103 protein-coding genes, 5 tRNA genes and 4 pseudogenes (1 of these 112 cut by a window edge) are annotated in these 113,757 nt (G+C 70.4%); 81 read left to right on the top strand and 31 right to left on the bottom strand.

The window, feature by feature from the left end; genetic code table 11:
• Positions 1-1,291: the 5' portion of a sensor histidine kinase gene (locus ACZ4EG_RS35490; RefSeq protein WP_467793514.1), read on the bottom strand. Its footprint begins 2,390 nt before the window's first position; 1,291 of the gene's 3,681 nt are visible here — the first part of the coding sequence; it begins with the start codon at positions 1,289-1,291; its stop codon lies beyond the left edge, outside the window.
• 570 nt (positions 1,292-1,861) lie between these two features.
• On the opposite strand from ACZ4EG_RS35490, the gene ACZ4EG_RS35485 reads away from it, so the two are divergent.
• The 9 genes from ACZ4EG_RS35485 (at position 1,862) to ACZ4EG_RS35445 (ending at position 5,987) form a co-directional block, all read left to right on the top strand.
• Positions 1,862-2,038, top strand: a complete 177-nt coding sequence (locus ACZ4EG_RS35485; RefSeq protein WP_263213114.1) for a hypothetical protein — start codon at positions 1,862-1,864, stop codon at positions 2,036-2,038.
• A 122-nt stretch (positions 2,039-2,160) separates the two neighbouring features.
• Entirely contained in the window at positions 2,161-2,946 is a 786-nt protein-coding gene (locus ACZ4EG_RS35480; protein WP_453554237.1) for a fumarylacetoacetate hydrolase family protein, read from the top strand.
• Positions 2,939-4,423, top strand: a complete 1,485-nt coding sequence (gene gltX, locus ACZ4EG_RS35475; protein WP_467793513.1) for a glutamate--tRNA ligase — start codon at positions 2,939-2,941, stop codon at positions 4,421-4,423. The genes ACZ4EG_RS35480 and gltX overlap by 8 nt, the downstream gene beginning before the upstream one ends.
• 261 nt (positions 4,424-4,684) lie before the next feature.
• Positions 4,685-5,416: an HAD family hydrolase gene (locus tag ACZ4EG_RS35470; protein WP_467793512.1), complete on the top strand. Its 732-nt coding sequence runs from the start codon at positions 4,685-4,687 to the stop codon at positions 5,414-5,416.
• Between the two features lie 91 nt (positions 5,417-5,507).
• Positions 5,508-5,579: transfer RNA gene (locus tag ACZ4EG_RS35465), tRNA-Gln, on the top strand.
• A gap of 39 nt (positions 5,580-5,618) precedes the next feature.
• Positions 5,619-5,691 (top strand) — tRNA-Glu (locus ACZ4EG_RS35460).
• A gap of 29 nt (positions 5,692-5,720) precedes the next feature.
• Positions 5,721-5,793 (top strand) — tRNA-Glu (locus tag ACZ4EG_RS35455).
• Positions 5,794-5,814: 21 nt separating this feature from the next.
• Positions 5,815-5,886: transfer RNA gene (locus tag ACZ4EG_RS35450), tRNA-Gln, on the top strand.
• Between the two features lie 28 nt (positions 5,887-5,914).
• Positions 5,915-5,987, top strand: a tRNA-Glu gene (locus ACZ4EG_RS35445).
• A 42-nt stretch (positions 5,988-6,029) separates the two neighbouring features.
• On the opposite strand, the gene ACZ4EG_RS35440 is transcribed toward ACZ4EG_RS35445, so the two are convergent.
• Positions 6,030-6,674: a MerR family transcriptional regulator gene (locus ACZ4EG_RS35440; protein ID WP_467793511.1), complete on the bottom strand. Its 645-nt coding sequence runs from the start codon at positions 6,672-6,674 to the stop codon at positions 6,030-6,032.
• An 86-nt stretch (positions 6,675-6,760) separates the two neighbouring features.
• Here ACZ4EG_RS35440 and ACZ4EG_RS35435 point away from each other — a divergent pair, with 86 nt between their 5' ends.
• Positions 6,761-7,285, top strand: coding sequence for a DUF4188 domain-containing protein (locus ACZ4EG_RS35435; RefSeq protein ID WP_467793510.1), 525 nt, complete (start codon positions 6,761-6,763; stop codon positions 7,283-7,285).
• 319 nt (positions 7,286-7,604) lie between these two features.
• Here ACZ4EG_RS35435 and ndgR read toward each other — a convergent pair whose 3' ends face one another.
• Positions 7,605-8,321, bottom strand: a complete 717-nt coding sequence (gene ndgR / locus ACZ4EG_RS35430) for an IclR family transcriptional regulator NdgR (RefSeq protein ID WP_145883474.1) — start codon at positions 8,319-8,321, stop codon at positions 7,605-7,607.
• A 187-nt stretch (positions 8,322-8,508) separates the two neighbouring features.
• Here ndgR and leuC point away from each other — a divergent pair, with 187 nt between their 5' ends.
• The 4 genes from leuC to ACZ4EG_RS35410 all read left to right on the top strand — a co-directional run bounded on the left by leuC (position 8,509) and on the right by ACZ4EG_RS35410 (position 11,793).
• On the top strand, positions 8,509-9,936 hold the full coding sequence (gene leuC, locus ACZ4EG_RS35425) for a 3-isopropylmalate dehydratase large subunit (protein ID WP_467793509.1): 1,428 nt from the start codon (positions 8,509-8,511) through the stop codon (positions 9,934-9,936).
• 6 nt (positions 9,937-9,942) lie between these two features.
• The gene (leuD, locus tag ACZ4EG_RS35420; protein ID WP_467793508.1) at positions 9,943-10,536 is read left to right on the top strand and encodes a 3-isopropylmalate dehydratase small subunit; all 594 of its coding nucleotides are present in this window, start codon (positions 9,943-9,945) and stop codon (positions 10,534-10,536) included.
• A 263-nt stretch (positions 10,537-10,799) separates the two neighbouring features.
• Positions 10,800-11,030, top strand: coding sequence for an SCO5555 family protein (locus tag ACZ4EG_RS35415; RefSeq protein ID WP_263213127.1), 231 nt, complete (start codon positions 10,800-10,802; stop codon positions 11,028-11,030).
• 136 nt (positions 11,031-11,166) lie between these two features.
• Positions 11,167-11,793, top strand: coding sequence for an HU family DNA-binding protein (locus ACZ4EG_RS35410; RefSeq protein ID WP_453554251.1), 627 nt, complete (start codon positions 11,167-11,169; stop codon positions 11,791-11,793).
• 78 nt (positions 11,794-11,871) lie between these two features.
• Here ACZ4EG_RS35410 and ACZ4EG_RS35405 read toward each other — a convergent pair whose 3' ends face one another.
• Both ACZ4EG_RS35405 and cofC read right to left on the bottom strand, forming a co-directional pair.
• Positions 11,872-12,084 carry a hypothetical protein gene (locus tag ACZ4EG_RS35405; protein WP_467793507.1) on the bottom strand — a complete coding sequence of 71 codons (213 nt, stop codon included), beginning with the start codon at positions 12,082-12,084 and terminating at the stop codon, positions 11,872-11,874.
• A 227-nt stretch (positions 12,085-12,311) separates the two neighbouring features.
• On the bottom strand, positions 12,312-12,950 hold the full coding sequence (cofC, locus tag ACZ4EG_RS35400) for a 2-phospho-L-lactate guanylyltransferase (RefSeq protein ID WP_467793506.1): 639 nt from the start codon (positions 12,948-12,950) through the stop codon (positions 12,312-12,314).
• A 155-nt stretch (positions 12,951-13,105) separates the two neighbouring features.
• On the opposite strand from cofC, the gene ACZ4EG_RS35395 reads away from it, so the two are divergent.
• From ACZ4EG_RS35395 to ACZ4EG_RS35385, 3 genes are read left to right on the top strand one after another with little or no spacing between them, the layout of a single operon-like run.
• Positions 13,106-13,888: a lysophospholipid acyltransferase family protein gene (locus ACZ4EG_RS35395; RefSeq protein ID WP_467793505.1), complete on the top strand. Its 783-nt coding sequence runs from the start codon at positions 13,106-13,108 to the stop codon at positions 13,886-13,888.
• Positions 13,885-14,895 (top strand): NAD(P)H-dependent glycerol-3-phosphate dehydrogenase, encoded by a 1,011-nt coding sequence (locus ACZ4EG_RS35390; protein ID WP_467793504.1) that lies wholly within the window; start codon positions 13,885-13,887, stop codon positions 14,893-14,895. Before ACZ4EG_RS35395 ends, ACZ4EG_RS35390 begins: the two co-directional genes overlap by 4 nt.
• 59 nt (positions 14,896-14,954) lie before the next feature.
• Entirely contained in the window at positions 14,955-16,112 is a 1,158-nt protein-coding gene (locus ACZ4EG_RS35385; RefSeq protein WP_390712539.1) for a D-alanine--D-alanine ligase family protein, read from the top strand.
• An 88-nt stretch (positions 16,113-16,200) separates the two neighbouring features.
• Here the strand turns inward: ACZ4EG_RS35385 and ACZ4EG_RS35380 are convergent, their stop codons facing one another.
• Both ACZ4EG_RS35380 and ACZ4EG_RS35375 read right to left on the bottom strand, forming a co-directional pair.
• Entirely contained in the window at positions 16,201-16,719 is a 519-nt protein-coding gene (locus ACZ4EG_RS35380) for a DUF3515 domain-containing protein (protein WP_453554260.1), read from the bottom strand.
• Between the two features lie 20 nt (positions 16,720-16,739).
• Entirely contained in the window at positions 16,740-16,973 is a 234-nt protein-coding gene (locus tag ACZ4EG_RS35375; RefSeq protein WP_003997603.1) for an Lrp/AsnC family transcriptional regulator, read from the bottom strand.
• Between the two features lie 206 nt (positions 16,974-17,179).
• On the opposite strand from ACZ4EG_RS35375, the gene ACZ4EG_RS35370 reads away from it, so the two are divergent.
• Both ACZ4EG_RS35370 and thiD read left to right on the top strand, forming a co-directional pair.
• Entirely contained in the window at positions 17,180-18,145 is a 966-nt protein-coding gene (locus ACZ4EG_RS35370) for a thiamine-phosphate kinase (RefSeq protein ID WP_316757956.1), read from the top strand.
• Complete coding sequence (gene thiD / locus ACZ4EG_RS35365) at positions 18,142-18,933, top strand: bifunctional hydroxymethylpyrimidine kinase/phosphomethylpyrimidine kinase (RefSeq protein ID WP_467793503.1); 792 nt, start codon at positions 18,142-18,144, stop codon at positions 18,931-18,933. Before ACZ4EG_RS35370 ends, thiD begins: the two co-directional genes overlap by 4 nt.
• A 122-nt stretch (positions 18,934-19,055) precedes the next feature.
• Here thiD and rpmB read toward each other — a convergent pair whose 3' ends face one another.
• Positions 19,056-19,241: a 50S ribosomal protein L28 gene (gene rpmB / locus ACZ4EG_RS35360; RefSeq protein WP_003993230.1), complete on the bottom strand. Its 186-nt coding sequence runs from the start codon at positions 19,239-19,241 to the stop codon at positions 19,056-19,058.
• A gap of 258 nt (positions 19,242-19,499) precedes the next feature.
• Here rpmB and ACZ4EG_RS35355 point away from each other — a divergent pair, with 258 nt between their 5' ends.
• Positions 19,500-21,209 (top strand): DAK2 domain-containing protein, encoded by a 1,710-nt coding sequence (locus ACZ4EG_RS35355; protein ID WP_467793502.1) that lies wholly within the window; start codon positions 19,500-19,502, stop codon positions 21,207-21,209.
• On the opposite strand, the gene ACZ4EG_RS35350 is transcribed toward ACZ4EG_RS35355, so the two are convergent.
• Together ACZ4EG_RS35350 and ACZ4EG_RS35345 are read right to left on the bottom strand one after the other, a co-directional pair.
• The gene (locus ACZ4EG_RS35350; protein WP_467793501.1) at positions 21,193-24,114 is read right to left on the bottom strand and encodes a tetratricopeptide repeat protein; all 2,922 of its coding nucleotides are present in this window, start codon (positions 24,112-24,114) and stop codon (positions 21,193-21,195) included. The two genes, ACZ4EG_RS35355 and ACZ4EG_RS35350, sit on opposite strands and share 17 nt — an antisense overlap.
• The gene (locus tag ACZ4EG_RS35345) at positions 24,111-25,940 is read right to left on the bottom strand and encodes an HSP90 family protein (protein WP_467793500.1); all 1,830 of its coding nucleotides are present in this window, start codon (positions 25,938-25,940) and stop codon (positions 24,111-24,113) included. The genes ACZ4EG_RS35350 and ACZ4EG_RS35345 overlap by 4 nt, the downstream gene beginning before the upstream one ends.
• Positions 25,941-26,106: 166 nt before the next feature.
• Between ACZ4EG_RS35345 and ACZ4EG_RS35340 the strand changes: the two genes are divergently transcribed.
• The 8 genes from ACZ4EG_RS35340 (at position 26,107) to mutM (ending at position 34,643) form a co-directional block, all read left to right on the top strand.
• On the top strand, positions 26,107-29,328 hold the full coding sequence (locus tag ACZ4EG_RS35340; RefSeq protein ID WP_467793499.1) for a helicase-related protein: 3,222 nt from the start codon (positions 26,107-26,109) through the stop codon (positions 29,326-29,328).
• Positions 29,329-29,496: 168 nt separating this feature from the next.
• Complete coding sequence (gene rsmD, locus ACZ4EG_RS35335) at positions 29,497-30,084, top strand: 16S rRNA (guanine(966)-N(2))-methyltransferase RsmD (protein ID WP_467793498.1); 588 nt, start codon at positions 29,497-29,499, stop codon at positions 30,082-30,084.
• A 26-nt stretch (positions 30,085-30,110) separates the two neighbouring features.
• Positions 30,111-30,590 (top strand): pantetheine-phosphate adenylyltransferase, encoded by a 480-nt coding sequence (coaD, locus tag ACZ4EG_RS35330; protein WP_361618108.1) that lies wholly within the window; start codon positions 30,111-30,113, stop codon positions 30,588-30,590.
• Positions 30,591-30,710: 120 nt separating this feature from the next.
• A complete protein-coding gene (locus ACZ4EG_RS35325) occupies positions 30,711-31,835 on the top strand; it encodes an ATP synthase F0 subunit B (RefSeq protein WP_467793497.1) in 1,125 nt (374 codons plus the stop codon).
• A 164-nt stretch (positions 31,836-31,999) separates the two neighbouring features.
• Positions 32,000-32,650: a YceD family protein gene (locus ACZ4EG_RS35320; RefSeq protein WP_453554277.1), complete on the top strand. Its 651-nt coding sequence runs from the start codon at positions 32,000-32,002 to the stop codon at positions 32,648-32,650.
• A gap of 2 nt (positions 32,651-32,652) precedes the next feature.
• The gene (gene rpmF / locus ACZ4EG_RS35315; RefSeq protein WP_003951102.1) at positions 32,653-32,826 is read left to right on the top strand and encodes a 50S ribosomal protein L32; all 174 of its coding nucleotides are present in this window, start codon (positions 32,653-32,655) and stop codon (positions 32,824-32,826) included.
• Between the two features lie 8 nt (positions 32,827-32,834).
• Positions 32,835-33,695 (top strand): ribonuclease III, encoded by an 861-nt coding sequence (rnc, locus tag ACZ4EG_RS35310; protein ID WP_390712551.1) that lies wholly within the window; start codon positions 32,835-32,837, stop codon positions 33,693-33,695.
• 84 nt (positions 33,696-33,779) lie between these two features.
• Positions 33,780-34,643, top strand: a complete 864-nt coding sequence (gene mutM, locus ACZ4EG_RS35305) for a bifunctional DNA-formamidopyrimidine glycosylase/DNA-(apurinic or apyrimidinic site) lyase (protein ID WP_390712552.1) — start codon at positions 33,780-33,782, stop codon at positions 34,641-34,643.
• Positions 34,644-34,656: 13 nt separating this feature from the next.
• On the opposite strand, the gene ACZ4EG_RS35300 is transcribed toward mutM, so the two are convergent.
• On the bottom strand, positions 34,657-35,052 hold the full coding sequence (locus ACZ4EG_RS35300) for a winged helix-turn-helix transcriptional regulator (protein WP_467793496.1): 396 nt from the start codon (positions 35,050-35,052) through the stop codon (positions 34,657-34,659).
• Between the two features lie 108 nt (positions 35,053-35,160).
• On the opposite strand from ACZ4EG_RS35300, the gene ACZ4EG_RS35295 reads away from it, so the two are divergent.
• Positions 35,161-35,748 (top strand): flavodoxin family protein, encoded by a 588-nt coding sequence (locus tag ACZ4EG_RS35295; protein WP_453554284.1) that lies wholly within the window; start codon positions 35,161-35,163, stop codon positions 35,746-35,748.
• Positions 35,749-35,947: 199 nt separating this feature from the next.
• On the opposite strand, the gene ACZ4EG_RS35290 is transcribed toward ACZ4EG_RS35295, so the two are convergent.
• On the bottom strand, positions 35,948-36,397 hold the full coding sequence (locus ACZ4EG_RS35290) for a hypothetical protein (protein ID WP_467793495.1): 450 nt from the start codon (positions 36,395-36,397) through the stop codon (positions 35,948-35,950).
• A 675-nt stretch (positions 36,398-37,072) separates the two neighbouring features.
• Here ACZ4EG_RS35290 and ACZ4EG_RS35285 point away from each other — a divergent pair.
• Positions 37,073-37,614, top strand: a pseudogene (locus ACZ4EG_RS35285) (tyrosine-type recombinase/integrase); the annotation flags it as partial.
• 20 nt (positions 37,615-37,634) lie between these two features.
• On the opposite strand, the gene ACZ4EG_RS35280 reads toward ACZ4EG_RS35285, so the two are convergent.
• Positions 37,635-38,750: a CAP domain-containing protein gene (locus tag ACZ4EG_RS35280; protein ID WP_467793494.1), complete on the bottom strand. Its 1,116-nt coding sequence runs from the start codon at positions 38,748-38,750 to the stop codon at positions 37,635-37,637.
• Positions 38,751-38,919: 169 nt separating this feature from the next.
• Between ACZ4EG_RS35280 and ACZ4EG_RS35275 the strand changes: the two genes are divergently transcribed.
• The 4 genes from ACZ4EG_RS35275 (at position 38,920) to ACZ4EG_RS35260 (ending at position 45,543) form a co-directional block, all read left to right on the top strand.
• A complete protein-coding gene (locus ACZ4EG_RS35275; protein WP_363298753.1) occupies positions 38,920-39,201 on the top strand; it encodes an acylphosphatase in 282 nt (93 codons plus the stop codon).
• 382 nt (positions 39,202-39,583) lie between these two features.
• Complete coding sequence (locus ACZ4EG_RS35270) at positions 39,584-39,787, top strand: hypothetical protein (RefSeq protein WP_058922942.1); 204 nt, start codon at positions 39,584-39,586, stop codon at positions 39,785-39,787.
• 243 nt (positions 39,788-40,030) lie between these two features.
• Positions 40,031-43,915, top strand: a complete 3,885-nt coding sequence (locus tag ACZ4EG_RS35265; RefSeq protein WP_467793493.1) for an AAA family ATPase — start codon at positions 40,031-40,033, stop codon at positions 43,913-43,915.
• A gap of 209 nt (positions 43,916-44,124) precedes the next feature.
• Entirely contained in the window at positions 44,125-45,543 is a 1,419-nt protein-coding gene (locus tag ACZ4EG_RS35260; protein ID WP_467793492.1) for a sugar porter family MFS transporter, read from the top strand.
• 156 nt (positions 45,544-45,699) lie between these two features.
• Here ACZ4EG_RS35260 and ACZ4EG_RS35255 read toward each other — a convergent pair whose 3' ends face one another.
• Complete coding sequence (locus ACZ4EG_RS35255; protein WP_453554294.1) at positions 45,700-46,671, bottom strand: LLM class flavin-dependent oxidoreductase; 972 nt, start codon at positions 46,669-46,671, stop codon at positions 45,700-45,702.
• 181 nt (positions 46,672-46,852) lie between these two features.
• Between ACZ4EG_RS35255 and ftsY the strand changes: the two genes are divergently transcribed.
• Entirely contained in the window at positions 46,853-48,064 is a 1,212-nt protein-coding gene (ftsY, locus tag ACZ4EG_RS35250; protein ID WP_467793491.1) for a signal recognition particle-docking protein FtsY, read from the top strand.
• A 109-nt stretch (positions 48,065-48,173) separates the two neighbouring features.
• Here the strand turns inward: ftsY and ACZ4EG_RS35245 are convergent, their stop codons facing one another.
• On the bottom strand, positions 48,174-48,830 hold the full coding sequence (locus ACZ4EG_RS35245; RefSeq protein ID WP_467793490.1) for a bifunctional DNA primase/polymerase: 657 nt from the start codon (positions 48,828-48,830) through the stop codon (positions 48,174-48,176).
• Between the two features lie 457 nt (positions 48,831-49,287).
• Between ACZ4EG_RS35245 and nsdA the strand changes: the two genes are divergently transcribed.
• The 6 genes from nsdA (at position 49,288) to ftsH (ending at position 58,996) form a co-directional block, all read left to right on the top strand.
• Positions 49,288-50,763 (top strand): transcriptional repressor NsdA, encoded by a 1,476-nt coding sequence (gene nsdA / locus ACZ4EG_RS35240; protein WP_467793489.1) that lies wholly within the window; start codon positions 49,288-49,290, stop codon positions 50,761-50,763.
• Between the two features lie 343 nt (positions 50,764-51,106).
• Positions 51,107-52,447: an ammonium transporter gene (locus ACZ4EG_RS35235; protein ID WP_453554300.1), complete on the top strand. Its 1,341-nt coding sequence runs from the start codon at positions 51,107-51,109 to the stop codon at positions 52,445-52,447.
• The gene (locus tag ACZ4EG_RS35230; RefSeq protein ID WP_003997576.1) at positions 52,444-52,782 is read left to right on the top strand and encodes a P-II family nitrogen regulator; all 339 of its coding nucleotides are present in this window, start codon (positions 52,444-52,446) and stop codon (positions 52,780-52,782) included. Before ACZ4EG_RS35235 ends, ACZ4EG_RS35230 begins: the two co-directional genes overlap by 4 nt.
• Before the next feature lie 40 nt (positions 52,783-52,822).
• Positions 52,823-55,273: a [protein-PII] uridylyltransferase gene (locus tag ACZ4EG_RS35225; protein ID WP_453554302.1), complete on the top strand. Its 2,451-nt coding sequence runs from the start codon at positions 52,823-52,825 to the stop codon at positions 55,271-55,273.
• A 120-nt stretch (positions 55,274-55,393) separates the two neighbouring features.
• On the top strand, positions 55,394-56,944 hold the full coding sequence (gene ffh, locus ACZ4EG_RS35220; RefSeq protein WP_390712564.1) for a signal recognition particle protein: 1,551 nt from the start codon (positions 55,394-55,396) through the stop codon (positions 56,942-56,944).
• A 114-nt stretch (positions 56,945-57,058) separates the two neighbouring features.
• Positions 57,059-58,996, top strand: coding sequence for an ATP-dependent zinc metalloprotease FtsH (gene ftsH / locus ACZ4EG_RS35215; protein ID WP_467793488.1), 1,938 nt, complete (start codon positions 57,059-57,061; stop codon positions 58,994-58,996).
• 61 nt (positions 58,997-59,057) lie between these two features.
• Here the strand turns inward: ftsH and ACZ4EG_RS35210 are convergent, their stop codons facing one another.
• Positions 59,058-59,915: an SAM-dependent methyltransferase gene (locus ACZ4EG_RS35210; protein WP_467793487.1), complete on the bottom strand. Its 858-nt coding sequence runs from the start codon at positions 59,913-59,915 to the stop codon at positions 59,058-59,060.
• 199 nt (positions 59,916-60,114) lie between these two features.
• Between ACZ4EG_RS35210 and proS the strand changes: the two genes are divergently transcribed.
• The 18 genes from proS to ACZ4EG_RS35120 all read left to right on the top strand — a co-directional run bounded on the left by proS (position 60,115) and on the right by ACZ4EG_RS35120 (position 75,037).
• Positions 60,115-61,530: a proline--tRNA ligase gene (gene proS / locus ACZ4EG_RS35205; RefSeq protein ID WP_467793486.1), complete on the top strand. Its 1,416-nt coding sequence runs from the start codon at positions 60,115-60,117 to the stop codon at positions 61,528-61,530.
• A 312-nt stretch (positions 61,531-61,842) separates the two neighbouring features.
• Positions 61,843-62,445: a hypothetical protein gene (locus ACZ4EG_RS35200; RefSeq protein WP_363298740.1), complete on the top strand. Its 603-nt coding sequence runs from the start codon at positions 61,843-61,845 to the stop codon at positions 62,443-62,445.
• A 292-nt stretch (positions 62,446-62,737) separates the two neighbouring features.
• Positions 62,738-63,157, top strand: coding sequence for a 30S ribosomal protein S16 (gene rpsP, locus ACZ4EG_RS35195; protein ID WP_390712568.1), 420 nt, complete (start codon positions 62,738-62,740; stop codon positions 63,155-63,157).
• A gap of 5 nt (positions 63,158-63,162) precedes the next feature.
• Positions 63,163-63,402: an RNA-binding protein gene (locus tag ACZ4EG_RS35190; RefSeq protein ID WP_003973401.1), complete on the top strand. Its 240-nt coding sequence runs from the start codon at positions 63,163-63,165 to the stop codon at positions 63,400-63,402.
• A gap of 81 nt (positions 63,403-63,483) precedes the next feature.
• The gene (gene rimM, locus ACZ4EG_RS35185; protein WP_453554311.1) at positions 63,484-64,086 is read left to right on the top strand and encodes a ribosome maturation factor RimM; all 603 of its coding nucleotides are present in this window, start codon (positions 63,484-63,486) and stop codon (positions 64,084-64,086) included.
• A complete protein-coding gene (trmD, locus tag ACZ4EG_RS35180) occupies positions 64,086-64,919 on the top strand; it encodes a tRNA (guanosine(37)-N1)-methyltransferase TrmD (protein WP_263213190.1) in 834 nt (277 codons plus the stop codon). Before rimM ends, trmD begins: the two co-directional genes overlap by 1 nt.
• Before the next feature lie 135 nt (positions 64,920-65,054).
• Positions 65,055-65,405 (top strand): 50S ribosomal protein L19, encoded by a 351-nt coding sequence (gene rplS / locus ACZ4EG_RS35175; protein WP_030612790.1) that lies wholly within the window; start codon positions 65,055-65,057, stop codon positions 65,403-65,405.
• A gap of 45 nt (positions 65,406-65,450) precedes the next feature.
• Complete coding sequence (gene lepB, locus ACZ4EG_RS35170) at positions 65,451-66,146, top strand: signal peptidase I (RefSeq protein ID WP_453554315.1); 696 nt, start codon at positions 65,451-65,453, stop codon at positions 66,144-66,146.
• Entirely contained in the window at positions 66,139-67,230 is a 1,092-nt protein-coding gene (gene lepB, locus ACZ4EG_RS35165; RefSeq protein WP_453554317.1) for a signal peptidase I, read from the top strand. The genes lepB (ACZ4EG_RS35170) and lepB (ACZ4EG_RS35165) overlap by 8 nt, the downstream gene beginning before the upstream one ends.
• Positions 67,118-68,110, top strand: coding sequence for a signal peptidase I (gene lepB, locus ACZ4EG_RS35160; protein WP_467793485.1), 993 nt, complete (start codon positions 67,118-67,120; stop codon positions 68,108-68,110). The genes lepB (ACZ4EG_RS35165) and lepB (ACZ4EG_RS35160) overlap by 113 nt, the downstream gene beginning before the upstream one ends.
• Positions 68,111-68,300: 190 nt before the next feature.
• Positions 68,301-69,080 carry a signal peptidase I gene (lepB, locus tag ACZ4EG_RS35155; RefSeq protein ID WP_453554321.1) on the top strand — a complete coding sequence of 260 codons (780 nt, stop codon included), beginning with the start codon at positions 68,301-68,303 and terminating at the stop codon, positions 69,078-69,080.
• Complete coding sequence (locus ACZ4EG_RS35150; protein ID WP_453554323.1) at positions 69,070-69,636, top strand: NUDIX hydrolase; 567 nt, start codon at positions 69,070-69,072, stop codon at positions 69,634-69,636. The genes lepB (ACZ4EG_RS35155) and ACZ4EG_RS35150 overlap by 11 nt, the downstream gene beginning before the upstream one ends.
• Positions 69,637-69,692: 56 nt before the next feature.
• Positions 69,693-70,001, top strand: a complete 309-nt coding sequence (locus ACZ4EG_RS35145; protein WP_453554325.1) for a DUF2469 domain-containing protein — start codon at positions 69,693-69,695, stop codon at positions 69,999-70,001.
• Between the two features lie 88 nt (positions 70,002-70,089).
• Positions 70,090-70,452: a YraN family protein gene (locus ACZ4EG_RS35140; protein WP_453554327.1), complete on the top strand. Its 363-nt coding sequence runs from the start codon at positions 70,090-70,092 to the stop codon at positions 70,450-70,452.
• Between the two features lies 1 nt (position 70,453).
• Entirely contained in the window at positions 70,454-72,079 is a 1,626-nt protein-coding gene (locus ACZ4EG_RS35135; protein ID WP_467793484.1) for a YifB family Mg chelatase-like AAA ATPase, read from the top strand.
• Positions 72,076-73,251 carry a DNA-processing protein DprA gene (dprA, locus tag ACZ4EG_RS35130; RefSeq protein WP_467793483.1) on the top strand — a complete coding sequence of 392 codons (1,176 nt, stop codon included), beginning with the start codon at positions 72,076-72,078 and terminating at the stop codon, positions 73,249-73,251. The genes ACZ4EG_RS35135 and dprA overlap by 4 nt, the downstream gene beginning before the upstream one ends.
• Before the next feature lie 292 nt (positions 73,252-73,543).
• Complete coding sequence (whiG, locus tag ACZ4EG_RS35125; RefSeq protein ID WP_263213204.1) at positions 73,544-74,386, top strand: RNA polymerase sigma factor WhiG; 843 nt, start codon at positions 73,544-73,546, stop codon at positions 74,384-74,386.
• A gap of 93 nt (positions 74,387-74,479) precedes the next feature.
• Positions 74,480-75,037, top strand: coding sequence for a TetR/AcrR family transcriptional regulator (locus ACZ4EG_RS35120; protein ID WP_453554554.1), 558 nt, complete (start codon positions 74,480-74,482; stop codon positions 75,035-75,037).
• A 6-nt stretch (positions 75,038-75,043) separates the two neighbouring features.
• Here the strand turns inward: ACZ4EG_RS35120 and ACZ4EG_RS35115 are convergent, their stop codons facing one another.
• Positions 75,044-75,613, bottom strand: coding sequence for a murein hydrolase activator EnvC family protein (locus ACZ4EG_RS35115; RefSeq protein WP_467793521.1), 570 nt, complete (start codon positions 75,611-75,613; stop codon positions 75,044-75,046).
• Positions 75,614-75,895: 282 nt separating this feature from the next.
• Between ACZ4EG_RS35115 and rpsB the strand changes: the two genes are divergently transcribed.
• The 5 genes from rpsB to ACZ4EG_RS35090 all read left to right on the top strand — a co-directional run bounded on the left by rpsB (position 75,896) and on the right by ACZ4EG_RS35090 (position 80,666).
• On the top strand, positions 75,896-76,837 hold the full coding sequence (gene rpsB / locus ACZ4EG_RS35110; protein WP_467793482.1) for a 30S ribosomal protein S2: 942 nt from the start codon (positions 75,896-75,898) through the stop codon (positions 76,835-76,837).
• 181 nt (positions 76,838-77,018) lie between these two features.
• A complete protein-coding gene (tsf, locus tag ACZ4EG_RS35105) occupies positions 77,019-77,855 on the top strand; it encodes a translation elongation factor Ts (protein ID WP_467793481.1) in 837 nt (278 codons plus the stop codon).
• Between the two features lie 200 nt (positions 77,856-78,055).
• Positions 78,056-78,814, top strand: coding sequence for a UMP kinase (gene pyrH, locus ACZ4EG_RS35100; protein ID WP_453554339.1), 759 nt, complete (start codon positions 78,056-78,058; stop codon positions 78,812-78,814).
• 143 nt (positions 78,815-78,957) lie between these two features.
• A complete protein-coding gene (gene frr, locus ACZ4EG_RS35095; protein ID WP_037781101.1) occupies positions 78,958-79,515 on the top strand; it encodes a ribosome recycling factor in 558 nt (185 codons plus the stop codon).
• Positions 79,515-80,666 (top strand): phosphatidate cytidylyltransferase, encoded by a 1,152-nt coding sequence (locus ACZ4EG_RS35090; protein WP_453554341.1) that lies wholly within the window; start codon positions 79,515-79,517, stop codon positions 80,664-80,666. The genes frr and ACZ4EG_RS35090 overlap by 1 nt, the downstream gene beginning before the upstream one ends.
• 82 nt (positions 80,667-80,748) lie before the next feature.
• On the opposite strand, the gene ACZ4EG_RS35085 is transcribed toward ACZ4EG_RS35090, so the two are convergent.
• A complete protein-coding gene (locus tag ACZ4EG_RS35085) occupies positions 80,749-81,249 on the bottom strand; it encodes a hypothetical protein (protein ID WP_390712582.1) in 501 nt (166 codons plus the stop codon).
• 162 nt (positions 81,250-81,411) lie between these two features.
• On the opposite strand from ACZ4EG_RS35085, the gene rlmN reads away from it, so the two are divergent.
• The 5 genes and pseudogenes from rlmN to ACZ4EG_RS35060 all read left to right on the top strand — a co-directional run.
• Positions 81,412-82,518 (top strand): dual-specificity RNA methyltransferase RlmN, encoded by a 1,107-nt coding sequence (gene rlmN / locus ACZ4EG_RS35080; protein ID WP_467793480.1) that lies wholly within the window; start codon positions 81,412-81,414, stop codon positions 82,516-82,518.
• A 212-nt stretch (positions 82,519-82,730) separates the two neighbouring features.
• On the top strand, positions 82,731-83,804 hold the full coding sequence (locus tag ACZ4EG_RS35075; RefSeq protein ID WP_467793479.1) for a thiamine ABC transporter substrate-binding protein: 1,074 nt from the start codon (positions 82,731-82,733) through the stop codon (positions 83,802-83,804).
• Between the two features lie 59 nt (positions 83,805-83,863).
• Positions 83,864-85,465, top strand: a complete 1,602-nt coding sequence (locus tag ACZ4EG_RS35070; protein ID WP_467793520.1) for an ABC transporter permease — start codon at positions 83,864-83,866, stop codon at positions 85,463-85,465.
• The gene (locus tag ACZ4EG_RS35065; RefSeq protein ID WP_453554347.1) at positions 85,465-86,487 is read left to right on the top strand and encodes an ABC transporter ATP-binding protein; all 1,023 of its coding nucleotides are present in this window, start codon (positions 85,465-85,467) and stop codon (positions 86,485-86,487) included. The genes ACZ4EG_RS35070 and ACZ4EG_RS35065 overlap by 1 nt, the downstream gene beginning before the upstream one ends.
• Positions 86,488-86,584: 97 nt before the next feature.
• Positions 86,585-86,788: pseudogene (locus ACZ4EG_RS35060) on the top strand (hypothetical protein); the annotation flags it as partial.
• 86 nt (positions 86,789-86,874) lie between these two features.
• Here ACZ4EG_RS35060 and ACZ4EG_RS35055 read toward each other — a convergent pair.
• The 7 genes from ACZ4EG_RS35055 to ACZ4EG_RS35025 all read right to left on the bottom strand — a co-directional run bounded on the left by ACZ4EG_RS35055 (position 86,875) and on the right by ACZ4EG_RS35025 (position 93,623).
• Positions 86,875-87,561 carry an LAETG motif-containing sortase-dependent surface protein gene (locus ACZ4EG_RS35055; RefSeq protein WP_467793478.1) on the bottom strand — a complete coding sequence of 229 codons (687 nt, stop codon included), beginning with the start codon at positions 87,559-87,561 and terminating at the stop codon, positions 86,875-86,877.
• Between the two features lie 159 nt (positions 87,562-87,720).
• Positions 87,721-88,845, bottom strand: coding sequence for an LOG family protein (locus ACZ4EG_RS35050; protein WP_467793477.1), 1,125 nt, complete (start codon positions 88,843-88,845; stop codon positions 87,721-87,723).
• A gap of 46 nt (positions 88,846-88,891) precedes the next feature.
• On the bottom strand, positions 88,892-89,299 hold the full coding sequence (locus ACZ4EG_RS35045; protein WP_467793476.1) for a VOC family protein: 408 nt from the start codon (positions 89,297-89,299) through the stop codon (positions 88,892-88,894).
• 96 nt (positions 89,300-89,395) lie between these two features.
• On the bottom strand, positions 89,396-90,757 hold the full coding sequence (locus ACZ4EG_RS35040; RefSeq protein WP_467793475.1) for a hypothetical protein: 1,362 nt from the start codon (positions 90,755-90,757) through the stop codon (positions 89,396-89,398).
• Positions 90,739-91,479 (bottom strand): ABC transporter ATP-binding protein, encoded by a 741-nt coding sequence (locus ACZ4EG_RS35035; protein WP_453554355.1) that lies wholly within the window; start codon positions 91,477-91,479, stop codon positions 90,739-90,741. Before ACZ4EG_RS35035 ends, ACZ4EG_RS35040 begins: the two co-directional genes overlap by 19 nt.
• A 255-nt stretch (positions 91,480-91,734) precedes the next feature.
• The gene (locus tag ACZ4EG_RS35030) at positions 91,735-93,099 is read right to left on the bottom strand and encodes an aspartate aminotransferase family protein (protein WP_453554357.1); all 1,365 of its coding nucleotides are present in this window, start codon (positions 93,097-93,099) and stop codon (positions 91,735-91,737) included.
• A gap of 2 nt (positions 93,100-93,101) precedes the next feature.
• Positions 93,102-93,623, bottom strand: coding sequence for an Lrp/AsnC family transcriptional regulator (locus tag ACZ4EG_RS35025; protein WP_363298690.1), 522 nt, complete (start codon positions 93,621-93,623; stop codon positions 93,102-93,104).
• Between the two features lie 170 nt (positions 93,624-93,793).
• Here ACZ4EG_RS35025 and ACZ4EG_RS35020 point away from each other — a divergent pair, with 170 nt between their 5' ends.
• Complete coding sequence (locus ACZ4EG_RS35020; RefSeq protein WP_453554359.1) at positions 93,794-95,242, top strand: gamma-aminobutyraldehyde dehydrogenase; 1,449 nt, start codon at positions 93,794-93,796, stop codon at positions 95,240-95,242.
• Positions 95,243-95,750: 508 nt separating this feature from the next.
• On the top strand, positions 95,751-96,944 hold the full coding sequence (locus ACZ4EG_RS35015; protein WP_467793474.1) for an extracellular solute-binding protein: 1,194 nt from the start codon (positions 95,751-95,753) through the stop codon (positions 96,942-96,944).
• 25 nt (positions 96,945-96,969) lie between these two features.
• On the opposite strand, the gene ACZ4EG_RS35010 is transcribed toward ACZ4EG_RS35015, so the two are convergent.
• Positions 96,970-97,668 (bottom strand): LuxR C-terminal-related transcriptional regulator, encoded by a 699-nt coding sequence (locus tag ACZ4EG_RS35010; protein WP_467793473.1) that lies wholly within the window; start codon positions 97,666-97,668, stop codon positions 96,970-96,972.
• 124 nt (positions 97,669-97,792) lie between these two features.
• Positions 97,793-98,379 (bottom strand): annotated as a pseudogene (locus ACZ4EG_RS35005) (NADase-type glycan-binding domain-containing protein); the annotation flags it as partial.
• A gap of 242 nt (positions 98,380-98,621) precedes the next feature.
• Between ACZ4EG_RS35005 and ACZ4EG_RS35000 the strand changes: the two are divergent.
• Entirely contained in the window at positions 98,622-99,143 is a 522-nt protein-coding gene (locus tag ACZ4EG_RS35000) for a hypothetical protein (protein ID WP_467793472.1), read from the top strand.
• Here the strand turns inward: ACZ4EG_RS35000 and ACZ4EG_RS34995 are convergent.
• On the bottom strand, positions 99,136-100,299 hold the full coding sequence (locus ACZ4EG_RS34995; protein WP_467793471.1) for a serine hydrolase domain-containing protein: 1,164 nt from the start codon (positions 100,297-100,299) through the stop codon (positions 99,136-99,138). The genes ACZ4EG_RS35000 and ACZ4EG_RS34995 overlap by 8 nt on opposite strands.
• Before the next feature lie 317 nt (positions 100,300-100,616).
• On the opposite strand from ACZ4EG_RS34995, the gene ACZ4EG_RS34990 reads away from it, so the two are divergent.
• Entirely contained in the window at positions 100,617-102,287 is a 1,671-nt protein-coding gene (locus tag ACZ4EG_RS34990) for an RNA polymerase sigma factor (protein ID WP_467793470.1), read from the top strand.
• On the opposite strand, the gene ACZ4EG_RS34985 is transcribed toward ACZ4EG_RS34990, so the two are convergent.
• Together ACZ4EG_RS34985 and ACZ4EG_RS34980 are read right to left on the bottom strand one after the other, a co-directional pair.
• A complete protein-coding gene (locus ACZ4EG_RS34985) occupies positions 102,269-102,982 on the bottom strand; it encodes a glycerophosphodiester phosphodiesterase (protein WP_467793469.1) in 714 nt (237 codons plus the stop codon). The two genes, ACZ4EG_RS34990 and ACZ4EG_RS34985, sit on opposite strands and share 19 nt — an antisense overlap.
• A gap of 19 nt (positions 102,983-103,001) precedes the next feature.
• Positions 103,002-104,165 (bottom strand): annotated as a pseudogene (locus tag ACZ4EG_RS34980) (adenosine deaminase).
• A 32-nt stretch (positions 104,166-104,197) separates the two neighbouring features.
• Here ACZ4EG_RS34980 and ACZ4EG_RS34975 point away from each other — a divergent pair.
• A complete protein-coding gene (locus ACZ4EG_RS34975) occupies positions 104,198-105,196 on the top strand; it encodes a DUF4190 domain-containing protein (protein WP_467793468.1) in 999 nt (332 codons plus the stop codon).
• Between the two features lie 47 nt (positions 105,197-105,243).
• Here ACZ4EG_RS34975 and ACZ4EG_RS34970 read toward each other — a convergent pair whose 3' ends face one another.
• Entirely contained in the window at positions 105,244-105,804 is a 561-nt protein-coding gene (locus tag ACZ4EG_RS34970) for an NADAR family protein (RefSeq protein WP_467793467.1), read from the bottom strand.
• Between the two features lie 209 nt (positions 105,805-106,013).
• Here ACZ4EG_RS34970 and ACZ4EG_RS34965 point away from each other — a divergent pair, with 209 nt between their 5' ends.
• From ACZ4EG_RS34965 to ACZ4EG_RS34935, 7 genes are all read left to right on the top strand, one after another.
• Entirely contained in the window at positions 106,014-107,549 is a 1,536-nt protein-coding gene (locus tag ACZ4EG_RS34965; protein ID WP_467793466.1) for a gamma-aminobutyraldehyde dehydrogenase, read from the top strand.
• 54 nt (positions 107,550-107,603) lie between these two features.
• Positions 107,604-108,851 carry an ABC transporter substrate-binding protein gene (locus ACZ4EG_RS34960; RefSeq protein ID WP_467793465.1) on the top strand — a complete coding sequence of 416 codons (1,248 nt, stop codon included), beginning with the start codon at positions 107,604-107,606 and terminating at the stop codon, positions 108,849-108,851.
• Between the two features lie 5 nt (positions 108,852-108,856).
• Positions 108,857-110,008, top strand: coding sequence for an ABC transporter ATP-binding protein (locus tag ACZ4EG_RS34955; RefSeq protein ID WP_453554566.1), 1,152 nt, complete (start codon positions 108,857-108,859; stop codon positions 110,006-110,008).
• Position 110,009: 1 nt separating this feature from the next.
• Complete coding sequence (locus tag ACZ4EG_RS34950) at positions 110,010-110,933, top strand: ABC transporter permease (protein WP_453554423.1); 924 nt, start codon at positions 110,010-110,012, stop codon at positions 110,931-110,933.
• A complete protein-coding gene (locus tag ACZ4EG_RS34945) occupies positions 110,933-111,733 on the top strand; it encodes an ABC transporter permease (protein ID WP_263213263.1) in 801 nt (266 codons plus the stop codon). Before ACZ4EG_RS34950 ends, ACZ4EG_RS34945 begins: the two co-directional genes overlap by 1 nt.
• Before the next feature lie 29 nt (positions 111,734-111,762).
• On the top strand, positions 111,763-113,181 hold the full coding sequence (locus ACZ4EG_RS34940; protein ID WP_467793464.1) for an NAD(P)/FAD-dependent oxidoreductase: 1,419 nt from the start codon (positions 111,763-111,765) through the stop codon (positions 113,179-113,181).
• Between the two features lie 122 nt (positions 113,182-113,303).
• Positions 113,304-113,756 (top strand): hypothetical protein, encoded by a 453-nt coding sequence (locus tag ACZ4EG_RS34935; RefSeq protein WP_467793463.1) that lies wholly within the window; start codon positions 113,304-113,306, stop codon positions 113,754-113,756.
• Position 113,757: the final 1 nt, after the last annotated feature.

Genomic DNA, 113,757 nt, shown 5'->3' with positions numbered 1-113,757 from the left:
TGGCGGTCTCCTGAAGGCGGCGCAGCGAGCGGATCATGGAGCGGGCCACGACGAAGGCGCCGACCAGCGACACGCCGAGGACGAGGAGGATCAGCGCACCGGAGATGATCGCGTCGCGCTCGGTGGCGTTGCGCAGCTCGCGGGCCTTCTGCTCCATGTCCTCGAGCAGTGAGTGCTCGATCTTCTTCATCTGCTCGAGCTTGGTCGAGCTGTCGTCCACCCAGTCGCGGTAGGAGCGCTTGCTCTGGTCGGTGAGGCCACTGGGGCCGCTCAGGGCGCGCTTGGCGTAGGTGTCCGCGGACTCGATCGTCGGGTTGCCCGAGTCGATCGGCTTGAGGAGCTCGGCGACGTTGCCGCCCGCGTAGATCTTCCGGAAGATCGTGAGCTCGGAGCCCTCGCTGGACAGTGCCGACTGGCCGTAGAGCCGGTCGTTGTCCGAGAGCTTGCCGGGCGTCGTGTTGTTGTCGGGCAGCGCCGCGGCGATGACGGCACGCTGCACGGACGCGTACTCCTTGGCGGCGGAGAACGCCGCCAGGGCGCGGGTGCGCTGGATCATCTCGGGGTTGCTGGAGGCCTCCGCCATGTCCTGCGAGAGGTCGACCAGCTGGGTGATCAGCCGGTGGTACGACTCGACGGTCTGCGTCGAGTTGTCCTTGGACGCGTAGGCACTCCGGCGGATCTTCGCGAGACCCTCCAGCTGGCCGACCAGGCCGACGAGGCTGTCACGGACGCCCTGGAGCTGACCGTTCTTGCTCGCCGCGTCGATCTCCTCGGAGGAGTCGATGAAGTTCTGCTTCGCCCGGTCGGTCTTGTCCTGGTAGCCCTTGACCGTGTAGTCGGTCGCCTTGAGGCCGTGGGCCAGCGGACCGGCGGACTGGTCGCGCTCCTCCTGGAGCGCGTTGGCCAGTTCGGTGGCCTGCTTGGTCATGTCCGTCAGCAGCTTCATGTTGTCGAGCTGCTGGATGTCGGTCATGGAGTCGCTGATGCGCAGCGCGCCCAGCGAGGTGGCCGCGACCACGGGGAGCGCGAGCAGCGACACCAGGCGCGTGGAGATGCGCCAGTTGCGCAGTGCTATTCGCGGACCGGGGCCGGTCGGACCCTGGACGGACTTCACTGTCGGCGCGGGGCTCGGCGACACGGCCGCGCCGGGGCGCCCGGAGCGCTCACCGCCGTCGCCGATGGGAACCGGGCCCGGGTTCTGGGCGTGCTGGGGCGAGGAACCGCGGTCGGTCCCGCCGTGCGGCTCCGGCTCCGCCGAAGCGCTGCCATCCCTCTTGAAACGTCCCTGCACTAGCGTCGCAACCTCTGGACCAGGCGCCCCTCCGCGCGAACGGAAGGACACGGTGTCGGCGTTGTGGGGAGCGTCCTGAATACGCCCCCGGGTGTTCTTGAGCGACCGACGCTGACTCCCCCTTCTCGCCGCCGCTCGGCGCTGCTCTGCGCCCGTGCGCCGGCTCGATCCCGCGGCGGTCCGTGGAATTCCAGCACAGTGCAGGATCTCCAACAAGGGCCGTGGACCGAGCTGTGACCTGAGTGACAGCAAGTGATCGGGAGGTTACGAGACGTAGAAGATGACCTCGTACATAACGGACGAATCCTTGCGAGCAACGGGAATCGAGGGGGTGTCCCAGTCGCCATGATCAGGAGCGGAATGGAGGCTTCAGTGGGGCAATGTCCGTTTCGTTGCCATGGATTGCGAGCCTGAATTGACCGGATTGTGTGCAGAGTCGTGAGCAAACTCACATGCAGACCCAGGGCACTTGGCGGCTTCACCGGGGAATTGGATGTTTAGCCTGACGCTTTACAAGAGGTAACTCTCTGCCAACCACTCACGACAGGGCCCCGTACAACCGTGAAGACGATGATGTTCCGCAACATAGCCAACCCGCGTCGCACGACCCTGGCGCACCTCGAGGACGCCGGCGAACTGCAGACCCCGGAGCAGCCGGAACACTCCGTCGACCTGCCCGCCCAGACCGCCAACCCCAAGCGCACCGTCCTCATGGAGGTCCCCGTGACCTCCTCCGTTGCGCAGTAGTACGGCGGCCGGCCGCCGGATGCTCAAGGCGGTCGGCGCGGAAGTTCCGGGGCGCCCCCCTTTGCCGCGTTAGCCTGGAGCGTCAGACTCCAGCCGGCTCAGTTAAGGGGCGCAAGGATCCCGTGCGCATCGCCAGGTTCTCCATCGACGGGAACGTCGCCTTCGGCGCGGTCGAGGGCGAAAAGCAGGACGAGCTCGTCCTGGACATCATCAAGGGCATCCCGTTCGCGGACCACGAGCTCTCCGGTACGAAGGTGCCGCTGAGCAAGGTCCGGCTGCTCCCGCCGGTGCTCCCCAACAAGGTCGTGGCCTTCGGCCGCAACTACGCGGAGCACGCCAGGGAGCTGGGCAACGAGGTCCCCGACGCCCCGTTCGCCTTCTTCAAGCCGTCCACCTCGGTGATCGGCCCCGGCGACGAGATCCAGTACCCCTCCTTCTCCGAGGAGCTCCACCACGAGGCGGAGCTGGCCGTGGTCATCGGCCGTATGTGCCGCGAGGTGCCGCGCGACCGCGTCAAGGACGTGATCTTCGGCTACACCTGCGCCAACGACGTGACCGCCCGCGACGTCCAGCGGCGCGAGAAGCAGTGGGCCCGGGCCAAGGGCTTCGACACGGCCTGCCCGCTCGGCCCCTGGGTGGAGACGGACCTGGACCTCGCCGCCGCGAACGACCTGACCGTCCAGCTCACCGTCAACGGCGAACAGCGCCAGCTGGGCCGTACGAGCGAGATGATCCACCCCATCGAGGATCTGATCGTCAACATCTCCGAGGCCATGACGCTGCTGCCCGGCGACGTGATCCTCACGGGCACCCCGGCTGGGGTCGGCCCCCTGCACGTCGGCGACGAGGTCGCCGTCACCATCGAAGGCATCGGCACTCTCACCAACAAGGTTGTCAAGCGTGGCTAGCGCATCCGGCTCCCCCGTACGCGTCCGTTTCTGCCCCTCGCCCACCGGTAACCCCCATGTGGGACTGGTCCGCACCGCCCTGTTCAACTGGGCGTTCGCCCGGCACCACCAGGGCACCCTGGTCTTCCGCATCGAGGACACCGACGCGGCCCGCGACTCCGAGGAGTCGTACAACCAGCTGCTCGACGCGATGCGCTGGCTGGGCTTCGACTGGGACGAGGGCCCCGAGGTCGGCGGCCCGCACGCGCCCTACCGCCAGTCGCAGCGCATGGACCTCTACAAGGACGTCGCGGAAAAGCTCCTGGACGGCGGTCACGCCTACCGCTGCTACTGCTCCCAGGAGGAGCTGGACACCCGCCGTGAGGCCGCGCGCGCGGCGGGCAAGCCGTCCGGCTACGACGGCCACTGCCGCGACCTGACCGCCGAGCAGGTCGAGCAGTACCGGGCCCAGGGCCGCACCCCGATCGTCCGCTTCCGGATGCCCGACGAGACGATCACCTTCACGGACCTGGTCCGCGGCGAGCTGACCTTCACCCCGGAGAACGTGCCGGACTACGGCATCGTCCGCGCGAACGGCGCCCCGCTGTACACGCTGGTGAACCCGGTCGACGACGCGCTGATGGAGATCACCCACGTACTGCGCGGCGAGGACCTGCTCTCCTCCACCCCCCGCCAGATCGCCCTGTACAAGGCGCTGATCGAGCTCGGCGTCGCGAAGCAGATCCCGTCCTTCGGGCATCTGCCGTACGTGATGGGAGAGGGCAACAAGAAGCTGTCCAAGCGCGACCCGCAGTCGTCGCTGAACCTCTACCGCGAGCGCGGCTTCCTCCCGGAGGGCCTGCTCAACTACCTCTCGCTGCTCGGCTGGTCGCTCTCGGCCGACCAGGACATCTTCTCGATGGACGAGATGGTCGCGGCCTTCGACGTCTCCGACGTGAACCCGAACCCGGCGCGCTTCGACCTGAAGAAGGCCGAGGCGATCAACGGCGACCACATCCGCCTGCTCGATGTGAAGGACTTCACCGAGCGCTGCCGGCCGTGGCTCCAGGCCCCGTTCGCCCCGTGGGCCCCGGAGGACTTCGACGAGACGAAGTGGCAGGCCATCGCCTCGCACGCGCAGACCCGCCTCAAGGTCCTCGACGAGATCACCGACAACGTCGACTTCCTGTTCCTCGCCGAGCCGGTCTTCGACGAGGCGAGCTGGACGAAGGCCATGAAGGAGGGCTCCGACGCCATGCTGCGCACGGCCCGCGAGAAGCTGGACGCGGCCGACTGGACCTCCGCGGAGTCCCTGAAGGAGGCCGTCCTGGCCGCCGGTGAGGCGCACGGCCTCAAGCTCGGCAAGGCCCAGGCCCCGGTCCGCGTGGCGGTCACCGGCCGCACGGTCGGTCTGCCGCTCTTCGAGTCCCTGGAGATCCTGGGCAAGGAGAAGACCCTGGCCCGCATCGACGCGGCCCTGGCGAAGCTGACGGCGTAGCACGCACGGCGTAGCACGCACACCGAGGGGCGGCAACCGGACCACCGGTCGCCGCCCCTCGCGCTGTCCTGACGGGAGCAGGTGTTCGGCCTAGGGGGTGTCGTCCGGATCAGGCCGGCTGTGACGAGGGGTGCGGTCCGGCCGACCGCGAGCGGGGGCATGGGGGTGCCCCCTGGTCGAGCGAAGCCGAGAGCTTGGGGGAGTGCGTGCAAGGGCCCGCGACGCCGGGATGATCCGAACGACACCCCCTAGGGTGGGGACATGACGATCAGGGCCGTGATCTGGGACGTGGACGACACCCTCTTCGACTACACCAGCGCGGATCGCGAGGGCATGCGCTCCCATCTGGCGGCCGAGGGCTTGCTCCACGGGCATGGGACCCCGGAGCGGGCCCTGGTGCGCTGGCGGGAGATCACCGATCAGCAGTGGGCCCGGTTCTCGGCGGGGGAGACGTCCTTCGAGGGTCAGCGGCGCGACCGCGTACGGGTGTTCCTGGACCAGGAGCTGACCGACGCCGAGGCGGACGCCTGGTTCCAGCGTTACGTCGGTCACTACGAGGCCGCCTGGAACCTGTTCCCGGACGTCCTGCCCGCCCTCGACGCCCTCGCCGCCAGCCACCGGCACGCGGTGCTGTCCAACTCCAGCCTCACGGTCCAGGACCGCAAACTGCGTGTGCTCGGCCTGCGCGACCGCTTCGAGGCCGTCCTGTGCGCGGCCGAACTGGGCGTCTCCAAGCCGAAGGCCGAGGCGTTCCTCGCTGCCTGCGACGCCCTGGAGCTCGCCCCGCACCAGGTCGCGTACGTCGGCGACCACCCGGAGATCGACGGGCGGGGCGCCGCCGAGGCCGGTCTGCTGTCCGTGTGGATCGATCGCGGCGGGGTGTACGCGGACGGTGCGGGGGCCGCCGTACCCCACCGGATCTCCACCCTCGCCGAACTCCCCGCCATCGTCGGCGCGGATACCCGTTTTGGAGCGCCGTCCACCTTCGGGTAATGTTCTTCCTGCGCCGAGGGGAGCTGGTCGGAAGACCGGGACCCCGGGGCGCGAAACTAGAACAAGATCCCCTCAAGGGCTTGCGTTCCAGTGGCCTATGGTGTAATTGGCAGCACGACTGATTCTGGTTCAGTTAGTCTTGGTTCGAGTCCAGGTAGGCCAGCTCGCAGAGCTCATCTGCACCCGCGGATCCCATCCGCAAGCCCCCGTTGTGTAGCGGCCTAGCACGCTGCCCTCTCAAGGCAGTAGCGCCGGTTCGAATCCGGTCGGGGGTACTGGTTCCGATCAACTCGGAATCGCTAGGGCCCCCGTTGTGTAGCGGCCTAGCACGCCGCCCTCTCAAGGCGGTAGCGCCGGTTCGAATCCGGTCGGGGGTACTGACTGGTCTAAACCATCATTGGTCTATGGTGTAATTGGCAGCACGACTGATTCTGGTTCAGTTAGTCTTGGTTCGAGTCCAGGTAGACCAGCTCGGATCTGCGGAAACGTAAGATCCTCGCCCCCGTTGTGTAGCGGCCTAGCACGCCGCCCTCTCAAGGCGGTAGCGCCGGTTCGAATCCGGTCGGGGGTACATCGGACGAAGGCCCTCCACCTCGGTGGGGGGCCTTCGGCGTTACTCGAAGCCGTACCGCCGCGCCGACTCCTCCTCCTGGGCCAGCCGGTGCAGCGCCTGGAGCATCGGCTCGACCAGCACCGCCGAGATCACCGCGCTCTCCGCCTTCTCCGCCTCCGACGGCTGCGCCTCCACGAAGTCCAGGTCGTACCGCGCCGCCTCGTGCATCAACATCGCGTAGAAGACCAGTCGTTGGGCGTCCCATTCGTAGCCGAGCCGGCGGAACGCGGCGATCGCCACCACCAGGGAGCGGTACGAGGGGGAGATGGTGGTCAGCATCTGGGCGTTGGTCCAGCCCAGCACCTCCAGCAGTCCGTCCGCCTCACGATGGGCGGCCTGGACGTACTCGTCGTCCTCGTCCGGCTCCGGCACCTGCGGCAGCGCCCACAGGGCGGCGCCCAGCCGGATGGTGCGGCCCAGCGAGTCGTCGTCGACATGCTCCAGCACCTCCCGCACCGTCGCCACCGGCAGCCGGCCGACCTGGATCATCGCGCGCACCAGTCGCAGCCGGCGCAGATGCTCCTCGTCGTACTCGGCGGTCGTCGCGTTGACCTGGCGGCCCGGCGCCAACAGCCCTTCGCGCAGGTAGTACTTGATCGTCGCGGTGGACACACCGCTGCGCTCACTCAGCTCGGCAAGCCGCATGCCTTGCGCCTTTCCTTGGGAAGTGCCACTATCCAAGCATTGCGCAGAAGGATAGTGCCGCTATCTGATCGGACGAGAGGGTCGCCATGTCCACCAGACCGGTTCCGGGCCGCACCACCGCGGAGGCAGAAGGCGACGTGGTGGTCCTCCTCATCGGCATGCGCATCAACCACTTCTGGGCGGTGCACCAGTGGCTCCCGGTCATGCTGGCGATGCTGCGCATGCTGGGGGAGTTGGCTCGCGACAGGAGTCGGGGGCTGCTGGGGCGGATCCTGCTGACCGCCTCGCCGCGAACGTACTACGTCGTGCAGTACTGGGAGTCCAAGGAGAAGCTCTACGCGTACGCGACCGCGCCCGACGCCTTCCATCACCGGGCCTGGACGCTGGTCAACCGCGAGGAGAAGGCCGGGAGGGCGCGCGGGCACGTGGGCATCTGGCACGAGACGTATGTCGCGCCGGAGGGGTCGTACGAGTCCGTCTACGGCGACATGCCGGCGTTCGGCCTGGCGGCGGCGCACGGACAGGTCCCGCTGGAGCGGCGGGGCCGGTACGCGAAGGACCGGTTCACGTACCGGTCGCAGCCGGCGCCCGAGCCCGAGAAGGCCGGCTGAAGCGGGGGCGGGGGAGGGCCTGCCGCGGCGTTGAGGTGGGTCCTCCCCGGTGATGTACCCCGAGGATGCGATGGGCTCAGCCCCAGCGGCGCAATGCTTCGGAGAGGCGGCCGGCGGCGTCGACGGCCGCCTAGGCGTGCATACGGCCCGGGTGGCGCGCGCTCGCCGATGGATCGGGGTCGGCCGCGGCGGGGTCGCGTACCGGTCGTAGCCGGTCGTCGAGGCCGAGAGGGCCGGCTGATGTGGGGGACTGGGGAGGGCCTGCCGCGGCGTTGGGGCGGGTCCTCCCCGGTGTCGTGTCCCCGAGGGTTCGAAGGGGTCAGCCGGAGCGGCGCAGTGCCTCGGAGAGGCGGCCGGCGGCGTCGATGACCGCCTGGGCGTGCATACGGCCCGGGTGGCGCGTCAGGCGCTCGATGGGGCCGGAGACGGACACCGCGGCCACCACACGGTTGGACGGGCCGCGTACGGGCGCGGAGACGGACGCGACGCCGGGCTCGCGCTCGCCGATGGACTGGGCCCAGCCGCGGCGCCGCACACCCGACAGGGCCGTCGCCGTGAAGCGGGCGCCCTGCAGGCCCCGGTGCAGGCGCTCCGGCTCCTCCCAGGCCATCAGGATCTGCGCGGACGAGCCCGCCTTCATCGTGAGCGTGGAGCCGACCGGGACGGTGTCCCGAAGCCCGGACAGCCGTTCCGCCGCGGCCACACAGATGCGCATGTCACCCTGGCGCCGGTAGAGCTGCGCGCTCTCGCCGGTGACATCGCGGAGGTGGGTGAGCACCGGGCCCGCCGTCGCAAGCAGGCGGTCCTCGCCCGCCGCCGCGGCCAGCTCGGCCAGGCGCGGCCCGAGGATGAACCGGCCCTGCATGTCGCGTGCCACCATGCGGTGGTGTTCCAGAGCCACGGCCAGCCGGTGGGCCGTGGGTCGTGCCAGTCCGGTGGCCCCGACCAGACCCGCGAGGGTGGCCGGACCGGACTCCAGAGCGCTGAGGACAAGGGCTGCCTTGTCCAGAACGCCGACGCCGCTACTGTTGTCCATGCAACGATACTCACGTCTCACTCTGTGAAACGCAAGTTCAATTTTCCGTGAGACGCGCAACCCTTGTACGCACAGCGGCCCGCGCACCGAACGGGCCTGGCGGCAGGCGCCCGGCACAGGGTGCGGGGACCGCCCCCCCAAGATCTCTAGTTGGGCCGGCGCACCTTTGCCGGCCGAAGGGAAAGCGATGGGTAGGACACTCGCGGAGAAGGTCTGGGACGACCACGTCGTCCGGCGCGCCGAGGGCGAGCCCGACCTCCTCTTCATCGATCTGCACCTGCTGCACGAGGTGACCAGCCCGCAGGCCTTCGACGGTCTGCGCCAGAACGGCCGCCAGGTGCGCCGTCTCGACCTCACCATCGCGACCGAGGACCACAACACCCCCACCCTCGACATCGACAAGCCCATCGCGGACCCGGTCTCCCGCGCCCAGCTGGAGACCCTGCGCAAGAACTGCGCCGAGTTCGGCGTGCGGCTGCACCCGCTGGGCGACGTCGAGCAGGGCGTCGTGCACGTCGTCGGCCCGCAGCTGGGTCTGACCCAGCCCGGTACGACGGTCGTCTGCGGCGACTCCCACACCTCCACGCACGGTGCCTTCGGCGCGCTGGCGTTCGGCATCGGCACCTCCCAGGTGGAGCATGTGCTGGCAACCCAGACGCTGCCGCTGGCCCGCCCGAAGACCATGGCCATCACGGTCGACGGCGACCTGCCCGAGGGCGTCACCGCCAAGGACCTGATCCTGGCGATCATCGCCAAGATCGGTACGGGCGGCGGCCAGGGCTACATCCTGGAGTACCGCGGCTCCGCCATCGAGAAGCTCTCGATGGAGGCCCGCATGACCATCTGCAACATGTCGATCGAGGCCGGCGCCCGCGCGGGCATGATCGCCCCCGACGAGACGACGTTCGCGTACATCAAGGGCCGCGCCCACGCCCCCGAGGGCGAGGACTGGGACGCCGCCGTGGCGTACTGGAAGACCCTGAAGACGGACGAGGACGCGGTCTTCGACGCCGAGGTGCACATCGACGCCGCCGCCCTCTCGCCGTTCGTCACCTGGGGCACCAACCCCGGCCAGGGCGCGCCGCTTTCGGCGTCCGTCCCCGACCCGGCTTCGTACGAAGACGCTTCGGAGCGCCTGGCCGCAGAAAAGGCCCTGGAATACATGGGGTTGGAGGCCGGCCAGCCGCTGCGCTCCATCAAGGTGGACACCGTCTTCGTAGGCTCCTGCACCAACGGCCGCATCGAGGACCTGCGCGCCGCCGCCGAGATCGTCAAGGACCGCAAAGTCGCCGACGGCGTACGGATGCTGGTCGTCCCGGGCTCCGCGCGCGTGGGCCTGCAGGCCGTCTCCGAGGGCCTGGACGTGGTCTTCAAGGAGGCCGGCGCCGAGTGGCGGCACGCGGGCTGCTCGATGTGTCTGGGCATGAACCCGGACCAGCTGGCCCCCGGTGAGCGCTCCGCGTCCACCTCCAACCGCAACTTCGAGGGCCGGCAGGGCAAGGGCGGTCGTACGCACCTGGTGTCGCCGCAGGTCGCGGCCGCGACGGCCGTCCTGGGTCACCTGGCGTCCCCCGCCGACCTGTCCGCCGACACCCCCGCGCCCGCTGGAGTCTGATCAGTCATGGAAGCATTCACCACCCACACCGGCCGGGCCGTCCCGCTGCGCCGCAGCAACGTCGACACGGACCAGATCATCCCTGCTCACTGGCTCAAGAAGGTGACCCGGGACGGCTTCGAGGACGGGCTGTTCGAGGCCTGGCGCAAGGACGAGAACTTCATCCTCAACCGGCCCGAGCGCAAGGGCGCCACGGTCCTGGTCGCGGGCCCCGACTTCGGCACCGGCTCCTCCCGTGAGCACGCCGTCTGGGCGCTGCAGAACTACGGCTTCAAGACAGTGATCTCGTCCCGCTTCGCCGACATCTTCCGCGGCAACTCGCTGAAGAACGGCCTGCTCACGGTGGTTCTGGAGCAGAAGACCGTGGACGCGCTGTGGGAGCTCACCGAGAAGGACCCCACGGCCGAGATCACGGTGGACCTCGAAGCGCGTGAGGTGCGCGCCGAGGGCATCACCGCCTCCTTCGAGCTGGACGAGAACTCCCGCTGGCGGCTGCTGAACGGCCTGGACGACATCTCCATCACCCTCCAGAACGAGGCCGACATCGCCACGTACGAGGCCAAGCGCCCGTCGTACAAGCCGCGGACGCTCCAGAGCTGACCGGCGCCTGATCCAGGTCTGATTTCGGCCACCGCAACACCTCTTCTGTACCCCCGATCGCCACGATTGGGGGTACAGCCATGTCTGCACCCGAACGGCCCTGCGCGTTCTCGCACGTCGGCCCAACTTCCCACGTTACGAAGGCTGTTGTCGGGGTACGTGAGTGCAGTATCCGCACCTTTCGCAAGTGCCCGGAAGGCCATTCGAGGCGGCAGTTGCACCCTGCGCAGGCGACAACTCGCCCCAGATGGCACAATCTGTGCATGGAACACGACGGCCAACTCGAGCTCTATGCGGCGGTCGCGGACCAACTGAAGGAAGCGCACACAAGAGTGCGCGCACTGCAAGTCCCGGAGGGCGTACGGATGGCGCTGACCCGGAAGCTGCTGGTCATTACGGCCGCGGCCAAGCACGATCTCGCCGATGCGGCAAGGCGTCTGGAGCGGTTCACGGCGGACCTCGACGAGGGTCGATTCCCCGACGAGGAAGGCTGAACCGCACGAGACAGCCGAGTCCGTTGCGGCGCACGGGTGATAAGCCCGTTTCGTGTTTGATTTGCGGTATATATCTGCCTAACGTGCGAAAAAGCTTGAACACTTTCGTTCTGGCGATGTCTCCGAAGGGGAAGACGTGAACAAGGCGCAGCTCGTAGAAGCGATTGCCGACAAGCTCGGCGGCCGCCAGCAGGCCGCCGACGCTGTCGACGCGGTCCTGGACGCCATCGTCCGCGCGACGGTCGCCGGGGACCGGGTCTCGGTCACCGGTTTCGGTTCCTTCGAGAAGGTGGACCGTCCCGCCCGCTACGCCCGCAACCCCCAGACGGGCGAGCGGGTTCGGGTCAAGAAGACCTCCGTGCCGCGCTTCCGCGCCGGTCAGGGCTTCAAGGACCTGGTGAGCGGCACGAAGAAGCTCCCGCGCGGCGGCGAGGTCGCCGTCAAGAAGGCGCCCAAGGGCAGCCTGACCGGCGGCGCGGCCGCGACGGTCAAGAAGGCCGCCGCGAAGAAGACCACCGCCAAGAAGGCCGCGGCCAAGAAGGTCACCGCCAAGAAGGCGGCACCCGCGAAGAAGGTCACCGCGAAGAAGGTCACGGCGAAGAAGACGACCGCCAAGAAGACCACGGCGGCGAAGAAGACCACGGCGGCGGCGAAGAAGACCACCGCCAAGAAGGCCCCGGCGAAGAAGGTCACGGCCAAGAAGGCCCCCGCCAAGAAGTCGACGGCACGCAAGACCACCGCCAAGAAGGCCACCGCCCGCTGATCAGCAGGGCACAGGGCACTCACACGCCGGGCCGGACTCCCCTCGGGAGCCCGGCCCGCGGCGCGTTCGGGCAGACGCTCAGAACGTCTGCAGGGTCACCAGCGTGATGCGGAGGTCCTTTCCGGAGCCCTCCGCCGGTTCCGTCTCGATCCGTACGCGCTGCCCGGGCCGCAGCAGCCGGAGGCCTCCGGCATCGAACGCCGGGGCGTCGAAGGGCACCGGGGTGCCGTCGTCGAGCAGCACCTGACCGCTGCGGGTCTGGGGTTCGTACGTGTATGCGGTCGCCTGCATGTCGGTCAGCCTAATGCTCGCCGGGCGCGGAGTCGCGCCGTTGGGCTTGCGGTGCCGTCGGCTCCATAGCAACCCCCGGGCCGGCAAGCCCCGAGCTGCGGGCAGTCGTGCCGCTTGGGGCGGCACGGGTGGGCGCAGCGGCGCCCGGCAAGCGCCGGTGAGCGACCCAACCCCCGCCCAGCGCCGGTGAGCGACCCAACCCCCGCCCAGCGCCGGCACCGGGTGCCTCAGGACCCCGGGATCAGCAAGCCTGCCGATACTGATGCCGTGTGTGGGCCCACCCCGAGGGCCAGGGCCGCTCGTAGGTCCTCGCCGGTGTCCACGTCCTGGCGTACCGAGTCGACCGCGTAGAGGCGGAGTTCCACCGCCCCCGAGGCGCGGTGCCGGGAGCGGGAATCGGTGCCGAATGCCGGCTGCAATTCCCGGTCGGGGGCCGCCGCCAGCAAGGTCGTGCCGATTGCGGCCGCATCCGCGAGAAAAGCACGCGGGAATTCCGCCGCGGCCGCCAGCACCCGGGACAATTCCGCGGGCCGCAGGGCCGGCAGGTCGGCGTTCAGGGCCGCCACGGGAGTTCCCGGACGCGACGACCGTACGACCCCCGCTCCGTGCGCCAGCGCGGCGTTCAGGCCGTCGGCCGGCTCGTCCGGGACGATCCGGGCACCCAGCGCCGCCAGCTCGCGGCCGGCCAGCTCGTCGTCCGTGACGACCGCCACATCCTTGACCTGCGCACATGCCAGCGCCGCGGCCACCGTGTCCTGCGCGAACGCGAGGGCCAGTGCCGGGCGCACCCCGTCGGCGGCCGTGTCCGAGAGCCTGCTCTTGGCCCGCGCCAGGGGCTTGAGGGGTATGACCAAGGTCCACTGCACCGACGTACCGTCCCTCTCTTGTTGCGGACATTGTCACCCGGGTCATCCGGCGGTTCCGGTCATCGGGCGTACGGTGTCCTCGACAGACCGGCGGCCCGGGGCGACACTTGTGCGGCCCCCGCACCCGGGGAGAAGGCCTAGAGGAAGGTGTCCGCGTGTCCCGCCGCAGAATCGGGTTCTGGTACCGCTTCGCAGCGGTCCTCTGCAAACCGCCGCTGGTGGTTCTGATCAAGCGGGACTGGCGTGGAATGGAGAACATTCCGGCCGACGGTGGATTTATCACCGCGGTGAACCACAATTCACACGTGGACCCCTTCGCGTACGCGCACTATCAGTACAACACCGGACGGGTTCCGCGATTCCTGGCGAAGAGCGGGCTTTTCAAGGAGGGATTCGTCGGTGCCGCGATGCGCGGCACCGGGCAGATCCCCGTCTACCGCGAGAGCACCGACGCGCTCAGCGCGTTCCGGGCCGCGATCGACGCCGTGGAGCGCGGCGAGTGCGTCGCCTTCTACCCCGAGGGCACCCTCACCCGCGACCCGAACGGCTGGCCCATGACCGGCAAGACCGGTGCCGCGCGGGTGGCGCTGCAGACCCAGTGCCCGGTCATCCCGGTCGCCCAGTGGGGCGCCAACGAGCTGCTGCCGCCGTACGCCAAGAAGCCCAACCTCTGGCCGCGCAAGACGCACCACGTCCTCGCGGGCCCGCCGGTCGACCTGTCGCGCTTCTACGACCAGGAGATGACTCCGGAGCTCCTCAAGGAGGCCACCGAGGTCATCATGGCCGCCATCACCCGCCTGCTGGAGGAGATCCGCGGCGAGAAGGCGCCCGATACGCCCTACGACCCGCGCCGGGAGCGGATCGAGCAGCGGCGCCGGACCGAGGCGCAGACGCAGACCCAGACCAAGCAGGCAGAAGGGCAGGGACAGGGCAAGTGAGCAAGCCGGTCAAGGCAGGGGTCTTCAGCGCCGGTTCGTGGGGCACGGCCTTCGGCATGGTGCTCGCCGACGCGGGCTGTGAGGTCACCATCTGGGCGCGCCGTGCGGAGGTCGCCGAGGCGATCAACTCCACCCGGACGAACCCGGACTACCTGCCGGGCGTCGAGCTCCCGGAGAACCTGCGGGCCACCACCGACCCGGCCGAGGCCGCCGCCGGCGCCGACTTCACGGTCCTGTCCGTCCCCTCCCAGACCCTGCGCGCCAACCTCGCGGAATGGGTTCCGCTGCTGGCTCCCGGCACCGTCCTCGTGTCCCTGATGAAGGGCGTCGAGCTGGGCTCCGCGATGCGGATGAGCGAGGTCATCGACGACGTCGCCAAGGTCGGCCAGGACCGTATCGCCGTGGTCACCGGGCCCAACCTGGCCCGGGAGATCGCCGCCCGCATGCCCGCCGCCGCCGTGGTCGCCTGCACCGACGAGGCGGTCGCCCAGCGGCTCCAGGCCGCCTGCCACACGCCGTACTTCCGCCCGTACACCAACACCGACGTCGTCGGCTGCGAACTCGGCGGCGCGGTCAAGAACGTGATCGGCCTCGCGGTCGGCATCGCCGACGGCATGGGCCTCGGCGACAACGCCAAGGGCTCGCTCATCACCCGCGGCCTCGCCGAGACCACCCGGCTCGGCCTGGCGCTCGGCGCCGACCCGCTGACCTTCTCCGGACTCGCGGGCCTGGGCGACCTGGTGGCCACCTGCTCCTCGCCGCTCTCCCGCAACCACACCTTCGGCACCAACCTCGGCAAGGGCATGACCCTGGAGGAGACGATCGCGGTCACCAAGCAGACCGCCGAGGGCGTCAAGTCGTGCGAGTCCGTGGCGGATCTGGCCCGCCGACACGGCGTCGACATGCCCATCACGGAGACGGTCGTGGACATCGTGCACGAGGGAAAGCCGCCGGTGGTGGCCCTCAAGGAGCTGATGTCGCGCAGCGCGAAGCCGGAACGACGCTGAGCGATCCCGGCTGTCGGACGCTGTCTCGGGGCCCTACCACCGGGTACTCTCAACGCGATATGAGCACCGAGAACCTCCCCCAGAGCCCTGAGCAGCCGTCCCGCAAGCCGCGCGTGGCCGTCGTGTTCGGCGGACGCAGCTCCGAACACGGGATCTCCGTGGTCACCGCCGGCGCCGTACTGCGCGCCATCGACCGGACGAAGTACGACGTTCTCCCGATCGGCATCACCCGGGACGGCCGTTGGGCGCTCACCGCCGACGAGCCGGACCGGATGGCCATCACCGACCGCCGCACCCCGAGCGTCGAGGAGCTCGCGGAGTCCAGCGAGGGCGGCGTGGTGCTCCCCGTCGACCCCGCCAACCGCGAGGTGGTCTACAGCGAGCCCGGATCGGTGCCCAAGGCCCTCGGCGAGGTCGACGTGGTCTTCCCGGTGCTGCACGGCCCCTACGGCGAGGACGGCACCCTCCAGGGCCTCCTGGAGCTCTCCGGCGTCCCGTACGTGGGCGCGGGTGTGCTCGCCTCGGCCGTCGGCCAGGACAAGGAGTACATGAAGCGGGTGTTCACCTCCTTCGGGCTCAAGGTCGGCCCGTATGTGGTGATCAGGCCCCGCGAGTGGCAGCAGGACGAGTCCGCCGCCCGCAAGAAGATCATCGACTTCGCCGGCGAGCACGGCTGGCCGCTGTTCGTGAAGCCCGCGCGCGCGGGTTCGTCGATCGGCATCACCAAGGTCGACGACCTGTCCGGCCTGGACGAGGCGATCGCCGAGGCGCAGAGCCACGACCCCAAGATCCTGGTGGAGGCCGCGGTGCGCGGCCGCGAGATCGAGTGCGGCGTCCTGGAGTTCGAGGACGGGCCGCGGGCCTCCGTCCCGGCCGAGATCCCGCCGCCGGACGCGCACGCGTACTACGACTTCGAGGCCAAGTACATCGACTCCACGCCCGGCATCGTCCCGGCGCCGCTGACCGACGAGGAGACCGCCGAGGTGCGGCGGCTCGCGGTTGACGCCTTCGAGGCGGCCTCGTGCGAGGGTCTGGTCCGCGCCGACTTCTTCCTCACCGAGGACGGCGAGTTCGTGATCAACGAGATCAACACGATGCCCGGCTTCACACCGATCTCGATGTACCCGCAGATGTGGCAGGCGACCGGTATCAGCTACCCGGAGCTGGTGGACCGGCTCGTGGAGGCCGCCCTGCGCCGCTCGACCGGGCTGCGCTAGAGGGCCGGACCCCGGTCCCGGCGGGTCGGAGCGCGATTCGGGCGGCGGATCGGACCCCCGGCCCGCGGCCGTCATGTCCTTGCGGCCGTCAAGTCATGGAGGCGATCCCCGTGGGGATCGCCTTTTTGACGGAAGCCGCCATCTCGGCGAGCACCCGGGCGCTGTCGTCCTGGCCCGACAGTTCCTTCGGCAGGATCAGCTGCACGTAGGCCTCGCGCTTGGCCGTGGTGAACCGCCACGTCCCGTCGTCCTGCTTCTCCATGAGCCAGTCGACGCCGTTGACCCCGCCGCCGATCGCGTTCGGGTCGGCGCCCTGGGCCACCTTGGGGTCGATCATCTTGGGCGGCCGCACGATACCGCAGCGCAGTATGATCGCCGGGCTTCCCCAGCCCGCCGTGTAGGCGGACCGGGGTCCAGGGTCGTTGCGGCTCCGTCCGTCCAGCTTCTTCGGCAGCACCTCGTGCAGCTCGCGGCACATCCCGGCCGTCTTCGCGTCGGGACTGGGAACCGCGACTGTGGCACTGTCGTCTGCTGATGAGCAGCCCGCGACGGAGATCAGCAGGGCCAGCGCGGGCAGACCGATGAGCCGGTGACGGAAGATGTCCACCGGCCAAGGGTAGACGGGGGCTAGAGATGCACGACCGGGCAGGTCAGGGTGCGGGTGATGCCGTCCACTTGCTGGACCTTGGCGACCACCATGCGGCCGAGGTCGTCGACGGTGTCGGCCTGCGCCCGCACGATGACGTCGTACGGTCCTGTCACGTCCTCGGCCTGGATGACTCCAGGGATCTTGCTGATCGTCTCGGCGACGGTCGACGCCTTGCCGACCTCCGTCTGGATCAGGATGTACGCCTGTACCACGGAACCTCCAGGGCGGCCACGAGGATCATGTGGGGAAAAGGAACGCCACGGTATCGCGTCGTCGCTCGCCGCGGGGAGACCTGCGCAGACCCCGGCATCCGCGCCGGGGTGCAGGCACGACAGAAGTGGACGGTCACCTCGACCGTATCGAGGACGATGATGGTGCGCGAGCGGGCACGGACAGGGACAGAAGGGGCGAAGGGTCAATGAAGGGCACTGTTGGTGAGCTCGGGGAATTCGGGCTCATCAGGGAGCTCACCTCCCGTCTGACGACCACCCCGGTGGTCCGGGTCGGCCCGGGCGACGACGCCGCGGTGGTCGCCGCGCCCGACCGCAGGGTCGTGGCGAGCACCGACATCCTCCTGGAGGGACGGCACTTCCGCCGTGACTGGTCCACGGCGTACGACGTGGGGCGCAAGGCGGCCGCGCAGAACCTCGCGGACATCGCGGCCATGGGCGCCGTACCGACCGCGCTACTGCTCGGCCTGGTCGTCCCCGCCGAACTCCCGGTCACCTGGCCCAGCGAGCTGATGGACGGCCTGCGCGACGAGTGCCAGGTCGCGGGCGCCTCCGTGGTCGGCGGGGATGTCGTACGGGGCGACACGATCATGGTGTCGATCACCGCGCTCGGCGATCTGCGCAACCAGGAGCCGGTGACCCGGGCCGGAGCCCAGCCCGGCGACCTCGTCGCGGTGACCGGCTGGCTGGGCTGGTCCGCGGCCGGGTACGCGGTGCTCTCCCGCGGCTTCCGCTCGCCGCGCGCCTTCGTCGAAGCCCACCGGCGCCCCGAACCGCCGTACCACGCGGGTCCCGCGGCCGCCGGGCTCGGCGCGACCGCGATGTGCGACGTGAGCGACGGACTGATCGCCGACCTCGGGCACATCGCCGAGGCCAGCAAGGTCCGCATAGACATCCGCTCCGGCGCGATCGACATCCCGTCCCAGATGAACGACATCGGTCAGGCCGTCGGCGTCGACCCGCTCCAGTGGGTGCTGACCGGGGGCGAGGACCACGCGATCGTGGCGACCTTCCCGCCGGACGTGAAGCTGCCGGCCCGCTGGAAGGTCATCGGCGAGGTCCTCAACCCCTCGGCGCTGCCCCAGGTGACGGTCGACGGGGCGCCGTGGACCAGCAAGGGCGGCTGGGACCACTTCGGGGACATGGAGCCGTGAGCGCCCCGCCGAGGGTCCTGACCGTCGCCGGCTCCGACTCCGGCGGCGGCGCGGGCATCCAGGCCGACCTCAAGACGATGCTCGCGCTCGGTGTGCACGGCATGAGCGTGATCACGGCGGTCACCGCGCAGAACTCCCTCGGCGTGCAGGGGGCCTGGGAGCTGCCGGTGGAGGCGGTGCGGGCCCAGTACCGCAGCGTCGTCGACGACATCGGCGTACAGGCCGTGAAGACCGGCATGCTCGCCTCGGCCGAACTCGTCGAGGCGGTGGCCGCGTTGATCGGCGACACGGACGCCCCGGCGGTCGTGGACCCGGTCGGCGTCTCCAAACACGGGGACTCGCTGCTGGCCGCTTCCGCGCTGGACTCGATGCGCACGAAACTGCTGCCGGTGGCGACCGTGGCCACCCCGAACCTCGACGAGGTGACCCAACTCACCGGCGTGCGGGTCGAGTCGGAGGAGGGGCTGCGGGAGGCCGCGGCCGCCGTGCTGGCCCACGGCCCGCGCTGGGTGCTGATCAAGGGCGGCCATCTGCCCGGGGACGCCGTGGACCTGCTCACCGACGGCTCCGAGGAACACTGGCTGCGGGCACCGCGGCACGACAACCGGCACACGCACGGCACCGGCTGCACACTCGCATCCGCGATCGCGGCGGGACTGGCGAAGGGACACTCCGTGCCGGAGGCCGTCACCGAGGCGAAGGCGTACGTCACCGGGGCGATCGCGGGCGGGTTCGCGCTGGGCGGGGGGATCGGGCCGGTGGATCACGCCTGGCGGTTCCGAGCCTGATCGATCCGTAGGAACGGCAAAAAGCCGGCCCACCCGCAGGTGGACCGGCTTGTTGCAGCGAACCAGCAGTGGCCGCGCGCGATGGGGTCCCCCCTGCTCGCTGAGAGCTTGGGGGATGTGCGTCAGCGCGAGACCTTGCCGGCCTTGATGCACGAGGTGCAAGCGTTCACGCGCTTCGGCGTCCCGCCGACCACGGTACGCACACGCTGGATGTTCGGGTTCCAGCGGCGGGACGTACGGCGGTGCGAGTGCGAGATGTTGTTGCCGAAGCCCGGCCCCTTGCCGCAGACGTCGCAGTTGGCAGCCACGGGTCACTCCAAAGACTTCAGATGCACTTACGGTTGATCCCGGCATGCCGGGATCTAGATCTTAGAACCTGAGATCTTGAGTGGCGTTGCCAGGGGGAATGGCCCGATCGGATCGGGCAACCGGAGCAGCATACAACGACTGCGCCCGTACAACGAAACTACCATGGCAGCTCAGGGGCCCGCTCCCGGCCCTCTTCCGGTGGACGGCGACCCGGGGTCTACGCTGCGTCCGACGTCCAGCAGCTCAGGGAGGCGCAGGTGGCGCAGGTGCCGCAGACATTCTTCGATGCTCTCGCGGTACGCACCTGGTGCGGTCTCGCGCTCCGGGCGCTGGGGCAGGCGCGCGAGGAGATCGACGCGATCAACGTGTATCCGGTGGCGGACGGGGACACCGGCACGAACCTGTATCTGACCCTGGAGTCGGCCGTGGCGTCGGTCGAGGCGGTCTTCGCCGGGTACGAGGCGGCTCCGGCGAACGGCACGGGACCGTCGCTGGCCGATGCCGTGCACGCCATGGCGCACGGGGCCCTCATCGGGGCGCGGGGCAACTCCGGGACGATCCTCGCCCAACTGCTGCGCGGCATGACCCAGGTGCTCACCGCCGACGGTGCGGGCGCTCACACGGACGGCGAAGGGCTGCGGCTCGCCCTGCGGCACGCGGCCGACTCCGCCCGCCAGGCCGTGGCCCACCCCGTCGAGGGCACCGTCCTGACCGTCGCCGCGGCCGCCGCCGACGCCGCCGAGGGCGCCGAGGGGGACTGCGGGACGGTCGCCCGCGCGGCCTACGAGGGGGCGCGTACGGCTCTCGCGGCGACTCCGGGGCAGCTGGCCGTCCTGGAGCGGGCCGGAGTGGTCGACGCGGGCGGACGGGGGCTGGTGGCGGTTCTGGCCGCGCTGGTGGAGACGTTCACGGGGGAGGCGCCGACGGGCGCGCAGGGGGCGGCGCCGGCCTACCTGGGGCACCTGGAGGCCGTCGCGGAGGCGCACGCGCGCGGGGTGGCCGCTTCCGCGGAGGCGACCGGGTGCGGCGACGGGGCGCAGGACGACGGGCCCGCCTTCGAGGTGATCTATCTGCTGGAGGCCGGCGACGATGCCGTGGCGCGGCTGCGGGAGCGGCTCGACGCCCTCGGGGACTCCCTCGTGGTGGTCGGCGGGGACGGGCTGTGGAACGTCCATGTGCACGTCGACGACGCGGGCGCCGCCGTGGAGGCGGGCGTCGAGGCCGGGCGGCCGTACCGGATCCGGATCACCCACTTCGGGCTCGGCGATGTGCACACCAGCGGCGCGCGGCCGCCCCGCGAGCGGGTCCAGCGCGCCGTGGTGGCCGTCGTGCCCGGCGAGGGCCTGGCCGGGCTGTACACCGAGGCCGGCGCCACCACCGTGCTCGCCCGCCCCGGCGAGCCGCCTGCCAGCGGGGAGCTCGTCGAGGCCGTACGACGTGCCCACGCGCGCGAGGTGGTGCTGCTGCCCAACGACGCGGAGCTGCGGCACACGGCGGCCGCGGCGGCCGAACAGGCCCGCGCCGAAGGCATCCGCGTCGCCCTCATCCCGACCCGCTCGGCGGTCCAGGGCATCGCCGCGCTCGCGGTCCACGAGCCGCAGCGCCGCTTCGACGAGGACGTCGTCCAGATGACCTCGGCCGCGGGCGCCACCCGCTACGCCGAGGTCGCCGTCGCCGAGCGCCAGTCCTGGACCATGGCCGGCATCTGTCAGGCCGGCGACGTCCTCGGCCTCATCGACGGCGACGTCGCGGTCATCGGCTCGGACGTCACCGCCGCCGCCGAGACCGTCCTGGACCGCATGCTCCAGGCCGGCGGGGAACTGGTCACCCTCGTCCTCGGCGACGACGCGCCGGAGGAGATCGCCGACCGCCTGGAGGCGCGCGTCCGCGAGTCCTACCTCGCCGTCGACACGGTGGTGTACCGGGGCGGGCGGCAGGGAGCCCTGCTGCTCATCGGCGTGGAATGAGCTCCAGCATCTGGCCCGCCTCGGCCCGGCGTGCCTGTACGGTCTCGTCCGCGTCGTCGGCCCCTTCGTAGGCCGCCAGCACCGCACGCGCGCGTGCGGCCGCGTCGGCCGGGCGGCCCAGGTCGGCCTCCAGCCAGCCCGCGGCCAGCTCAGCCCCCGTACGGCTGTGCAGGGCGTCGTCGCCGAGCGAGCCGAACACCGCCACCGCCCGCTCCATCTGGGCCAGCGCCTCCTCGAACGCGGCCCGGATCACCCCCTCCTCGGCCTCCTCGGACACCGAGCGGGCCAGCAGGTCGCCGAACTGACGGTGGGTGTGCCCGAGTTCCGCGAGCAGCCGCCCGCGCGTCTCCTCGTCGCCGGCCGCCGCCCGCGCCGTCGCGCATTCCTCGACCGCGCCCGCCATCAGCTCCCGCGCCCCGGCCGGCCCGCCCGCGGTGCGCAGCGCCAGCCATGCGCGGGCGCGCAGCGAGCGGACGAGGCCGTGCACATTGCCGAGCGAGCGCCACAGGTCGCCCGCGCGCGCGTAGGCCCGGTCCGCCTCCTCCTGCAGCCCGGCCTGCCCGAGGGACTCGGCGGCGAGGTGGGCGAGCGTCGCGTGGTCCTGCTGCTCGGGCCAGTGCCGGGCGATCTCGGCCGCCTGCAGCCGGCGTTCGGCGGCGGCGCGGTGCTCGCCCAGCTCGCTCAGACAGTCACCGAGCCACCACTGGGTCTGCACGATCGCGCCGTCGCCGTGCGTGTCCGCGTCCAGGTCGGGCAGCGCCGACTCCAGCACCTCGGCGGCCTCGGCGAACCGCCCCTGCCGCAGCAGGAAGCCGCCCAGCTGATGCCGCGCCCAGGCGCCCAGCGTGGCGCTCTCGCCCGCCTCGTCGGCCCAGTGCGCGGCCTGCAGGGCGTGTTCCGCGGCCTCCGGCACCGCACCCCGGCCGCCCACCACCTCGGCGAGCTGGAGGTGCAACTGGGCCCGTCCGGTCGCCTCCAGATACGGCCCGCCGTGCTCCAGGGACGCCCGCAGCGCCCGTTCCGCCTCCGCCATGTCGCCGCCCTGGTGCGCGAGAGCGGCCACCCGCACCTCGTACTCCACGCAGAACCACGGCAGCCCGGCCTCCACGAACCCCCGCGCGGCCCGCCGGAACAGCTCCGCCGCGCGCTCGGCGTCCCCGGCGTGCTCCGCCAGCTCCGCCAGCATCGCCCGCCCCTCGGCGGCCCGGGAGGCCAGCCGCACATCGTCGCCGATGTGCCCGTTCACCAGCGCCAGCAGCTCCCGTACGGCCTGCTCGGCCGCGGCGACGGCACCCGGGGCGTCCTCGTGCACCCGCCGCATCAGGATGCGCGCCCGCCCCATCAGCACGGACGCCGTCTGCCGTACGCCGGTGGCCTCGTCGGCGTAGAGGGCGAGGACCTCGTCGTACGGCTCCGCGACCGCCGCCAGCGCCTCGTCGACCTCACCCGACAGGGCATGTACGTACGCCGCACGCGTGCGTGCCGCCAGTGCCTCCCCGGGGTCGCCCGCCTCCGCGTACAGCTCGGCGGCCCGCTCGAAGAGGCCGACGCCGTCGGGGCCGCGGTCCATCGCCTCGTGGTCGGCGATCTCCGCGCGGTCCCGCGCGTCCAGCTCGACGCCCTCGGCGGCCCGCGCGACCGCCGCCCACGCCTCGATCGCGTGGGGACGGAGGGTGTCCGACAGCCGCCGGGCCTCGGCGAGCAGCGCGGGCAGGTCCGGCTCGCCCGCCGGGTCCGCGACCGTGACGGGGGCGGGCGGGGCTGCCACGGGGGAGTGCACGGCGGCCGTCCGCACCCCGAGCGGCAGCCGCTCCACCAGCGGCAGCTGCTCCATGCGCGCGCGTACCCGCTCGCCGACGGACGGCGAACCGTTGCGCCGGTCGAACCGCGCGGCCAGTTCCAGGGCCTCCGCGCGCGCGTGGGCGGCGAGCTCCCCGGCGGTCCACGCCCGCCCGGCCGGCCCCGGCACCCGCTGATCGCCGTGCCCGAGCCCGGTCATCCGGTCCATCAGCAGGGTCACCACGGCCATGAAGTCCAGCCGGCTGCGCGGCTGCCCCGTGTCCGTGAAGTACGCGGGCCGCTCCGCGAGCAGTTCGAGCCCCCGCGCCTCGTTGCCGGTCAGCGCGCAGAACTCCACGTGGTCCGCGTAGGCGCCGCGCATGCTCTCCATGGGCCGCACCAGCCGGAAACCGCGCAGATGGTGGGCGCGGGCCTCGTCCACGCGGTCCAGCCGCAGCAGCGGCGCCAGCGAGGACGCGAGGACGGTGTGCGGCTCGTGGGCGCAGGTGTACTCGCCCTCCAGGACCGGCCGCCACAGCTCCAGCGCCTCGGCGTCCCGGCCCAGTTCCACCAGCCAGGTGCCCTGCCCGTGCAGCTCGCACGCATGGCAGTCCGCCATCCGGTCCCGGTCGGCGGCCAGCCAGGCGTCGTACGCCCGCCCCGCGCGCTCCAGGTCCCCGATGTGCGCCGCCACGCTGAACTCGGCGCTGCGCACCGCCCGTTCCGAGTGCCCGGCCAGCCGGTAGCGGTGCTCCATCTCGCCGAGCCACTTCTCGATCGAGGCGAGCGGGATGTGCGGCTGGTCCAGCATCCCGGCCGACATCCACTTGAAGACCCAGTGCAGCGAGTGCGTCTCGTACTCGTCGAAGTCCTCGGGCCGTTCGTCCCACAGGCGCAGCAGCCGCGCGAACGGGACGAACATCTTGTCCTTCTCGGAGCTGTAGTTGTAGACCTTCAGCTGGTGTCCGAGCGCCTCGATCACGGCGAGCGGGATGTTCAGCCGCTCGGCCTCGGCGAGCAGTTGCTCCGCGCGCGCGTTGCGGGCCGGGCCCTCCGGTTGCTCGCCGTTCTCCGCCATCGCCCGTCGCAGCGCGTCGAAGTCCGTGATCCCGGTGTCTTCGGTCATCGGTGACCGTCCTCCCCGTGTGTGGCCCACTCCAGGAGGCCGATGAACGCCCGGTTCAGGAGCGCGGAGTCGGCGGGCTGCAGGGGACGCTGCGCCATCAGCAGCGCCTGCCCGTACAGCGACTCCGTCGCGGTGCCGATCAGCTCCGGTTCCGTCAGGGAACTGATGCGCCGGATCAGCGGGTTGAGATGGTTGAGCACCAGACGCGCGCGCGGGGCGCTGCCGCGCAGCGAGCCGAGGATGCCCGCCCACAGGTCGTCGGCCTGCTCCTCGGCCTCGGCCCGCGCCTGCTCGTGCCGGGCCGCCCGGTCGTCCAGGTGCAGCGCGGGCACGGACAGCGGATGGAAGGCGCGCAGTACGACGTCACAGCCCAGCGGGTCGAGCTTCGCCCGCGCGGCCGCCAGGAAGCCGGACAGCGCCAGTTCCTCGGCCGGATCGACCGCGTCCAGATGGGCGGTCACGGTGTCCGCGTCCAGCTCGGCGACCACCGTCCGGGGGCGCACGGACGGCAGCGCCTCGACCAGCTCGCTGTCGTAGGTGTAACCGCCGTTGATCACCCCGACGCCCTGCGCGGAGGCGATCGGCGCGACCTGCCGGTACTCCTCGACCGTCCGTGTGAAGTGCACCACCGGGTGCCGCTGCGCGAACTCCTCCAGGGACAGCCGCCCGTCGGTCGTCTCGAACGGCAGCCACGGCAGCATCGTGCGCAGCATCTCGCTGTCGTGCCGCGCCAGCGACTTCACGCCAAGGTGGTGCACCGACAGGAACGCGGACAGCCGTTCCGGATCGCCCGCCGCGAGCCCCGTCAGCCAGGAGCGAATCCTTTCGCCGAGCGCCTCCCGTACGGCCGCGAGGGTCTCGTCCTCGTACAGCGACTCGCGCGAGGCCGTGGGCCGCAAACTGTCCGTGTCCAGGACGCAGCGCACGAAGAACGCCCAGTCCGGCAGCAGCTGTTCGGCCCGCTCGGTCAGCAACATGCCCTTCAGGTGCACGCGGTGCGTGGCCCGCTGGGCGGGGCTGACCGCCGACGGCAGCACGTAGGCCACCCCGCGGATCCCGGCCAGCGGCACGTTCAGCTCGATCGAGTCCAGCGGGGTGAAGCCGAACAGCTCGTGGCAGTGCCGGGCCAGGGCCACCCGGCGGCCGGCGGGGGAGGGGTACGCGCGGTCCCAGGGCGCCGGAAGGTCGGTGACCGCCTCGTCGCCCACCCGCACGTCGTAGGGCAGCAGCGACCCGAAGTCCCGCGCCAGGGTGCGGACACGCTCCGGCGAGAGCCACTCCGCGGCCCCCGCCCGCGCCACCAGGTGCACGGTGGTGCCCGGTTCGGGACGTGCCTCGTCCGGCAGGGTCCGCACGGTGTACGAGCCGTCGTCGCACGCCGTCCACTCCACCGGCGGGGCATCCGGCGTACGGGCGCTGCGGCTGACGACCCGGATCCGCTCGGCGACCACGAAACAGGCGAGCAGCCCGATGCCGAACTGGCCCAGGAAGTCCGAGCGGGCCTCCTGCAGCCCGTCCGCGCGCTTGGAGCTGCGGCCGATGGTCGCCAGCAGGCTGTGCACGTCGGACTCGGTGAGCCCGACGCCGGAGTCCTCCACCCGGAGCGCTCCGCCGTCCGCGTACAGCCGCACCCGGGCCGGGGCTTCGGGCTCGTCGCCCCGCCGGGCGGTGATGGCGTCCACGGCGTTCTGCAGCAGCTCGCGCAGATAGACCTTGGGGCTGGAGTACAGGTGATGGGAGAGCAGGTCCACCAAACCACGCAGGTCGACCTGGAACGTATGAGGTGACTGTGATGCCTGGGATGACTGTGAGGTCTGGAAGTCCATCGTCGCAGCGCCGGTGGGGGGAGGTGCTTCGGCGCGGGGTCGGGCGGTCCCTGGTGGGGCGGTGACCGCGGGGGATGGCCGGAGCGGGCCATCCTAAAGCCCGAACAGCCCGTCTGACCAGGGGTTTCCCGGGACGTATACGGCAATGTCAGTGACGTGGTGTGCAATGGATCTCGTGCCCGCACTGAAAGAACCGCTGAAACAACCACTGAAGTCAGTGCTCGGCCCCGCCACCGCGAAGGTGATGGCCGAGCATCTCGGCCTGCACTCCGTAGGTGACCTCCTGCACCACTACCCGCGCAGATACGAGGAGCGCGGCCAGCTCACCCATCTCGCCGACCTCCCCATGGACGAGCACGTCACGGTGGTCGCCCAGGTCGCCGACGCCCGTCTGCACTCCTTCGCCTCCGCCAAGGCCCCCCGCGGCAAGGGCCAGCGCCTGGAAGTCACCATCACGGACGGCAGCGGCCGCCTCCAACTGGTCTTCTTCGGCAACGGCGTTCACAAGCCCCACAAGGAGCTGCTGCCGGGCACACGCGCGATGTTCGCGGGCAAGGTCTCCGTGTTCAACCGGCGGCTCCAACTGGCGCACCCGGCCTATGAACTTCTGCGGGGCGACACCGAGGAAGCGGTGGAGACCTGGGCCGGAGCCCTCATCCCCATCTACCCCGCCACCGCCAAGCTGGAGTCCTGGAAGATCGGCAAGGCGATCCAGACGGTGCTGCCCAGCGCCCAGGAGGCCCTCGACCCGCTGCCCGACTCGCTGCGCGAGGGCCGCGGCCTGGTCTCCCTCCCCGAGGCCCTCCTCAAGATCCACCGCCCGCACACCAAGGCGGACATCGCCGACGCCCGCGCGCGCCTCAAGTGGGACGAGGCCTTCGTCCTCCAGATCGCCCTGGCGCGCCGCAGGTACGCCGACGCCCAACTCCCGGCGGTCCCGCGCAGGCCGAAGAGCGACGGCCTCCTCACGGCCTTCGACGACCGCCTCCCGTTCACCCTCACCGAGGGCCAGCGGAAGGTCTCCAAGGAGATCTTCGACGACCTGGCGACCGAGCATCCGATGCACCGGCTGCTGCAGGGGGAGGTGGGTTCCGGGAAGGCTCAGCCACTGGACTCGCTCGTGCTCACACCCCGCGGCTTTCGGCGCATGGGTGACCTGGAGGTGGGCGACGAGGTCGTCGTGCCCGCAGGAGAGATCGCTGTGATCGACGGGGTCTTTCCACAAGGGGAACGGGATGTGTGGCGCGTCGTGCTCTCCGATGGAAGCTCGGTGGAATGCGATGACGAACACCTCTGGATCGTCGGCACGAGTTGCGGCTGGGACCGCGGTCAGCCTCCCAAGGTGATGGCCACCCGGGAAATCCGTCACGACTTGCTCAAGGCCAACGGATCGTCGAAGTGGTACATCCCGGCGGCGACCCCCGTGGACCTCGGCGACGACTCCGGCCTTCCTCTGGATCCCTACCTTTTCGGGCTCCTGTTGGGTGACGGCTCGTTCCGGCACAACCTGCGGTTCTCCACCGTCGACGCGGAGATCCGCGATGCCTTGGCGGCCTCGGTGGCTCCGGACTGTCGTCTCGTCCCTGTGACCGGTTCACGGTGCGACTACACGATTCAGCTGACCCGACGCTCGGGCGGCGTCCGTAATCCGGTCATCCAGACCTTGCGTGACCTGGGCCTTTGGGGACTGACGTCACACGACAAGTTCATTCCCGCCAAATTCAAGAACACGTCGATCAAGAACCGTCTCGCCCTCCTGCAGGGGCTCATGGACACCGACGGCACGGTTGATCAGAAGGGTATGAGCATTTCCCTGTGCTCGGCCTCGCCGACGTTGGCGGACGATGTGGCCTGGCTCGTGCGCTCCCTGGGCGGCCGGGCGCGTGTTCTGCCCAAGAAGGCCGCTTTCAACGTCTCGGTGGCGTTGCCCGATGGCTACCCCCCGTTCCGGCTCACCCGCAAGACCGAGCGCGTACGTCCACGTCCGAAGTACAACACCTTCCGCCGCGGCATCCGCACTGTGGAGCACGTGGGGCGGAAGCCGGTCCAATGCATCAGCGTCGCCCACCCCAGCCGCGCCTACATCACGGATCACTTCACGGTGACCCACAACACGATGGTCGCCCTGCGCGCCATGCTCGCCGTCGTCGACGCGGGTGGTCAGGCCGCCATGCTCGCGCCCACCGAAGTGCTCGCCCAGCAGCATCACCGGTCGGTCGTCGAGATGATGGGGGAGCTCGCCGAGGGCGGGATGCTGGGCGGGGCCGAGCAGGCCACCAAGGTCGTGCTGCTCACCGGTTCCATGGGAGCGGCCGCACGCCGGCAGGCGCTGCTCGATCTCGTCACCGGGGAGGCCGGGATCGTGATCGGCACGCATGCGCTGATCGAGGACAAGGTGCAGTTCCACGACCTGGGGCTCGTCGTGGTCGACGAGCAGCACCGGTTCGGGGTCGAGCAGCGTGACGCCCTGCGCGGCAAGGGCAAGCAGCCGCCGCACCTGCTCGTCATGACCGCCACGCCCATTCCGCGCACGGTCGCGATGACCGTCTTCGGCGACCTGGAGACCTCGGTCCTGGACCAGCTCCCGGCCGGGCGCTCGCCCATCGCCAGCCATGTCGTCCCGGCCGCCGACAAGCCGCACTTCCTGGCCCGCGCCTGGGAGCGGGTCCGCGAAGAGGTGGCGAGCGGGCATCAGGCGTACGTCGTCTGCCCCCGGATCGGGGACGAGGACGTGGACCCCAAGAAGAAGTCCCCCGAGGACGAGGCCGAGAAGCGCCCGCCGCTCGCCGTCCTCGACGTGGCCGACCAGCTGGCCAAGGGCCCGCTCACCGGCCTGAAGGTGGAGGTGCTGCACGGCCGTATGCACCCGGACGACAAGGACGCCGTCATGCGCCGCTTCGCGGCCGGGGAGACCGATGTCCTGGTCGCCACGACCGTGATCGAGGTCGGCGTCAACGTCCCGAACGCCACCGTGATGGTGATCATGGACGCCGACCGGTTCGGCGTGTCCCAGCTCCACCAGCTGCGCGGCCGCGTCGGCCGTGGTTCCGCCGCCGGCCTGTGCCTGCTGGTCACCGAGATGCCCGAGGCCAGCGCGGCCCGCCAGCGGCTGGGCGCGGTCGCCTCCACCCTCGACGGTTTCGAGCTCTCCCGCATCGACCTGGAACAGCGCCGCGAGGGCGACGTCCTGGGCCAGGCCCAGTCGGGCGCCCGCACCTCCCTGCGGGTCCTGGCGGTCATCGACGACGAGGAGATCATCGTGGAGGCGAGGGAGGAGGCCGCGGCGGTGGTGGCGGCCGACCCCGAGCTGGACGGGCTGCCGGGCCTTCGCACGGCCCTTGACGCCCTGTTGGACGACGAGAGGGAGCAGTACCTGGAAAAGGGCTGAGCCGGTCCCGCCCAGGGGCGCGGGGCTGTGTGGACTGTGCGCTACCGCCGTGCGGGCGCGGCCGGCCCCCGCACACCCGCACACCCGCACAGGCCGACGGTCATCACGCACCCACCCCCTTCGCCTGCCAAACTGAACGCAAAGCCGTCCCCGAACAAGGACCCCGAAATGACCCGCGTGATCGCCGGCGCAGCCGGCGGACGCCGCCTGGCCGTCCCGCCAGGGACCGGCACCCGCCCCACTTCCGACCGCGCGCGCGAGGGTCTCTTCTCCACCTGGCAGTCCCTGCTCGGCGGCCCCCTGGACGGCGAACGGATCCTGGACCTCTACGCCGGCTCCGGCGCCGTGGGCCTGGAGGCCCTCTCCCGCGGCGCGAGCCACACCCTGCTCGTCGAGGCCGACGCCCGCGCGGCCCGCACGGTCCGCGAGAACGTACGCAGCCTCGGCCTCCCCGGCGCCGAGGTCAGGGCGGGCAAAGCGGAACAGATCATCAGGACACCGGCGCCGGCCGAGCCGTACGACATCGTCTTCCTCGATCCTCCCTACGCAGTCTCGGACGAGGATCTTCGGGAGATTCTGCTCACACTCCGCGCGGAGGGGTGGCTCGCGGAGGAAGCCCTCGTCACCGTGGAGCGCAGCACCAGAGGCGGCGAATTCCGCTGGCCGGACGGTTTCGAAGCGCTCCGGGCCCGTCGCTACGGCGAGGGAACGTTTTGGTACGGTCGCGCCGCCTCTACGTGCGAAGACGCACGATGACCGGACCGGAGAGCGAGGGATCACAAGTGCGCCGCGCCGTCTGTCCCGGGTCGTTCGACCCCATCACCAACGGACACCTCGACATCATTTCCCGTGCCTCGCGCCTGTACGACGAGGTCTATGTGGCGGTCATGATCAACAAGGCCAAGAAGGGCCTGTTCGAGATCGACGAGCGGATCGACCTGATCCGCCAGGTCACCGCCGAGTACGGGAATGTCCGGGTCGAGGCCTTCCACGGCCTCCTCGTGGACTTCTGCAAGCAGCGCGACATCCCCGCCATCGTCAAGGGCCTGCGCGCCGTCAGCGACTTCGACTACGAGCTGCAGATGGCCCAGATGAACAACGGCCTCTCGGGCGTCGAGACCCTCTTCGTGCCCACCAACCCCACCTACAGCTTCCTGTCGTCCTCCCTGGTCAAGGAGGTCGCGACCTGGGGCGGCGACGTCTCCCACCTGGTCCCGCCGGTGGTCCTTCAGGCCCTCACCGAGCGCCTGAAGCAGGACTGAGGGCGCACAGTGAAAACCACCGGATCCTGACAATCCATCACCCGGTGTCGGACGGCCGCCCCATGGCCGTACAGTCGTCCCGTCCGTCTCCAACACAGCGGTAGAGAGTGGCGAGCACAGGTGGACGTGCAGAAGAAGCTCGACGAGATCGTGGCCATGGTCTCCGGCGCCCGGGCCATGCCCATGTCGGCGTCGTGCGTGATCAACCGCGCCGACCTGCTCGCGATGCTCGAAGAGGTGCGCGAGGCCCTGCCCGGCTCCCTCGCGCAGGCCGAGGAGCTGATCGGCGGCCGCGAGCAGATGGTCGAGCAGGCCCGTCAGGAGGCCGAGCGGATCATCGGGCAGGCGCACGCCGAGCGCGGCTCGCTGATCTCCGACACCGAGGTCGCCCGCCGCTCCCAGGCCGAGGGCGACCGCATCCTGGCCGAGGCCCGCAAGGAGGCCGAGGACGTGCGCGTGGAGGCCGACGACTACGTCGACTCCAAGCTCGCCAACTTCGAGGTCGTCCTCACCAAGACCCTGGGCTCGGTCGGCCGCGGCCGCGAGAAGCTCCTCGGCACCGGCCCGGGCCTCGACGAGCAGGGCTACGAGGACGAGGACGCCCCCGAGCGCAGCCACGACCCGGAGACCCTGCGCCGCGACGCGGACGCCTATGTGGACGCCAAGCTGGGCGCCTTCGAGGCGGTCCTCGCCAAGACCCTGGAGGCCGTCGGCCGTGGCCGGCAGAAGCTGCACGGCCGTATCGCCTCCGACGACCTCGGCGCCCTCGCCGACGACAACACGACCTTCCAGCACTCCAGCGACTCCGACTACCTGGCCGACCTCGCGGCCCTCGCCGAGCAGGACGCCCCGGCCGAGCAGCCGGCGCCGCCGCAGCAGCCCGTGGCGCAGCAGTACGACCAGCAGCCGGCCTACGGCTATCAGCAGCAGGACGTCTACGGCGGCTACCAGCAGCAGGACTACGCCCAGCAGGACGCGTACGGCTACCAGCAGGCCGATCCGTACGCCCCCGCCTCCGGCTACGCCCAGGCGGAAGGCGCCCCCTTCCAGGGTTACGACGGAGGGCAGGCGGCCTACGACCAGCAGCAGGTCCCGCACCAGCAGCAGGTCCCGCACCAGGGGCAGGTCCCGAACCAGGCGCAGCAGGGGCACCAGGGCTACTCGCTCGACGAGACCAGCCTCTTCGACACCAGCATGATCACCCCCGAGCAGCTGCGGGCCTACGAGCGGGAACGCGGCCTGTAGGGGGCGCCCCGGAACGCCCGCGCGGGCCGGGAGCACCCACCGGATTGGGCCGAGAGCGAAAGGTCCAGTATCCTGGCTCTTCGGTCGCGTGTACGTCCGCGATCAGCGCTGCCCGGGAACACCCAAGGGCAGTGTCCCTCTGAGCTCAAAGATCGAAAGCAGGAATGGCCTCTAACGCCCGCCTCGACCACCGCAACCCACTCGTGTTCGACTCGCACGAGCTGGGCAGGCGTCCTGGCGCGCTGCAGCGGCTGACCCGCACGATCGACGCTCCCAAGGACTTCGGTATCAAGGGAGTCGTCGGGGTGCCGGAAGGCGCCCCGGTGGAGCTCGAACTCCGACTCGAGTCGGTCATGGAAGGTGTGCTCGTCACAGGCACCGCCCGTGCACAGGCCGAGGGGGAGTGCGTAAGGTGTCTGGAGCCGCTCGGGTTCGATCTCGAAGCGGACTTCCAGGAGATGTTCTCGTACCCTGACGCCGACGACCGGGGCCGCGTGATCGCGGAGCCGGGCGACGACGCCGAGGACGACGAGGACAGGCTCTTCCTCGAGGACGGACTGTTCGACCTCGAACCGGTGCTGCGCGATGCGGTGGTGCTCGCACTGCCGATGCAGCCGGTGTGCCAGGAAGACTGCCCAGGACTGTGCGCCGAGTGCGGGGCACGCCTTGCGGACGACCCGGACCACCATCACGACGCCGTCGACATCCGTTGGGCGGCTTTGCAGGGACTCGCCGGTTCCATGAAGGACGGCGAGAAGGACGAGATGAGCGGCGCTGACGCGGAAGCGTGCGTCGACGAGAAGCAGGAGAAGTAGCCGTGGCTGTTCCGAAGCGGAAGATGTCGCGCAGCAACACGCGCCACCGCCGGTCGCAGTGGAAGGCTGCGGTCCCCACCCTGGTTGCGTGCGAGCGCTGCCACGAGCCCAAGCAGCAGCACATCGCGTGCCCGTCTTGCGGCACCTACAACAAGCGCCAGGTCCTCGAAGTCTGAGTGGCCAGGTGAGAGGCACAGTGTCCAGTCCCAAGAAGGCGGATGACGCCAAGGCGGACCCATCCGCCAAGAAGAAGACGGACAGCACGGCCTCGTCCCACACGCTTCTGGAAGGGCGGCTCGGCTACAAGGTCGAGTCCGCCCTTCTGGTGCGTGCACTGACCCACCGCTCGTACGCGTACGAGAACGGCGGTCTGCCGACGAACGAGCGGCTGGAGTTCCTCGGGGACTCCGTGCTCGGCCTCGTCGTCACGGACACGCTGTACCGCACCCACCCCGACCTGCCCGAGGGCCAGCTGGCCAAGCTCCGGGCCGCGGTGGTGAACTCGCGTGCGCTCGCGGAGGTGGGCCGAGGTCTCGACCTGGGCTCCTTCATCCGGCTCGGCCGTGGTGAAGAGGGCACGGGCGGCCGGGACAAGGCGTCCATCCTGGCCGACACCCTGGAAGCGGTGATCGGCGCGGTCTATCTCGACCAGGGCCTCGACTCGGCGTCGGAGCTGGTGCACCGGCTCTTCGACCCGCTGATCGAGAAGTCCTCCAACCTCGGAGCCGGACTGGACTGGAAGACCAGCCTCCAGGAGCTCACCGCGACCGAGGGGCTCGGCGTGCCCGAGTACCTGGTCACGGAGACCGGCCCCGACCACGAGAAGACCTTCACTGCTGCCGCCCGCGTCGGAGGCGTCTCGTACGGCACCGGCACCGGCCGCAGCAAGAAGGAGGCGGAGCAGCAGGCCGCCGAGTCCGCCTGGCGGTCCATCCGGGCCGCGGCGGACGAGCGGGCCAAGGCGGCCGAGGAGGCCAAGCAGGCCCTCGACTCGGCCACGGAGGCCGCCGGCGGCGACGCCGTCCCGCCCTCCGCCTCCGCCTGACGAACGCAGCAGCGCAACCCGAGCGCCCGCTCCCGCCCCGGGGGCGGGCGCTCGGCTCATACACGGTCCGTTACGGGGGTCACCATGCCCGAGTTGCCCGAGGTCGAGGTCGTACGGCGTGGCCTGGAGCGGTGGGTCGCCCATCGCACCGTCGCCGACGCCGAGGTGCTCCACCCGCGCGCCGTACGCCGTCATGTGGCCGGTGCCGACGACTTCGCGCACCGTCTCAAGGGCCATCGCATCGGCGTCCCCAGCCGGCGTGGCAAGTACCTGTGGCTGCCCCTGGAGGACACGGACCAATCCGTCCTCGCCCACCTCGGCATGAGCGGGCAGCTGCTGGTCCAACCGCACGAGGCGGCGGACGAGAAGCATCTGCGCATCCGCATCCGCTTCGCGGACGAGGTGGACACGGAGCTGCGCTTCGTCGACCAACGCACCTTCGGCGGGCTGTCGTTGCACGACAACACCCCCGAGGGACTGCCCTCGGTCATCGCGCACATCGCCCGTGACCCCCTCGACCCGCTGTTCGACGACGAGGCCTTCCACCAGGCCCTGCGCCGCAAGCGGACCACCATCAAGCGGGCCCTGCTGGACCAGTCGTTGATCAGCGGAGTCGGCAACATCTACGCGGACGAGGCCCTGTGGCGGGCCCGTGTCCACTACGAGCGCCCGACCGCGAGCTTCACCCGCCCGCGCACCGCCGAACTCCTCGGCCATGTGCGGGACGTGATGAACGCGGCCCTGTCCGTCGGCGGCACCAGCTTCGACAGCCTGTACGTCAACGTCAACGGCGAGTCGGGCTACTTCGACCGCTCACTGGACGCGTACGGGCGCGAGGGCCTGCCGTGCAAGAGATGCGGCACACCGATGCGCCGCCGCCCCTGGATGAACCGCTCCAGCTACTTCTGCCCGAAGTGCCAGCGGCCCCCGCGCGTGCGGACCGCCTGACGCACGAGGCTGCCTACGGCTGCCGGGAGTCGTACTCCTGGCGGGCCTGGAGCACGTTGTCCATGGAGCCCTCCACGAAGTGGATGAGGCTCAGCAGCCGTTCGGCGATCTGATGGCCCAGGGGGGTCAGTTCGTAGTCCACGCGCGGTGGGTTCGTCGGCTGTGCCTCGCGGCGCACCAGGCCGTCGCGCTCCAGCGCGTGCAGGGTCTGGGACAGCATCTTCTCGCTCACGCCGTCGATACGGCGGCGCAGCTCGTTGAAGCGCATCGAGCCCTCGTGCAGCGCGCCGAGCGTGAGCCCGCCCCAGCGGCCCGTGACGTGCTCCAGCGTGCCCCGCGACGGGCAGGCCTTGGCGAACACGTTGTAGGCGAGGTCCTGCTCCTCCGTGCGCTCCTCGGTGCTGTTCATGTCCCAAGCCTACTCGAACGCAGCGCCAACCGGCAGGTTGCGCTAACTTCCAGTTAGTGCTTTCCTTTGGTCATTGCAGTTGAGCTGCCCATTCGAGGAGAACTCATCATGACCACCCCCGTTGTCTCCATCGCCTACCACTCCGGCTACGGCCACACCGCCGTCCTCGCCGAAGCAGTCCGCGCCGGAGCGGCCGAGGCCGGAGCCGAGGTGCACCTGATCAAGGTCGACGAGATCACCGACGAGCAGTGGGCGGCTCTCGACGCCTCCGACGCGATCGTCTTCGGTTCGCCCACCTACATGGGCACGGCGTCCGGCGCCTTCCACGTGTTCGCGGAGGCGTCCTCGAAGCGCTGGTTCGGACAGGACTGGAAGGACAAGCTCGGCGCCGGCTTCACCAACTCCGGCTCCAAGAGCGGCGACAAGCTGCACACCCTGCAGTTCTTCCAGATCCTCGCCGCCCAGCACGGCATGAACTGGGTCAACCTCGGCCTGCACCCGGGCTGGAACAACAGCGCGGGCTCCGAGCACGACCTCAACCGCCTCGGCGTCTTCGCCGGCGCGGCCGCGCAGACCAACGTCGACGAGGGCCCGGAGGCCGTGCACAAGGCGGACGTGGCGACGGCCGAGCACCTGGGGCGCCGGGTGGCCGAGACGGCGAAGGTGTTCCTTCAGGGACGCGCGGCAGCCGCCTGAGCGACCGCCGTCACCGTCACCGGGTGCGCCGGGTCTAGTACCCGAAGAAGTGCGGGGCCGGGTCTCTGACGTGCGCCCTTGTAATCGATCACGCTGCGACCTGCGACTTGGCTGTCGACGGTTGTCAGCGTTGGTCGCCGTTGAGACCCTCCGACGGCCCCGAGACGGCCCCAAAGATAGCCGCGGGGCCGTCGCGCTACTACGAGCTATGACGGATTGCTGACAGATCCCTGAACGGCTTGAAAAGGGTGTGCCGGCAACCGGCTTGCGTCCAAGCCTCGTTGTAGTAGTACCTGTAGGCGAGCCTGTAGCCGGCCTTGAAGCCTTCTCCGTAGATACCCTCGCCATATGGCGGAAATTTCGGCCACGATACCGGCCAACAAATGCCGCCGGCCTTCTTGCCATCCGCTTCCCCCGCTTCATAACCCCTGCAGTGACCCAGCGTCCAGGGCTGGTTGAGCTCCATTTGGTAGAGGCAGTACGACTGTGGAGGGGTATCCGCGGGTGTCGTCACGAGGCTCTTCTCCGAGAGAGGCTTGGTGGCAGACGTAGTCAGATGCTCTGCGGTGCGCCCCGTGGCAGGAGCGGCGAAGGCGCTGGTGGGCAGCAGCACGCTTGCCGCTCCCAGGCCGACCGTGGCGGCGAGCAACGCCAGACGCTGAGGACGGATAGCACAAGACACGGAATTCTCCTTCGAGAGAATGGTGAGGGGCACACTCGACCGGCTCAGCCCGTGTGGCGGTGGTCCACCAGTGGGACACATGCCCGACGGGTCGCGCCGCCGGGAGGTCTGTGGCCTTGTGAGTCCAGTAAGCCCTGCCCGACCCGGGCACGTCATGCCACCCCAATTCGGGACTTGACGGACGCCTGTTGGGCCTGCTCAGTGGGCAGGGGGCATGCTGTGTCCCCGTTAGCAGGTGTGTGGCGGCTGGCTGGGGGTCGGCATATGGCGGGGCACCTAATTGTCCAGGGACAATGTGACTCGCGTGGCGACGTCGCCTCATCCCGTGGGTCGACGACCTTTGAGCGGTCGGCCCTCGGTGAAGGGGGCGATCGGGTGGCTGTCCAAAGGTCGGCGGAACGGCTTTGGGCGGGAGCTGCCATGGGGCGAGTGATCATGGCCCCGTAAGCTTCCGGCGCGTCGGGCAGTCTGTTGACCTGCCCGTTGAAGCACGACGTTGGGGCCGTGATCTTCGAGGCTCGCCCCATGGTGGCTGCCTAAAGCCGTGGAGCCGACCGCCCCAGCCACGGGGCAACGGCCACGGTAGCGAGGTAGCCCGCGGGGAACCGCCGTCGCGATCCGGCCTCTTGGGTAGCACAAAGCGTCTTTGGCCTGGCGGTGGAAGACGTCGACTTCCTTGGCGGTGTGGTGCACGTCGTGCGGCAAGTCAAGCTGCTCCAACGTCACCGGCCGGTCTTCGCTCCGCCGAAGGGAGGCAAAGAGCGTGACGTGCCGTTGCCCGAGTCTGTGGCCTTCGCGCTCGCCGCTCACCTGCAGCGTCACCCAGCTACGCAGATCACCTTGCCGTGGAAGACCCTCGACGGCTCCGCTGGGCTGGCGCTGGACCGGAACCGCTTCAATGATCGCGTCTGGCGCCCGCGCTTCGGGCCGTGGGTGTCGAGACAGGCCGCGACAACGGGATGCACGCGCTGAGGCACTTCTACGCCTCGGTCCTCCTGGACGCGGGGGAGAGCATCAAGGCGCTGAGCGAGTACTTGGGTCACCATGACCCCGGCTTCACGCTGCGCACGTACACGCACCTGATGCCGTCGAGTGAGACCCGGACGCGGGCCGCCGTTGATCGCGTCTTCGAGGACGACGAGCCTGCGGATGACAGCCCCGAGACGGCCCAGGAAGGTTCCTAGGTGTCTGACCTGCGGTTATCTCAGTACCCGAAGTCCTGCGTCCACCAGGGACCGCCGGCGCCGAGGTGCACACCGACGCCCAGGGTCTTGAAGTCGCAGTTCAGTATGTTGGCCCGGTGCCCCGGGCTGTTCATCCAGGCCTCCATGACCGCGGCCGCGTCGCTCTGGCCGCGGGCTATGTTCTCGCCGCCGAGGCCGATGATGCCGGCCTGGGCGGCGCGGTCCCACGGGGTCGCCCCGTCCGGGTCGGTGTGGTCGAAGAAGCCCCGCAGGGCCATGTCGTCGCTGAAGGCCTCGGCCAGCTCGGACAGCGAGCTGTTCGCGGCCACCGGGCTGCAGCCCACCTTCGCCCGCTCCTCGTTGACGAGCTTCAGCACCTGTGCCTCCGCGGCGGCCGGGGCGGAGATCGTGGCCGGCGACGACTTCTTCGGCGGGGCCTTCGGCGCCTTGTTCTGCGGCTTGCCCTTCGGCTGCTTCGACGGCGTGGTGGCCGTCGGCTCCGCGGCCGGAGGCTTCGTCGGCGTGGGCGCGGAGGACGCCGAGGCGGACGGCGTCGGCGGGGCCGAGCGGTCAGCGCCGTGGCTCGTCGAGGAGCCGGCGGGCCCGCCGCCACGGCCGTTGTCGGCGCTGCCGGAGGTACCGCCCTGCTCGGCGGCCGTGTTGCTGGGCGAGCCTGCGGCCTGCACCTTGTCACTGCCGGAGGTGCTGGTGGTGCCGCCGAGCCGGTAGTTGTCGAGGCCGGGCACCGCGCCCGTGGCCACCGCGACCGTGCCGAGGGCGACGGCGGCGGAGACCCCGAGCAGACCCGTGCGTACGGGCGTGGCGGCCTTCTTCTTGCGTCGGTGCCCGCGTTCCCGGGGGGCACCCGCCGGGCTGAACCCGTCCGCGGGGAAGACGGCCGTCTCCGTGACCGGCGCGTATCCGTCTTCCGTCGCGTACAGATACGCCGAGCTTCTCGCGTTGGCGTCGGCGTACGCCTCCGGGTTCAGATACGGAGCGATGCCCATGGTGGCGTGATCGCCCGCGTACGAGTCCCGCGGGTCGTGGCTCCCCGAGTACGAGCCGTGCGTCTGTGTGACCCCCGTGGCGCGGCTCGTGGCGGCGCGGCCGGCGGCGGAGCGTCGGTGGCGTCCCATGTCCTTGCCTTCCTCGTCCTCGCGGTCAACCGCACCCATACGATCTTGTGGGTCAACCCAACTCACTCGATCGAGCGAGTTTCATATGAGATTCATTGGGTCGGGACGGTACCGCATGGCGCCTGAGGAAGAAGTGCTGCGAGTGACATTGGTTGGTTAGGTTGCAGCCATGAGTGAGGATGTGCGACTGGTCGCCTGGGTGCGTGGACGCGTCCAAGGTGTGGGTTTCCGCTGGTTCACGCGGGCCAAGGCGCTGGAGATCGGCGGCCTGAGTGGTTTTGCTCTCAATTTGGGCGATGGACGGGTCCAGGTGGTCGCCGAGGGCTCGCGCGAGGGATGCGAGGGCCTCCTCGACTGGCTGCAGGGCAACGACACGCCCGGGCGCGTGGAGGGTGTCACCGAGATCTGGGACACACCCCGCGGCGGCTACGACGGCTTCGCCATCCGCTGACCCCGTTCCGCAACGCCCCGCAGGTCGACGCGGAGGGGCATGCCACTGGCAGGTGCCCACAGCAGAAACCACCTGGTGGTTGCCAAGAACCGCTCGTCGTGGCAGGCTCCGCAGATACGGATCACCGCTACGCCCCGAGGGCCCCGCAGGACTCGCAGCGCCGCCGCTTCCCGGCCGCGCACGCCCGGGTTGCCCGCCAATACGGGGCGTGATCGTGTTGACCGTCAAACTTTTTGGTGAGACGCTGAAAGCCCCGCGCACCTTAGCTGTTTGGCATGTAGCAACGGCAGAGCAACACTCGAGTGTGTCAAGCACCGCGGGTGCGAATCCCTCACGACCCACACCGCTTCGGTCGGTCACTCAGTGTGGAGGACCATCCATCATGGCAAAGGCGCTTCTCGGTTACGTCGGCGGCTCCGACCCTCGACTCCTCGCCGAGATGCGACGGCTCCAGCAGCGCGTACAGGACCTGGAATCGGAGCTCGTACGAATCCAGGCGGAGAACGACGCGCTGACGGCTGCCGCTTCTCACGACAGGATCATGGAGAGCATCGACGCACACCAGGCGGAGCCTGCGCTCACCTGATCGCTGCATCGCTCCACGACAGCACATGCAGTGGTTGGGCTGCCCGTATCAACCGCTAAGTTGTCAGAGTTGCAAGGGACGCTTCGGCGTCCCTTCTTTCTTGCCCCCGTCTTTGTCTTTACCTACCCCGCGCATCCTTTCACTCTCTTTAACGTCTGATGTGCCCTGCATGTTCATGGGCGAAACCGCGGGGTTGCCAGGGTTCATGGAGTGAGATACCGGCGGAAGGTAGAGTCCAGCGGCGTGCACCTCAAGGCCCTGACCCTCCGCGGGTTCAAGTCGTTCGCCTCGGCGACCACGCTCCGGTTCGAGCCGGGGATCACGTGTGTCGTGGGGCCGAACGGCTCGGGCAAGTCCAATGTCGTGGACGCGCTCAGCTGGGTCATGGGCGAACAGGGCGCCAAGTCGCTGCGCGGCGGCAAGATGGAGGACGTCATCTTCGCCGGCACCACCGGGCGTCCCCCGCTGGGCCGTGCCGAGGTGTCGCTGACCATCGACAACTCCGACGGGGCGCTCCCGATCGAGTACGCCGAGGTCACCATCACGCGGATCATGTTCCGCAACGGCGGCAGTGAGTACCAGATCAACGGTGACACCTGCCGTCTCCTCGACATCCAGGAACTCCTCTCCGACTCCGGTATCGGCCGCGAGATGCACGTCATCGTCGGCCAGGGCCAGCTCGACTCCGTCCTGCACGCCGACCCCATGGGCCGCCGTGCCTTCATCGAGGAGGCGGCCGGCGTCCTCAAGCACCGCAAGCGCAAGGAGAAGGCGCTGCGGAAGCTGGACGCGATGCAGGCCAATCTGGCGCGTGTGCAGGACCTGACGGACGAGCTGCGCCGGCAGCTCAAGCCGCTGGGGCGGCAGGCCGCGGTCGCCCGGCGGGCCGCCGTCATCCAGGCCGACCTGCGCGACGCCCGTCTGCGCCTGCTCGCCGACGATCTCGTACGGCTCCGGGAAGCCCTGAAGAGCGAGATCGCCGACGAGGCCGCGCTCAAGGAGCGCAAGGAGACCGCCGAGCAGGAGCTGAAGAGGGCGCTCCAGCGCGAGGCGCTCCTGGAGGACGAGGTACGGCAGCTCACGCCGCGCCTGCAGCGCGCCCAGCAGACCTGGTACGAGCTCTCCCAGCTCGCCGAGCGCGTCCGCGGCACGATCTCACTGGCCGACGCCCGGGTGAAGAGCGCCACGTCCGTGCCCGCCGAGGAACGGCGCGGCCGTGACCCCGAGGACATGGAGCGTGAGGCCGCCCGTATCCGTGAGCAGGAGGCCGAGCTGGAGGCCGCCCTGGAAGCGGCCCAGCGCGCGCTCGACGACACCGTCGCCCACCGCGCCGAACTGGAACGCGAACTGGCCCTGGAGGAACGGCGCCTCAAGGACGTCGCCCGTGCCATCGCCGACCGCCGTGAGGGCCTGGCCCGGCTGAACGGGCAGGTCAACGCGGCCCGTTCGCGTGCCGCGGCCGCCCAGTCCGAGATCGACCGGCTGGCCGCGGCGCGGGACGAGGCCCAGGAGCGGGCCGTCGCCGCGCAGGAGGAGTACGAGGCCCTGAAGGCCGAGGTCGACGGCCTCGACGCGGGCGACGCCGAACTCGGCGAGCGGCACGACGTGGCCAAGCGGCAGCTCGCGGAGGCCGAGTCCGCCCTCACCGCCGCCCGCGAGGCCGCCACCGCGGCGGAGCGCCGGCGCGCCGCGACCCAGGCCCGCCACGAGGCGCTGGCCCTGGGCCTGCGGCGCAAGGACGGCACCGGCGTGCTGCTCGGCGCCAAGGACCGGCTCAGCGGCCTGCTCGGCCCGGCGGCCGAACTGCTGACGGTGACCCCGGGCCACGAGGTCGCCCTGGCCGCCGCCTTCGGCGCGGCGGCGGACGCGATCGCGGTGACGACCCCGGCATCGGCGGCCGAGGCAATCAGACTCCTGCGCAAACAGGACGCCGGCCGAGCGTCCCTCCTGCTGGCGGGGGCACCGGAGGACATGGCGCCGACCGGTAGGGCGGACGGAACCGCTCCCACGGAGGCCCCCGACGGGTTGCGCATGGACGGGTCCGGGGCGGGTGCCCACGGTGCGGAGAAGCCGCGGCCGGCTGCCGGCACCGGGGACGCGGGCGTTGGCTCCGGCTCCGGCGAGTCGCGCGTGAGCGGGTTCGATCCGGGTGCCATGAGCGGCGCGGCGGGCGGGCCGGCTTCCCGGGCAGTCGCGGGCGACGGGGACGGTCGTTTCGGTACGGGTGCGGCGAGTGGGGCGGGTTCGCCGGACGGGGGGCGTGCCGTCGGGGCCCCGGTAGCCCCTGGCTCCGGCGAGCGCCCGGCCGGCGGCTTCCGTTTCGACGGGCACCCCTTCGCCGCCGACCTCGTCCGTGGCCCCGCCGATCTGATGCCTGCCGTACGCCGCCTGCTGCGCGGGATCGTCGTCGTCGGCACCCTTGAGGACGCCGAGGATCTCGTCTACGCCCACCCCGACCTCACCGCCGTCACCGCCGAAGGCGACCTGCTGGGGGCGCACTTCGCGCACGGCGGGTCCGCGGGGGCGCCCAGTCTGATCGAGGTGCAGGCGTCCGTGGACGAGGCCGCGGCCGAGCTGGCCGAGCTGGCCGTGCGCTGCGAGGAGTTGTCCGAGGCGCAGGGCCGGGCCGCCGAGCGGCGTGGGGAGTGTGCCGCGCTGGTCGAGGAGCTGGGGGAGCGGCGGCGGGCGGCCGACCGGGAGAAGTCGGCCGTCGCCCAGCAGCTGGGACGGCTCGCCGGGCAGGCGCGCGGTGCCGCGGGTGAGGCCGAGCGGTCCACCGCGGCGGCGGCACGCGCGCAGGAGGCGCTCGACAAGGCCGTACAGGATGCCGAGGAGCTCGCCGAACGGCTCGCCGTCGCCGAGGAGATGCCGATCGAGGAGGAGCCGGACACCTCGGCGCGCGACCGGCTCGCCGCCGACGGTGCCAACGCCCGGCAGACCGAGATGGAGGCTCGGCTCCAGGTGCGTACGCACGAGGAGCGGGTCAAGGGGCTCGCCGGACGGGCCGACGCGCTCGACCGGGGCGCCCGCGCCGAACGCGAGGCACGCGCGCGTGCCGAGCAGCGGCGGGCGCGGCTGCGCCACGAGGCCGCCGTCGCGGAGGCGGTCGCCTCCGGTGCGCGGCAACTGCTCGCGCACGTCGAGGTGTCGCTGGGCCGGGCCGAGCGGGAGCGGGCCGCGGCCGAGGCCGCCAAGGCCCGCCGGGAGCAGGAACTGACCACCGCCCGCGGCGCCGGACGCGACCTCAAGGCCGAGCTCGACAAGCTGACGGACTCGGTGCACCGCGGCGAGGTGCTCGGCGCCGAGAAGCGGCTGCGGATAGAGCAACTGGAGACCAAGGCGCTGGAGGAGCTGGGCGTGGAGCCGGCCGGGCTCGTCTCCGAGTACGGCCCGCATCAGCTCGTACCACCGTCCCCGCCCGCCGAGGGCGAGGTGCTCCCCGAGGACCCGGAGCACCCGCGCAACCGGCCGAGGCCCTTCGTGCGGGCCGAGCAGGAGAAGCGGCTGAAGGCGGCCGAGCGGGCGTACCAGCAGCTCGGCAAGGTGAACCCGCTCGCCCTGGAGGAGTTCGCGGCCCTGGAGGAGCGGCACCAGTTCCTCAGCGAGCAGCTGGAGGACCTGAAGAAGACCCGCGCCGACCTGCTTCAGGTGGTGAAGGAGGTCGACGAGCGCGTCGAGCAGGTCTTCACCGAGGCCTACCGGGACACGGCCCGGGAGTTCGAGGGCGTCTTCAGCCGGCTGTTCCCGGGCGGTGAGGGGCGGCTGGTGCTGACCGACCCCGACAACATGCTCACCACCGGCGTCGACGTCGAGGCCCGGCCACCGGGCAAGAAGGTCAAGCGGCTCTCCCTGCTCTCCGGCGGCGAGAGGTCGCTCACCGCCGTCGCGATGCTGGTGTCGATCTTCAAGGCCCGGCCCAGCCCGTTCTATGTCATGGACGAGGTCGAGGCCGCGCTCGACGACACCAACCTGCAGCGGCTGATCCGCATCATGCAGGAGCTGCAGGAGTCCTCGCAGCTGATCGTGATCACGCACCAGAAGCGGACCATGGAGGTCGCCGACGCGCTCTACGGCGTCTCCATGCAGGGTGACGGTGTGTCGAAGGTCATCTCGCAGCGCCTGCGCTAGACCGGTGCGGTCTACACCTATCACGACCTGCACTTCTTGATTTCTTCACTTCTTGAAGTCAACCCCCCACGGTTGTGTTCTAAAGTCACATCGCTAGGCCTATTGACTTCGATACTTGAAGGCATAGTCTCTGCAACGTTGCTTTTACCTTCAGGTTGAAGGGCTCACCCCCACCCCGGCAGCGTTGCCGGGTGCCCCAGGAGTTTTTCGTGACCAGCACAGCGCAGGCACCCACGTCAGGAGCCGCGACGGCTCAACCCGAACATCTCGGGCACGTCATCTTCATCGCGGCGGCGGCCGCGATGGGCGGTTTCCTCTTCGGTTACGACAGCTCCGTGATCAACGGCGCGGTCGAGGCCATCCGGGACCGCTACGACATCGGTTCCGCGGCGCTGGCCCAGGTCATCGCCATCGCCCTGATCGGCTGTGCCATCGGCGCCGCGACGGCAGGTCGCATGGCCGACCGGATCGGCCGCATCCGCGTCATGCAGATCGCCGCCCTGCTGTTCACGGTCAGTGCCGTCGGCTCGGCGCTGCCCTTCTCGCTGTGGGACTTCGCTCTTTGGCGCGTCGTCGGCGGCTTCGCCATCGGTATGGCCTCGGTCATCGGCCCCGCCTACATAGCCGAGGTCGCCCCGCCGGCCTACCGCGGCCGCCTCGGCTCCTTCCAGCAGGCCGCGATCGTCATCGGCATCGCCATCTCCCAGCTGGTCAACTGGGGCCTGCTCAACGCCGCCGACGGCAACCAGCGCGGCCAACTGATGGGCCTGGAGGCCTGGCAGGTCATGCTCGGCGTGATGGTCGTCCCGGCCGCTCTCTACGGCCTGCTCTCCTTCGCGATCCCCGAGTCCCCCCGCTTCCTGATCTCCGTCGGCAAGCGCGAGCGCGCCCGCGAGATCCTCGCCGAGGTCGAGGGCCAGGGCCGTGACCTCGACGCCCGGGTCGCCGAGATCGAGCAGGCCATGAACAGCGAGCACAGGTCCACCTTCAAGGACCTGCTCGGCGGCGGCTTCTTCTTCAAACCGGTCGTCTGGGTCGGCATCGGCCTGTCGGTCTTCCAGCAGTTCGTCGGCATCAACGTCGCGTTCTACTACTCCTCGACGCTGTGGCAGTCGGTCGGCGTCGACCCGACGGACTCGTTCTTCTACTCCTTCACGACGTCGATCATCAACATCGTCGGCACCGTGATCGCGATGATCTTCGTGGACCGCGTCGGCCGCAAGCCGCTCGCCCTCATCGGCTCCGTCGGCATGGCCGTCGGTCTCGCGCTGGAAGCCTGGGCGTTCTCCTACGACCTGGTCGACGGCAGGCTGCCGGCCACCCAGGGCTGGATCGCCCTGATCGCCGCCCATGTCTTCGTCCTCTTCTTCGCCCTGTCCTGGGGTGTGGTCGTCTGGGTCATGCTCGGCGAGATGTTCCCGAACAAGATCCGCGCCGCCGCCCTGGGCGTGGCCGCCGCCGCGCAGTGGATCGCCAACTGGGCCATCACCGCGAGCTTCCCGTCCCTGGCCGACTGGAACCTCTCCGTCACCTACGTGATCTACACGGCCTTCGCGGCGCTCTCCATCCCCTTCGTCCTGAAGTTCGTCAAGGAGACGAAGGGCAAGTCGCTGGAGGAGATGGGCTGACCCGCCCCGCGGACTCGAGGAGAAGGGCCAAGTCCCCGCTGCCCCTCTCCTCGTACCCCTCCGCCGCCCCGGCCCGGCCACTGCCCGGACCGGGGCGGCGGTGTCATGTCCGGGGGCTCACCACCTCGTCGAGACGAGCGCACGAACGCCCGCGGGTCAGCCGCCCAACGCCGGAACCACCCGTTCCGCGAACAGTCGCAGGCTCCGCCACCCCTCCTCCACCGGCATCCCGCCCGCCAGCGGATGCAGGACGAGACTGTCCAGGCCCTGGGCCGCGCACTGCTCCGGAGCGAGGATCCGGTAGACGCCCTCGGCGCGCAGTTCGTCCACCGTCGTGGCCGCCGACCGCACCGCCGAGCGGATGTCCCCGGACTGCCAGGAGGCGTACGTCCTGGCCTCGTGCAGGAAGTGCCGGCCGTACTCGGCCCACGTCCGGTCCGGATCCTCGGCGATGTGCAGGAGCGGGGTCTCGGCGGCGGGCATCATGGTCCAGCCCTCGGTGCCGTACTCGACGAGCCGCTCCTTGTAGTACGCCTCCAGTTCCGGCAGATGCGCACTGGGGAAGAACGGCAGGCCGAGCCGGGCGGCCCGGCGGGCGGCGGCCTTCGAGGAGCCGCCGACCAGCAGCAGGGGGTGCGGATCGGTGTACGGGCGTGGGGTGACCCGTACCGTACGGCCCCGGTACTCGAACTCCTCGCCGGTCCAGGCCTTCAGCAGGGTCTCCAGCAGCTCGTCCTGGAGCCTGCCGCGCCGCTTCCAGTCCACGTCGAACAGGGCGTACTCCTCGGGCCGGTACCCGATCCCGGCGACGGTGACCAGCCGCCCGCCGCTCAGCAGATCGAGCACGGCGATCTCCTCCGCCAGCCGCAGCGGGTCGTGCAGCGGGCCGATGATCGCCGAAACGGTGACCGCGATCCGCCGGGTCGCCCCGAACACCGCGCCCGCGAAGGCGAACGGCGACGGCAGCCAGTTGTTCGCGGCTCCGTGGTGCTCCTCCGTCTGCACGGTGGTGATGCCGTGCTCGTCGGCGTATGCGGCCATCTCCAGGGCGGCCCGGTAGCGGGCGGCGAGGGAGGCGGGGGTCGCGCCGGGTTCGACGAGATTGAAACGTACGACCGTGACGGGCATGGGACGTCCCCCTTCGCCGGGTGGGGTGTCGGCGAGGGGGGAGGTTAGCTGACGGTTCGTCAGATCGCCATGGCGGTGGCGTGCGTATCGAGCGCCCCGGGCCACCTTGGAGGAATCTACGAAAAAACCCTCCCGGCGGATCAAGGGCCGTGCTGGGGGAGGGATGGATACTGGACGCGTTATGGAAACCGTCATCCTTGCTGTAGTCATCGCCGTGGTGGTGCTCGCGGTGCTCGGCGGGCTGGTCGTCGGCAGCCGGCGCAAGAAGCAGCTGCCCCCGCCGCCCCCCGCCACGCCCGACATCACCGCACCTCCGGCCGAGCCGCACGTCGGCGACGAGGCCGAGACGCCGCGCGAAGAACCGCGCCGGACGATAGAGGAGGTGGACCTCCCGGACGGCTCGGCCTCCGTCGCCGTCGAGGAACCCCCTGCCGCCGAAGCCGTCGAGGCTCCCGCGATCGAGATCCCGGAGCCCACCGCGGGCCGCCTGGTGCGGCTGCGCGCCCGGCTCTCCCGCTCGCAGAACGCCCTCGGCAAGGGCCTGCTCATCCTGCTCTCCCGCGAGCACCTCGACGAGGACACGTGGGAGGAGATCGAGGACACGCTGCTCACCGCCGACGTCGGCGTCCAGCCCACCCAGGAGCTGGTCGAGGGCCTGCGTGAGCGCGTCAAGGTGCTCGGCACCCGCACCCCCGAGGAACTGCGCGGCCTGCTGCGCGACGAGCTCCTCAAGCTGGTCGGCACCGATGTCGACCGCACCGTGAAGACCGAGCCCGAGGACCGCAAGCCCGGCATCGTGATGGTCGTCGGCGTCAACGGCACCGGCAAGACCACCACCACCGGCAAGCTCGCCCGGGTCCTGGTGGCCGACGGGCGCACCGTCGTGCTGGGCGCCGCCGACACCTTCCGTGCCGCCGCCGCCGACCAGCTGCAGACCTGGGGCGAGCGGGTCGGCGCCTACACCGTGCGCGGGCCGGAGGCCGGTGACCCCGCCTCCGTCGCCTTCGACGCGGTGAAGGAGGGCAAGGAGATGGGCGTCGACGTGGTGCTCATCGACACCGCCGGCCGACTGCACACCAAGACCGGCCTCATGGACGAGCTGGGCAAGGTCAAGCGCGTCGTCGAGAAGCACGCCCCGCTGGACGAGGTGCTGCTCGTCCTCGACGCCACCACCGGTCAGAACGGCCTCGTCCAGGCCCGTGTCTTCGCCGAAGTCGTCGACATCACCGGCATCGTGCTGACCAAGCTGGACGGCACCGCCAAGGGCGGCATCGTGGTCGCGGTCCAGCGCGAGCTGGGCGTGCCGGTCAAGCTGGTCGGTCTCGGCGAGGGGGCCGACGACCTGGCGCCGTTCGAGCCGGAGGCGTTCGTTGACGCCCTTATCGGGGAGTGAAGTCACCCACCGTATTCGATACGCCGTCGAGAAGCGCCCGCCCCAAGGTCCAGTTGGGACGGGCGCTTCGCCGTCCGCGGATACGACCGGGGGAACCGTCGGGCAGGTGCTAGGCCCGTGACCGGTGCGCCACGTAGGCCAGCGTCCCCAGCAGCAGTCGGGCGGCGGGCGGCTTCGACACCGAGTCCAGTGCCGGCGGCCGCAGCCAGCGCACCGGGCCGAGCCCGCCCCGGTCGGAGGGCGGCGCCGTGAGGTACGTACCGGGGCCGAGGCCGTGCAGGTCGAGGGAGGACGGGTCGTCCCAGCCCATGCGGTAGAGCAGCGCGGGCAGCTCGGCGGTGGCGCCCGGGGCGACGAGGAACTGGGCGCGGCCGTCCGGAGTCGCGGTCACCGGGCCGAGGGGGAGGCCCATGCGTTCGAGGCGGACCAGGGCGCGGCGCCCGGCGGGCTCGGCGACCTCGATGACATCGAACGCCCGCCCGACCGGCAGCATCACCGAAGCACCCGGGAACTCGCCCCAGGCCTTGGTCACTTCGTCGAGCGTGGCCCCGGCGGAGATCTGGGGCGCGAACTCCAGCGGATGCGCGCCCGGCGCACCGCAGTCCGCCCGGCCGCACGAACAGGCGCCCGCGGCGGCCCGCGCCCCCGGCACCACGTCCCAGCCCCACAGCCCGGTGAACGCGGCGACATCGGTGCACTCCGACGAACGGCCGCGCCGACGCGCGCCGGTGCGGATCTCGCGAATACCGCCGATCGTGAAGCCCATACCCCCTCCAACGGGTCCAGCGCGCCGGTGGTTACGCCACGGAACGGGACGGAAGCGGAAAGTGACTCAATGTCACCAGAGGTGCCCACGCTCGCTGAACGCAAGCGGCGCGCCGAGGTGACTTCGGTGGTGCACCCGGCGATGTGCGCCCCCGAGTGCACTCCTGCATCCACTCGTGGCCGTCCTGTGTCAAGTGAATCGCGCCTGGGCGACCGTGAGTTCATTCGAAGGGGTGGCGAATGGTGGCGTTTCTGGGATCGCCATGGCTGGACCCGTGATCGTAGGATTACTTTGAGTGCACGAGGCCTGAGGGCACATGCCCTCGTGGGTATGCCGGAGGCAAGTCGGCATCCCGTTCGAAGGATGAGAACCACCGGACGGGCGGCCCTGTTTGACGGCATTCTGATAGGGCTTGGCGCACTCGGCGACAAGTGGTCTCAGGGATGGGGGCGTTCCAGTGGGCGGCAACGGCGGTGGCGGGACGAACGCTGAGAAGCGCCCCAATGAGCTGCTCGGCTCGTGGTTCGTGCGCAGCGGCTGGTCCAAGGGCGAGCTCGCCCGGCAAGTGAACCGGCGGGCACGCCAGTTGGGTGCCAATCACATCTCCACGGACACCTCCCGGGTGCGCCGCTGGCTGGACGGGGAGAACCCGCGCGAGCCGATCCCGAGAATCCTCTCCGAGCTGTTCTCCGAGCGGTTCGGCTGTGTCGTCTCCGTCGAGGACCTCGGCCTGCGGCCGACCCGCCAGTCACCCTCCGCGACCGGGGTCGACCTGCCTTGGACGGGCCCGCAGACGGTGGCCCTGCTCAGCGAGTTCTCGCGCAGCGACCTCATGCTGGCGCGGCGCGGCTTCCTCGGGACCGCGCTGGTCCTGTCCGCGGGGCCGTCCCTCATCGAGCCCATGCAGCGCTGGCTCGTCCCGACACCGTCCGGACCGCTCGCGGAGCCCGAGCCGTACCACGACTCCCGCCGCCCGGGCCGGCTGTCCAAGCCCGAGCTGGACCTGCTGGAGTCCACCACGGTGATGTTCCGCCAGTGGGACGCCCAGTGCGGCGGCGGCCTGCGCCGCAAGGCGGTCGTCGGCCAGCTGCACGAGGTCACCGACCTCCTCCAGGAGCCCCAGCCCGAGGCCACCAGCAGAAAGCTCTTCAAGGTCGCCGCCGAGCTCGCCGAGCTGGCCGGCTGGATGAGTTACGACATCGGACTCCAGCCCACCGCGCAGAAGTACTTCGTGCTGGCTCTGCACGCCGCCAAGGAGGCGGGGGACAAGCCGCTCGGCTCGTACGTCCTGTCCAGCATGAGCCGCCAGATGATCCACCTCGGCCGGCCCGATGACGCCCTGGAACTGATCCACCTCGCGCAGTACGGCAGCCGGGACTGCGCAAGCCCCCGGACCCAGTCCATGCTGTATGCGATGGAGGCCCGCGCCTACGCCAACATGGGCCAGCCCGGCAAGTGCAAGCGGGCCGTCCGGATGGCCGAGGACACCTTCGCCGAGGTCGACGAGTGGGACGAGCCGGACCCCGACTGGATCCGCTTCTTCTCCGAGGCCGAGCTGTACGGCGAGAACTCCCACTCGTTCCGCGACCTGGCGTATGTCGCCGGCCGCAGCCCCACCTACGCCTCCCTGGCCGAGCCCCTGATGCAGCGGGCCGTGGAGCGGTTCGCGAACGACTCCGAGCACCAGCGGTCGTACGCACTGAACCTGATCGGCATGGCCACCGTGCATCTGCTGCGCCGCGAGCCCGAGCAGAGCACCGCCTATGCCTCCACGGCCATGGGCATCGCCAAGAAGGTCCGCTCCGAGCGGGTGAACACTCGTATCCGAAAGACCGTCGACACGGCCGTGCGCGAGTTCGGGCACCTGGCGGAGGTCATCGACCTCACCGAGCAGCTCGCCGTGGACCTCCCCGAGACCGCCGAGGCGGTCTGAGGCCCGGAAATCCGAAGGAAACCCATAGCCCCGGCCGCGGCCGGCCCTCCCGAACTGTCCGACTCGGCTCCCCCACGCCAGGTCCTCGGAAGGCCCGCCGCGGCCGGCTTCTTTTCCTTCAGAGAAGGTTGCGCCACGATAACGATCCCGCGGCCGGACATCCGGCAATTCATCGACGCGTAACACGCAGGGCGTCTTCGTCACCCCGGCGAAACAACGAGGGGCTTCCACCGAAACCGCGCTGCGCCAATCTCATGGCGCATAACCGGCCCACCCCTCACATGACCGGACCGCTCTCAGGCTTCGCCCGCACGGGGCCGTACCAACCGACGAGGAGACGCCGATGGCACCAGCCATCACGCTTGCCGCGGAGGCACCCAAGTTGTCCGCCGCGAACACAGGCTTCATGCTCATCTGTTCCGCCCTGGTTCTGATCATGACCCCGGGCCTTGCCTTCTTCTACGGGGGCATGGTCCGAGTCAAGAGCACCCTGAACATGCTGATGATGAGCTTCATCAGCATCGGGATCGTCACCATCCTCTGGGTGCTCTACGGCTTCTCCCTCGCCTTCGGCACGAACAACAGCCTCATCGGCTGGAACTCCGACTGGTTCGGCCTCAGCAACATCGGGCTGACGCAGCTCTGGGACGGCTACACCATCCCGATCTTCGTCTTCATGGTCTTCCAGATGATGTTCGCCATCATCACACCGGCCCTGATAAGCGGTGCCCTCGCGGACCGCGTCAAGTTCTCGGCGTGGGCGCTCTTCGTCGCCCTGTGGGTCACGATCGTCTACGTCCCGGTCGCCCACTGGGTCTGGGGTGCCGACGGCTGGGCCTACAAGCTCGGCGTGATCGACTTCGCCGGTGGTACGGCGGTCCACATCAACGCGGGTGCCGGGGCTCTCGGCGTGATCCTGGTCATCGGCAAGCGCATCGGCTTCAAGAAGGACCCGATGCGCCCGCACAGCCTCCCGCTGGTCATGCTCGGCGCCGGTCTGCTGTGGTTCGGCTGGTTCGGCTTCAACGCCGGCTCGTGGCTCGGCAACGACGACGGCGTCGGCGCGCTGATGTTCGTCAACACGCAGGTCGCCACCGCCGCCGCCATGCTGGCCTGGCTCGCCTACGAGAAGATCCGGCACGGCGCGTTCACCACGCTGGGCGCCGCCTCCGGTGCGGTCGCCGGTCTGGTCGCGATCACCCCGTCCGGTGGCGCGGTCTCCCCGCTCGGCGCGATCGCCGTCGGCGCCATTGCCGGTGTCGCCTGCGCCGCGGCCGTCAGCCTGAAGTTCAAGTTCGGCTACGACGACTCCCTCGACGTCGTCGGCGTCCACATGGTCGGCGGAATCATCGGTTCCCTGCTCATCGGCTTCTTCGCCACCGGCAAGGGCCAGTCCACCGCGACGGGTGTCTTCTACGGCGACCACTCCTTCGACCAGCTGTGGAAGCAGTGCGCCGGTGTCTTCGCGGTCCTCGCCTACTCCCTGGTCGCCTCCGCGATCCTCGCCTTCCTCCTCGACAAGACCATCGGTATGCGGGTCACCGAGGACGAGGAGGTCTCCGGCATCGACCAGGCGGAGCACGCCGAGACCGCATACGACTTCAGCGGCGCGGGCGGCGGTGTCGTCGGCAGCGCCCCCGCTCCCGCCCTGGCCGGCACGCAGAGCAAGAAGGTGGACGCATGAAGCTCATCACCGCCGTCGTGAAGCCGCACCGGCTCGACGAGATCAAGGAGGCCCTTCAGGCCTTCGGCGTCCACGGACTGACGGTCACCGAGGCCAGCGGTTACGGTCGTCAGAGGGGCCACACCGAGGTCTACCGCGGTGCCGAGTACACGGTCGACCTGGTCCCCAAGATCCGCATCGAGGTGCTGGCCGAGGACGACGACGCCGAGCAGCTGATCGACGTCATCGTCAAGGCCGCCCGCACCGGCAAGATCGGGGACGGCAAGGTCTGGTCCCTCCCGGTCGAGACCGCCGTACGGGTCCGGACCGGCGAGCGCGGTCCCGACGCGCTCTGAGCGGACACGCTCACCACAGAAGACGGACAGGAGTCGCCGGGTGACGAGTACCAATGTTCGGAAAGACGCAGAGGACTCGGGACCCAGCGGCTATGCGGCGGCCCGGCTGCGCCTCCTCACCGAGGGGGCGCAGTCCGGGCCGCCGCGCCGTGCGGCCCTCGCCGAACTGACGGACGGGTGGCTGACGGGCCTGTTCACCGCGGCCGCCGAGGGCCTGAAGGGCGTCTCGCTGGTGGCCGTCGGCGGCTACGGACGCGGCGAGCTGTCCCCGCGCAGCGATCTCGACCTCCTGCTGCTGCACGACGGCGGCGACAGCAAGGCGGTCGCCGCCCTCGCCGACCGCGTCTGGTACCCCGTCTGGGACCTGGGCCTCGCCCTCGACCACTCGGTCCGCACCCCGGCCGAGGCCCGCAGAACGGCCGCTGAGGACCTCAAGGTCCAGCTCGGTCTCCTCGACGCCCGGCACATCGCGGGCGACCTCGGCCTCACCGCCGGACTGCGTACGGCCGTCCTCGCCGACTGGCGCAACCAGGCCCCCAAGCGCCTCCCCGAACTCCAGGAGCTCTGCGACGAGCGCGCCGAGCGCCAGGGCGAGCTCCAGTTCCTCCTGGAACCCGACCTCAAGGAGGCCCGCGGCGGCCTCCGGGACGCCACCGCCCTGCGTGCGGTCGCCGCGTCCTGGCTGGCCGACGCCCCCCGCGAGGGCCTCGCCGACGCCCGGCGGCGCCTGCTCGACGTGCGCGACGCACTGCACCTGACCACCGGGCGGGCCACCGACCGGCTGGCGCTGCAGGAACAGGACCAGGTCGCGGCCGAACTGGGCCTGCTCGATGCCGACACCCTGCTGCGCCAGGTCTACGAGGCCGCGCGCGTCATCTCGTACGCCAGTGATGTCACCTGGCGTGAAGTGGGCCGCGTCCTGCGGTCACGCGCCGTGCGCCCGCGGCTGCGCGCCATGCTGGGCGGCGGCAAGCCCGTCGCCGACAGGTCTCCGCTGGCCGAGGGCGTGGTGGAGCAGGACGGCGAGGTGGTCCTCGCCCGCGCCGCGCGCCCCGAACGCGACCCCGTGCTTCCTTTGCGCGCCGCGGCCGCCGCCGCACAGGCCGGCCTCCCGCTCTCCCTGCACGCCGTACGGCACCTGGCCGCCACCGCGCGCCCCCTGCCCACGCCCTGGCCCGCCGAGGCGCGCGAGCAGCTCGTGACCCTGCTCGGCTCGGGCCGCCCGACGGTCGACGTCTGGGAGGCGCTGGAGGCGGAAGGGCTGATCACACAACTGCTCCCGGACTGGGAGCGGGTCCGCTGCCGCCCGCAGCGCAACGCCGTCCACATCTGGACGGTCGACCGCCATCTCATCGAAACGGCGGTCCGCGCCTCCGAGCTGACCCGTCACGTCAGCCGCCCCGACCTCCTCCTGGTCTCCGCGCTGCTGCACGACATCGGCAAGGGCTGGCCCGGCGACCACTCGGTGGCCGGCGAGATCATCGCCAAGGACGTGGCGGCGCGCATCGGCTTCGACCGCGCGGACGTGGCGGTGCTCTCCACCCTCGTACGGCACCATCTGCTGCTGATCGAGACGGCCACCCGGCGCGACCTGGAGGACCCCGCCACCGTCCGCTCGGTCGCCGACGCGGTCGGCTCGCAGAGCACGCTCGAACTGCTGCACGCGCTGACCGAGGCGGACGCACTGGCGACCGGCCCGGCAGCCTGGTCGTCCTGGCGCGGCTCCCTCGTTGCCGACCTGGTGAAGCGGGTCTCGGCCGTGCTCGCCGGGGACGCCCCCGAGGAGCCCGAGCCCGCCGCGCCCACCGCGGAACACGAACGGCTCGCCATCGAGGCGTTCCGCACCGGCGGCCCGGTGCTGGCCCTGCGCGCCCAGACCGAACCCCGGCCCGAGGACGAACCGACCGGGGAGCCCGAGCCCCTCGGCGTGGAGCTCGTCATCGCCGTACCGGACCAGCCGGGCGTGCTGCCCGCGGTGGCCGGCGTGCTCGCCGTGCACCGGCTGACCGTCCGCACCGCGGAACTGCGCGCCCTGCGCCTCCCGAACGACGTCGACAAAGGCTCCGTCCTCCTGCTGAACTGGCGGGTCGCGGCGGAGTACGGCTCCCTGCCGCAGGCGGCCCGGCTCCGCGCCGACCTGGTCCGCGCCCTGGACGGCTCCCTGGACATCGCGTCCCGCCTCGCCGAACGCGACGCGGCCTACCCGCGGCGCCGCGGCTGGGTGGCACCGCCCGCCCGGGTGGCGGTGGCCTCGGCGGCCTCCCGGCACGCCACCGTGATCGAGGTCCGTGCGCAGGACGCGCCGGGACTGCTGTTCCGTATCGGCCAGGCCCTGGAGGACGCGAGCGTACGGGTGCGCAGCGCCCATGTGAGCACGCTGGGCAGCAACGCCGTGGACGCCTTCTACGTCACCGGCACGGACGGCTCACCGCTGCCCGGGGACGAGGCCGCGTCGGTGGCCCGGAAGCTGGAGGAGACACTGCGGGCGTGATCCCGCGGTGACTTTCCGTCCCCGCCCGCCGAACCCAGCGGGCGGGGACGATTTGCTTGCGCGGCCAGATACCCTGGAGGGCAGCCCAAAACGACCCCGACCCCGAGGACCGACGCCACCGTGTTCGATACCCTCTCCGACCGCCTCAGCGCGACTTTCAAAAATCTCCGCGGCAAGGGGCGCCTCAGCGAGGCGGACATCGACGCCACGGCCCGCGAGATCCGCATCGCGCTCCTCGAAGCGGATGTGGCCCTGCCTGTCGTCCGGACGTTCATCAAGAACGTCAAGGAAAGAGCCCTCGGCGCCGAGGTCTCCCGGGCGCTGAACCCCGCACAGCAGGTGCTGAAGATCGTCAACGACGAGCTCGTCACCATCCTGGGCGGCGAGACCCGGCGCCTGCGCTTCGCCAAGCAGCCCCCCACCGTGATCATGCTCGCGGGTCTGCAGGGTGCCGGTAAGACCACCCTCGCGGGCAAGCTGGGCCACTGGCTCAAGGGGCAGGGCCACTCGCCGCTGCTCGTGGCCGCCGACCTTCAGCGCCCCAACGCCGTCAACCAGCTGAGCGTCGTCGCCGAGCGCGCCGGCGTCGCGGTCTTCGCGCCCGAGCCGGGCAACGGCGTCGGCGACCCGGTCAAGGTCGCCAAGGACTCCATCGAGCACGCGAAGACCAAGGTCCACGACATCGTGATCGTGGACACCGCCGGCCGCCTGGGCATCGACCAGGAGATGATGCAGCAGGCCGCGGACATCCGGGACGCCGTCTCCCCGGACGAGATCCTCTTCGTCGTCGACGCGATGATCGGTCAGGACGCCGTCAACACCGCGGAGGCCTTCCGCGACGGCGTCGGCTTCGACGGCGTGGTGCTCTCCAAGCTCGACGGTGACGCCCGCGGTGGTGCCGCCCTGTCGATCCGCCAGATCACCGGCAAGCCGATCATGTTCGCGTCGAACGGCGAGAAGCTCGACGACTTCGACGCGTTCCACCCTGACCGGATGGCCTCCCGCATCCTCGACATGGGTGACCTGCTCACCCTGATCGAGCAGGCGGAGAAGACGTTCAGCCAGGAAGAGGCCGAGAAGATGGCCTCCAAGCTGGCGTCCAAGAAGGGCCAGGACTTCACCCTGGACGACTTCCTGGCCCAGATGGAGCAGGTCAGGAAGATGGGCAGCATCAGCAAGCTGCTCGGCATGCTCCCGGGCATGGGCCAGATCAAGGACCAGATCAACAACCTGGACGAGCGGGACGTCGACCGCACGGCCGCGATCATCAAGTCGATGACCCCGGGCGAGCGCCAGGAGCCGACGATCATCAACGGCTCCCGTCGCGCCCGTATCGCCAAGGGCTCCGGCGTCGAGGTCAGCGCCGTGAAGAACCTGGTCGAGCGGTTCTTCGAGGCCCGCAAGATGATGTCCCGCATGGCCCAGGGCGGCGGTATGCCCGGCATGCCGGGGATCCCGGGCATGGGCGGCGGACCCGGCCGCACCAAGAAGCAGCCGAAGAAGGCCAAGGGCAAGCAGCGCTCCGGCAACCCGATGAAGCGCAAGCAGCAGGAGCTGGAGGAGGCCCAGCGCCGCGAGGCGGCCGCCCAGGGCGGTGGCGCCTTCGGCCTGCCGCAGCAGGGCGGCAAGGACTTCGAGCTGCCGGACGAGTTCAAGAAGTTCATGGGCTGACCCGACGATCACGGTCCGCCGCGGACCGACGTCGTACGGCACTGAGGGCGTCCTCCTTCGGGGAGGGCGCCCTCAGCGCGTGCCGCGGCCCGCTGTGTGCCGTAACGTCCAGATATGAGCAATGCCGCGCCGCCACGGAAAGACCCTGATCAGCCGTGGCGCACCGAGGGCACCCCGGACGAGTCGCCCCGGCGGCCCGGTGGCCGACGGATACGCGGGAAGTGGTGGGGCCTCGTCGTCACCGCGGTGATCGTCTTTCTGCTCGCCTACATCGGGCTGAACTATCTGGGCCAGGGCAACGAGCCGACGATCTCGTACACGGAGTTCAGCAGACAGGTCGGCGACGGCAACGTCGCCAAGATCTACTCCAAGGGCGACGCGATCCAGGGCGAGCTCAAGACGCCCCGGGCCAAGCCCAGCGGTGGTGGCCAGTACACCAAGTTCAGGACGCAGCGCCCGGCCTTCGCGGACGACAGGCTCTGGCAGAACCTGAGCAGCCACGGCGTCACGGTGACCGCGCAGCCCGTCGTGCAGGAGCGCAGTCTGCTGTCCAACCTGCTGATCTCGCTGGTGCCGATCGTGCTGCTGGTCGCCGTGTGGATCTTCTTCGCGCGGCGGATCGGCGGGGGACTGGGCGGTGCGGGCGGCATGCTCGGCCGCAAGGCCCCGCCCAAGCCGGTCGGGCTCCGGCCGGGCACCCAGCGCACGTCGTTCGCCGACGTGGCCGGCATCGACGAGGTCAAGGGCGAGCTGGACGACGTCGTCGACTTCCTGGAGCACCCCGACGCCTACCGCAGGATGGGCGCGAAGATGCCGCGCGGTGTGCTGCTCGCGGGCCCGCCCGGCACCGGAAAGACCCTGCTGGCGCGCGCGGTCGCGGGTGAGGCGGGCGTACCGTTCTTCTCCGCCTCCGCGTCCGAGTTCATCGAGATGATCGTCGGTGTCGGCGCGTCCCGGGTCCGGGAGCTGTTCGCCGAGGCCCGCAAGGTGGCCCCGTCGATCATCTTCATCGACGAGATCGACACGATCGGCCGGCAGCGCGGCGGCGGCCCGTCGGTCAGCGGCCACGACGAGCGCGAGCAGACGCTGAACCAGATCCTCACGGAGATGGACGGCTTCTCCGGCTCGGAGGGCGTGGTCGTGGTGGCGGCGACGAACCGCGCCGACATCCTGGACCCGGCGCTGACCCGGCCCGGCCGCTTCGACCGGGTGGTCCACGTCTCCCCGCCGGACCGGAGCGGGCGCGAGGCGATCCTGCGCATCCACACCCGTGAGATCCCGCTCGATCCGAACGTCGACCTGGCCCAGGTGGCCCGGACCACCCCGGGTATGACAGGCGCGGATCTGGCCAATCTCGCCAACGAGGCCGCGCTGCTCGCGGTCAAGCGCAAGCAGGAGACGGTGACCCGTTCCGACCTGTCCGAGGCGCTGGAGAAGGTGCAGCTCGGTGCCGAGCGCACCCTCGTGATGCCCGAGGAGGACCGCCGGCGCACGGCCTACCACGAGAGCGGGCACGCCCTGCTCGGCATGCTGCAGCCCGGCGCCGACCCCGTCCGCAAGATCACCATCGTGCCGCGCGGCCGGGCGCTCGGCGTGACGATGTCGACCCCCGAGGTGGAGCGGTACGCGCACTCGGAGGGGTATCTGCGCGGCCGGATCATCGGCGCCCTGGGCGGTATGGCGGCGGAAGAGGTGGTCTACGGCGTCGTGACCACGGGCGCGGAGAACGACCTCGAGCAGGTCACCGCCATCGCGCGCGGAATGGTGGCCCGCTGGGGCATGAGCGAGCGCATCGGCCGGCTCTCCGCCCTGCCGAGCGACGCCCAGCAGGCGTACGGTCTCTCGGCCGCCCCGCAGACCCTCGACGCGATCGACGCCGAGATGCGCAGGATCGTCGACGAGTGCTACGAGGAGGCCTGCCGCAAGCTCCACGACCACCGCTCCCAGCTGGACGCCCTGACCGAGGCCCTGCTGGAGAACGAGACGCTGGAGGAGGCGGACGCGTACCGGATCGCGGGCATCACGCGCCTGACGAAGGACGCGGAGGCGTGAGGGACGCTCGGGGCGTGCGCGGTGCTCAGGGCGTGCGTGACGCGCAGAGCGTGCGCGATGCTCAGGGCCTGCGGGCGATCAGATAGCGGAACACGTTCGGCATCCACACCGTCCCGTCCGGCCGCTGGTACGGGTGCAGTGCCTCCGTCAGTTCCTTGTCCACCTGCTCCTGGTCCGTGGCCGCGATCGCCGCGTCGAACAGGCCCGTCGACAGCAGGCCGCGTACGGCGCTGTCGGGACCGGCGTACCCGAACGGACAGGCGACCCGGCCCGAACCGTCCGGCTTCAGCCCGGCCCGCTGGGCGACCTCCTCCAGGTCGTCGCGCAGGGCGGGGCGCCAACTGCCCGCGCTGCGCAGCGGATCGGCCAGTTTCGTGGCCACCCGCAGCACGGACGACGTGGCGCAGCGCTCCGGCGGGCCCCAGCCGGCCAGCACCACCGGCGCTCCGCGCTCGGCGAGCGGTGTCGCGGAGGCGAGCAGCTCACCGAGTCCTTCCGAGTCGCCCGCCAGGCAACCGATCGGCTCGAAGGCCGTCACGAGGGTGTACGCGGGTGTCCTGGTGCCGGCCGCGTCCCGGGGTAAGCGCTCGACGATCCGGGTGGCCGCACGCGCGCGTGTGCCCCAGGTGTCGGGCAGCAGCCGGGCCCGTGCGAGGACGAGCCGTTCGGGACGGGCGGAGTCGACACCGGTGATGGCCGCTCCTCTGGAGGCCGCCATCAGCAGGGCGAGCCCGGAGCCGCAGCCGAGGCCCAGCAGCCTGCTGGCGGGGCCCACTTCAAGTCGCTCGTAGACGGCCTCGTAGAGCGGGACGAGCATCCGCTCCTGGATCTCGGACCAGTCACGCGCGCGTGCGTCCAGGTTCACGCGTGGTGCGGATCCCGCGTGAGACAGGGTGTGCCGCACGAGCGTAGGTGTCATAGGTAAGCGCCCCAATCCGCCGAGAGTTGGTGGTGTGCCCGATTCCGTGGCCCCCGTGATGTGCGCTCGCACTCCCCACGTATGTCAGGTAACTCCCGGCTCGCGGTGCCGTCCAGGGGTCGAGGGGCCCTGCTTGTGGGTTCGCGGCGCACGTGGCGAGATTTCACATGCCCGCAACCTGAGCCCATACCATCGGGCCATGGCAAAGGCATCCATTCTCACCCCCAGGGCGGACGACTTTCCGCGCTGGTACCAGGAACTGATCGCCAAGGCCGAGCTGGCCGACAACGGGCCGGTGCGCGGCACCATGGTGATCCGACCGTACGGTTACGGGCTGTGGGAGCGGATGCAGGCGGAGATGGACGCCCGCATCAAGGAGACGGGCACTCAGAACGCGTACTTCCCGCTGCTGATCCCGCAGTCGTACCTCACCAGGGAGGCCGACCACGTCGAGGGGTTCGCGCCCGAACTCGCGGTGGTCACGCACGGCGGCGGCAAGGAGCTGGAGGAGCCCGCGGTCGTCCGTCCCACGTCGGAGACCATCATCAACGAGTACTTCTCCAAGTGGGTGCAGAGCTACCGGGACCTGCCCCTGCTCATCAACCAGTGGGCGAACGTGGTCCGTTGGGAGCTGCGCCCGCGTCTGTTCCTGCGCACCTCCGAGTTCCTGTGGCAGGAGGGACACACCGCGCACGCCACGTACGAGGAGGCGCGCGAGTTCGCCGCGCGCATCCAGCGCGACGTCTACGGGGACTTCCTGGAGAACGTCCTCGCGACGGACTTCGTCTCCGGCCGCAAGACGGTCAAGGAGCGTTTCGCGGGCGCCGTCAACACCCTCACGCTCGAAAGCATGATGGGGGACGGCAAGGCCCTGCAGATGGTCACCAGCCACGAACTGGGCCAGAACTTCGCCAAGCCGTTCAACATCCGGTATCTGTCCAAGGACGGTACGCAGGAGTACGTCTGGCAGACCTCCTGGGGCTCGACGACCCGCATGATCGGCGCGCTGGTGATGACGCACGGCGACGACAACGGTCTGCGGGTCCCGCCGCGGCTGGCGCAGATCCAGGCGGTCGTCCTCGCGATCAAGGGCGAGGAGACGGTTCTGGCCAAGGTCCGTGAGATCGGCGAGCGGCTCAGGGCGGCGGGCATCCGGGTCCACGTGGACGACCGCACCGACATCCCCTTCGGCCGCCGCGCCGTCGACTGGGAGCTGAAGGGCGTGCCCGTCCGCATCGAGATCGGCCCTCGTGACCTGGAGAACGGTACGGCGATGCTGGTCCGCCGCATCCCGGGCGGCAAGGAGCCGGTGGCCCTGGACACCCTGGCCGGGCTCCTCCCGGCGATCCTCCAGGAGGATCAGGCGCTGCTGCTGAAGCAGTCCCGGGAGCACCGCGAGTCCCGCACCGCGGACGTCTCGACGATCGAGGAGGCCGTCGAGGCGGTTACCGCCGGCGGCTGGGCGCGCATTCCGTGGGGCACGCTCGGCGAGGAGGGCGAGGCCGGGCTGGCCGAGCACGCGATGACCGTACGGTGTCTGCTCGCCGAGGACGGGTCGGTGCCCGAGGACGGGGACGCCCCGAGTAACGTCGCGGTCGTCGCGCGCGCTTACTGAAGTAGCGACCTTGGCACGAGAGCGACCGAAACGCCTCTTGCGCTACCGCCGACCGCAGCTGTCCCGGCGCGCGGACCCGATCTACGCGCAGATCGGCAATGCGGCCCGAAGGGCCTCCGTTGAGGGTGGTGGTGGGAGACGGGTGGGCGTACGTCAGACTACGCACCAGCTTGGTATGAGCTGCGAGGCTTCTCCGCAGATCAGCGCACCCGCCCTCGTCAGGACGCATCAGCGGCAACTGACGGGTAAGTGCAAATTATTTGGGATGCCCCGGAATCGGAACACTGGAGCCCTCATGCTCGTTGTCATTACGTGAGCACGACACAGACACCACCTGTTCTCGCCGCAGAGCTGGCAGAGGCGTGGGCCGACATTCAGCGGTACCACCCCGAACTGCCCGACCTTGCCGCGCCAGAGTCCCTGATCGGGGAGTCGTCGTCCGCCTGCGGTCACGAGCTCTCCTTCGAACGACTGCTCCACGAGGCAGTCCATGGCATCGCAGCCGCGCGCGGGGTCCGCGACACCTCCCGCGCCGGCCGCTACCACAACCGCAGGTTCCTCGCGATCGCCGAGGAACTGGGCCTGGACCACCCCGACGAACCGCACCCCAGCAGTGGCTTCTCCCTGGTCACGCTGAACGCCGAGGCGAAGCGGCGTTACCGGCCGACGATCGAACGCCTTCAGCGCGCCCTGAAGGCCCACACGGTGGCCACGTCCGCCGACACCACCCGCACCTTCCGCGGCCCGGCCGCCCGCCACGGTTCCTCCGGCGGCGGCGTCCGCGTCAAGGCGGTCTGCGACTGCGGCCGCAACGTCCGGGTGGTTCCGTCGGTCCTGGCCCAGGCCCCGATCGTGTGCGGCGGCTGCGGAAAGCCGTTCCGCATCCCGGAGGTCGTGGGAGCGGCGGCGAGCTGAGGCTGCGACTGCTCGTGGCAGTCGCAGTCGGCAGGTCGCCGGTGCCGAGTGGCGCACCCGACGTACGGTCACCTCCGCGCCGGGTGCACCATAGGCATGCCCAAGATCACCCGCCCGGACCCCTCGGCCAAAAGCGACCCGCAGGGTGTGGCACAATGGCTAGCTGTACTCGACAGCCGCACAGGACCCCTCTCTCCTCCGGCTGACGCGTCCATCGGGCACTCGGGTACCGCAACCCCACGCGGCAGCCTCGCCGTGCCCAACCACGTCAAATCCAGGAGAATCCACTCCCGTGGCAGTCAAGATCAAGCTGAAGCGTCTGGGCAAGATCCGTTCGCCTCACTACCGCATCGTCGTCGCCGACTCCCGCACCCGTCGTGACGGCCGTGCGATCGAGGAGATCGGCAAGTACCACCCGACCTACAACCCGTCGGTCATGGAGGTGGACGCCGAGCGCGTGGCGTACTGGCTGGGTGTCGGCGCGCAGCCGACCGAGCCCGTCCTCGCCATCCTGAAGAAGACCGGCGACTGGCAGAAGTTCAAGGGCGAGCCCGCCCCGGCGCCGCTGCTCGTCGCCGCGCCGAAGGCCACGCGTCCGTCGTTCGAGGCTCTCGGCGGTGACGACGAGGGCAAGGGTGAGGCCATCACCCAGAAGAAGAAGGCTGAGAAGAAGGACGAGGCCGCGGCTGAGTCCGAGTCGACCGAGGCCTGAGCAGCATGCTCGAAGAGGCGCTTGAGCACCTCGTGAAGGGCATCGTCGACAACCCTGACGATGTGCAGGTCGCCTCGCGCAACCTGCGCCGCGGGCGCGTTCTCGAGGTCAGGGTCCACCCCGACGACCTCGGCAAGGTGATCGGCCGCAACGGCCGCACCGCGCGCGCCCTGCGCACCGTCGTGGGCGCCATCGGCGGCCGCGGTGTCCGTGTCGACCTCGTCGACGTGGACCACGTCCGCTGACGTTTCGCAGCACCGGCTCGGGCCGGGGAGGGCCACTGGGCCGTCCCCGGCCCGCAGTCGTATGACAGGAGAGCAAGCACAGTGCAGCTGGTAGTCGCACGGATCGGCCGCGCCCATGGCATCAAGGGCGAGGTCACCGTGGAGGTCCGTACCGACGAGCCGGAACTCCGGCTCGGCCCCGGCGCCGTACTCGCCACCGATCCCGCCTCCGCGGGGCCGCTGACCATCGCGGCCGGCCGGGTGCACAGCGGCCGGCTCCTCCTACGGTTCGACGGGGTCGACGATCGCACCGCCGCCGAGGCGCTGCGCAACACGCTCCTGATCGCCGAGGTCGACCCCGACGAGCTCCCCGAGGACGAGGACGAGTACTACGACCATCAGCTCATCGACCTCGACGTGGTGACCCAGGACGGCACCGAGGTCGGCCGGATCACGGAGATCTCGCACCTGCCCTCGCAGGACCTGTTCATCGTGGAGCGGCCGGACGGGACCGAGGTCATGATCCCGTTCGTCCAGGAGATCGTCACCGAGATCGACCTGGAGGAGCAGCGGGCGGTCGTCTCCCCGCCGCCGGGCCTGATCGACGACCGGGCCGAGATCGCCTCCTCCCGGGAACCGGCGGAGGACTCCGCGCAGGAGCCGGCGCAGGACTCCGCGCAGGACTCGGCGGGAGAAGCTTCCTGATGCGCCTCGACGTCGTCACGATCTTCCCCGAGTACCTGGAGCCGCTGAACGTCTCCCTGGTCGGCAAGGCACGCGCGCGTGGGCAGCTGAACGTGCACGTGCACGACCTGCGGTCCTGGACGTACGACCGGCACAACACGGTCGACGACACGCCGTACGGCGGCGGTCCCGGCATGGTCATGAAGACCGACCCCTGGGGCGACGCCCTGGACTCCGTCCTCGCCGACGGCTACGAGACGGGCTCCCACGCGCCCGCGCTGATCGTCCCCACCCCCAGCGGCCGCCCGTTCACCCAGGAACTGGCCGTGGAGCTCTCCGAGCGCCCCTGGCTGATCTTCACGCCGGCCCGCTACGAGGGCATCGACCGGCGCGTCATGGACGAGTACGCCACCCGGATACCGGTGTACGAGGTGTCCATCGGCGACTACGTCCTGGCCGGCGGCGAGGCGGCCGTGCTCGTCGTCACGGAGGCCGTCGCCCGGCTGCTGCCCGGGGTCCTCGGCAACGCCGAGTCCCACCGGGACGACTCCTTCGCGCCCGGCGCGATGGCGAGCCTCCTGGAGGGGCCCGTCTACACCAAGCCGCCCGTCTGGCGCGGCCGGGACATCCCGGACGTGCTGCTCAGCGGCCACCACGGCAAGATCGCCCGCTGGCGCCGGGACGAGGCCCTCCGGCGTACGTCGGCCAACCGGCCCGATCTGATCGAGCGCTGCGACCCCAAGGCCTTCGACAAGAAGGACCGCGAGATGCTCTCCATCCTGGGCTGGGCCCCGGACCCGGACGGGGAGCCGTACGGCCGATTTTGGCGCAGGCCAGAGGGCATGGAAGAATAGGCCGCTGCTGTGCGTCCGTCCGGCGAGCGCCCCTGCCACAGGGGGACACGACGACCGCCCCGACCCGCACGGCAGTCCTCATGGAAACCTAGTTCCCGTTGATGACCTGTGGCATCAGCGAAGAAAGCAGACGAAATGTCTCACCTGCTCGACTCCGTCGACTCCGCGTCGCTGCGCAGCGACATCCCGGCCTTCCGTCCGGGTGACACCGTCAACGTCCACGTCCGCGTCATCGAGGGCAACCGCTCCCGTGTGCAGCAGTTCAAGGGCGTTGTGATCCGCCGTCAGGGCTCCGGTGTCCGTGAGACCTTCACGGTCCGCAAGGTCTCGTTCTCCGTCGGCGTCGAGCGCACCTTCCCGGTGCACACCCCGATCGTCGAGAAGATCGAGCTCGTCACCCGTGGTGACGTGCGTCGCGCGAAGCTGTACTACCTGCGCGAGCTGCGTGGCAAGGCCGCGAAGATCAAGGAGAAGCGCGAGAGCTGAGCGCTTCCCGGACGTCACAGCGGGGCCGGATAGCATCTGGCTCCGATGGACACCGAAGCACAGCCGACGGAACGCGACCGCTCCTCCCGCCCCGACACGGGGGCCATGGAGGAACGGTCGCGTTTCGCGTTGGTGTCGCGGATCACCGAGTGGCTGCCGGGCGGGTGGATCACCCTCACCCTCTTCGTCTGCCTGCTGTTTTTGCTGCTTCTCAACACTTTCGTGGTGCAACCCTTCCAGATTCCCAGCGGATCCATGGAACAGGGATTGAGGATCGGGGACCGCGTTCTCGTAAATAAGTTGGCGTACCGTTTCGGTGCCGAGCCGCGGCGCGGTGACGTCGTCGTGTTCGACGGCACCGGGTATTTCGGGGACGCCGACTACATCAAGCGCGTTGTAGGTGTGGGGAGAGACCATGTGGTCTGCTGCGACAAGGAGGGGAGGATCGAAGTGAACGGCCGGCCGGTCGACGAGACGGCGTTCCTCCACCCGGGGGACAGCGCGTCCGCCGTCCCCTTCGACGTCGTCGTGCCCGACGGCACACTGTTCGTCCTCGGCGACCACCGCAGCAACTCCAGCGACTCCCGTGACCACCTGGGCTCCCCGGGCGGCGGCATGATCCCCGTCGGGGACGTCATCGGCCGCGCCGACTGGATCGTCTGGCCGACGGGCCACTGGAGGCACCTGAACCGCCCCGCCGCCTACGCGCGCGTGCCCGCGGCGGAGGGCGCGCATGGGTAACCGCGGAAAACCGCGCGGCATGCCGAGCAGCGCCGCGGAGAACCTGCTGCCCACCGGGACCCGGCGCGCCGCAAGCCCGGCCGGCGGCCGTTCCCGCGCGGAGCGGCGCAAGCTCCAGCGCAAGGTCAAGCGCAAGCGCAGGCGCAGCGCGGTCCGTGAGATACCGCTGCTGGTCGGCGTGGCGGTTCTGATAGCCCTCGTACTGAAGACGTTCCTCGTCCAGGCCTTCGTCATCCCGTCGGGCTCCATGGAGCAGACGATCCGGATCGGCGACCGCGTCCTGGTCGACAAGTTCACCCCGTGGTTCGGCTCCAAGCCGCAGCGCGGGGATGTCGTCGTCTTCCACGACCCGGGCGGCTGGCTGGCGGACGAGCAGACCACCAAGAAGAACGATCCGGTGGTCGTCAAGCAGTTCAAGGAAGGGCTCACCTTCATCGGTCTGCTGCCCTCCGACAACGAGAAGGACCTCATCAAGCGGGTCATCGGGGTCGGCGGCGACCACGTCAAGTGCTGTGACGCACAGGGACGGGTGACCGTCAACGGCGTGCCCCTGACCGAGGGTGACTATCTGTATCCGGGCAACGCCCCCTCCACCACCCCGTTCGACATCACCGTCCCGCAGGGACGGCTGTGGGTGATGGGCGACCACCGGGCCAACTCCGCCGACTCCCGCGCGCACCAGAACACCGACTACGGCGGCACGGTCTCCGAGGACTCCGTGGTGGGCCGGGCCATGGTGATCGGCTGGCCCGTCGGGCACTGGACCAGGCTGCAGGAACCTAAAACCTTCGCAAGCGTGTCGAACTCCGTGTCGGGGTCGACCGCCGCTCCCGAACTGTCGCATAGGGTTGCCTCCGACGAACCGAACGGATTCTTCCAACTCCCGACCCCTGCGGAACTCCCGCTCGTTATGGGAGTGGTGGGCCTGCGTCGTGCATGGGGCAGGCGGCGGCACAGAGTAAGGAGTTGGCGTGGGGGATGTAGCGGTTGGCGCACGGTCGGGACACGACGGCGAGGAGCACCCCGGGCGCCCCGCGGAAGAGAGTGTCCCCGGCCCGGACGGCGACATGACCTCAGGGAATGAGCCCGGACCGGCCGGCGGTGGCCCGTCCTCGGGCGGGCAGCGGCCGGGGAGCGGGGAGGACGGGCCGGGCGGCTCGGCCGCCGGCCCCAAGAAGCCCCGCTCCTTCTGGAAGGAGCTGCCGATCCTGGTCGGCATCGCGCTGGTACTGGCGCTGCTGATCAAGACGTTCCTGGTGCAGGCGTTCTCGATCCCGTCCGACTCGATGCAGAACACCCTCCAGCAGGGCGACCGCGTCCTGGTGGACAAGCTCACCCCCTGGTTCGGCTCCGAGCCCGAGCGCGGCGAGGTCGTCGTCTTCCACGACCCGGCCGAGTGGCTCAAGGGCGAGCCGACGCCCACCCCCAACGCCGTGCAGCAGGTCCTCAGCTGGATCGGCCTGATGCCCTCCGCCGAGGAGAAGGACCTGATCAAGCGGGTCATCGGCGTCGGCGGCGACACGATCGAGTGCAAGGGCTCGGGCCCGCTGAAGGTCAACGGCAAGGCGCTGAACGAGCCCTACGTCTACCCCGGCAACACGCCGTGCAGCGTCGACGACCAGGGCGGCCAGTTCAAGGTGAAGGTCCCCAAGGGCTACATCTGGGTGATGGGCGACCACCGCCAGAACTCGCGTGACTCGCGCTACAACCAGGACGACAAGAACCACGGCATGGTCCCGGTCGACAAGGTCGTCGGGCGCGCCATCGTCAAGGCCTGGCCGATCAACCGCTGGGGCACGCTGCCGGTCCCGGACACCTTCGACCAGCCCCTCGACCAGCAGTCCTCCGCCGCGTCCCTCTCGGTCGCGCCGCAGGGCCTCGCGCTCGTGGGCGTGCTGCCGGTGGCGGTGTGGCGGCGCAGGCGCACCGCCGCCCGGACCACCGAGCCCGGCACCAGGGCTTAGGCCCACAAGCGGCGACCTCCGCTTCGGCCCCCGGTCCGGTGGACGGGTCGGGGGCCCGGGCACGCCCCTCGTGAAGCCCGCAGGAGGCGGTGAAGTCCTCCGGGAGCCGTGAAAGCTTTGGAAAGCTTGTGACCGGGGTCGCGAAAGAGGGGCTCCCCCGGTCCCGTACCGCCGGGTAGGGTGCGGGTCCATGGGTGGCGAGAGCACTACACGTACGGCCCCGCGCAGCGGCGGCACAGGCACGGCGCAGGTCGGCAGCCGGCTGGGACAGCGGTTGTCTGGGCTGGCCGTCGCGCTGGGCCTGGTGCTGTTCCTCGGCGGATTCGCGTGGGCAGCGGTGATCTACCGGCCGTACACCGTGCCCACCAGCTCGATGGCGCCGACGATCAACATGGGCGACCGCGTCCTGGCCCAGCGCGTCGACGGCAACGAGGTGCGCCGCGGTGACGTCGTCGTCTTCCGCGACAAGTCCTGGGTCACCAACGCGAACGTGGTCAAGCGCGTGGTCGCGGTCGGCGGTGACACGGTCTCCTGCTGCACCGACGGAAAGCTCACCGTCAACGGCAAGCAGATCGAGGAGCCGTATCTGCCCAAGGGCAGCCTGGCCGAGGCCAAGAACATCCCGACCGTGAAGGTCCCCCAGGGCCGGCTCTTCCTCCTCGGCGACGAACGCCAGGGCTCCCTGGACTCCACCGCCCACCTCACGGACGCGGCCAGAGGCACCGTCTCGCGCAACGCCGTGAGTGCCCGCGTGGACGCCGTCATCTGGCCGATGAACGGCATGCTCAAGCGCCCCACCGGCTTCGAGGCCCTCGGCGCCCTGTCCCAGCCCGGCCCGCTGCGCATCATCTTCTGTCTGATCGTCGGCGGTGCGGTCCTCGTTCTGGGCGGCGGCGCGTACGGCCCGATCGCCAAGCGGGCGGCCCGCTCCCGCGCCGGCACGCGGCCGGAGCCGGCCAGTGCCGGCTGAGGCCACGGACGCGGGCGAGACGGCCGCCAGGGACGACGGGGGCCCGGGAGGCGTGTACGAGGACTCCTACCAGGGCGGTCTGCGCAAGGTCGCCAGGGTCGTCCTGCTCGACCCCGAGGACCGTATCCTGCTGCTGCACGGGCATGAGCCGGACGATCCGGCCGACGACTGGTGGTTCACTCCGGGCGGCGGCCTGGAGGGCGACGAGACCCGTGCACAGGCCGCGCTGCGGGAACTCACCGAGGAGACCGGTATCACCGAGGTCGAACTCGGTCCGGTGCTGTGGCGGCGCATGTGCTCGTTCCCGTTCGCGGGCCGCCGCTGGGACCAGGACGAGTGGTACTACTTGGCTCGTACGGCCCAGACGGTGACCGAGGCGGCCGGTCTGACCGAGCTGGAGCGGCGCAGCGTCGCCGGAGCTCGATGGTGGACGTGCCAGGAACTGACCCGGGCGCATGAGACGGTGTATCCGACCAGACTCGCCGAGCTGCTGCGGAGGCTGCTCGACGAAGGTCCCCCGGCCAGGCCCGTGAACCTTGACCCGGAAATCGTCTAGGGGCCCGCGGGACTGGCGCACAATGGTGGGATCGCACGGGTGAAGGGGAACATGCCATGAGCGCCGAGGACCTCGAGAAGTACGAGACCGAGATGGAGCTCAAGCTCTACCGGGAGTACCGCGATGTCGTCGGTCTGTTCAAATTCGTGATCGAGACCGAGCGGCGCTTCTACCTCACCAACGACTACGAGATGCAGGTGCACTCGGTTCAGGGCGAGGTGTTCTTCGAGGTGTCGATGGCCGACGCCTGGGTCTGGGACATGTACCGGCCCGCCCGCTTCGTGAAGCAGGTACGCGTCCTCACGTTCAAGGACGTGAACATCGAGGAGCTGAACAAGACCGATCTGGAACTCCCGAGCGGGTGACGGAGTTGTCCACAACCGCTGAGCCGTCCACCAAGATCCACTTCTTGGGGGCGGATGCGTGAGCGTTGGCGCCGGAGGTGGTGCCGACATGAACGCACGCAGTGCACTCGGCAGGTACGGCGAGGAGCTGGCCGCCCGGCGGCTGGTCGAGGCCGGGATGACGGTCCTGGAGCGCAACTGGCGCGGTGGCAGGACGGGCGAGATCGACATCGTTGCCAGGGACGGCGACGTGCTGGTCGTCTGCGAGGTGAAGACCCGCAGGAGCGGCGGCTTCGAGCATCCGATGGCGGCGGTCACGCCCGAGAAGGCCGGACGGCTGCGCGGCCTGGCCGAGCGATGGATCCACGCCCACGGCGGGGCCCCGCCCGGAGGCGTCCGCATCGACCTGGTCGGCGTCCTGCTGCCCGACCGCGGCGCGCCGGTCGTCGAGCATGCGCGGGGGGTGGCCTGACATGGGATTCGCCCGTACGTGCTCGGTGGCGCTGGTGGGCGTCGAGGGCGTGGTCGTCGAGGTCCAGGCCGACCTGGAACCCGGGGTGGCGGCGTTCACACTGGTGGGGTTGCCGGACAAGAGCCTGACGGAGAGCAAGGACCGGGTGAGGGCGGCCGTGGTGAACTCCGGCGCCTCCTGGCCCTCGAAGAAGCTCACGGTCGGCCTGAGCCCGGCGTCGGTGCCGAAGGCGGGCAGCGGTTTCGACCTCGCCGTCGCCTGCGCGGTGCTCGGTGCCGCCGAGCGGATCGACCCGCGGGTGCTCGCCGACATCGTGATGATCGGAGAGCTGGGACTGGACGGCCGGGTGCGCCCGGTCCGGGGTGTCCTGCCGGCGGTGCTGGCCGCGGCCGACGCCGGGTACGAGCAGGTGGTGGTCCCGGAGTGCGCCGCCGCGGAGGCCTCACTGGTGCCCGGGGTGTCGGTGCTGGGCATCCGCAGCCTGCGGCAGCTGATCGCCGTGCTGACGGACGAGCCGGTGCCCGAGGAGGCGCCGGACGAGCAAGGCCGCCCCGATCCGCTCCTGGCCGGTCTGCGCGTGCCCGGCACCGGAGCCGCCACCGGCATGCACAGCCTGGGCACCGCCCAGCACGAGCAGGACCACGACCTGGCCGACGTGGTGGGCCAGCGCTCGGCGCGCACGGCGGTGGAGGTGTCCGCCGCGGGCGGCCATCACCTCTTCCTGGAAGGGCCGCCCGGTGCCGGCAAGACGATGCTCGCGGAGCGGCTGCCCGCAGTCCTGCCCCGGCTCACCCGGGAGGAGTCCCTGGAGGTCACCGCCGTGCACTCGGTGGCCGGACTCCTGCCCCCGGGCAAGCCGCTCATCGACGTCGCCCCCTACTGCGCCCCGCACCACTCGGCCACCATGCAGTCGCTGGTCGGCGGCGGCCCGGGCGTCGCACGGCCCGGTGCCGTGTCACTGGCCCACCGGGGAGTGCTCTTCCTCGACGAGGCCCCGGAGTTCCACAGCCAGACGCTCGACTCGCTGCGCCAGCCCCTCGAGTCGGGGCACGTAGTGATCGCGCGCAGCGCGGGTGTGGTGCGGTTCCCGGCGAGGTTCCTCATGGTGCTCGCGGCCAACCCGTGCCCCTGCGGCCGCTTCTCCCAGCGGGACACCCTGTGCGAATGCCCGCCGTCGGCGATCCGCCGCTATCAGGCGCGACTGTCCGGCCCCCTGCTCGACCGGGTCGACCTCCGCGTCGAGGTCGACCCCGTGACCCGGGCCCAGCTCACCGAACCCGGCGCCCGGGGCGAGTCCACCGCGACGGTCGCCGACCGGGTCGGGGCAGCACGGGAACGAGCGGCGGCACGCCTCGTCGGAACGCCGTGGCGGACCAACAGCGAGGTGCCGGGGCGGGAACTGCGCAGCACCTGGCACGGGGCGACCGGCGCGATGGACGAGGCGGAGCGGAACCTCGAACGGGGCGTGCTGACCGCCCGCGGGCTGGATCGCGTCCTGCGGGTCGCCTGGACGGTCGCGGACCTCGCCGGCCACGACCGGCCCGACGCCACGGACGTCGCCCTCGCCCTGCAACTGCGCACCGGAGTCCCACGGGGCGTGCCCATGGCCATCGGGGCACTGACGTGAGCGCAGGCGACGATCCCGGCGGCGGCCCGCACGCCCGCGACCTGCTCTGCCGCGTCCTGCTCACCCGTGTCATCGAACCCGGCGACGAGACCGGCGGGCGCTGGCTGCGGGAGTACGGGGTGCGGGAGGTCGCCCGGCGGTTGCGGGCCGGCGGGGAGCCGCTGCCGGGGGTGAGCGGGACGCGCTGGGCGGGGCTGGTGGCGCGGGCCGCGCAGGCCGAGCCCCGGCGGGATCTGGACATCGCGCGGGACGCCGGAGTGCGGTTCGTGTGCCCCGGGGACGGCGAGTGGCCCGCCCAGCTCGACGATCTGGGGGACGCCCGGCCCACGGGACTGTGGGTGCGCGGCAGCCCCAGCCTGCGGATGTGGGCGCTCCGATCGGTCGCCGTCGTCGGTGCCAGGGCCTGCACGGAATACGGCGCCCACATGGCGTCAACGCTGGCCGCGGGGCTCGCCGAGCACGGGTGGGTGGTGGTGTCCGGCGGCGCCTACGGGGTCGACGGCGCCGCTCACCGGGGCGCCCTCGGCGCGAGCGGCGCCACGGTCGCCGTACTGGCCTGCGGGGTCGACCGGCCCTATCCGCGCGGGCACACCGAGCTGATCGCGAGGATCGCGGAACAGGGCCTGGTGGTCGGGGAGTTGCCGCCCGGTGACCATCCGACGCCGAGCCGGTTCGTGCTGCGGAACAGAGTGATCGCGGCGCTCACCAGGGGCACGGTGGTAGTGGAGGCCGCCTACCGCAGCGGCTCGCTGGCCACGGCGCGGGCGGCGCAGCGCCTGGGGCGGTTCACCATGGGGGTGCCCGGACCCGTCACCAGCGGACTCTCCGCGGGCGTGCACGAGCTGCTGCGCGGGGAGGCGGCCCTGGTCACCGATGCCGCGGAAGTCGTCGAGCTGATCGGTGACATGGGTGAGCTGGCTCCGGCCCGGCGCGGCCCGGTGCTGCCCCGCGACCTGCTGGAACCGGCCACGGGGCAGGTCCTGGCCGCCGTGCCCGGGGGCCGCGCCGCACGGCCCGGGGAGATCGCGCGCGGCGCGCAGACGACGGAGGACGAGGCGATCGCGAGGCTGTACGAACTCCGATCACTTGGCTATGTCGAACGACACGGCGATGGCTGGAAGTTGACACGCCAGGCCCTGATCTCGGTCCGGGGCGGTCACAGTCGGTGCTGACCGAATGGGTTCGGCCGTCCGGGGGAATCCCCGACGCCCTTGGGATTTCCCCCAGTTGACACCCTCGCTCCGTCACGCAGAGCGACGTGCGGAGCTCGGTGGGGTGCGCCTCGGAGGGGGTTCGCGCAGGGGTGGTGCCTCGTTGTTCGCACACCGCGACTCCCCAGTCACGCTACGCTCACGAAGACCCCGACGCAGACCGCGCCAACTCGACACCAGACCGACAGCTCACGCAGGCACTCCCCTTCACCCTTTTCCCGGCACTTCACTGCAGAACGGCACAAGGCGACGAATGCCCCAGCACACCTCCGGGTCCGACCGGGCGGCGATCCCCCCAGCCGCCCGCGACGGTGGCAGCGTGCGGCCGCCCGCTCCGTCGACGCTCGACGAGCTGTGGCGGTCCTACAAGGCGACGGGGGACGATCGGCTGCGGGAACAGCTGATCCTGCACTACTCGCCGCTGGTGAAGTATGTGGCCGGACGGGTGAGCGTCGGTCTGCCGCCGAACGTGGAGCAGGCCGACTTCGTGTCTTCGGGGGTGTTCGGGCTGATCGACGCGATCGAGAAGTTCGACATCGAGCGGGAGATCAAGTTCGAGACGTACGCGATCACCCGGATCCGTGGCGCCATGATCGACGAGCTGCGGGCGCTGGACTGGATCCCCCGGTCGGTGCGGCAGAAGGCGCGGAACGTGGAGCGGGCGTACGCCACACTGGAGGCACGGCTCAGACGTACCCCCTCGGAGTACGAGGTGGCGTCGGAGCTGGGCATCGAGGTCGACGAACTCCACGCGGTGTTCAGTCAGTTGTCGCTGGCGAACGTGGTGGCCCTGGAGGAACTGCTGCACGTCGGGGGCGAGGGCGGGGACCGGCTGAGCCTGATGGACACGCTGGAGGACACCGCCGCCGACGATCCCGTGGAGGTCGCCGAGGACCGGGAGCTGCGGCGGTTCCTGGCGCGGGCGATCAACACGCTGCCGGAGCGGGAGAAGACCGTCGTCACCCTCTACTACTACGAGGGGCTCACACTCGCCGAGATCGGGAACGTGCTGGGGGTCACCGAGAGCCGGGTGAGCCAGATCCACACCAAGTCGGTGCTGCAACTGCGGGCGAAGCTGGCGAGCTTCGGCCGGTGAGCCGGCGGAAACGCCGTGTGAGGCCGGAGTGCCTCCCGTCCGGGGTGATACATCCGTAAAGTGGTTGACGTGCCAAGGATTCGAGCGGCCTCCGTGGCCGAGCACCGGTCGATGCAGCGAGCCGCCCTGCTGGACGCGGCACGGTCCCTGTTGTCCGAGGGCGGGACGGAGGCGCTGACCTTCCCGGCCCTCGCCGAGCGGACGGGACTTGCGCGGTCGTCCGTGTACGAGTACTTCCGGTCGCGGGCCGCCGTGGTCGAGGAGCTGTGCGAGGTCGACTTCCCGGTGTGGGCGGCCGAGGTCGCGGCGGCGATGGAGCGGACGGAGTCGGCCGAGGGCAAGGTCGAGGCGTATGTGCGCAAGCAGCTGGCGCTGGTGGGGGACCGCCGGCACCGGGCCGTCGTGGCGATCTCGGCGAGCGAGCTGGACGCCGGGGCACGCGAGAAGATCCGGGCCGCGCACGGCGGGCTCGTCGCGATGATCGTCGAGGCGCTGGGGGAGATGGGACACGCGCAGCCCCGGCTGGCGGCGATGCTGCTCCAGGGGGTCGTGGACGCCGCGGTGCGCCGTATCGAGCTGGGTGCGGCCGAGGACCCCGCCGACATCACGGACGCGGCCGTAGCCATGGCGCTGCGGGGCGTGCGGGGCTGAGCCCGCTCAGGCGGGCAGCGGCACGCCCAGCACCGGCAGCAGTCTCGACGGCCCGCGGTTCAGCAGCCACGGCGGCAGCAGGGACAGCGGGTCCACGTAGGTCTCGCCCCTGATGAGGCCCCAGTGCAGGCACGCACTCCCGCAGTGCGACCCGGTCGGCTCCAGCACCCCCACCACCTCCCCGGCCGCCACCTCGTCGCCCTTCTTCACCGACGGGCGCACCGGCTCGTACGTCGTCCGCAGATCCGTTCCCGCCAGCCGCACGGCGACCACACCTCTGCCCGCCACCCGGCCGGCGAAGGACACCCGGCCCGCCGCCACCGAGCGGACCGGTGTCCCGGGCGCCGCCGCCAGGTCCACTCCGCGATGGCCGGGACCGTACGGTGTCGCCGGGGGCTCCCAGCCCCGTACCACCGCGGGGCGCGTCCCCACCGGCCAGGCGCGGCCGAGCGCGGGTACCGGCGGTCGCGGAGCCGGTGGCGGTACGTCCGCCCGGGCGAACGGGGCGAGCAGCATCGCCGCCAGTCCCAGCGGCAACGCCGCCCACGTCCACCCGCAAGGCCTCGCTCGTCGCATCACTCGTCGCATGTCAGAACGGTCCCGCAGCCCCGTCGATCATGGCCGGGATCTGTGGACAACTCACCGGTTGTGGACAGCGGCGTCACCCGGTGCCTCGCGGGTCCCGTACACTTCTTTTGGCGATCCGGGCCACCGGGTCGACTTCGCACGCCCCGACACCTGATGATCACAAACAGGTGTCAGCGCCTCTCGGTCCCTCGCGGCAAGGCGCACTCGGGCGTCAGGCGCGGGTGCCGGCCGGTACCCGCGGCACAACCGAGAAACTCAAGGAGAACGGCCATGGCCGTCGTCACGATGCGGGAGCTGCTGGAGAGCGGCGTCCACTTCGGTCACCAGACCCGTCGCTGGAACCCGAAGATGAAGCGCTTCATCTTCACCGAGCGCAACGGCATCTACATCATCGACCTGCTCCAGTCGCTGTCGTACATCGACCGCGCCTACGAGTTCGTCAAGGAGACCGTCGCCCATGGCGGCACGGTCATGTTCGTCGGCACGAAGAAGCAGGCGCAGGAGGCCATCGCCGAGCAGGCCACCCGCGTCGGCATGCCCTACGTCAACCAGCGCTGGCTGGGCGGCATGCTCACCAACTTCTCCACCGTCTACAAGCGTCTGCAGCGCCTCAAGGAGCTCGAGCAGATCGACTTCGAGGACGTCGCCGCGTCCGGTCTGACCAAGAAGGAGCTTCTCGTGCTCTCGCGCGAGAAGGCCAAGCTGGAGAAGACCCTCGGTGGTATCCGCGAGATGCAGAAGGTGCCCAGCGCCGTCTGGATCGTGGACACCAAGAAGGAGCACATCGCGGTCGGTGAGGCCCGGAAGCTCAACATCCCGGTCGTCGCCATCCTCGACACCAACTGCGACCCCGACGAGGTCGACTACAAGATCCCGGGCAACGACGACGCGATCCGCTCCGTCACCCTGCTCACCCGTGTGATCGCCGACGCCGTCGCCGAGGGCCTCATCGCCCGCTCCGGCGTCGCCACCGGCGAGAAGGGCGAGAAGGCCGCGGGCGAGCCGCTCGCCGAGTGGGAGCGCGACCTGCTCGAGGGCGAGAAGAAGGACGAGGCTCCGGCCGCCGAGGCTGCCGAGGCCCCCGCCGCCGAGGCTCCGGCTGCCGAGGCTCCGGCTGCCGAGGCTCCGGCTGCCGAGGCCCCCGCTGCCGAGGCTCCGGCTGCCGAGGCCCCCGCCGCCGAGGCCCCGGCCGCCGAGGGCGAGCAGGCCTGACTCCGTAAGCGTCAGTGTTGACGGCGGGGGCGGCACTCCATCCATCAGCGCCTCCGGCGCGGTGAAGTCCGCCCCCGCCGTTCACCCGCGGATCAGCGGCGCGTCGGCGGCCCCGGCTATACGGGAACTGCAGATCCCCTGATCTTCGATCCTCCAGACTTCGAGAAAGATTCACAGACTCATGGCGAACTACACCGCCGCCGACGTCAAGAAGCTTCGTGAGCTCACTGGCGCCGGCATGATGGACTGCAAGAAGGCGCTGGACGAGGCCGAGGGCAACGTCGAGAAGGCCGTCGAGGCGCTGCGCATCAAGGGCCAGAAGGGCGTCGCCAAGCGCGAGGGCCGCTCCGCCGAAAACGGCGCCGTGGTCTCCATCATCGCCGACGACAACTCCTCCGGCGTTCTCGTCGAGCTGAAGTGCGAGACGGACTTCGTCGCCAAGGGTGACAAGTTCCAGGCCGTGGCCAACACCATCGCCGAGCACGTCGCCAAGACCTCCCCGGCCGACCTGGAGGCCCTGCTCGCCTCCGAGATCGAGCCCGGCAAGACCGTCCAGGCGTTCGTGGACGAGGCCAACGCCAACCTCGGCGAGAAGATCGTCCTGGACCGCTTCGCGCAGTTCTCCGACGGCTTCGTCACCGCCTACATGCACCGCACGATGCCCGACCTGCCCCCGCAGATCGGTGTCCTCGTCGAGCTCGACAAGCCGAACGCCGACATCGCCAAGGGCGTCGCCCAGCACATCGCCGCCTTCGCGCCGAAGTACCTCTCCAAGGAGGACGTCCCGGCCGAGGTCGTCGAGTCCGAGCGTCGCATCGCCGAGGAGACCACCCGCGCCGAGGGCAAGCCCGAGGCCGCGATCGCCAAGATCGTCGAGGGTCGTGTCAACGGCTTCTTCAAGGACGCCACGCTGCTCGGCCAGCCGTACGCGCTGGACAACAAGAAGTCGGTCCAGAAGGTGCTGGACGAGGCCGGTGTCACCCTGAAGCGCTTCACGCGCATCAAGGTCGGCATCTGAGTCCGTACCGCGATCGACGCGCGACCCCGATAGGGTCGACAGCAGTCGGCCGTTCCGTTCGCGTATGCCGCCCCGCACACGCGCGTGACGGACGACAGCAGATCTGACGAGGAGGCCATTGCCGCGCATGGGAGCGAAAAACGACCCCATCGGCAATGGCCTTCTTCGTATGTGCAACACGTGAAAGAGGCGGGATCTCCATGACCACCAAGCCCCAGAAGAGCGACGACGGCAAAGTACACGGCCGGTTTCTGCTGAAGCTGTCCGGTGAGGCATTCTCCGGCGGCGGGGGCCTGGGCGTGGACCCCGACGTGGTACACAAGATCGCCCGCGAGATCGCGGCCGTCGTGCGGGACGGCTCGGAGATCGCCGTCGTCATCGGCGGCGGCAACTTCTTCCGCGGCGCCGAACTCCAGCAGCGCGGCATGGACCGGGCCCGCTCGGACTACATGGGCATGCTCGGCACCGTGATGAACTGCCTCGCCCTCCAGGACTTCCTGGAGAAGGAGGGCATCGACAGCCGGGTGCAGACCGCCATCACCATGGGCCAGGTCGCCGAGCCGTACATCCCGCTGCGCGCCGTGCGCCACCTGGAGAAGGGCCGTGTGGTCATCTTCGGCGCCGGTATGGGCATGCCGTACTTCTCCACCGACACCACCGCCGCCCAGCGCGCCCTGGAGATCGACGCCGAGGCGCTGCTGATGGGCAAGAACGGGGTGGACGGGGTCTACGACTCCGATCCCAAGACCAACCCGGACGCCGTCAAGTTCGACTCCCTCGGGTACGGCGAGGTCATCACGCGCGACCTCAAGGTCGCCGACGCCACCGCCATCACGCTGTGCCGCGACAACAAGCTGCCGATCCTCGTGTTCGAGCTCCTCGCGGAGGGCAATATCGCGCGGGCCGTCAAGGGTGAGAAGATCGGCACGCTGGTGGGTGACCAGGGCACCCGGGACTGACCGTAGATGCACCCGGTCCCTGACCGGGGGATGGACAATGTCCTGCCGGTCGGGAACCGTGCAGGAAGAAGACGCGACGCAGCCGGCCGCCGCCACCGCCAAGGAACGCAGCCGGGCCTACTCAAGACACGCAGGAGCAAGTGGTGATCGAAGAGACCCTCCTCGAAGCCGAGGAGAAGATGGAGAAGGCCGTCGTGGTCGCCAAGGAGGACTTCGCCGCGATCCGCACCGGCCGTGCGCACCCGGCGATGTTCAACAAGATCGTGGCCGACTACTACGGCGCGCCGACGCCGATCAACCAGCTGGCTTCGTTCTCCGTGCCGGAGCCGCGCATGGCGGTCGTGACCCCGTTCGACAAGAGCGCCCTGCGTAACATCGAGCAGGCGATCCGCGACTCCGACCTCGGCGTCAACCCGAGCAACGACGGCAACATCATCCGCGTGGTGTTCCCCGAGCTCACCGAGGAGCGCCGCCGCGACTACATCAAGGTCGCCAAGGGCAAGGCGGAGGACGCGCGCGTGTCCATCCGCTCCGTCCGCCGCAAGGCCAAGGACGCGATCGACAAGCTGATCAAGGACGGCGAGACCGGCGAGGACGAGGGTCGCCGCGCCGAGAAGGAACTCGACGACACCACGCACAAGTACGTGGCCCAGGTGGACGAGCTCCTGAAGCACAAGGAAGCGGAGCTGCTCGAGGTCTGATGAACGACTCTTCCTGGGGGGCGCCGCCACAGACCGGGTACTGGGGGCCCACCGACCAGGGGCATGGCCACGGCTACGTCCAAGGCCATGCCCAGGGAGCCGCCCCGGCGGGTCCCGCGTACGATGCGCTTGACGCGCAGCACACCCGCCCCATGCCCATCGTGCCCGACGACGTACCCGCGTACGGCGGAGACCAGGATGAGGACCGGGGGGCCGCCCGGCTGAGCGGCCCCTTGTTCCGAGACGAGACCCCGACGGCGCAGCCCTACCCGGTGACGCCGCAGAATCCGGAGCCCATGCCCGACGCACCGCAGCCGGCGCCCGCACCGCAGAAAAAGAGTGCGGGCCGCGATCTGAGTGCTGCCATAGGCGTCGGCGTCGGGCTCGGTGTGGTGATCGTCGCCTCTCTGTTCATCGTGAAGGCCGTGTTCGTCGGCGTCATAGCGGTCGCCGTCGTGGTGGGTCTGTGGGAGCTGACCAGCCGTCTCCAGGAGCGCAAGGGCATCAAGGCGCCCCTGGTGCCGTTGGCGGTCGGCGGCGCCGCGATGGTCGTCGCCGGGTACGTCCGGGGTGTCGAGGGCGCCTGGGTGGCGATGGCGCTGACCGCGCTCGCGGTGCTGGTCTGGCGCATGACGGAGCCGCCCGAGGGTTACCTCAAGGACGTCACCGCCGGTGTCTTCGCGGCGTTCTACGTGCCGTTCCTGGCCACGTTCGTCTCACTGATGCTGACGGCCGACGACGGCCCGTTCCGCGTCCTGACCTTCCTCCTCCTGACGGTCGTCAGCGACACCGGCGCGTACGCCGTCGGCTGGCGCTTCGGCAGGACGAAGCTCGCCCCGCGCATCAGCCCCGGCAAGACCCGCGAGGGCCTGCTCGGCGCGGTCGCCTTCGCGATGGTGGCCGGCGCCCTGTGCATGCAGTTCCTGATCGACGGCGGCAGCTGGTGGCAGGGCCTGGTGCTGGGCCTCGCGGTCGCGGCCAGCGCCACGCTCGGCGACCTCGGCGAATCCATGATCAAGCGGGACCTGGGCATCAAGGACATGGGCACCTTGCTCCCCGGCCACGGCGGCATCATGGACCGCCTGGACTCACTCCTGCCGACGGCACCGGTGGTATGGCTGCTGCTGGTCCTGTTCGTCGGCTCGGCCTAGCCACGGCCCACCATCGCGAGCGAGCCCCCGCCCTCACCGAGGACGGGGGCTCGCCTGTGTGTGCGTCGTGGAGCGGTCGGCGTCAGTAGTGCGTGCCGTACCAGGTCCAGCGTGAGGTCTCGATGCCGTCCTGGCCCCACGGGGTGGAGTAGACGGCATCACCGTTGGCCGAGGTGCGCAGAAGGTTTCCGTCGAGGTTGCGCAGGTCGTCGTAGTCGGCGTTCCAGAACTGATCGGGGCCGTTGCCGCAGGCGGACATCCACAGGGCGTTGGTGGCGGACTTGGTGTCCGTGGTGAGGCACTGGCCGGTGGCCGCGCTCACCAGCCGGCGGTACGTCCGCCCGGAGGGGTAGTCCTGCCACGTTTCGCCGCCCCAGTTCCAGTAGGTGCCCGGAGACTGGTTGCAGGAGCCCGACCAGACTCTGTCGGTCACGGTCGACGCGGTGAGGCAGTTGCCCTCGTAGGCGTTCTTGTACGTCCAGTCGGTCGCCGCGGACGCCGTGGACAGCGAGCCCGCCACGGTGAGCATGAGGGCGGCGAGTCCCATGGGCACGGTCAGGCGCAGGGTCTTCAGCGGTTTCATGATCGCGAGAATTGAGGGCAGGGGAGGTGTCCGTGCAAATCAAACGTGAACACGTCATGTTGCTTCGGTCATGTTCGCGCCAAGCTCGGCGACTGTGATCCATCCACGGCGAAACGGTGGGCCCCCGGGCCACCCATGTGGATCTGCGACACTGGTACAGCCATGCCTAAGCCCGGAGAACTCACTTTCGTCGCCCCCCGCGGAGCCAAGCAGCCGCCGCGGCACCTTGCCGATCTCTCGCCCGCCGAGCGGAAGGAGGCCGTTGCCGCCGTCGGGGAGAAGCCGTTTCGTGCCAAGCAGCTGTCTCAGCACTACTTCGCGCGGTACGCGCACGACCCGGCCGAGTGGACCGACATCCCGGCCGCGTCTCGCGGCAAGCTGCAGGAAGCGCTGCTTCCCGAGCTGATGACCGTCGTGCGGCATCTGTCGACCGATCAGGGGACCACGCGCAAGACGCTGTGGCGGCTGTTCGACGGGACGCTCGTCGAGTCGGTGCTGATGCGGTACCCGGACCGGGTGACGATGTGCATCAGCTCGCAGGCGGGGTGCGGGATGAACTGCCCGTTCTGCGCGACCGGGCAGGCGGGGCTCGACCGGAATCTGTCCTCCGCCGAGATCGTGCACCAGATCGTGGACGGGATGCGGGCGCTCAGGGACGGCGAGGTGCCCGGCGGCCCGGCCCGGCTGTCCAACATCGTGTTCATGGGCATGGGCGAGCCGCTCGCCAACTACAAGCGGGTCGTGGCGGCGATCCGTGCGCTCACCGATCCCGAGCCGGACGGGCTCGGGCTGTCGCAGCGCGGGATCACCGTGTCGACGGTCGGGCTCGTCCCGGCCATCCACCGCTTCGCCGACGAGGGCTTCAAGTGCCGGCTGGCGATCTCGCTGCACGCGCCCGACGACGAACTGCGCGACACCCTCGTCCCCGTGAACACGCGGTGGAAGGTGCGCGAGGTGCTCGACGCCGGATTCGAGTACGTCGCCAGGTCCGGGCGCCGGCTGTCCATCGAGTACGCGCTGATCCGGGACATCAACGACCAGGCCTGGCGCGGCGACCGGCTCGGCCGGCTGCTCAAGGGCAAGCCCGTGCACGTCAACCTCATCCCGCTGAACCCGACGCCGGGTTCCAAGTGGACCGCGTCGCGGCCGGAGGACGAGAAGGCGTTCGTCGAGGCCATCGCGGCCCATGGGGTGCCGGTCACCATCCGGGACACCCGTGGCCAGGAGATCGACGGAGCGTGTGGTCAGCTCGCGGCCACCGAGAGGTAATCTGGCTGAGTTCCATTGCGTCCCACCACATCTTCATATTCCGACAGGGGAGCGCCACAGCGCTGAGAGTGCGGCAATCGGGCCGCAGACCCTCTGAACCTCGCCCAGGTCATTCTGGGTAGGAAGTTCGGTCACTACTCAAGCTGTTGCGCCCTGCCCGGACAATCCGGGCAGGGCCGCGTCTCTTCCTGGTCAACCCCAGGAGGAATCCAGTGCACAACAAGACTTTCGTCGCCGTAGCCGTCGGGCTCGGCCTGGTCACGCTGTCCGCGTGCGGGTCGTCCGACGGCAAGGGGTCCGCGGACTCCAAGACCGTCACCCTCGTCAGCCACAACTCGTGGGACATCTCGAAGAAGGTGCTCAAGGACTTCGAGAAGCAGTCCGGGTACAAGGTCAAGGTCCTCGAGGACGGCGACGCCGGCCAGGCCGTCAACAAGGCGATCCTGACCAAGGACAACCCGCAGGGTGACGTCTTCTTCGGCGTCGACAACACCCTGCTCTCCCGCGCCCTCGACAACGGGCTGTTCCAGTCGTACGAGCCCAAGGGCTCCGGCCAGATCCTGCCCAGGTACCGCGTCGACCAGGACAAGCACCGGGTCACGCCCATCGACACCGGCGACATCTGCGTCAACTACGACAAGGCGTACTTCGACAAGCACAAGCTGACCCCGCCGTCGTCCTTCGACGACCTGGTCAAGCCGGAGTACAAGAACCTCCTCGTCACGGAGAACGCGGCGACATCCTCGCCCGGCCTCGGCTTCCTGCTCGGCAGTGCCGCGAAGTTCGGCGACGACAACTGGCGGGACTACTGGAAGAAGCTGAACGCCAACGGCGTCAAGGTGGTCGACGGCTGGGAGCAGGCCTACAACCAGGAGTTCTCCGGTTCGGCCGGCGGCAAGAAGGCGGGTGGCGACCGTCCGCTCGTCGTCTCGTACGCCTCCTCGCCGCCCGCCGAGGTCGTCTTCGCCGATCCGAAGCCCAGCACCGCCCCCACCGGCGTGGCCGCCGGCACCTGCTTCCGGCAGACCGAGTACGCGGGCCTGCTGAGCAACGCCCGCAACACCAAGGGCGGCAAGGCGTTCCTCGACTTCCTGGTCAGCAAGGAGTTCCAGGAGGACATGCCGCTCAACATGTTCGTCTACCCGGTGCGCGAGGGCGCCCAGGTGCCCGCCGAGTTCGTGAAGTACGGCCCGCAGGCCAAGGACCCGGAGACCATGGCCCCCGACAAGATCGCCGCCAACCGTGACCAGTGGGTCAAGTCGTGGACGTCGCTCGTACTGAAGTAGCCCCACGGAAGGGCACCGTTCGTAAGGGCGGTATGGGGAGCGCGGCGCGGCTCGGGCTGATGGCCGGGCCGGTCGCGTTCTTCGCGCTGTTCTTCGCCTACCCCGTCGCCGCGATCGTCGCCCGCGGTCTGAAGGCCGACGGGGTCTGGCGGCTCGGGCGGATCACGGACGTACTCGCGCAGTCCGACATCCGGCACGTGCTGTGGTTCACCACCTGGCAGGCGCTCGCCTCCACCGCGCTCACCCTGCTGGTCGCGCTGCCCGCCGCGTATGTCTTCGCGCGCCTCGACTTTCCGGGCAAGCAGGTCCTGCGGGCCGTCGTCACCGTCCCGTTCGTGCTGCCCACCGTCGTCGTCGGTACGGCGTTCCTCGCGCTGGTCGGCCGGGGCGGGCTGCTCGACGACCTGTGGGGCGTACGGCTGGACACGACCGTGTGGGCGATCCTGCTGGCGCACGTCTTCTTCAACTACGCGGTCGTCGTCCGCACGGTGGGTGGTCTGTGGTCGCAGCTCGACCCGCGCCAGGAGGAGGCCGCGCGGATGCTGGGCACCTCGCCCGTGGCGGCCTGGCGCAAGGTGACCCTCCCGGCGCTGGCGCCCGCCGTGGCTGCCGCCGCGCTGATGGTGTTCCTGTTCACCTTCACCTCCTTCGGTGTGGTGCAGATCCTCGGCGGTCCGACCTTCTCCACCCTCGAAGTCGAGATCTACCGGCAGACCTCCGAGATCTTCGACCTCTCGACGGCCGCGGTCCTCACGATTGTCCAGTTCGTCGCGGTGGGCGCGATCCTCGCCGTGCACGCGTGGACCGTACGGCGCCGGGAGACGGCGCTGCGGCTGGTGGACGCGTCGGTGACGGCGCGCCGGCCGCGCGGGGCGGGGCAGTGGGCGCTGCTGGCCGGTGTCCTCGCCACGGTCGCCGTGCTCCTCGTCCTGCCGCTCGCGGTCCTGGTGCAGCGGTCCTTCGACACCCCCGGCTTCGGCTACTACCGGGCGCTGACCCGCGACGACGGCGGTACGTTCCTGGTGGCGCCGATCGGCGCGATCGGGAACTCGCTCCAGTACGCCGTCGCCGCCACCGCCATCGCCGTGGTCATCGGCGCGCTCGCCGCCGCCGCGCTCGCCCGCCGTGACGCCGGCCGGGTCGTCCGCGGATTCGACGCGCTGCTGATGCTGCCGCTGGGCGTGTCCGCGGTGACCGTCGGCTTCGGGTTCCTCATCGCCCTCGACAAGCCGCCGCTGGATCTGCGCCAGTCCTGGATCCTCGTACCGCTCGCCCAGGCGCTGGTCGGTGTGCCCTTCGTCGTACGGACCATGCTGCCCGTGCTGCGGGCGGTGGACGGGCGGCTGCGGGAGGCGGCGGCCGTGCTCGGGGCGTCGCCGTGGCGGGTGTGGCGGGAGGTCGATCTGCCGATGGTGCGGCGGGCGCTGCTGATCGCGGCCGGGTTCGCCTTCGCCGTGTCGCTGGGGGAGTTCGGCGCGACCGTGTTCATCGCGCGGCCCGACAACCCGACGCTGCCCGTCGCGGTGGCGCGGCTGCTCGGCCGGCCCGGTGATCTCAACTACGGGCAGGCGATGGCCCTGTCGACGATTCTGATGGTGGTGTGCGCGGTGGCGCTGCTGCTGCTCGAGCGGCTGCGGACCGACCGGACGGGGGAGTTCTGATGCTGCTGAGCCTTGAGTCCGCGACCGTGCGCTTCGGCGGGCGGGCCGTGCTCGACGCCGTCGATCTCGATGTCGCCGAGCACGAGATCGTGTGCGTGCTCGGGCCCAGCGGCAGCGGCAAGTCGACGCTGCTGCGGGCGGTGGCCGGGCTCCAGCCGCTGGACCTCGGACGGGTGTCGCTCGACGGGCGCGACCAGGGCCGGGTCCCCGCGCACAAGCGGGGGGTCGGGCTGATGTTCCAGGACCATCAGCTGTTCCCGCAGCGGGACGTGGGCGGCAACGTGGCGTTCGGGCTGCGGATGCGCGGGGCGGCCAAGGGGGAACAGGACGCCCAGGTACGGGAGTTGCTGGAGCTCGTGGGACTTCCGGGCGCCGCCCGCCGGGCCGTCGCCGGGCTGTCCGGCGGGGAGCAGCAGCGGGTGGCGCTGGCCCGGGCCCTCGCGCCCCGGCCCCGGCTGCTGATGCTGGACGAGCCGCTCGGCCAGCTGGACCGCTCGCTGCGGGAACGGCTGGTCGTCGAACTCCGGGAGCTCTTCGGCCGGTTGGGCACCACCGTGCTGGCCGTGACGCATGACCAGGGCGAGGCGTTCGCGCTCGCCGACCGGGTGGTGGTGATGCGGGACGGGCGCATCGCCCAGTCCGGAACGCCCCTCGACGTGTGGCAGCGCCCGGCGGACGAGTTCGTGGCCCGCTTCCTCGGCTTCGACAACGTGGTGCCGGCGACGGTCGCGGGGACGGCCGCGGTCACGCCGTGGGGCAAGCTCCCGGTACCGGAGGACGCGCCGCAGGGTGCGTGCTCGCTGCTCGTACGGCCCGCCGGGGTGCGGCTCGTGGCGGCCGACGAGGGCCTGCGCTGCACGGTGACCGCCCGCACCTTCAAGGGCACCCATGTCGCGCTCCACCTCCGCCCCGAGGACGACGCCCCACGCCTGGAAGCGGCGTGCGCACTGCGGGAGGCCCCGGAGGTCGGGGCAGAGGTCGGCGTGGAGTTCGACCCGACCGAAATCGTCGTGCTCGGCTGATCATCCGCGTCCGGGGGTGACGGTCACGACGACCTGCCCCGACCGGCGACTGGAGCAACTGGTCTGCCGTATGGGCGACGCCCTGCGCTGAGTCGATCTCGAACTGGTGGAGCGGGTGCAGCGGAACGCGCCGCACGAAGCGGCGAAGGAACTGCGCGGACCCGCCCGCAGCATCCATCTGCACGCCACGGACACCGCGCCGGGCCTGAACGCGGAATGGCTGGTGGAACTCGCCGAGGACGGTGTGCACTGGCGCCGCGGTCATGAGAAGGCCACCGTCGCCCTGCGTGGCCCGCTGACCAGACCACATTACGGCTGAACGGTCGTGGCCCGTCCCCCGGGGATTCGGGGACGGGCCACGACTGTGTACGGGAGTGAAGTGAGGCCTCAGCGGCCGTTGTTCGTCCCGCGGCGGCGCATGCCGAAGAACACGGCGCCGCCACCGATGACGACCAGGGCGGCCGCGATGCCGGCGATCAGGCCGGTGTTGGAGTTCGCACCGGTCTCGGCGAGGTTCGAGTCACCGGCCGCCGGGGACGGCGCGTTGCTCGGGGTCGCCGCCGGGGCGGTGCTGGTGCTCTCCGAGGCCGACGGGGTCGGGGAGTCGGACTCGGCCGGGGTGGACTTCGACGGCGACGGGGTGGCCGACGGGGTCGGGGTCGGGCTGTCCTCGGCCTTGCAGGCCGTGGACGGGGTGGTCAGGTTCGGCGTGATGTCCGCGTCGACCTGGTTGCCGGCCTTGACGTGGATGCGGTACGTCGCGTTCGGCTTCCAGTCCTCGGCGAAGGTGACCGTGGTGCCTTCCTTGGAGCCCTTGATGTTTTCCGGCTTGCCGACCTTCTTCGCGTCGGCGCCGTTGTTCTCCAGGAACACGGTGATGACGGCCGGGGTACCGGAGGGGTCCTTGTCGGTGACGACGATGACGCCCTTGGAGCCGTCACAGGTGGCTTCGGCGGAGAACTCCTTGATGTTGCACGCGAGCGCGGTGTTGGCGACGCCCAGCACCAGCGCGGCGGAAGCGGAGGCGACACCCAGGATGCGCACGGAACGTGCACTGCGGCGGGTTATGGACACGTTTGTCCTTTACGGATTGCACAACTGCGGGGGGCTGAGGGGCAGATGAAGCAATGACGAGGCGAGGCTCCACCGCCCCAGGTGACTCACAGGTTTATAAGCGCTTCATCGGCAGTGTCAATGCATATGCCGCCTACAGGTGTTGACTTTGCCCGCTCATTAACCGCCGAGACGTTTCAACGCCTCCGGAGCCTCCTCGATCCGGTCAACCAGGGCGATTCTGGCCTCCATCCGCCGTTCCCTGGCGAGTGTTTGCAACAACGGCCAGGCCGGCAGCCGCTCCGTCCAGTGCGCCCGGCCCACCAGCACCATCGGGGTGGGCTCACCGCGCGACTCGTAGTAGTTGGGCGTCGCGTTGTCGAATATCTCCTGTACGGTCCCGGCGGCGCCCGGCAGGAACACCACGCCCCCGGTGGAGCGGGCCAGCAGACCGTCCTCGCGCACGGAGTTGGCGAAGTACTTGGCGATGTGCGCGGCGAAGGCGTTGGGCGGTTCGTGGCCGTAGAACCAGGTGGGGATGCCCACGGAACCGCCGCCGCCCGGCCAGCGGTCGCGCACCTCGAAGGCGGCGCGGGCCCAGTCGGTGACGGACGGCCGGAACGAGGGTGCCTTGGCGAGGAGTTGCAGCGCCTCCGTCAGCATCCCGTCGTCGAACGGGGCGGCGTACGCGCCGAGGTTCGCCGCCTCCATGGCGCCCGGTCCGCCGCCGGTGGCCACCGTGAGACCGGCGCGTGCCAGCTCGCGGCCGAGGCGGGCGGCGTCGCCGTAGGCCTCCGTGCCGCGGGCCATGGCGTGCCCTCCCATGACGCCCACCACCCGGGTGTCCACGAGGAGTTCGTCGAGCGCGTCGGAGACGGCGTCGTCGTGGACCGCGCGCAGCATGGAGGCGTACACGTCCCCGTCGGCCTTCGTCCGCTGGAACCAGCCGTAGGCCCGTGCGTCCGGAGTCGCCTCGTACCCCTCGTCGAGCGATTCGAACAGCTCGTCGGGGGAGTAGACGAATCCGCGGTACGGGTCGAAGGGGAGGTCCGGCACGGGCGGGAACACCAGCGCGCCTGTCGCCCGCACCCGGGCGGCGGCCTCGGGGTCCATCCGGCAGCCGAGGAAGACCGCCCCCGCGGAGTCGACGGAGAGCAGGGCGTGCGTACGGTCCGTCAGATCGACGGCCTGGACACGGAACCGGGCGAGCGAGCCGGGTCCGGCGACGACCTCGTCGAACTCGGCGAGCGACTCGATCTCATGGTCGTGGGCGGCGCGGTTGGGCTGGGCGGGTGTCGGATGCACCCGCCCATGCTGGCACAGGCGTTCGGGGCGGCGGACCGGTATCCCGTCAGCCCTGCACCGCGGCCGGGTCCATCCACATGACCTCCCACGTGTGGCCGTCGAGGTCGTCGAAGGCGCGGCCGTACATGAAGCCCTGGTCCTGGGTCTCACCGGTCGCCGAGCCGCCGGCCGTGATCGCCTTGTCCACCAGCTCGTCGACCTTCTCGCGGCTCTCGGCGCTCAGACAGATCAGCGTCTCGCTGGTCTTCGTCGAGTCGGCGATCTCCTTCTTCGTGAAGTCGGCGTAGCGCTGCTTGCTCAGCAGCATCGCGATGATCGTGTCGCTGATCACGACGCAGGCGCAGTCGTCGGTGCTGAACTGCGGGTTGATCGAGTAGCCGAGCTCCGTGAAGAACTTCTTCGCGGCGTCGACGTCGTTGGTGGCCAGGTTCACGAAGATCATCTGCTGGTACATGCCGTTCTCTCCCTCGGGGTTTGTGCCGTTCGCAGGGGTAGACACCGGGCCGCCGGAGAAGTCATCGGCGGTCCGCGAACTTTTTTCCGCGGATTCTCAGCGGGCCAGCGGGAGCGCCGTCAGCTGCGCGGTCACCAGCGCGAGCGGGGCGAAGAGGGCCAGCAGGGCGCCCGCGCGCAGGGCGGCGGCACTGCGCAGCATGCGCGTGGGTGCACCGAGCCGGAGCAGGGCGGCGGTGGTGTCGGCGCGGGACTGCCGGGCCTCCACGGCCGCCGTGAACAGGGTGGCCACGGTGCAGCCGGTGACCAGGAGGGTGCCGAGGACGGTCAGAGGGCCGAAGAAGGAGGGTGCGGCGCCGCCGTACAGCGTGGTCATGGTGTACGTGCCCGACGCGACCGCGCAGACCACGCCCACGGGGCGGCCGATGCGGCCGGCCTCCGCCATGAGGACACGGCCGGCCAGGAGGCGGAGCGCCCCCGGGCGCGCCGCCTGCAGCAGGCGGCCGCACAGGTGCGTGAGGCCCGGGGCGGCCAGGATCAGGCCCAGGGCCGTCAGGGCCCAGCCGGCCAGTACTCCGGCGGTGCCGCCGACGGCGTCGCCGGGGAGGGCCACGGGGCCGGAGCGGCTCGTGTACGCCTCGACGGCGAGGCCGGCGGCGAGAACGGCGAAGCCCCAGGGGAGGCCGGCCGGGGAGCCGTGCGGGGCGGGAGCGAGGGTGCCGGTCCAGCGCGGGGCGTGCGGGGCCGCTGCGTGGGGGTCGGACTCGTGGTCCAGGTCGTGCGAGGTGCCGTCCGCCGGCGCGGGGACGCCCGGGGCCGGGCGGCCGCCGCCGATCCTCAGGCGTGTGCCGAAGCGGCCGTACGCCCCGAACGTCTCCCGCGATGCTGCGTGGCCGTGCGACCCGAAGCGGCCACCCGTGCGAGCGTTGCGGCCGGCCGCGGGGCGGGCGTCCCGGGGGCGCAGCGTGAGGGCCACCGCCGCGGAGGCGATCGCCGGTACCAGCGCGAGGAGGGTGAGCGCGGCCGGCAGCGGGAGGGGCTCGCCCGCCGCCAGGAACTCCTTGGCGGCGCCGTCGAAGGGCATGCCGGTGAGGTCACCGCGCAGATGGAGGAAGAACAGCAGCGCCAGCATCGAGCCCAGCGCGCAGGACAGGGCCGTCGTGAGCACCGAGATCGCCATCAGCCGGGCCGGGCCGAGACCGAGGGCCGACAGGCCGGGGCGGGGCTTCGTGCCGGGGTCGGTGCGGGCGACGCCGACCGCGAGGTACACCGTGGCCGCCAGGGGCAGCGCGCACCAGGCCAGGCGCAGGGATCCGGCGGCCGGGTCCTCGGGGTGGCTCAGCGCGTACCCGAGGGCGGCCAGGAGCAGGAAGCCCGTGCCCGCGGCGGCCGTGGCCACGAGGAGGCGGCGCAGCTGGACCGCGGGGTGGGCGACCCGGCTCAGGCGGAGAGCGAGCACGCGGCCCGGCCTTCCGTATCGGGCGCCGGAGGCAGATGCACGGTGTTCACGCGCCGCCCGTCCAGCAGGGACACCGTGCGGTCGGCCAGGGCCGCGGTCTCGGAGTCGTGCGTGGCCAGCACCACCGTGATGCCGTGCGAGCGGGCCGCCGTCATCAGCGTGCGCAGGACATGGGAGCGGTCGGCGCGGTGCAGCGGCGCGGTCGGCTCGTCGGCGAACAGGACCGTCGGGGCGGGCGCCAGGGCCCGGGCGATCGAGGCGCGCTGCCGTTCGGCCTGGAGCAATTCGTGCGGGCGCCTGCGGGACTTGTCGCCGATGTCGAGGCGCTCCAGCCACTCCAGGGCGGCGATCTTGGCCCGGCGGCGGCTGGTGCCGCGCAGCATCAGGGGGAGGGCCGCGTTCTCCCAGACGTTCAGCTCGGGGACGAGCAGCGGTGCCGGATCGATCCAGCTGAAGCGGTCCCGGCGCAGCCGCTCACGGCCCACGGGGCCCATGGTGTGGACGGGCACGCTGTTGAACCAGACCTCGCCGTGCCGCACCGGCACCAGGCCGGACAGACAGCGCAGCAGGGTGGTCTTGCCACTGCCGCGCGGGCCGCTGACGGCGAGGATCTCGCCCTCCCGCACACCGAGTGAGACGCCGGCGAGCGCGGGCGAGCCGTCGGGGTGCCGGTAGTGCAGGGAGCGTGCCCAGAGCACGTCGTTGTCCGGCAGGGCCTCCATGGCGTACACCTCGGTTCTGATCCGTTTTCCCGTGCCCGATCCCCCGTGAGGCCCCGTCGTCGCACGCCCGCCTGGCCCCCGGCCGGGCGACGGGAATATGACGAAAGGGCCTTCCGGGGGAACGAAAGCCGGGCCGATCGGTCACTGGCACGCTAGGCAGGTCCCGGCGGGAGGCCGGACAGCACACGGCCCCGGGCGTCCGTTCTCACTCGAACGGACGGCACCGGGGCCGACGTTGATCATCCAGGCGGAAGATCAGAGCTTCGTCCACGCCTCCGTGAGCGTCGCGCGCAGGATCTGCTCGATCTCGTCGAACGTGTCCTGGTTGGAGATCAGCGGCGGGGCGAGCTGGACGACCGGGTCACCGCGGTCGTCGGCACGGCAGTACAGGCCGTTCTCGAAGAGCGCCTTGGAGAGGAAGCCGTACAGGACGCGCTCGGTCTCCTCGTCGTTGAAGGACTCCTTCGTCACCTTGTCCTTGACGAGCTCGATGCCGTAGAAGAAGCCGTTGCCGCGGACGTCGCCGACGATCGGCAGGTCGTGCAGCTTCTGCAGGGTGGACAGGAACGCGGACTCGTTGTCGAGGACGTGCTGGTTGAGGCCCTCGCGCTCGAACAGGTCCAGGTTCGCCAGGCCCACGGCCGCGGAGACCGGGTGGCCGCCGAAGGTGTAGCCGTGCAGGAAGGTGTTGTCGCCCTTGTAGAACGGCTCGGCGATGCGGTCGGAGACCACGCAGGCGCCGATCGGGGAGTAGCCCGAGGTCATGCCCTTGGCGCAGGTGATCATGTCCGGGACGTAGCCGAACTTGTCACAGGCGAACATCGTGCCCAGGCGGCCGAAGGCGCAGATGACCTCGTCCGACACGAGCAGCACGTCGTACTGGTCGCAGATCTCGCGGACCCGCTGGAAGTAGCCGGGCGGGGGCGGGAAGCAGCCGCCGGCGTTCTGCACGGGCTCCAGGAAGACCGCGGCGACGGTGTCGGGGCCCTCGAAGAGGATCTGCTGCTCGATCTGGTCGGCGGCCCAGCGGCCGAAGGCCTCCGGGTCGTCGCCGAAGATCGGGGCGCGGTAGATGTTGGTGTTCGGGACCTTGTACGCGCCCGGCACCAGCGGCTCGAAGGGGGCCTTCAGGCCCGGCAGGCCGGTGATGGACAGGGCGCCCTGCGGGGTGCCGTGGTAGGCGACCGCGCGGGAGATGACCTTGTACTTGGTCGGCTTGCCGGTGAGCTTGAAGTACTGCTTGGCCAGCTTCCAGGCGGTCTCGACCGCCTCGCCGCCGCCGGTGGTGAAGAAGACCTTGTTCAGGTCGCCCGGGGCGTAGTCGGCGACGCGCTCGGCCAGCTCCACGGCCTTCGGGTGGGCGTAGGACCACACCGGGAAGAACGCCAGCTCCTGAGCCTGCTTGAAGGCGGTCTCGGCGAGCTCCGTGCGGCCGTGACCGGCCTGGACCACGAACAGACCGGCGAGACCGTCGAGGTAGCGCTTGCCCTTGTCGTCGTAGATGTAGGTGCCCTCGCCCCGGACGATGGTCGGGACGGGGGAGTTCTCGTACGAGGACATGCGGGTGAAGTGCATCCACAGGTGGTCGTACGCGGTGCGGCTGAGGTCCTTCTGGGTCACGGTTATCGGGTTCCCCACATGTAGGTCTGCTTCTTCAGCTTCAGATAGACGAAGCTTTCGGTGGAGCGCACCCCGGGCAGGGCCCGGATGCGTTTGTTGATGACGTCCAGCAGGTGGTCGTCGTCCTCGCAGACGATCTCGGCGAGGATGTCGAACGAGCCCGCGGTCATCACCACGTACTCGACTTCCGACATGGCGGTCAGCGCGTCCGCGATCGACTCGACATCGCCCTCGACGTTGATCCCGACCATCGCCTGCCTGCGGAAGCCCACGGTGAGCGGGTCCGTGACGGCGACGATCTGCATCACGCCCTGGTCCAGCAGCTTCTGGACGCGCTGGCGCACGGCCGCTTCGGAGAGGCCGACGGCCTTGCCGATCGCGGCGTACGGCCGGCGGCCGTCCTCCTGGAGCTGCTGAATGATGGCGAGGGAGACGGCGTCCAGCTGGGGACTGTTGCCGTTCCTGGACTCGCGGGACGAGTCCCTCTGGTCTGCGCTTCGACTGGCCACGAGCTCACTGTGCACGACGTCTCGACACTTCCGCAAGGCCGTATCGATGAAATTCGTTGTTTGCGTGACCCGGTACTGCGGATTTCGCAGAAGTTGCCCGGACGGGGGTGTTGAAAACGTGGGACTGCGGATTAGGGTGGGTGTCTCAGCGATTGGACAGCTTGAACCTGATCAGGAGGCCGGCAGTGAGCACCGAGCTGCGTGGGCTGCGCACACTACGGAACTACATTGACGGCGAGTTCCGGGACGCCGCCGACGGACGGACCACCGAGGTGGTCAACCCCGCGACGGGCGAGGCGTACGCGACCGCGCCGCTGTCCGGGGAGGCGGACGTCGACGCCGCCATGGCGGCCGCCGCCGCGGCCTTCCCCGGCTGGCGCGACACGACGCCCGCGGAGCGGCAGAAGGCCCTCCTGAAGATCGCGGACGCGTTCGAGGAGCGCGCCGAGGAACTGATCGCGGCCGAGGTGGAGAACACGGGCAAGCCGACCGGGCTGACCCGCTCCGAGGAGATCCCGCCGATGGTCGACCAGATCCGCTTCTTCGCGGGTGCCGCCCGCATGCTGGAGGGGCGGAGCGCCGGTGAGTACATGGAGGGCATGACCTCCATCGTCCGTCGCGAGCCGGTCGGCGTCTGCGCCCAGGTCGCGCCGTGGAACTACCCGATGATGATGGCCGTGTGGAAGTTCGCCCCGGCGATCGCCGCGGGCAACACCGTCGTCCTGAAGCCCTCGGACACCACCCCGGCCTCCACGGTCCTGATCGCCGAGATCCTCGGCTCGATCCTGCCCAAGGGCGTCTTCAACGTCATCTGCGGCGACCGTGAGACCGGCCGCCGGATGGTCGAGCACCCGACCCCGGCGATGGCCTCCATCACCGGCTCCGTCCGCGCCGGCATGTCGGTCGCGGAGTCCGCGGCCAAGGACGTCAAGCGCGTCCACCTGGAGCTGGGCGGCAAGGCGCCGGTCGTCGTCTTCGACGACACCGACATCGCCAAGGCCGTCGAGGACATCTCCGTGGCGGGCTTCTTCAACGCCGGCCAGGACTGCACGGCCGCCACCCGCGTCCTCGTCCAGGAGTCCATCCACGACGAGTTCGTCGCCGCGCTCGCCAAGGCCGCCGCCGAGACCAAGACCGGGCAGCCGGACGACGAGGACGTGCTGTTCGGCCCGCTCAACAACCCGAACCAGCTCAAGCAGGTCAGCGGCTTCATCGAGCGCCTCCCCGCCCACGCCAAGGTCGAGGCGGGCGGCCAAAGGGTCGGCGACAAGGGCTACTTCTACGCCCCGACCGTCGTCTCCGGCCTGAAGCAGGACGACGAGATCGTCCAGAACGAGGTCTTCGGCCCGGTCATCACCGTCCAGTCCTTCACCGACGAGGACCAGGCCGTCGAGTGGGCCAACGGCGTCGAGTACGCCCTCGCCTCCTCCGTCTGGACCAAGGACCACGGCCGCGCCATGCGGATGTCCAAGAAGCTCGACTTCGGCTGTGTGTGGATCAACACCCACATCCCGCTGGTCGCCGAGATGCCGCACGGCGGCTTCAAGAAGTCCGGCTACGGCAAGGACCTGTCGGCGTACGGCTTCGACGACTACACCCGCATCAAGCACGTCATGACGTCCCTGGACGGCTGACACCACAAGCCCACGGCCCCGGACGGAGGACAGCCCGCCCGGGGCCGCGGTGTTCCTTGTGCGCGGTGGTCGGACGGTCGCGGGAGGCGCGACGGGGGAGGGCCCGTCGTCCCTGAGCGCGGGTCTGCTGCGGGGCTGGAGCGGCGGGAGCGCGTCAACTTGCAGGAGCTGGTCAAGGGGCGGCTGCCGACCGGAGGTCCGCAGGCGGGAGCGCGGGTCGACTCCGCGACGACGCTGGGCGATCCACAGCTGCCGGAGCGCCTGGTCGTCAGCCTTGCCGACCATTGCGTTCGGCTCAACCTCCCGGTGGGGGAGGGCAGTTGGATCGCTGTCCGGACCGGGGTGGATGCATCCGCACGGTGGGCCGGCCGTGGAGGTCGGTCTGGTTCCGGTCGGTGCTTCAGCCCGTGCGGGGACGTGATCGAATCGACAAGGTGTCGGCTCCGCCCGGGCCTGCTCGACGCACCGTCGATTGTCCGGCCCCGGGGCGGGAAGGCATGCTGCCAGGGTGCCCCGGACTTCTTCTGACCCGCCCGCGCTCTCCCGCCGCTCCCTGCTGCGCGCGCTGGGCGGCACCGCCGCGCTCGGCGCTCTCGCCGGCTGCGGGGTGCCCGCCGCGTACGTGAAGCCCGGCGACCGTGCCGTAGCCGACCTGTCCGCCACGGACAAGAAGCTGACCTGGGCGAACTGGCCCCTCTACATCGATACGGACGACGACAACCCGAACAAGCGGCCCACGCTGGAGGCCTTCGAGAAGCGCACCGGGATATCCGTCGACTACATCGAGGAGATCAACGACAACGACGAGTTCTTCGGCAAGATCAGCCCGTCGTTGATGAACCACCAGTCGACGGGCCGCGACCTGATCGTCATCAGCGACTGGATGTGCGCGCGGTTCGTGCGGCTGGGGTGGGTCCAGAAGATGGACCGGGCCCGGCAGCCCAACGTGGCGAAGTACCTCGACCCGCTGCTGCGCTCGCCGGCCTTCGACCCCGGCCGCAGGTTCACGGTGCCGTGGCAGTCCGGTATCACCGGCATCGCGTACAACCGCCGCAAGCTGGGCCGCGAGATCCGTCATGTCTCCGACCTGTGGGCGAGCGACCTCAAGGGCAGGGTGACCCTCCTGTCCGGCCTGGACGAGGCGTTCGCGCTGCTGATGGAGGGCAATGGCGTGGACATCACCAAGTGGACGGCCGGCGACTTCCACCGGGTCTGCGACCAGGTGGAGAAGGAGGTCCACCGGGGCCAGATCCGCCGCTTCACCGGCAACGACTACACCAAGGACCTGGTCAGCGGGGACGTACTGGCCTGTCAGGCTTACTCCGGCGATGTCATCCAGCTCCAGGCCGACAACCCCGACATCCGCTTCGTCGTCCCCGAGGAGGGCGCGGAGCTCTGGTCGGACTCCCTGATGATCCCCAACCGCGCCCGCCACAAGGCCACCGCCGAGCGGCTGGTGGACTACTACTACGAGCCCGAGGTCGCCGCGGAGCTCGCCGCCTGGGTCAACTACGTCTGCCCGGTCCCGGCGGCCAGGGAGGTCCTGGCGGCTTCCAAGGACAAGGACACCGCGGCCCTCGCCGACAACCCGCTGATCTTCCCGGACACCGCGATGCGCAACCGCCTGGCGATCGCCCGGGACATCAAGGCGACGGAGCGGGTGGAGTTCGCGAAGCGCTGGAACAAGATCGTGGGGCTGTAGCGACAGCCGGCGCCGTCTCTCCCCTTCACGCCGCGGGCCGGATGAGTCCCGACTCGTAGGCGAAGGTCACGGCCTGGACGCGGGCGCGGGCGCCGATCTTGGCCAGGACGTGGCTGACGTGGGTCTTGACGGTGGTCGGGGCGATGGACAGCCAGTGGGCGATCTCGGCGTTGGACCAGCCGGCGGCGACGGCGACGAGGATGTCGCGTTCGCGTGCGGTGAGGGTGTCGAGCGTGGATGCCCGCTGCACGGGGTGAGGGGTGCGCTGGTGCCGGACGGTGTCGATCAGGGCGCGGGTCAGGCCGGGAGTGATGACGGCGTCACCGGCGGCCACCACGCGGACGGCCGCGGTCAGTTCGGCCGGGTCGGCGTCGTCGAGGAGGAACCCGTCCGCTCCGGCGCGCAGGGCGGCGTAGGCGTAGTCCTCGTGGTCGGCGGGGGTGAGTACCAGGACGCGGGGAACGTGCGCTCCTGCCTCCGCCGGTTCCAGAAGGCGGGGGAGGCGTGGCGGCTGTGCGAGGCGCCGGACCGTCTCGATGCCGTCCGCCCGGGAGCGCGGGCTGTCCACCAGGACGACATCGGGACGGAGCGCGGCGCTCCTACGGACCGCCTCGGCCCCGCTGGCCGCCTCCCCGACGACGCTCAGGCCGGGCTCGGCGGCCAGGAGCGTGCGCAGGGCGAGGCGCTGCAGGGACTGGTCGGTGACCACGAGTACGGAGACCATGGCTGTCTTCTCCCTGCTGGAGGCGCGGGCTCACCCCCATCCTGAACGAAACCGTTTCGTTCATCAAGGTGTCGTGCCTCACGTAGAGCCGAAGTGGGTCCGCGTTCCGCCAAGGCCGGTGACGTCAGGACGAGTTTGCGTTCGACGGGTCGAAGAACTCGATCTCCGCGATGGACACCTGCTTGCTCGCGGAGGTCTGGTAGGCCGACTCGATGGTGAAGCGGACCGCGGTGACGTCGCCGACGCGGAACGCCCGGCGCTGGCCGCCCGCGCCCTGGTCGAGGGTGAGTTACGAACCGTGGTCCTGCCGTCGGCCGTGGTGACACGGGCCTCGACACGGTGCGGGAGCGCCGACTGGGAGAGCTGGTCGGGGCGGGTCGAGACGCCCGGCGTGATGACCAGGTCCAAAAGCCGTGTCGGCTCGGCGAAGCGGGCCTCGATCCACTGACCCTGGCCGGACTCCGAAACCCCGGGTCCCCGCCATGTGTTGTTGAGCTTGTCGAAGGCCGGCTCGGGCTTGTGGCCCGGGTGGGAGTGGGATGCCTTCACGCTGTCCGGGGCCACCGGGGCACGCTTGGCGAAGTGGTCGCGGGTCGCCTGGACCCCCTTGGGGATGTTGACCACCAGCACGATCAGCAGCGTCAGGACGACAGCCGCGCCCAGCCACGTCAGGACCCGGTCGAAGGTGCGGCGCAGCCTGGGGCGTTCGCCGTCTGCGGTGCGTCACCGGTCCGGCCCTTCCCCGACTGCTGCTGTGTCCGCACCGCCGCAACGTAACCGCGGCAGGCACGGCGGGCAGGCCGTCCACAGGTCCCTGATCCTTCTGCCGCCCGGGCCACACCGGGACGTCCGCTCCCGTTCATCTGCCGGTCCGCATCACCGAGCCCGCGACGGACATGACCGCACCCCGAGCCGGTTTTGAACATGTTCAATTCTCGGCGTACGCTCTGGTCATGAGCGACAGGGCCGCCCTGCTCAAGGGCATTCGCGTCTGGCTGGTCTCCTTCGTCGTGTGTCTGGTGCTCAGCGGTGCCACCGCCTTCCCGCTGGTGCACGAACTGCGGTGGACGGAGGACGCCCTGCGGTCCCTGTCCGTGCCGGAGCATCTGCCGGGGCTGATGGACTGGATCTCGCGGGTGAGGCAGGGCCTGGACGCCGCCGACGCCGAGTACCCCTTCGTCCTGTACGGCACGGACTGGCTGGCGTTCGCGCACCTCGTCATCGCCGTCGCATTCTACGGGCCCTACCGCGATCCGGTCCGCAACATCTGGGTGGTCGAGTTCGGGATGATCGCCTGTGCCGGGATCGTCCCGCTCGCACTGATCTGCGGACCGATCCGCCAGATCCCCTTCTGGTGGAGCCTGATCGACATGTCGTTCGGGGTGTTCGGGGTCGTCCCGCTGTACGTCGTACGGAAGAAGATCAAGCGGCTGGAGGCACTGACCCCGGCTCCCGCGACCGCGCTCGCTACTTGAGCGCCGCCAGGGCGATCCGCTGCGCCACCGGGTTCATGTCCTCGCCCTTGTCGTCCGTCGAGCCGACCGAGTAGAGGAGGGTCCGGCTCAGGTCACGGGTCCCGCCGAGCACCGCGCTGTAGCCGTACCGGGCACCGGACTTGAGCCAGTAGACCCGGCCCTGGTACGCGAACCGCTGGAGCCCGGCACTGTAGGTGGCGCCCTTGACGCCCGCCGGGACCGTGAACATCTCCTCCAGCTGCGGTCCGGGCACGATCCGGCCCCGGAAGAGCGAGATGAGCAGGCGTTCCAGGTCCGCCGTCGTGGAGATCATGTCCCCGGCCGCCCACCGGTCCGCCTGGTTCCACTCCGTCACGTCGACGAACTCCGTCGTCCCGTCGGGCCGCTTCACCGCCTGGTAGCCGTGGTTGTGCGGGCCGTGGATACGGGGGTCGGTGCCCGGAAAGTACGTGTCCCGCATCCCGGCGGGGCGCAGCACGAGCCGGGTGGCCTCCGAGGCGTACGAGCGTCCCGTCACCTTCTCGATCAGCAGGCCGAGGATCGTGTAGTTGATGTTGAGGTAGTCCTGCTTCCGGCCGGGGCAGAACTCCGGTCCCTTGGCCACCGCCGACCTCACGACCTGCTCCGGGGTGATCGTGTCGAAGCGGTGCGCGTACTGGTCCTCGAAGGAGTCGCCCCAGCCGTCGCCCGCCCGGATGCCGCTGGTGTGGTTCAGCAGCTGCCGTACCGAGATCGGCTCGAAGTCCCGGGTGAGCAGCCCCGGGAGGTAGTGCTGGATCGGCGTGTCCAGGTCGATCCGGCCCTGCGCGGCGAGTTTGAGAACGGCCGCGGCCGTCACCACCTTTGTCGTCGAGCCGGCGCGGAAGCGGGCGTCGGGGTCCGCCGCCCGGCCGCTCGCCAGGTCGTGCACGCCCGCGCTGCCGCGCCAACTGCCGTCGGTGCCGCCGACCCGGACCAGCGCGACGGTGGCGTCCGCGTCGGGCAGGCCTGCGAGCGCGGCGCGCAGGGCCTCGGCGTCCGGGCCGGCCGTGGCGGATGCCGAGACCGGGGACGTGGTGGCGAAGGCGGGGGCGGCTAAGGCCGGAGCCGCCGTGAGGGAGAGGGTGAGGGCGAGGGAGGAGGCGGCGAGGACGGTGGTGCGGCGACTGACGCGCATCGGGTGCTCCTGAGGAGATCGGGGCCGGGCTGCGAGAAGTTCGTGATCATCCTCCGGTCGTTCGGCGGTGCCCGGATCGTTGGCGCGGAGGGCATGCGGCCCTGGTGCGTCCCCCAGCAAGTCGCCCGTTCCGCAAGGGTGTTGTCCGGGGCGGTCCCCTAGGGGGCCGCGGATTCCGGAGAAAGCGTCGGACGGTGTCGGTGACCGTCGGAGATCGGCGCCGGCGAAAAAGTGTTATTCCGGAGGCACTCGCTCCGTCTCCGCACTGTGATCCCGGACATTGCCAACATGACGTCCCCGGTTGAGAGGGTGCGGGCATGAGGACGGACGTGCACGGGCGGCAGTGGCGCGCCACCATCGAGGCCGCGCAGGCGGGCGACCGGCGGGCGCTGGACGAGCTGGTCGAGGGCTGGCTGCCGCTGGTGTACAACGTCGTCGGCCGCGCCCTGAACGGCCACGCCGATGTCGACGACGTCGTCCAGGAGACCATGATCCGTGCCGTCGGCAACCTCGGCGCGCTCCGCGACCCGGACAGCTTCCGGCCCTGGCTGATGGCCATCGCCATGCGGCAGATACGGGACCGGGCCCGGCGCAGACCGACGCAGCCGCTGGACGAGAGCGTGCCGCAGGACACCACCGACTTCGCCGAACTCACCGTGCTGAGGCTGCAGTTGGACGGCCAGCGGCGCGAGGTCGCGGAGGCGGTGCGCTGGCTGGACGCCGAGGACCGGCAACTGCTGTCGCTGTGGTGGCTGGAGGTCGCGGGCGAGCTGACCCGGCGCGAGCTGGCGGCGGCCGTCGGTATCAGCCGGCAGCACGCGGCCGTACGGGTCCAGCGGATGAAGGAGCGGCTGGAGACCTCGCGCGGCATCGTGCGCGCGCTCGACGGGGCGTGCCCCGAACTGCGGGAGCTGACCGTCCGCTGGGACGGGCGTCCCGACTCGGTCTGGCGCAAGCGGCTGGCCCGGCACATCAGGGGCTGCGGCTACTGCGGCGACACACGCGAGTCCGTCGTACCGGCGGAGCGCCTCCTGGCCGGCATCGCCCTCGTGCCGGTCCCGGTGGGGTTCACGCTGTCGCTGGCCCTCGGCGGCAAGACGGCGGTCGCCGCCACCTCCGCGGGCTGGTCCGCCAAGGTCCTGGGCGCCCTGACCAAGCCCGCCGTGGCGGTGACGGCGGGCGCGACGATCGTCGCGGGGGGCGCCTACGTCGTCGTACAGACCCCGGACGACCCGCCGCCGCGCGTGGCCGTCACCCCCACGGCCGCCGTCACCGGCGCACCACCCGCCCGCACCCGCCCGCCCTCGCCCACCTCGTCGGCCTCACCCTCTCCTTCGCAGCGGACCGCGAAGGCCGAGCTCTACGGCTCGGTCGTCGACGCCGTCGATACGGCCCCCGACCCGAACGCGCGGCCCGCCGCCCTGCCGCGCCGCCCCGAGACCGGGATCAGCAGCACCGGCGGGGCCAAGGCCGTCATGCAGCACCGCGGGGAGCACGTGACGCTCAGCGGTAGGGGATACGTCCTGGTCCGCTGGCAGATATCACCGAAGTACCGGCCCGGAGCACTGGTCATGCCGGCCTGGACCGGACTGGAGGGCAGGCTGTTCCATGTCGCGTCGGGCGGCGGGCGCCGGATGGACGACGCGCTCGCGGGCAGCCCCGACGGCTACGCGACCGGCATGGGCGGCCCGGCCATCGGCTACGCCGTGCTGCCCGACGGCACCCAGCAGATGTGGCAGAACGAGTACTTCTACCTCGACGGCACGGTCACCCTCACCCAGAACGAACGGGGCTGCGACTACGGCATCATCGTCTTCCCGTCGACCTGGGACGCGGTGAACCAGGACATCGACACCGGGCCCGCCCAGGGAGCGATCCGCTACGGCCTGGTGCGCGACGACGGCAAGGACTCGGCACCCGTACCGCAGTACGTCGCCCGGACGACCCCGGCCGACGCGGCGACGGTCGCTCAGCGCTCGCGCGTGTAACCCTCGCCCTCGCCGACGTCGCGCAGTGCGCACAGGGTGCCGATGCGGTTCGTGGTGATCGAGTCGACGCCCAGGTCGACCAGGCGGCGCATGGAGCGGCGGGTGTCGGGGGTCCAGACGGACAGGAGGTGGCCGCCGCGGTGGACGCGGGCGGTGAGGTCGTGGTCCACCAGCGCGAAGCGGTAGTTGAGCCAGCGCGGGCGCACCGTGTCCAGCAGCGCCGGACGCGGCGGCGCGAGGCTCGTCCAGGTCAGGGCGATCTCGGCGGACGGGTCGGCGGCGCGCACCGCGAGCATCGCCTCGGCGTCCGCGCAGTAGTAGGCGCGGTCCTGCGCCCCGCACTGGCGGACGACGTCCAGGACGGCGCGTGCGGTCCTGCGGTCGACCCGCCCCGGCAGGTCGACCAGCACCCGGCTGCCGTCCGTCGCGGCCAGCGCGTCCGCCAGCGTCGGCACCCCGCCCGCCGTGAGCCCGCGCACCTCGTCCGCGGACAGCGACCGCAGCGGCCGGTCGTGCTCCCACAGCCGCTTCAGCGTCTCGTCGTGCAGCAGCACGGGTACGTCGTCGCGGGTGAGCCGTACGTCGAACTCGACCGCGTCCGCGCCCTGCTGGAGCGCGGAACGCAGCGAGTCGAGCGTGTTCTCGCGGAAACGGTAGGGGTCGCCGCGGTGGGCCACGGCGGTCAGGATCTGCATGGGCTCATTGTGCTGCGCGTCAGGGCGCGAGCCACGCAGAGGTGTACGTGTCGATCTCCTCCGCGATCCGGGCCTTGCCGGCCGTGTCCAGGAAGGAGGCCTCGACCGCGTTCTTCGCCAGGCCGGCCAGGCCCTGCTCGTCGAGCTTGAGCAGCCGGGCGGCCACCACGTACTCGTTGTTCAGGTCGGTGCCGAACATCGGCGGGTCGTCGGAATTGATCGTCACCAGGACCCCGGCCCGGCTGAACTCCTTGATCGGGTGCTCGTCGAGCGTGCGGACCGCGCGGGTGGCGATGTTGGAGGTCGGGCAGACCTCCAGGGCGATGCGGTGCTCGGCGAGGTGGGCGAGCAGCTTGGGGTCCTGTGCCGAACTGGTGCCGTGCCCGATGCGCTCGGCGCCCAGTTCCCGCAGGGCGTCCCAGACCGTCTCGGGCCCCGTCGTCTCGCCGGCGTGCGGCACGGACCGCAGCCCGGCGGCGATGGCGCGGTCGAAGTACGGCTTGAACTGCGGCCTCGGTACGCCGATCTCCGGCCCGCCGAGCCCGAAGGACACCAGTCCCTCGGGGCGGATCCGGTCGTCGGTGGCGAGCCGTGCCGTCTCCTCGGCGGCCTCCAGACCCGCCTCGCCGGGGATGTCGAAGCACCACCGCAGCACGGTCCCGAACTCGGCCTCGGCCGCCTTCCGGGCGTCCTCGATCGCGTCCATGAAGGCGCGCTCGTCGATGCCGCGCCGGGTCGAGGAGAACGGCGTGATGGTCAGCTCGGCGTAGCGCACCTGCTGCCGGGCCAGGTCGCGAGCCACCTCGTAGGTCAGCAGACGTACGTCCTCCGGAGTGCGGATGAGGTCGACGACGGACAGATATACGTCGATGAAGTGGGCGAAGTCCGTGAAGGTGAAGTAGTCGGCCAGGGCCTCGGGGTCGGTGGGGACCTTGGAGTCGGGGTGGCGGGCGGCCAGCTCCGAGACGATGCGCGGGGAGGCGGAGCCGACGTGGTGGACGTGCAGTTCGGCCTTGGGCAGTCCGGCGATGAAGGCGTGCGGATCGCGGGCGGCGGTGTCGGTCAAGGGTCCCTCCCCGGGAACGGTGCCGGCGGACCGTGGTCCGGGCGCGGGTGATCGGCTGATCGGTGATCCGGGGTCATCGTAGGCCGGGCCCGAGAGCGGCAGTGTGCCCCGTAGCATGACGGGACGCAGAGCAGAGGGGATCCCAGGCAATGGCCGACGAGGTGCCGCAGTCACCGGAGAACACCGCCGAGAACCGGTCGACTCCTCGGGACGACACCTCGCACGACTCGGGCTCCCCGGGTTCGCACGGCGGTGACTCCCCGGGTTCCTGTGCGCCGCCCGCCGACCGGGGACCTGCTGACGCGGACCCCTCGTCCGGGACGCCCGGATCGCCCGCGTGGGGTGCGGCCCCCGGGGTGCCCCTGGACAAGCGCGCGAGCGGGACCGGGGCCGAACACCCCGTGCCACCGGCGGCGCACCGGCCCGACCCCAACCCCTGGGCGCCCCCGGCCGACGACACCCCGGCGGCCCGCCCCGGCCCCGGTGACACGGTGTTCTCCGGCGGGACCGGGACCGGGACCGGGACCCCGCCTCCGCCCTCCGTCCACGACCAGCAGACGATCGCGTCCTTCCCGAACGAGGCCGCACCCCCGGCCTGGGCCAACCCCTTCGCGTCCCCAACGCCCCCGGCACCGAGCCCGTTCGCCCCGCCGGGCCCCGCGTCCCCGGCCGGGAACCCCTTCGCCCCGCCGGCCCCCGCCTCCGCCGCGGGAAACCCCTTCGCCCCGCCCGCGGCGGCAGGACCTCACCCCCAGGACGCCCTCGTTCCGCCGCCGCCCATAGCCCCCGACGGCCCGGGTCAGGTGCCGTACGGCTACCCGGGCGGGCCCGCCGGGTACGGCTATCCGGCGCCGCACGGCGCCCCGGCCGGCTACTACGGCTGGCCGGGCATGCACCCCATGCCGAGCAACGGCATGGGTACGGCCGGGCTGGTGCTGGGCATTCTGGCGGCCATCACCTTCTGCCTGTGGCCGCTGGCCCTCGTGCTGGGCGTGCTGGGCGTGATCTTCGGCGGGATAGGCCGTGGCAAGGCCCGCCGCGGCGAGGCCACGAACCCGGGTCAGTCCCTGGCCGGCATCATCTGCGGCTCCGCGGGCATCGTCCTCGCCCTGGTGATGGTCGCGTTCGAGATCGCGAACGCCACCTGACCCTCGCAGAGAGCCGACAAGCGCCGGCAACGCCCGTAGGGGAGACCTCAGGCGCCCCCGGCGATCCGCTCCCGCGCCTCCATCAACGCGAACCCCAGCAGGTTCGGACCCCGCCACCGCTCCGGGTGCATGGCCGCCTCGTCGTCCGCCGCGAGCCCGATGCCCCACACACGGTCCACGGGGCTCGCCTCCACCAGCACGCGGCTGCCCGTGCCCAGCAGGAACGCGCGCAGGTCGGCGTGCGTGGTGAACTTGTGGACGCTGCCCTCCACGACAATCCGGAAGCGCTCCCGCTCCCATATCGCCTCGTCGAAGCCGCGCACCAGCCGTCCGGCCTTCTTGGCCTCGGAGGGATGGCCTGCCGCCAGAATCCGTCGCTCCGCCTCCGCGTCCCCGAAGAGCCGCGCCTTGCCCGCCATCATCCAGTGCTCGGCCGTCGCGTAGGCGACGTCGTCGACCACGAACGGTGACGGCCACCACTGACTGAGACAGCTCGCCCCGATCTGCCCGTCGGGGCGCGGCCGGTGCCCCCAGAAGTGCAGGTATCTGATGCGCGTGCCTGCGCGAACTTCCCTGGTCAGGGATTCCAAACTGGCGATCTTCCCCATGCATGCGAGTGTGGCACGCACCACTGACACTCCGTCCTGCCTTTTCCGTGCCGACTCGACACCTGGTCGACAGATTCCGTCGCGTAACCAAAAGGCAACAACGGAATCACTTGTTGGACTCCCCTTGCTCTGTCAGGATCGGCACTCAAATCGAGCTGGAGCTACGCCACCCGCCCCCCTGGGGCGGGACGACGGCGGAGGAGAGCGACATGGACAACCCGGGCACCGCGACCCCGGAACGATTCCCGGCGCAGGAGCGCCTCGCGGACGGTGCACAGTTCATTGCCGGACGCCTGACCAAGGGCACGTCCGGCCGCCGCCACGCCGTGGTCGACCCCGCCACCGGCGAGGAGGTGTACACCTACGACCTGGCCGGGACCGACGACGTGGACGCCGCGGTCGCCGCGGCCCGTGCCGCCTTCCCGGGCTGGGCCGGCCTCACCCCTGGCGAGCGCTCCGACGCGCTGCACCGCTTCGCCGCCGTGCTCGCCGACCGCGCCGAGGAATTCGCCCGCGCCGAGTCCCTGCAGTGCGGCAAGCCGCTCAAGCTGACCCGGGAGTTCGACGTCCCGGGCACGATCGACAACATCGCGTTCTTCGCGGGCGCGGCCCGGCATCTGCAGGGGCAGTCCGCCGGTGAGTACTCGGGTGACCACACGTCGTACATCCGCCGTGAGCCCATCGGGGTCGTCGGCTCCATCGCGCCCTGGAACTACCCGCTCCAGATGGCCGCCTGGAAGATCCTCCCGGCGATCGCCGCGGGCAACACCATCGTGCTCAAGCCCGCCGAGCTCACGCCGCTGACCTCGCTGCTGTTCGCCCAGGCGGCCACGGACGCCGGGATCCCCGACGGTGTCGTCAACATCGTGACCGGCACGGGCAAGGAGGCAGGTGAGCACCTCGTCGGCCACCCCGACGTGGCCATGACCTCCTTCACCGGCTCCACCGGCGTCGGCAAGCGCGTCGCCGAGATCGCCACCGCCACCGTCAAGCGCATCCACCTGGAGCTCGGCGGCAAGGCCCCCTTCGTCGTCTTCGACGACGCGGACCTGGAGGCGGCCGTCAACGGCGCGGTGGCCGGTGCGCTCATCAACACCGGGCAGGACTGCACGGCCGCCACGCGCGCGTACGTGCAGCGGCCGCTGTACGACGCGTTCGTCGAGAAGACCGCGGAACTGATGGAGAGCGTCCGGCTCGGCGACCCGTTCGCGGCCGGCACCGATCTCGGCCCGCTCATCTCGCACGTCCAGCGCGACCGCGTGGCCGCCTTCGTCGACCGGGCGCGTGCCTACGCGCGCGTGGTGACCGGCGGCGAGGCTCCCCAGGCGGAGCTCAAGAACGGCGCGTACTATCGGCCGACCCTCGTCGCCGATGCGCCCCAGGACAGCGAGATCGTCCAGTCCGAGATCTTCGGTCCGGTGCTGGTCGTTCTGCCGTTCGACAGTGATGATGAGGGCATCCGGCTGGCCAACGACACCCCCTACGGGCTCGCCGCCTCGGCATGGAGCCGGGACGTCTTTCGGGCGAATCGCGCCACCCGCGAGATCAAGGCGGGGTGTGTATGGGTCAACGACCACATTCCGATCATCAGTGAGATGCCGCACGGCGGCTATAAGCAGTCCGGCTTCGGCAAGGACATGTCGACGTACTCGTTCGAGGAGTACACGCAGGTCAAGCACGTTATGTTCGACAATACGGCGGTAGTCCGCAAGGACTGGCACCGCACGATCTTCGGGGACCGCTAGCGACAACAGGCCGCACGACCGGCGGCCGCCACCTCCCGAAAGGGCACCAAGCGCATGGAGCAGTACGAGCCCGACCGCCTGACCGCGGCCCAAGCGGCCGCCATGCGGCGCAGCCTCCGCAATGGCAGGGCGGCCATGACCCGCCGATCGTTGTTGCGCGCCTCCGCAGGGGGCGCGCTGACAGTCGGCGGACTCGGGGCGCTGAGCGCCTGCGGTATCCCCGCGGCCGGCAAGACCCAGGGCGGCACGTCCGCCGAGGACCACTCGAAGCAGGAGAAGGTCGTCAACTTCTCCAACTGGACCGAGTACATCGACCTCGACGACAGCGGCAAGCACCACCCGACGCTGGAGACGTTCGCCAAGCGGACCGGCATACAGGTCAAGTACACCGAGGACATCAACGACAACAACGAGTTCTTCGCCAAGATCAAGCCGCAGCTCGCCGCGGGTCAGGACACCGGTCGCGACATCGTCGTCCTCACCGACTGGCTGGCCGCCCGGATGATCCGCCTGGGCTGGGTCCAGAAACTGGACCCGTCCAACCTGCCGCACGCCTACACCAACCTGTCGGCGCAGTTCCGCAACCCGGACTGGGACCCGGGCCGCGCCTACTCGTACCCGTGGCAGGGCATTTCGACCGTCATCGCCTACAACAAGAAGGCGCTCGACGGCATCGAGGTGAAGTCGATCTCGGACCTGCTCGACAACCCCAAGCTCAAGGGCCGCGTCGGCTTCCTGTCCGAGATGCGCGACAGCATCGGCATGACGCTGCTCGACATGGGCAAGGACCCGGCGAAGTTCACCGACGACGACTTCGACGCCGTGATCGCCCGGCTGCAGAAGGCCGTCGACAAGGGCCAGATCCGCCGCTTCACCGGCAACGACTACACGTCCGACCTGACCAAGGGCGACCTCGCGGCCTGTGTCGCCTGGGCCGGCGACGTCGTCCAGCTGAAGTCGGACAGCCCGGACGTCGACTTCGTCATCCCCCACAGCGGCTACATGACGTCGACCGACAACCTGCTGATCCCCAACAAGGCGCGCCACAAGACGAACGCCGAGCGGCTCATCGACTTCTATTACGAGCCCGAGCAGGCCGCCGCACTCGCCGCCTACATCAACTACGTGACTCCGGTCGACGGCGTGAAGCCCTACCTCGCGAAGATCGACGAGGACGCGGCGAAGAACCCGCTGATCATTCCAGACAAGGCCATGGCCGCCAAGTCCCACGCCTTCCGCTCGCTGAGCCAGAAGGAAGAGACGGCCTACGAAGAGAAGTTCGCGAAGCTCACAGGGGCGTGACGATGATGACGACAGACACCAGCGGCGACGTCCGCCTCACCGGGATCAGCAAGACCTACGGCTCCTTCACCGCCGTACACCCGCTCGACCTGACCGTGCCGCAGGGCTCCTTCTTTGCCCTGCTCGGCGCCTCGGGCTGCGGCAAGACCACCACCCTGCGCATGATCGCCGGCCTGGAGGAGCCATCCTCCGGCACCGTGCACCTCGGCGAGCAGGAGGTGACGCACCTGCCGCCGTACAAGCGGCCGGTGAACACCGTCTTTCAGTCGTACGCGCTCTTCCCACACCTGGACATCTTCGAGAACGTCGCCTTCGGCCTGCGCCGGCGCGGGATCAAGAGCATCAAGAAGCAGGTCGAGGAGATGCTCGACCTGGTCCAGCTCGGCGAGCAGGCGCGCAAGAAGCCGCACCAGCTCTCCGGCGGTCAGCAGCAGCGCGTCGCGGTCGCCCGCGCGCTGATCAACCACCCCAAGGTGCTGCTCCTGGACGAGCCCCTCGGCGCCCTCGACCTCAAGCTGCGCCGCCAGATGCAGCTGGAGCTCAAGCGCATCCAGACCGAGGTCGGCATCACCTTCATCCATGTCACGCACGACCAGGAGGAGGCCATGACCATGGCCGACACGGTCGCCGTGATGAACGCGGGCCGGGTCGAGCAACTCGGCGCGCCCACCGATCTGTACGAGAACCCGCAGACCACATTCGTCGCCAACTTCCTCGGCACCTCCAACCTCATCGAGGCCGAGGTCGACGGCAAGAACGGCGGGGACATCGTCCTCAAGGCGGGCGGCGGCAAGCTGGTGCTGCCCGAGGCGCGCTGTTCCGCCCCGGCGCGCACCGGCGGCAAGGTGCTCGTCGGCGTCCGCCCGGAGAAGATCTCCCTCACGCACGCCGACGACGCGGGCTCGATCCCCGAGGGCCGCAACCGCATCAGCGGCAAGATCGCCGACTCCAGCTTCATCGGCGTCTCCACGCAGTACGTCATCGACAGCGCCGTCTGCCCCGAGTTCGAGGTCTACGCCCAGAACATCGAGCGCGACGCCCGTCTGGTGCCGGGAGCCGACGTGGTCCTGCACTGGAGCCCCGCCCACACCTTCGGTCTGGACGCGGACCAGGACATCGACGCGGGCGTGGAGACGGTCGACGAGGAGGCCGCCTGAGATGGCCGCTGTCACCGAGGCGCCACCCCTGACGCCGACCCCCGAGAAGAAGCCCCCGCGCAAGCGCGGCAAGTGGACCCCCTACTGGCTGCTGCTGCCCGGCATCCTCTGGCTGATCATCTTCTTCGCGCTGCCGATGCTCTACCAGGCCTCCACGTCCGTGCAGACGGGCTCCCTGGAGGAGGGCTACAAGGTCACCTGGCACTTCGTGACCTACTGGGACGCGCTGGCCGAGTACTGGCCGCAGTTCCTGCGCTCGGTCTTCTACGCCGCCGCCGCGACCGTCCTGTGCCTGCTGCTCGGCTACCCGCTGGCGTATCTGATCGCCTTCCGTGCGGGCCGCTGGCGGAACCTGATCATGATCCTGGTGATCGCCCCGTTCTTCACCAGCTTCCTGATCCGCACCCTGGCCTGGAAGACGATCCTCGCGGACAACGGCCCGGTCGTCGGCGCCCTCAACACGCTGCACGTCCTGGACGTCACCAACTGGCTCGGCTGGACCGCGGGCGACCGCGTCCTGGCGACTCCACTCGCCGTGGTGTGCGGTCTGACGTACAACTTCCTGCCGTTCATGATCCTGCCGCTCTACACCTCGCTCGAGCGCATCGACGGCCGGCTGCACGAGGCCGCGGGCGATCTCTACGCCAAGCCCTGGACGACCTTCCGCAAGGTCACCTTCCCGCTGTCGATGCCCGGTGTGGTCTCCGGAACGCTGCTGACGTTCATCCCGGCGGCCGGCGACTACGTCAACGCCGAACTCCTCGGCTCCACCGACACCCGAATGATCGGCAACGTCATCCAGACGCAGTTCCTGCGCATTCTGGACTATCCGACGGCCGCCGCCCTCTCCTTCATCCTCATGGCCGCGATTCTGCTCATGGTCACGATCTACATTCGCCGGTCCGGGACGGAGGATCTGGTCTGATGCCCTTCGTCAACTGGCTCAAGCGCCATCTCGTCGTCATCGCGGGACTTTTGACGCTCGCCTATCTGCTGCTGCCCAATGTCGTCGTCACGGTGTTCTCCTTCAACAAACCGAAGGGGCGCTTCAACTACGAATGGCAGCAGTTCTCCACGGACGCCTGGAAGGACCCGTGCGGCGTCGCCGACATGTGCGGCTCGCTGTCCCTCAGCCTCCAGATCGCCCTGTGGGCGACGATCGGCGCCACGCTCCTCGGCACGATGATCGCCTTCGCCCTGGTCCGCTACCGCTTCCGCGCACGCGGCGCGGTGAACTCGCTGATCTTCCTGCCCATGGCCATGCCCGAGGTCGTCATGGCCGCCTCGCTGCTCACCCTGTTCCTCAACATGGGCGCCCAGCTGGGCTTCTGGACGATCCTGATCGCGCACATCATGTTCTGCCTCAGCTTCGTCGTCACCGCGGTCAAGGCGCGCGTGATGTCGATGGACCCGCGCCTGGAGCAGGCGGCACAGGACCTGTACGCCGGTCCCGCGCAGACCTTCCTGAGGGTCACCCTGCCGATCGCGGCCCCCGGAATCGCCGCGGGCGCGCTGCTCTCCTTCGCGCTCTCCTTCGACGATTTCATCATCACCAATTTCAACGCGGGCTCGACCGTCACCTTCCCCATGTTCGTGTGGGGCTCGGCGCAGCGCGGCACGCCCGTTCAGATCAATGTCATCGGTACGGCCATGTTCCTGGTCGCCGTACTGCTCGTGCTGTCCTCGATGGTCGTCACGAATCGCCGCAACAAGCAAAAGGCATGACCGGAAGAACTCTGTAGGGAGTTGAAATCATGGCCCCAAGCGCCATGACCCGTTGGACCAAGTCTCTTTCCGAAGCACAGCCGGTCCCGTACTGGCTCGAAGACTCCGGCAAGCCCCACCCCGAGGCCGCCCTCACCGGCGCCGAGACCTGCGACCTGCTGGTCGTCGGCGGCGGCTACAGCGGACTGTGGACCGCGCTCAACGCCAAGGAGCGCGACCCGCAGCGGGACGTGGTGCTGCTGGAGGGCCGTGAGGTGGGCTGGGCCGCCTCGGGCCGCAACGGCGGCTTCTGCGCCGCCTCCCTCACCCATGGACTGCCCAACGGTCTCGCCCGCTGGCCGGACGAGATCCACACCCTCCGGGAGCTGGGCGAGCGCAACCTCGACGAGATCGAGAAGGCGGTCGCCCGGCACTCCCTCGACTGCGAATTCGAGCGTACCGGCGAGATCGACGTCGCCACCGAGACCTACCAGGCGCGGGAACTGCGCGACTGGCACCGGGAGCTGGAGGACAAGGGCCTGGCCGACGGCATCGAGTTCCTGGACGCGGACGCCGTGCGCGAGCAGGTGAACTCGCCGACCTTCGAGGCGGGGCTGTGGGACCGCCGGGGCGTGGCCATGCTCCACCCGGCCAAGCTCGCCTGGGGCCTGAAGCGCGCCTGCCTCCAACTGGGCGTGCGCGTCCACGAGCACACGCCCGCCCTGGACCTGAAGCCGTACGGCGCGGGCATGGCCGTACGCACCCCGTACGGCTCGGTGCGCGCCCGCCGGGTCGCGCTGGGCACCAACGTCTTCCCGAGCCTGCTCAAGCGGGTCCGGGCCTACACCGTGCCGGTCTACGACTACGCCCTGATGACCGAGCCGCTCACCGAGCGGCAGCTCGCCGAGATCGGCTGGCGGGGCCGCCAGGGCCTCGGGGACAGCGCCAACCAGTTCCACTACTTCCGGCTGTCGGCCGACAACCGGATCCTGTGGGGCGGGTACGACGCGATCTACCCCTACGGCGGCCGCGTTCGTGCCGAGTACGACGACCGCCCCGAGACCTACGCCAAGCTCGCCGGGCACTTCTTCACCTGCTTCCCGCAGCTGGAGGGCGTCCGCTTCACGCACGCGTGGGGCGGCGCGATCGACACCTGCTCACGCTTCTCGGCGTTCTTCGGCACCGCCCACCAGGGCAAGGTGGCGTACGCGGCGGGCTACACGGGCCTCGGCGTGGGTGCCACCCGGTTCGGCGCCGATGTGATGCTGGACCTGCTGGCGGGCGAGGACACCGAGCGCACGCGCCTGGAGATGGTCCGCAAGAAGCCGCTGCCCTTCCCGCCCGAGCCCTTCGCCTGGACCGGCATCGCCCTCACCAAGTGGTCGCTGGCCCGTGCGGACGAGCACGGCGGGCGGCGCAACCTGTGGCTGCGGACGATGGACCGGCTGGGGCTGGGCTTCGACAGCTGAGCCCTGCCGGGCGAGGATCCGGTTCACTCCAAGGAGGGACCGCAACCCGCGTAATGCCTGCTGAGGACCTCCCTCTCTCCTGCTGACGCGACCGCGTCGACGGGAGGCAGGGAGGTCTTCTCATGGCTGGAGCGAAGTCGGCGGTCGAGTGGCTGGCATCGGTCGCGCCGGATCCCGAGGCCTGCCGCTGGGAGTGGGAACGCAACCCTCGGGGTGTCACGCTTCTTCCGGCAGGCAAGGCGTGGGACGTGCTCGTCGTGCCGGGCGCGCTCGGCCGCCCGACGCTCGACGTACTCATCCGCATACTCGACCGGCCCGGCCCGGTGCTGGTCGACCTCGCCGACGAGCGAATGGGCTTCTTCGTACCGCCGGGCACGGCCGAATGCTGGCTCGGCACAGGCATCCGCACGGTCGGCGCGGGCACCTGGATCACCGTCCCGTACCCCACCCGGCCGACCGGCGCGCTCCGCTGGCTGCTCCCCCCGGACGGCTCCGGCACGCTCACCGATCCGGCGCTGCTGGAACTGGCACTGCACGAGGCGGCGGCACGCCTGGCGACGGATGAGGGCGGGTAGC

The organism is Streptomyces sp. NPDC025638, from assembly GCF_055558775.1.
This window is presented reverse-complemented; position numbering and strand designations above follow the sequence as displayed.

Excerpts from the sequence above, each read along its gene's own strand:
- ACZ4EG_RS35065 (WP_453554347.1), top strand. The coding sequence starts at position 85,465 with ATGCTGCTGAGCCTTGAGTCCGCGACCGTGCGCTTCGGCGGGCGGGCC.
- ACZ4EG_RS35345 (WP_467793500.1), bottom strand. The coding sequence starts at position 25,940 with ATGGACTTCCAGACCTCACAGTCATCCCAGGCATCACAGTCACCTCAT.
- leuC (WP_467793509.1), top strand. The coding sequence starts at position 8,509 with ATGGGTAGGACACTCGCGGAGAAGGTCTGGGACGACCACGTCGTCCGG.
- leuD (WP_467793508.1), top strand. The coding sequence starts at position 9,943 with ATGGAAGCATTCACCACCCACACCGGCCGGGCCGTCCCGCTGCGCCGC.
- pyrH (WP_453554339.1), top strand. The coding sequence starts at position 78,056 with ATGACCACCAAGCCCCAGAAGAGCGACGACGGCAAAGTACACGGCCGG.
- ACZ4EG_RS35045 (WP_467793476.1), bottom strand. The coding sequence starts at position 89,299 with ATGTACCAGCAGATGATCTTCGTGAACCTGGCCACCAACGACGTCGAC.
- lepB (WP_453554321.1), top strand. The coding sequence starts at position 68,301 with ATGGGTGGCGAGAGCACTACACGTACGGCCCCGCGCAGCGGCGGCACA.
- ftsY (WP_467793491.1), top strand. The coding sequence starts at position 46,853 with ATGGAAACCGTCATCCTTGCTGTAGTCATCGCCGTGGTGGTGCTCGCG.
- ACZ4EG_RS35435 (WP_467793510.1), top strand. The coding sequence starts at position 6,761 with ATGTCCACCAGACCGGTTCCGGGCCGCACCACCGCGGAGGCAGAAGGC.
- ACZ4EG_RS35470 (WP_467793512.1), top strand. The coding sequence starts at position 4,685 with ATGACGATCAGGGCCGTGATCTGGGACGTGGACGACACCCTCTTCGAC.
- trmD (WP_263213190.1), top strand. The coding sequence starts at position 64,086 with ATGCGCCTCGACGTCGTCACGATCTTCCCCGAGTACCTGGAGCCGCTG.
- lepB (WP_453554315.1), top strand. The coding sequence starts at position 65,451 with ATGGACACCGAAGCACAGCCGACGGAACGCGACCGCTCCTCCCGCCCC.
- rlmN (WP_467793480.1), top strand. The coding sequence starts at position 81,412 with ATGCCTAAGCCCGGAGAACTCACTTTCGTCGCCCCCCGCGGAGCCAAG.
- ACZ4EG_RS35370 (WP_316757956.1), top strand. The coding sequence starts at position 17,180 with ATGAAGGGCACTGTTGGTGAGCTCGGGGAATTCGGGCTCATCAGGGAG.
- rpsB (WP_467793482.1), top strand. The coding sequence starts at position 75,896 with ATGGCCGTCGTCACGATGCGGGAGCTGCTGGAGAGCGGCGTCCACTTC.
- ACZ4EG_RS35245 (WP_467793490.1), bottom strand. The coding sequence starts at position 48,830 with ATGGGCTTCACGATCGGCGGTATTCGCGAGATCCGCACCGGCGCGCGT.
- ACZ4EG_RS35235 (WP_453554300.1), top strand. The coding sequence starts at position 51,107 with ATGGCACCAGCCATCACGCTTGCCGCGGAGGCACCCAAGTTGTCCGCC.
- ndgR (WP_145883474.1), bottom strand. The coding sequence starts at position 8,321 with ATGGACAACAGTAGCGGCGTCGGCGTTCTGGACAAGGCAGCCCTTGTC.
- ACZ4EG_RS35190 (WP_003973401.1), top strand. The coding sequence starts at position 63,163 with ATGCTCGAAGAGGCGCTTGAGCACCTCGTGAAGGGCATCGTCGACAAC.
- ACZ4EG_RS35115 (WP_467793521.1), bottom strand. The coding sequence starts at position 75,613 with ATGCGACGAGCGAGGCCTTGCGGGTGGACGTGGGCGGCGTTGCCGCTG.
- ACZ4EG_RS35140 (WP_453554327.1), top strand. The coding sequence starts at position 70,090 with ATGAACGCACGCAGTGCACTCGGCAGGTACGGCGAGGAGCTGGCCGCC.
- proS (WP_467793486.1), top strand. The coding sequence starts at position 60,115 with ATGGCAAAGGCATCCATTCTCACCCCCAGGGCGGACGACTTTCCGCGC.
- ACZ4EG_RS34950 (WP_453554423.1), top strand. The coding sequence starts at position 110,010 with ATGGCCGCTGTCACCGAGGCGCCACCCCTGACGCCGACCCCCGAGAAG.
- ftsH (WP_467793488.1), top strand. The coding sequence starts at position 57,059 with ATGAGCAATGCCGCGCCGCCACGGAAAGACCCTGATCAGCCGTGGCGC.
- ACZ4EG_RS35405 (WP_467793507.1), bottom strand. The coding sequence starts at position 12,084 with ATGCAGGCGACCGCATACACGTACGAACCCCAGACCCGCAGCGGTCAG.
- ACZ4EG_RS34995 (WP_467793471.1), bottom strand. The coding sequence starts at position 100,299 with ATGCGCGTCAGTCGCCGCACCACCGTCCTCGCCGCCTCCTCCCTCGCC.
- ACZ4EG_RS35295 (WP_453554284.1), top strand. The coding sequence starts at position 35,161 with ATGACCACCCCCGTTGTCTCCATCGCCTACCACTCCGGCTACGGCCAC.
- ACZ4EG_RS34945 (WP_263213263.1), top strand. The coding sequence starts at position 110,933 with ATGCCCTTCGTCAACTGGCTCAAGCGCCATCTCGTCGTCATCGCGGGA.
- ACZ4EG_RS35070 (WP_467793520.1), top strand. The coding sequence starts at position 83,864 with ATGGCCGGGCCGGTCGCGTTCTTCGCGCTGTTCTTCGCCTACCCCGTC.
- lepB (WP_453554317.1), top strand. The coding sequence starts at position 66,139 with ATGGGTAACCGCGGAAAACCGCGCGGCATGCCGAGCAGCGCCGCGGAG.
- ACZ4EG_RS35035 (WP_453554355.1), bottom strand. The coding sequence starts at position 91,479 with ATGGAGGCCCTGCCGGACAACGACGTGCTCTGGGCACGCTCCCTGCAC.
- ACZ4EG_RS35485 (WP_263213114.1), top strand. The coding sequence starts at position 1,862 with ATGATGTTCCGCAACATAGCCAACCCGCGTCGCACGACCCTGGCGCAC.
- rplS (WP_030612790.1), top strand. The coding sequence starts at position 65,055 with ATGTCTCACCTGCTCGACTCCGTCGACTCCGCGTCGCTGCGCAGCGAC.
- ACZ4EG_RS35135 (WP_467793484.1), top strand. The coding sequence starts at position 70,454 with ATGGGATTCGCCCGTACGTGCTCGGTGGCGCTGGTGGGCGTCGAGGGC.
- ACZ4EG_RS35255 (WP_453554294.1), bottom strand. The coding sequence starts at position 46,671 with ATGCCCGTCACGGTCGTACGTTTCAATCTCGTCGAACCCGGCGCGACC.
- ACZ4EG_RS34940 (WP_467793464.1), top strand. The coding sequence starts at position 111,763 with ATGGCCCCAAGCGCCATGACCCGTTGGACCAAGTCTCTTTCCGAAGCA.
- ACZ4EG_RS34990 (WP_467793470.1), top strand. The coding sequence starts at position 100,617 with ATGAGGACGGACGTGCACGGGCGGCAGTGGCGCGCCACCATCGAGGCC.
- ACZ4EG_RS35275 (WP_363298753.1), top strand. The coding sequence starts at position 38,920 with ATGAGTGAGGATGTGCGACTGGTCGCCTGGGTGCGTGGACGCGTCCAA.
- ACZ4EG_RS35090 (WP_453554341.1), top strand. The coding sequence starts at position 79,515 with ATGAACGACTCTTCCTGGGGGGCGCCGCCACAGACCGGGTACTGGGGG.
- whiG (WP_263213204.1), top strand. The coding sequence starts at position 73,544 with ATGCCCCAGCACACCTCCGGGTCCGACCGGGCGGCGATCCCCCCAGCC.
- ACZ4EG_RS35145 (WP_453554325.1), top strand. The coding sequence starts at position 69,693 with ATGAGCGCCGAGGACCTCGAGAAGTACGAGACCGAGATGGAGCTCAAG.
- ACZ4EG_RS34970 (WP_467793467.1), bottom strand. The coding sequence starts at position 105,804 with ATGGGGAAGATCGCCAGTTTGGAATCCCTGACCAGGGAAGTTCGCGCA.
- ACZ4EG_RS35340 (WP_467793499.1), top strand. The coding sequence starts at position 26,107 with ATGGATCTCGTGCCCGCACTGAAAGAACCGCTGAAACAACCACTGAAG.
- ACZ4EG_RS34965 (WP_467793466.1), top strand. The coding sequence starts at position 106,014 with ATGGACAACCCGGGCACCGCGACCCCGGAACGATTCCCGGCGCAGGAG.
- ACZ4EG_RS34935 (WP_467793463.1), top strand. The coding sequence starts at position 113,304 with ATGGCTGGAGCGAAGTCGGCGGTCGAGTGGCTGGCATCGGTCGCGCCG.
- ACZ4EG_RS35230 (WP_003997576.1), top strand. The coding sequence starts at position 52,444 with ATGAAGCTCATCACCGCCGTCGTGAAGCCGCACCGGCTCGACGAGATC.
- ACZ4EG_RS35000 (WP_467793472.1), top strand. The coding sequence starts at position 98,622 with ATGAGCGACAGGGCCGCCCTGCTCAAGGGCATTCGCGTCTGGCTGGTC.
- ACZ4EG_RS35350 (WP_467793501.1), bottom strand. The coding sequence starts at position 24,114 with ATGACCGAAGACACCGGGATCACGGACTTCGACGCGCTGCGACGGGCG.
- tsf (WP_467793481.1), top strand. The coding sequence starts at position 77,019 with ATGGCGAACTACACCGCCGCCGACGTCAAGAAGCTTCGTGAGCTCACT.
- ACZ4EG_RS34985 (WP_467793469.1), bottom strand. The coding sequence starts at position 102,982 with ATGCAGATCCTGACCGCCGTGGCCCACCGCGGCGACCCCTACCGTTTC.
- ACZ4EG_RS35320 (WP_453554277.1), top strand. The coding sequence starts at position 32,000 with ATGGCCTCTAACGCCCGCCTCGACCACCGCAACCCACTCGTGTTCGAC.
- ACZ4EG_RS35085 (WP_390712582.1), bottom strand. The coding sequence starts at position 81,249 with ATGAAACCGCTGAAGACCCTGCGCCTGACCGTGCCCATGGGACTCGCC.
- ACZ4EG_RS35415 (WP_263213127.1), top strand. The coding sequence starts at position 10,800 with ATGGAACACGACGGCCAACTCGAGCTCTATGCGGCGGTCGCGGACCAA.
- ACZ4EG_RS35440 (WP_467793511.1), bottom strand. The coding sequence starts at position 6,674 with ATGCGGCTTGCCGAGCTGAGTGAGCGCAGCGGTGTGTCCACCGCGACG.
- ACZ4EG_RS34960 (WP_467793465.1), top strand. The coding sequence starts at position 107,604 with ATGGAGCAGTACGAGCCCGACCGCCTGACCGCGGCCCAAGCGGCCGCC.
- ACZ4EG_RS35300 (WP_467793496.1), bottom strand. The coding sequence starts at position 35,052 with ATGAACAGCACCGAGGAGCGCACGGAGGAGCAGGACCTCGCCTACAAC.
- ACZ4EG_RS34955 (WP_453554566.1), top strand. The coding sequence starts at position 108,857 with ATGACGACAGACACCAGCGGCGACGTCCGCCTCACCGGGATCAGCAAG.
- rsmD (WP_467793498.1), top strand. The coding sequence starts at position 29,497 with ATGACCCGCGTGATCGCCGGCGCAGCCGGCGGACGCCGCCTGGCCGTC.
- ACZ4EG_RS35385 (WP_390712539.1), top strand. The coding sequence starts at position 14,955 with ATGAGCACCGAGAACCTCCCCCAGAGCCCTGAGCAGCCGTCCCGCAAG.
- mutM (WP_390712552.1), top strand. The coding sequence starts at position 33,780 with ATGCCCGAGTTGCCCGAGGTCGAGGTCGTACGGCGTGGCCTGGAGCGG.
- ACZ4EG_RS35210 (WP_467793487.1), bottom strand. The coding sequence starts at position 59,915 with ATGACACCTACGCTCGTGCGGCACACCCTGTCTCACGCGGGATCCGCA.
- ACZ4EG_RS35270 (WP_058922942.1), top strand. The coding sequence starts at position 39,584 with ATGGCAAAGGCGCTTCTCGGTTACGTCGGCGGCTCCGACCCTCGACTC.
- ACZ4EG_RS35280 (WP_467793494.1), bottom strand. The coding sequence starts at position 38,750 with ATGGGACGCCACCGACGCTCCGCCGCCGGCCGCGCCGCCACGAGCCGC.
- ACZ4EG_RS34975 (WP_467793468.1), top strand. The coding sequence starts at position 104,198 with ATGGCCGACGAGGTGCCGCAGTCACCGGAGAACACCGCCGAGAACCGG.
- ACZ4EG_RS35010 (WP_467793473.1), bottom strand. The coding sequence starts at position 97,668 with ATGGTCTCCGTACTCGTGGTCACCGACCAGTCCCTGCAGCGCCTCGCC.